This window comes from Sorangium sp. So ce1335, assembly GCF_051521615.1.
In the GTDB taxonomy this organism is placed as follows: domain Bacteria; phylum Myxococcota_A; class Polyangia; order Polyangiales; family Polyangiaceae; genus Sorangium.
Genome location: NZ_CP150363.1, coordinates 1,784,698 through 1,900,040, shown reverse-complemented (window position 1 = coordinate 1,900,040; position 115,343 = coordinate 1,784,698). Strand labels below are relative to the sequence as shown.

The following is a 115,343-nucleotide window of genomic DNA, read 5'->3' as shown; positions in this document are numbered from 1 at the left end:
TCCCCGAGGACGGGCCCGCGGCGCGGAAGGCGGCCGCGGACGCCGAGCTCGCGGCCGCGCGCACCGCGCTCGGCGCGCGCCGGCTCAGGGACCTGCTCGACGAGCCGGAGACGTCCGACGCGCGGACGCGCGCGGCGCTCCGGCTGCTCATGTCGCTGACCCTGCCGGCGGCGCTCGTGAGCCCGCCGCTCTTCACCTTCGTCGCGGCCAGGCAGGTCAACCTGTCGCTGGAGCGCGGGCACGGCGGCGTGTCCGCGTACGGCTACATGGCGTACGCCTGGGTCGCCGCGCGGGCGTTCCGCCGCTACGACGAGGCCTACGAGCTCGGCGAGCTCGCGCTCGAGATGGGCGAGCAATCCGGGCAGCAGGAGCTCGCGTGCCGCCTCCGCGTCCTGCTCGGGGCGCACGTCAGCCCCTTCGCGAAGCACCTGCTCTCGAGCCTCGATCTCTTCAAGGAGGCCCAGGAGGCCGGGCTCAGGGCGGGCGATGTCACGTACGTGGCGCAGGCGTGCGTCCACACGGCCCTGATGCGCTTCGGGCTCGGCGACGAGTGCGAGGCGGTGCGGGACGAGGTCGACGGGTTCCTCGGGCTGGCGCGGCAGGCGCGGGAGGAGCTGGCCGTCGCGGCGCTGACCAGCGTGCGCCGCGCGCTCGACGAGCTGATGGATCCGTCGCGCGGCGGCGTGTCGCGCGCGCCGGACAGCCGCGCGTCCCACGACGCGGCCCAGGAAGAGCGGCTCGCGGCGCCGAGCTACAGCGCCGTCGCGCTCGTCCGCGCCGCGATGCGGCAGCAGCTCTGCTTCCTGCTGGAGGACTACGAGGGGGCGCTGCGGATGGGGTCGCTGGCCGAGGCGAAGATGCACGGCGGGGTCGGCGACCACCTCGCGACCGAGGTCTTCTTCTACACGTGCCTGGCGCAGCTCTCGCCGGCGCTGTCGCGCGGACGGCAGCTGAGCGCCGTCTCGCTGGCGAGCTACAGGGACCGGCTCGGCGAATGGGCGGAGCAGTGCCCGGACAACTACCGGCACAAGCACCTCCTCGTGCGCGCGGAGTCCGCGCGGGCGGCCGGCGAGGAGCTGGCGGCGATGAAGCTCTACGATCAGGCGATCGAGGCCGCGAAGGTGAACGGGTTCGTCCGGGACGAGGCGCTCGCCAGCGAGCTCTGCGCGAAGTTCCACCTGGCGAGCGGGAGGGAGCGGATCGCGCACGTCTACATGATGGACGCGCACGAGGGCTACGCGCGGTGGGGCGCGACGGCCAAAGTGCGTCAGCTGTCGCGAAAGTACCCGCACCTCGTGGCGCGGGTCGGGCTGCTCGGGCAGCCGAGCCGGCCGCCGGAGGGCTCGATGCCGCCGAGCGTCGAGCGCGCCGGCGGGATCGACGCGATGGCCGTCCTCCGCGCGTCGCGCGCGCTGTGCGGGGAGCTCGTCCTGGAGCGGCTCTTCGAGCGGCTGCTGCGGGTCGTCAGCGAGAGCACGGGGGCGCGGCGGGCCGTGCTGCTGCTGGCGCGGGACGGGGCGCTGACCGTGGAGGCGGAGCGCACGATCGATCCCGAGGAGATGCGCGTCGGCCCGCCGACGCCGCTCGAGGAGGCCGGGGGCCTCGCGGCGAGCGTCGTCCACCATGTGGCGGAGACGCAGCAGCCGGTCGTCCTCGGGAGCGCGGCGACGGACGAGCGGTTCGCGGAGGACCCTCACCTCGTCGAGGCCGGCGGGAGGTCGATCCTGTGCCTGGCCATGACGCATCAGGGGCGGCTCGTGGGCCTGGTCTACCTGGAGAACGACGCGGCCGCCGGGTACTTCCGGGCCGCACAGGTCGAGCTCTGCGGGCTGCTCGCGTCCCATGCGGCGGTCGCCGTGCATAACGCGCTGCGGTATCGCGAGGCGCAAAGCGCGTCGATCGCGCTGCGGCGGTCCCATGAGGCGCTGGCGGCGGAGGTCGCGCGGCTCACGGAGGAGCTCCGCCGAGCCGGCGGCGGCGGCGAGGGGCAGAGCGCCTAGGAAGCTCCCAGGAGGCCTGCCGTCGATCAGGGCATGACACGGGTGTCGCGGTGCAGGATGGGAACCTGGATGGCCATGGGCTCGGCCATCGGCCCTCGAACATCGGCCTTCCCCGCGCCGCGCGACGAAATGCGCCTGCTCGGGGCTGCGTCGACGCGGGCATGACACCGGTGTCGCGGTACAGGATGAGGGCTTGAACCGCCAGCGCGCCGCCCTCAACAGAGGCTGAGTCGCCCCGGGGATTTGCTTGCTCCGGGTCGCTGCACCCGACAAGCCGAGCGCGGCGATCGATCGTGCAGCGGCCGCATACCGCCATGCGAAGGACGTGTGCCGCCATGCGAAAGCGGCACGCCGCTGCGCGAATGGGGCGTGGCAGCGGTGCTGCGCGGCGCGATGGATTTGCCATCGCTGGCCGCAACTCGGCCCTCCGGACCGGATTGAACCGGCACCGTGGACAGATGAGCTAAGGTGAAAGCGCTCGGGATTCAAGGGGCAACGGGACGAAGCTTCTCATCCCAACCTCCCTGCCCCTTTCCGGGCCAGAAACGAGCTCCTCCCCCGCCACCCACGCTGCGGGTTTGCGAGGGAAGAGCTCTAGAGATGCGCTGGGTTCAGGCGCCGCCGCCCGCGCCACCGGTGCCGCCGCCCGCGCCGCCGGTGCCGCCGCCCGCGCCGCCGGTGCCGCCGCCCGCGCCGCCGGTGCCGCCGCCCGCGCCGCCGGTGCCGCCGCCCGCGCCGCCGTCGCCGCCGTTGCCGCCCTCGCCGTCGTCGCCGCCCTCGCCGTCGTCGCCGCCCTCGCCGCCGTTGCCGCCGGTGCCGCTGGTCGACGAGGTGGTCGAGGCGGTCGACGGCGGATCATCGGCGTCATCACCGCATCCCGCGCCGATCATCATCATGGTTGCGCCAAGCAGCAGCGCGCTCGCAAAGATGCTCTTCGAAGCTTTCATGTATCGTTCTCTCCGTTGGGTTGTTCCCCCCCAAAGAATGGCTCGGTACAGCCCCGCGCCGACCACTGCGTCACACCCGTGCAGGTCACTCCATGCCGGAAAATGCACGAAACGTGCGCTGGCGAGCCACACCAGCACTCACGTGCAGTGGCTCGGTGTCAACGTCGTGATGATTCCGTTATTGTGGATAATAGGCCACCATACTGGATTACGCAAGCATTTTGTCTCACTGCATCATCGTTGCATGTGCGCAGCCCACCGCGAACGCCCGCCGGTCAAGCACATTCGCCGACACGCCGGACACCTATTGAAGTGCATCGTGGCAGTGAGCGGCGAACAACGGTCGGACTTGACGGGACGTCCGCCATAGCGGATCCACCTCCAGCGTTGAGTCCCCATGAGCCGGAGCCCAGCCCGCCTGCGCGACGTGGACGAGCACCGCCAGCGCAGCGCGACCGGCGCCGCGAGGGAGCTTCGTCTGGTTGCCGCTGTGGCATTGGATCCCGGTCTGGCCATGAGGAGACGCCTCGTGAGCTGCAAGTCCCAGGCCTGGAGCTCGCCGGCCGCGGCGCGAGCGCTGCGCTCGCCGCGCTCGGATGAGCCCGCTGTCGCCCGCGACGGCACGACCTGGTGGACGTGCTCGCCAACGTCGATGGCGCGAGGCAGGAGGCCGCCGGGGGCAAGTCGAGGGGGCGCTGCGGCAGGGGCGCCGGGACCACGCCGGAAGCGCGCTGTCCTCGTCGCGAGCGCGGGACTCCCCGAGACGTGCTATCGAGCCCGCGCGCCCGCTGTAGAGCTCAGGTGCGATGTGCGAACGGGGGGGAAACGAAGGAGAGCCCCTTCAAGGATGCTTCGTTACCCGATGCCCTTCGTGCGTTTCCCGAGGAGCGGCGGGGTCGAGCGCGCGTGAGGGCTTCCCTCTGCCCGCCGGCGCTCGCCGCGGCCATCAGGGGTTGATCTCCTCGCTGGAGCCGCGGTCCCTGGCGCGTGAGAGCTCGCCGGCGCGGGCCCGGGCCGCGAGGCTGGCCACGGCGGCGACGAGGGCGGCGGGCTCGATCGGCTTCGTGGCGTGCATGTGGAAGCCGGCGTCGAGGGCGCGCTTCTGATCCTCCTTGCGGGCATAGGCCGTCAGCGCCAGCGCGGGCAGATCGCCGCCGGCGTGCGGTGGGCACTGCCGGATCGCACGGATGAGCTCGTAGCCGTCCTCGCCCGGCATCGCGATGTCGCTCACGAGCACGTGCGGGCGGGCCGCGACGAACGCCGCGAGCGCCTCGCGGGCCGACGCCACGGCCGTCACCTCGGCGCGGTGCTGCGACAGCACCTCCTGGAGGAGCTCCCTGGCGTCCGCGTCGTCCTCGACGAGCAGGACGTGCAGCCCGCCGAGATCGGACGGGGCCGCGGAACACGCGTGAGATGGGTGGGATGCGTGCACGCGCGAGCGCGCCTCCCTCGGGGACCCGGCCAGCGGGCTCCGGCCAATCCCGAGCAGCGGCAGCCGGACAACGAACGTCGACCCCTTCTGGAGCCCGGGGCTCTCGGCGACGACCGAGCCGCCGTGCGCCTCGACGATGTGGCGCACGAGCGACAGCCCGATGCCGAGCCCGGCGTGCGCCCGCCGGCTCGTGCTGTCCGCCTGGCGAAAACGCTCGAAGACGAAGGGCAGGAAGTCCGGCGCGATCCCCTCCCCGGTGTCGCGCACCGTGAGCTCCGCGTAGGCGCCGGCCCGCCGCAGGGAGACGAGGATGTGATCGCCGGGGCGCGTGAACTTGAGGGCGTTCGACGTGAGGTTCGAGACGACCTGCTGGAGCCGATCCGCGTCGCCCTTCACCTCGATCGCTGGGTCGAGCGAGACGTCGATCGTGAGCCGCTTCGCCTCGGCGGCCGGGCGGATCGCGTCGATGGCGACCTCCACGACCGACGCGAGCGACATCGGCGCCGCGTTGATGCGCAGCTTGCCCGTCGCCACCCGGGAGACGTCGAGGAGATCCTCGATGAGCTTCGTCTGCGCGGCCACGTTGCGCTCGATCACCTCGAGGCCGTGGGACACCCGCTGCTCGTCGAACGGCTCGCTGCGCAGGAGGTGCGTCCAGCCGAGGATCGCGTTGAGCGGGCTGCGCAGCTCGTGCGAGAGCGTGGCGAGGAACTCGTCCTTCAGGCGGTTCGCCTCGCGCGCCTCGGCGTGGACGCAGTTCTGGATGGCGATCGACGCGAGCTGCGCGAGCTGCACGAGGACGGTCTCGTCGTCGTCCGCGAACTCGCCGTCGCGCCGGTCGGAGAGCTGGATGCAGCCGATGTTCTGGCCGTCCGCCGCGGTGAGCGGCACGGCGAGGAACCCCCGCGGCGGCGGCGTTCCCGCGCCCTCGTCCAGCCACTCCGGGTGCTGCGCGAGCTCCCGCTGCGTCATCCGGAGCGGCCGGTTCCTGCCGCACACGAACGCGGACAGCCTGCCGGCGACGGGGGGCGGCGCCTCCTGCTGGAACGTCGCGTACCGCTCCGACAGCGACACCGCGGTCCGCGCCCGCTCGCCGGGCCTCTCCAGCTTCACGAGCGTCATGGCCTGATGCGCGCCGGCGACGTCGCGCGCCGCGTCCGTGATCGCCGCGACCATGGCGTCGAGCGACAGGGCAGCGTTGATGGTGAGCGCGGCGCGATTGAGCCGCTGGAGCTGCTCGGCGTGGGCGCGCAGCGACTCCGCCTGGAGCCGGATCTGCTGCGTCTTCTTGAAGAGATCGACGAAGACAGACACCTTGGTGCGCAGGACCTCGGGGGCAAACGGGGTCATGATGTAGTCCACGGCCCCGAGCGAATAGCTGCGCTCGACATACAGGCGCTCGGTGTGCGCCGTCAGAAAGATGATGGGCGTGTGCCGCGTGCTCCGCCGCTGGCGGACGAGCGTCGCGGTCTCGAACCCGTCTATCTCCGGCATGTTGATGTCGAGGAGGATGACCGCGAACTCCTCCTGAAGGAGGCAGCGGAGCGCCTCCCTGCCGGACGCCGCCTTGACGATGTTCTCGCCGAGCGGCGCGAGGACAGCCTCCAGGGAGAGGAGCTGCTCGGGCCTGTCATCGACGACCAGGATGTTGACCCTGCCTACTTCTGCCCTCATCCCGCGTCTCCTTGCCCACCGCCCCGATGTCAGCGCCGTCGCCAGCCTCGCAGCATCCTCAGGAACTCTCTTCTGTCCACCGCTTTCAGGCGCGATCGGGCGCGCCGATGCGCCGCCCGACGGAACGCAGCGAGACGGTGTCGCAGGATCGGCGGCGCGCGCGCGCGCGGCAGCTCGCAACCCTGCGCCCGCGCGCCGCCGGCGACCCCACACGTCGAGACCCCCGCGCGCGCGCCGGGCGCGCCGGCGGACGGTCCCCGGCCCTTCCGCTCCCACCCCCGGAACGCTCGGACCTCCCGGCGAGGCCGCTCCGTTGTCCCATTCCAGCCCTCCCTGAATGCACCGACGAGCCCGTATCGTAATCGAGTCGCGGTCTTACCGGCGACCCAGGGCTGACCTGCAGTGCCAATGGGGGGGCTCCTGATGCTCCTTCATGATCCCCGCAGAGGAACCCTACACCGAAGCGCGTCCACGTGGAAAGAGGATTTCGGCGTCAGATCGGGCGAACGCCGCTTGTCGGAGGTGCCGTGAGGGAGCTCGCGAATCGGCGAGCGAGGTCTGGACTGGACAGCGCGAGAGGCCGAGAGCGCGGAGCGCTGCGGACTGCCCCTGTGTCCGTCGTGTTTCTGCAGTGAGGAGTTTGTCGCCCGCGCGGGGCGGTCAGGTGGAGGAGCGCCGCTCCTGGAGGGAGCGCGAGTGCCGGAGGATCACCTCGAAGACCTCGGCGACGCCGTCGGGGTCGAGGCCGAGCTCGGCGGCGCGGCGGCGGCGCGACTCCATGAGCCGCGCCTCGCGCACGGGATCCCGGACCGCCGCGCCGATGGTGGCCTTGGCGCGCGCGGCGCGCTGGACGAGCTCGGAGCGCCGCGCGAGCAGGCCGACGAGCTCCTGATCGAGCTCGTCGATCAGCTCCCGCGTCTCGCGGAGCTCGGGGGAGAGCGATCCGAGGTCGGGGATCGCGAGCTTGGCGACGTCCTCGGGCGCGGCGTCCGCGGTCGGGACGTCGAGGGTGCGGTCGACGGCGACGAGCGCGTTGATGAGGCGGCGGCGCGCCTCGCCCGCGAACGGGTTCTCGCGGTGCAGCGCCGCGAACAGGTGGCCGGCGTCGACGCGCACCGTCTCGATCGTGTGCGCGATGCCCTGGAACGAGGGCGGCGCGTACGGCGCGCCGGCCGGCACGCCCGCGTCCAGCATGCCCTTCGCGATGAAGAACGCGAGCGCGTGCGTGAAGGCCATCACCCGGTCGTGCTCGTCCGGGGCCTGCTCCAGCACCTGGCAGCCGATCCGCTCGAACAGCGCGACGACGCGGCGCACGGCGTCCGGGTGCGCCGGGTTCGGGCACACGACCGCGCGCAGCGGGCGCTCGCCGCGCGCGAGGCTCGCCGGGCCAAACAGCGGGTGCGTCGCGACCCACGGCCGCTCGGCGCCGAGCACCTCGGCCATGGCGCTCGCCGGCACGGTCTTCACGCTGCCGACGTCGGCCACGATCTGCCCCGGCGCGAGGTGCGGCCGCAGCGACACGAGCGCCTCGCGCATGGCCGGCACGGGGACGGCGACGAGGACGAGGTCCGCGCCGTCCAGGAGCTCCGGGAGCGAGGCGGCCCGCACGGCGCCCTGGACGTCGGCGATGTCGGCGCGCGGATCGAGCGCGCGCACGGCGATCCCTGCGTCGCGCAGCAGCGCGCCGAGCGCCGCGCCGAAGCGGCCATAGCCGAGGAATGCGACCTTGCCGATGCGCGCGGGCGGAGCGGAACCGCCCCCGGAATGCGGGAGAGTGTGCGCCATGCGGCGGATACTACGCCAGCCGCTCCGCGCCGACGCGACGTTTTCTCGACGCGGCCAGGCGGCCCGCGCGGCGCTTCAGCGACGCCCGGCGCTGGTCGGCGACGCGGCCCCCTCCGGGCGCTCGGCGGGCGGATCGCCGGGCGCCCCGGAGCGCACCGCGACGATGCCGAGGAGCGCGATCAGCGACGCGATGGCCGCGATCAGCGCGAGGCGCGCCGCGCTGCGCCCCCGGTCCGGCGCGCCCGGCTCCGGGGCCCGCGAGGACGCCGGCGCGCTCTGCCCGGCGACGTCCAGCGGCGGGCGCGGCGGCGCGGCGCGCAGCCGCGCGTCGACGCCGAGGCCGAGCCCGATGGTCGGGAGCGAGGCGCGGGGGCGCGGGGGGAGCGTCGCGCCGAGCACCCGCGCGGCGCGCTGCGCCCGCTCCTGGCCGGTCGACGACGCATGCGGGGCGAGCGCGAGCGCCAGCTCGGCCACGTTCGCGGGCCGCCGCGACGGGTCCTTCGCGAGGCAGCCGAGGAGGACGCGCTCGACGGCGGGGGGGATGTCGGGCCGGAGCGCGCTCGGGAGCGCCGGCTCCGCGCGCGCGACGCGCAGCGCGAGATCGGCGAGCGCGCTGGCCTCGAACGGCGGCTGCCCCGTGAGCAGCCGGTAGAGGATCGCGCCGAGCGACCAGATGTCGGCGCGGGCGTCCGCCGGATCGGACGACCGCACCCGCTCAGGCGCCATGTAAAGCGCCATGGAAAGGGGCGCGCCGAGCCCCCCGTCGGGCTGCGCCGGGGCGCCGCCGTCGCCCTCGCGCGCGCCGGGCGGCTCCTGCGCGGTGCCGAGGTCGAGCACCTTGACCAGGGTCGCGCCCCCGGGCGCCGTCGTGAGGAACAGGCTCGCCGGCTCGAGCGCGCCGTGCACGATCCCCGCGGCGTGCGCCTCGGCGAGCGCCACGCACGCCTGCAGCAGGAGGTCGAGGGCCTCGGGGAGCTCGAGCGGGCTCCTCTCGCGGAGCAGCTCGGAGAGGTCTCGCCCCTCGAGGTACTCGGTGACGGCGTAGGGGACGCCCGCGCCGAGCTGGCCGACGTCGAGCACCCGCGCGACGTGCTCGCCCTTGAGCTGCATCGCCGCGCGCGCCTCCCGGAGGAACCCCTCGGCGCGCGCAGGGGTGCAGTCGCCGGGCAGGAGCCTCAGCGCGACCCGCTGCTCACGGGCGAGGTGGCTGGCGGCGACCACCGTCCCGGCCTCGCCCCAGCCGAGGATCCGGTCGACCCGGTACTGCTCCGCGATCACGTCCCCTGCGACCACAGGTGCGTTCATCAAGGCTCCCCGAGCGCGCGCACCGGCTCAGGCGCAGCCGCCCACCCCGGACATGCGTGGGTTCATCCTAGCACCTTCGTCCCCTGAATTGGCGGTCGTCGCGTGTCCACAATGGGCCTGAGGACGGCCCGCGCGAGCGACTGCGCGGAGAGCACGAGAGCGCGTGAATGTCGTTCAGCCGGGCGCACCTGAGCCCTCGAGATGAGGCCAGCCGACAGACCGACACGACCTATCGCACCACAGGACAGCTCGCCCCCGGACGACGGACAGCGCTCCCTTCCGTTCCGAGCACCAGCCCCCGGCGAGCGACCTGCCGCGCGCCCGCCCGCCGCAGGGAGGGCGGGCCACCACGGCAGGCCACGGCCGGCGGGAGCGCGCGTTTACCGGAGCGCGGCCATCGCCGCCATGGCCGCCATCCATGCGCTCGGGTGCGCGGACACGCCGCTCGACGATCACGACGCCGCCAGGACCGAGCTGCGCGCCCTGTCCGCGCAGCCGGCCGCGCGGGACCTCCCGGCCGGCGGCGCGCTGACGCGCGCGGGGCGACGCGATCTCGCCGCAGCCCGCGGCGGCGCGGCGGCTGAAGACGCCGCGCCGGCGGAGCCCGCGTGGATCGCCGTCGGCTGGATGGTGACGCCGCGCGGCGAGCACACGGCGACCTTGCTGGACGACGGCAGGATCCTCATCGCAGGGGGGCTCTTCGGGACCGTCGGCGGGCTGTGGCTTTGCCCGGCCTCGTTCTCGCAAACCCGCCTGGACACCGCGGAGATCTACGATCCCGCGACCACCGCGTTCTCGCCCGCCGCGTCGATGTCCCGCGCGCGCCTGGAGCACACGGCCACGCGCCTCTCGGATGGCAGCGTGCTGGTCGTCGGCGGGCTCGACGCGGCGGACAGCGCCGAGATCTACGACCCGGGGCTCGACGCCTGGCGTCCGGCCGCGCCGCCGCTCCTCGGGCGAAGGCGCCACGCGGCCACGCTCCTCGCCGACGGGAGGGTCCTCCTCACCGGAGGAGCCGACGCTGGAGGCTCGCCCACGGCGAGCGTCGAGCTGTACGACCCGACCACCGGTACGTGGAGCGAGGGGCCCCCGATGGCAGCGGCCCGCGACGGCCATCCATCGGTCCGCCTGCTCGACGGCCGCGTGCTGGTCACCGGCGGCGCAGCCGGGGAGCACGCGGGCCGCGCCGAGATCTTCGACCCCGCGACGACGAGCTGGTCGGCGACCGCCCCGCGCGAGAGCGTCACCCGCCACCTCACCGCGACGCTGCTCGAGGACGGGCGGGTGCTCGCGACCGGGCGGGCCGGCCTCGCGGAGGTCTACGATCCTGTCGCGGACGTCTGGACATCGGCCCCCGGCAAGCTCGGCGACACGCCCACGAGCGGCTCGATCGAGGAGCGCAACTACGTCTACAGCAACGGCGTGTTCGGCGAGGCGGCCGCGCGGCTCCCCGACGGACAGGTCATGATCAGCGGGGGCATCGAGGGGGTCATCTACGAGCCTGCCTGGGGAGGGACCGCCTGCTCGTCGGCGGCGCTCGAGCACGCGCACACAATCCACGGCCGGGTGCAGACGTACGATCCCGCCGGCACCACGTGGTCGCCGGCGCCCTGGCTCTCCGCGCGCGGGTACCACACGGCGACGCCGCTCCAGGACGGAGCCGTCCTCGTGGCCGGCGGATACACCTTCTCCTGGGGCGCCCGAGATGTGGCGAGCACGCACACCGCGTTCGTTTACGACACCCCGAAGGAGAACGGCGCCGGCTGCTCGCGCGCTGGCCAGTGCGCGAGCGGATTCTGCGTGGACGGCGTGTGCTGCGCGTCGGCCTGTGATGGCGGCGTGTGCGACGCCTGCTCGGCGGCGGCAGGGGGCGCGCAGGACGGCCTCTGCACCCCGCTCGAGGGGATCGCGTGCGACGATGGGAACGCGTGCACGCAGGTCGACACCTGTCAGGCAGGCGCCTGCACGGGCGGGAGCCCCGTCGCGTGCGCCGCGCCCGATAGCTGCCACGTCGCCGCGTGCGATCCGGAGAGCGGCGCCTGCGCCGCCGCGCCCGCCCCCGACGGCGCGCCGTGCGACGATGGCGACGCCTGTACGCAGGTCGACACCTGTCAGGCAGGCGCCTGCACGGGCGGGAGCGCGGTCGCGTGCGCCGCGCCCGATGACTGCCACGTCGCGACGTGCGATCCGGAGAGCGGCGCCTGCGCCGTCGCGCCCGCCCCCGACGGCGCGCCGTGCGACGACGGCGACGCCTGCACGCGGGTCGACACCTGTCGGGCGGGCGCCTGCGCCGGCGCCGATCCCGTCCTGTGCACCGCGCCCGACAGCTGCCATGTCGCCGCGTGCGATCCAGGGACGGGCGCGTGCGTCGCCGCGCCCGCGCCCGACGGCACACGCTGCAACGACGGCGACGCCTGCACGCGGGTCGACACATGTCGGGCAGGCGCCTGCGCCGGCGCCGATCCCGTGCTGTGCGCCGCCCCTGACGGCTGCCATGCCGCCGCGTGCGATCGCGTGACGGGCGCGTGCGTCGCACCGCCGGAGCCCGATGGGACGGCGTGCGATGATGGTGACCCGTGCACGGGCGGCGATTCCTGTCACGCGGGCGTCTGCGCTGGCGTCCCGTCGAGCGCCGGCGCGTGCGGGGGCGGCGGGACAGACGCCGGGGCTGGCCCCATCGACGCCGGCAGCGACGCCGCGGCCGGCGGCGCGGATGCCGGCCCTGAGCTGGACGCCGGCGGCGCGGATGCCGGCCCCGAGCAAGACGCCGGCGGCGCGGATGCCGGCCCGACCCCCGCCGCCGGCGACGAGGTCCCCCCGGCGGGCGGCTGCAGCGCGGCGGGCTCGAGGGGCGACGGATGGACGCCCGCCGTCGCCGGTCTGGCGCTGCTCCTTGCCTCGCGCCGCAGGCGAACGAGCCGCGCCGCCCGCTCCCCGTAGCAACCGTCTGGCAGGCTCGCGCTCCCGCACGGTGCGGGGTCGGCCGACCAGCGCGCATCGCCATGCCTCGATGCGCTGGAGCGATGGGAAGGATGGGGGCTGACGACGTCTCAAGGAGACGTCCCCGAGGAGCGCACAGGCGAGTTCCTGGCCTGCCGCAAAAGCGCGGACTTCCCAGCTCGCACGCCCGCGACTCGTGCTTTACATTCCCGCGAATCACGCGAGGGGGAAACGCGTATGAGCCGGGCGGAAGCGACGGAGATCCACCGTTGCGGTCGCTTCCTGCTGCGCAGGCAGACGATCGACGGCAGGACGGTCGTGCAGAAGACCGTGCGAGGGCGCCATCCGCCCCAGGGCACGGCGGCGCTCCTGCTCCGGGAGCACGCCTTCCTGCGCCGGCTCGACGTGCCGGGGGTCGAGCGGCCGCTCGCGCTGGAGGGCACGGAGGACGCGCCCGTGCTCGTCCTCGAGGACGCCGGCCCCGAGGACCTCGACCGGCGGCTCGCCCGCGGCCCGCTCGCGCTGGAGGCGTTCTTCCAGGTCGCGATCGCGCTCGCCGACACCTGCGCGCGCGTCCACGGGCGCGGCGTGGTCCACCGCGCGATCGCGCCCGGTCGCGTCGTCCTCGGCGCCGACGGGCAGGTCACCCTCGTCCACCTCGTCGACGCGGCCGAGCTCACGAGCGTGCCCGGGGCCGTGGAGCTCGAGAAGCTCAGGGCGCTGCCCTTCATGTCCCCCGAGCAGCTCGGGCGCATGAACCGGTTCGTCGACTGGCGCTCCGACCTGTACGCGCTGGGCGCGACCTTCCACGCCATGCTCACCGGCGCGCCGCCGTTCCGGGACCGCGACCCGCTCGCGCTCGTGCACGCCCACATGGCGCGGAGCCCCGCGCCCGCGCACGTGGTGAGCCCGCACGTCCCGCCGGCGCTCTCGGAGATCGTCCAGCGGCTGCTCGCGAAGATGCCGGAGCTGCGGTACCAGAGCGCCGAGAGCCTCGCCGACGACCTCCGCGAGGCGCTGCGGCGGTGGTCGACCGCGGGCGCGATCGCGCGGTTCGAGCTCGGTCGCCTCGACCTCGCCCGGGGGCTCCCGCTGCCCGGGCGCCTGTTCGGGCGGGAGCGCGAGCTCGCCGCGCTGCGCGGCGCGCTCGAGCGCGTGTCGCGCGGCGCGACGGAGCTCGCGCTGGTGACCGGGGAGGCAGGCATCGGGAAGACCGCCCTCGTCGAGGCGCTGCGGGACGTCGTCGCCGAGCGGGGCGGTCGGTTCATCGCGGGCAAGTTCGATCTGCGCGCCGCGAACGTCCCCTACGCGTCGGTGGCCGAGGCGCTCTCGGGCCTCGCGGCCCCGCTCCGGGCCGACCCGGAGGAGCGCCGCGCGGCGCTCAGGGACGCCGTGGGCGAGCCGGGCCGCGCGCTCGGCGAGCTCTGCCCGGCGCTCGCCGGGCTCTTCGGGGCCCTGCCCGAGCTGCCCGCCGTGGATCCGATGCGCGCCGAGGGACGCTTGCTCCTCGCCATCCAGGCGTTCGTGCGCGCCGTGGCCGCAGAGCGGCCGCCGCTCGCGATCTTCCTCGACGACCTCCAGTGGACCGACGCGGCGTCGCTCCGCGTCCTCCGCGCCCTCGCCGCGGACCCGAGCAGCAAGCATGTGCTCCTGCTGGCGGCGTACCGGCCGAAGGAGGTCGGCCTCCTGCACCCGCTCCACGCGACGCTCGAGGAGCTCCGGGACGCGCAGGTCGCCCCGATCACCCGCCTCGCGCTCGCGCCGCTCGACGTCGAGGCGATCGTGGCGCTGCTCGCCGACGCGCTCCGCTGCGAGCCCGCGCCGGCGCGGCCGCTCGCCGAGCTCCTCCTCGCCAAGACCGCCGGTAACCCCTTCTTCCTCCGCCGGCTCCTCCGATCGCTCCAGGAGCAAGGGCTCCTCGCCTTCGACGCAGGCCGCGCGACGTGGACCTGGGATCTCGGCCGGATCGAGCGGGTCGGGGTCACCGACAACGTGGTCCAGCTCATGACGGAGTCCGTCCGCAGGCTGCCCGGGCCGGCGCAGGAGCTCCTGCAGGTCGCCGCGTGCATCGGCAAGCGCGCGGCGCTCAGGACGGCCGCGGTCGTGGCGGGCAAATCGATCGACGAGGCGACGGCGGCGCTCGGGCAGCCGCTCCGCGAGGGGCTCCTCGTGCCCGACGACAGCGCGCGCGGGCGCGAGGCGGAGCTGGCGGTCCGGTTCGCCCACGACCGCGTCCAGCAGACCGCCTACGAGCTCGCGCCGGAGGAGCGGCGGAGGAGGCTGCACCTCGCGATCGGCCGCTTCCTCGAGGCCTCCTGCGACGGCGCGGACGGCGCGCTGTTCGACGCCGTGGACCAGCTCAACCTCGGCGCCGCGCTGCTCGGCGAGGGACAGCGCGACCACCTCGCTCGGCTGAACCACCGCGCCGGCGTGAGGGCGCGCCGCGCCGCGGCGTTCGGCCCGGCGCTCGAGTACTTCCGCAGCGGCCTGCGGCTGCTGCCGGAGGGCCCCTCGCGCTCGCACCACGAGCTCTGGTTCTCCCTCCACTGCGGCGCGGCCGAGTGCGCCGCGCTGACCGGCCAGCACGCGATGGCCCGCGCGCTCGTCGACGAGGGGCTCCGCCGCACGGCGTCCACCGTCGAGCGGGCCGAGCTCGAGGCGGTCCGCCTCATGAGCGCGACGGTCACCGGCGAGCACGCGCTCGCGCTCGCGTGGGGGCGCGAGGCGCTGCGGGCCGACTTCGCCGTCGAGCTGCCCGCGGCGGCGCTCGACGAGGAGATCGCGGCGCAGCGGCGGGCGATCGCCGCGCGCCTCGGGGGTCGGTCGCCGGAGACGCTCGTCGGCCTGCCGCGCCTGACCAGCCCCGAGGGGCGGGCGTACATGAAGGTCCTCGCGGAGATGCTGGCGCCCGCCTGGTTCGCGGACCGGAAGCAGCTCCAGCTCCTCACCCTGCTCGGCGTCCGCTTCGCGCTGGAGCACGGCAACTCGAGCGAGGCGATCCTCCCCTACGCAGCGCTCGCGATGTTCCTGGCGGCCGAGGGCGCGCTCCAGAGCGCCGAGGGCTTCGGACGGCTCGCCGTGGAGCTCGCGCGGCGCTTCGAGGACCGCGCCCAGGAGACGATAGCGCTGTACATGTACAGCGACTTCGTCCGCCCGTGGATCGCGCCGCTCGCGTCGTGCGCGGCGCGGAGCCGCGAGGTCGTCGCCCTCGGCGTGTCGTCCGGCGAGCTCCGCTTCGCCTCCTACGCGCACACGGGCATCGTCGAGCACGCGTTCGCCGCGGGGGCGGAGCTCGATCGGGTGCTCGTCGATCTGGACGACGCGCTCGCGTTCAGCCGGCAGACCGGCAACAGGTCCACGCTGCTCTACCAGCTCGCCTACCGGCAGACGGCCCGGTGCCTCAAGGGGCTGACGAGGGGCCGCAACGTGGTCGAGGACGACGAGTTCGACGAGCGGGGCTTCCTCGAGGCAGCGCAGCGGGAGCCGCCCGCGATGTGCGTGTACCACATCCTGCGGCTCTATACCTCGTACGCCTTCCGGGACCGGGCGCAGGCCATCGCGCACGCGGACGCGGCGATCCCGCACATGCACTTCATCAGCGGCTACATCCCCGAGTGCCAGCACGCGTTCTTCGCCGCGCTCACGCTGCTCTGGCGGTGCGACGGGGCCGACGCGCAGGAGAGGGCCTCGCTGCTTGCGCGCGCGGCCGAGCTGCGGGGCGCCCTCCAGCGGTGGGAGCTCGGCTGCGCGGAGACCTTCCGGCCGAGGCGCCTCCTCGTCGACGCGGAGATCGCCCGCGTCGAGCGCCGGTTCGAGGCCGCCGCGGCGCGGTACGATGAGACCATCGAGGCGGCGACGCGCGCGGGGATGTTGCACGCGGTGGCGCTCGGCAACGAGCTGGCAGGGCGCTTCTATCACGGGCTCGGCCGGGCGCGGATCGCGGCCATGTACCTGCGCGCCGCGCGGCAGGCGTTCGACCGCTGGGGGGCCACGGAGAAGGCGCGCGCGCTCGCCGACGAGTTCCACCTCGGCGCGGGCGGCGAGGAGCCCGATCTGACCGAGGAGCGCCTGCCGGCGGCGGCCCTCGACGCGCTCAGCCTGCTCAAGGCCGCCGAGACGCTCTCGGGCGAGATCGTCCTCGACCGGCTGCTCGAGAAGCTGCTCGGCGTCTGCCTGGAGGCCGCCGGCGCGCAGCGCGGCGCGCTCGTGTTCGAGGAGGAGGGAGAGCTCTTCGTGCAGGCCGTGGGCCGCGCCGCGGCCCCGGTCTCCATCGAGCGCACGCCGCTCGCCCGGTCGCGCGACGTCCCGGCCAGGGTCGTCGAGCGCGCGCACCGGACGCGGGAGATCGTCGTGAGCGACGACGCGGCCGGCGATCCGGGCCTCGCCGGCGATCCTTACTTCGCCGAGGCCGGATCGAGGTCGGTCCTCGCGCTGCCGCTCCACCGGAAGGACGCCCGGCTCGGGGTCGTCTACCTCGAGAACGCGCTCGCCACGCGCGCGTTCTCGCGCGACCGCGTCCACGTGCTGGAGCTCCTGTCCGGCCAGATCGCGATCGCCCTCGAGAACGCGCGGCTCTACCGCGAGGCGCAGCGAGCGATCCGCGTGCGCGACGACTTCCTCAGCGTGGCGTCGCACGAGCTCAAGACGCCCGTGACCTCGCTGCGCCTCGGCCTCCAGTCGCTGCTACGCCGGGCCGACCACCCGCCCGAGGAACACCTCGCGCGCGCCCTGCACAGGATGGACCGGCAGGTGCAGCGGCTCGTCCGGCTGATGGACGATCTCCTCGACGTGACGCAGCTCCACACCGGCCGGCTGGAGCTCCACGTGGAGCCGGTCGACCTCGCGGAGGCGGTGGACGACGTCGTGGAGCGGCTCGGCGCGCGCATCGCGCAGTCGGGATCGAGCGTGAGCGTGCGCGCGGAGCCGCTGATCGTGGGCTCGTGGGACAGGAGCAGGCTGGAGCAGGTGATCTCGAACCTGCTCGACAACGCCCTCAAGTTCGGCGCGGGCGCGCCGATCGAGGTCACGGTCGCGCGCCGGGACGGCACGGCGGAGCTCGTGGTGCAGGACCACGGCATCGGCATCCCGACAGAGCGCCTCGCGCAGGTGTTCGAGCGGTTCGAGCGGGCCGTGTCGAGCCGGCATTTCGGCGGGCTCGGGCTCGGGCTCCACGTGGTGAAGAGCATCGTGGAGGCGCTCGGCGGGGCGGTGCGCGCGGACAGCCGCCCGGGCGAGGGGGCGCGGATCACGGTGGAGCTGCCGTGCGACATGCCGGCGGCGACCTGGGCCGAGCCGGCCGCGCTCGGCGGGCTGCGCCCCTGAGGCGATCCGCCCCCGGGGGAGCGCTACGGCGTGCGCGCCGGCTGCTGGGGGACCATCAGGATGAACGGCGTCCGCGGCTCCTCGCCCGGCGGCACGGCCTGCGGCGCGGGGGCGCCCTTCGGGCCGAGGCTCCGGAGGAACCGGTACATCGCGACGAGATCGCTCTCGTGCATGGTCACGTAGTTCAGCCAGGGCATCGGCGGGCGTCCGGCGGCCGCCCGGAACATCTGCACCCACGCCTCCTCGCTGAGGTTCTGGGCGGTGATCCGGAGGTTCGCCGCGTAGCTCGTCCCCCACGGGCCGCGGTAGCCGACGTCGTTGCCCGTCAGCCACTCCGAGGCCGGGAGCCTGCCGTTCGAGCGATCCCATCCGGGTGTGTGGCAGTCGTTGCACCCGCCCACGAGGATCAGGTACCGGCCGGCCTCCTCCGGGCTGGACGCCTTCACGTGCGGCGAGCTCTCCGACTGCGCGAAGGCCGCACACCCGATCATCGCCGCCAGCGCCGCGCCCGGCAGCCCGCGCACAGCCCAGCGCGCCGCGCGCGTCCGCACGGCCGCGGAGGAAGTCAGTTCATTTCGCATTGCGCCCCCCATGCCACCCATTCCATCCGGAGTGCAGCGAGCGTGCCGAGCAGCGGCGCGGCGCGCGGCGGAATGCGTCCGCCAGCGTCGGACGCAGAGCGTACGTCACGCACGACGCGCGCGTCACGCACGTTGCGCGCGTCGCGTACGTCGCGCGCGTCGCGTACGTCGCGCGCGTCGCGTACGTCGCGCACGTTGCGCACGTCACGTACATTGAGCGCGTCACATACATTGAGCGCGTCATGTAGGGTGCGCACGCTCACGGCGCGCGGGGGGCGCGGGATCGCCGGCGGGGCGCCGCGAGGAGCGGCCGGAGTCCGTTCACGCAGGCGAGGACCGCGGAGCCGTTGTTCATGAGCGTCGCCATGACCGGGTTCAAGAGCCCCGGGATCGACAGCGCGTACGCGACCGCGTTGACGGCGAGGATCATCGAGAAGTTCTGGTGGATGATGCCCATCGCGGCGCGCGAGACGTCGATCGCCTCGACGAGCTTCGACAGGTCGTCCTCCACGAGGACGACGCCCGCCGTCTCCCGGGCGATCTCCGCGCCCGCGGAGACGCAGATGCCGATGTCCGCGTACGAGAGCGCCGGGGAGTCGTTGATGCCGTCGCCGACGACCGCGACCGTGCGGCCCTCCTGCGTGAGCCTGCGCGTGATCTCGGCCTTGTCCTCGGGCAGCATCTCCGCGAAGAACCGCGTGATGCCGAGCTCGTGCGCGACCTGCCGGGCCACCTCGCGGCTGTCGCCGGTCAGCATCACGATGTCGTCGATCCCGCGCTCGCGCAGGCTCCGGATCGTCGCGCGGCTCTCGGCGCGGATCGCGTCGCGGTAGGCGATCGTGGCGACGTGCCGCCCGTCGACGGCGAGGAAGAGGAGCGACTTCGCCGCCGCCTCGAGCGCCCGCCGCGCGCCGGCGTCGGTGCGGCAGGCGACGCCGAGCCCCTCGATGAAGCGCGGGCTGCCGAGCTGCACGACGTTGCCGAGGACCCTCGCCTGCACGCCGCGGCCGACGAGGTAGCGCGACTCCTCCCGGTCCGGGATCGACAGCCGCCACGCGTCGGCGAGCCGCAGCACGGCCTGCGAGACGGGGTGGGTCTGCCGCGCGGACACCGCGGCCGCGAGCGTCGCCGCCTCGCGCTCGGAGAGGGCGTCGTGGACGAGGAAGTCCGTCACCTCGGGGACGCCGGAGGTCAGCGTGCCGGTCTTGTCGAAGACCACGGTCGACACCCGCGCGAGCTTCTCGAGGTAGGCGCCGCCCTTGATGAGGATCCCGCGGCGCGCCGCGGCGTTCATCGAGGCGAGCACCGTCGTCGGCGCCGAGACGCGCGGGCCGGTGCCGAAGTCGATCGTGAGGATGGCGGACACGCGGCCGAGGTCCCGCGTGGCCGCGAGCACGACGGCCGAGCACGCGAGCGCCGGCGGGACGAGCCGGTTCGCGACGACCTCCGCGTAGTTCTGCGCGCGCGTCTCCAGCGCGGGCGCGTTCTCGATGAGCCGCGCCGTGCTCGCGGCGGTCGTGTCGCCGCCCACGCGCTCGGCGCGGATGTAGAGCTTGCCGTCCTTGATGGCGGTCGCCGCGAAGCAGCGGTCGCCGGGGCCCTTGAGCACGGGCACCGACTCGCCGGTCAGCGTCTGCTGGTCGACGAGCCCCTCGCCGTCGACGACCGTCCCGTCGACCGGGATCACCGAGCCGGTGTAGGCGACGAGGACGTCGCCCACGGCGAGCTCTGCCACCGGGACCTGCACCTTGGCGTCGCCGCGGACCACCCACGCGAGGTCCTGCTGGTAGCCGAGCAGGCCGCGGATCGCGCGCCGGGCGCGGGCCTGGGTGAGGTCGCGGATGTGGTCGCCGATCGTGACGAGCCAGATGATCCCGGCGGCGTTGATCGCGTCCCCCGTCGCCACGGCGGAGGCGATCGCGAGGCTGTCGAGCAGGTCGACGTTGAGCTTGCGCTGCCGCACCACCGAGTCCCACGCCCGCTTGAAGATGGGCGCGCTCGTCGCGGCGATGAACGGGTACGCGAGCAGCGGCGAGGCGAGGCCGCCGAGCGACAGGAGCATCCCGGCGCTCGAGAGGTAGAGCGGGCGCCGCGCGACGGCCGCCGCGCGGCGCGCCTCGCGGGCGCGGCGCGCCAGGCGCAGCGCCCCGCGCGGGGCCGGCGCGGCGGCGACCTGGGCGGCGGCGCGCACGACGGCGGCGAGGTCCGCCTGCCGCGGGTCGTGCTCGACGACGGCGCACGAGGCGGCCTCGGCGACGCGCACGGACAGGACCCCCGGCACGGCGGAGAGCCCCGCCTCGAGCAGCGGGCCGAAGGCGGCGTCCCGGCCGAGGCGCGGCAGCCGCAGGCGGACCCTGCCGGGGATGGCGTGGACCACGTGGACGTGGTCGACGTCGCGCACGTCGCGCATATCGCGCGCGCCGTCTGCGCCGTGGGCGACGGGGACCGGCGCGGCCCCGCTCGACGCGAGCGCTGCCATCGTCACCCCGCCTCGCCGCCGGTGGGCGCCCCCACGCTCGCGAGCAAGCCCTGGATGCGGCCGTGGTTCAGCACGATGAACGCGTCGACGCCGTACTTGACCAGCGTGATCCAGTGGGGCGCGGCCGGGGAACGCCGCAGGAGCACCTGGAGCAGCCCGGAGCCGACGAGGAGCCCGGGGACGAGGAGCTTCAGATCGACCTGCGGCGGCGGGACGGTCTGCGACGCCGCGTTGAGCGTGTGCGCGGCCTTGACCACGAGGCGCGCCGTCCGGTCCGGGCTGGGCGGCTCGGCCGGCCCGGCGCAGCGCGGCGGCGGCGGCGCGAGATCGTCGAGGGAGCCGCAGGCGCAGCCCGCGAGCTCCGGGATCTCCGCGAGCTCGGAGAGCACGTCCTCGAGCGGGACGTCGGGCTCGTGCTCGACCGTGACGCTCGCGGCCCACGCGCTCGCCCGCGCGTCGACGACGCTCGGGCACCCGCGCGCGAGCTCCGCGATCTCCGCGGCCCGGGCCGGATCGCGGCGGAGGGCGGGGACGCCGAGGCGCACGCGCCCTGGAATGCAGTGGACGATGAAGACCCCTCGATCGCTCGGCATGACACACCTCCCGGCCGGCGGAGGCCGGGTCACCCAGGACAGCCTCTCTCCTCAGCCCGCGGGCGGCTCCACCTCGACGCGCGCCCCCGCGGACGCCGCGCCTCCGCCCTGCTGCTGCCGCGCCATCTCCTCCCTCACCTCGGCGACGAGGTCGGCGAACCGCTCCCTGCCCTCGCCGAGCGCGCCCTTGAGCGCCCCGAACGCCACGAGGCCGAGCTTCATGGCCCGCTTGACGGTCGGACGGGTGATCCTTGTCAAGCTGGCGAGACCAACACCGATGATGATGCCGAGCCCGAGGCGTTCCATCCCCCCTCCTCTCCTCGAATTCCACGACCGGCGCCGCCGGCTCGCGCGCTCGACGGAAGCGCGCAGGACAGCGACCTTGAACCACGGAGACACAGAATTTGAATCACGGAGACACAGAGGGCGCAGAGGGAGAGAGACAGGAGAAGAACTCCTGATCTCCGCGCCTCGACGCCGCCGGGATCTCCTGGGTTCTGGCCGTGCGGGGCGCTAGGGCCGCGCCGCGCCGGCGCTCCGCGGCCACGACCGGGACGGGCGTCGCCGCGCCGGAGCCGGGAGTGGATGAGGGCGCCTCCGAGCAAAAACCCCTGCTTCCGCCACTTCCGTGAGAGCACCCACAAAGGATTTGTAACACCCCAGTCGCCCGATCGCCATGTACATTTCATGTCCACTCGACACTCGACACTCGACCGCTGACTTCCGTGCTGGCAGCGTGTTCTGTCCGGGCCTCCGGGGAGCCGCGCGCTGCCTCGTCGGGGGCGCCGTCGAGCACGTCGGGCGGCGCGAGCCCCCGCCGCCCGGGCCGGGTGCGGGGACGCCCGGGCGCCGGCCTGCCCGTCGCTTCCAGGCGGCGAGCGACCGTGGTAAATTCGCGCACATGCAAGCGGGGCAGCACGAAGAGCCCGCGAAGGAGGGCGGCGGCTCTCTCCTCGCGGCGCTCCTGGCGGAGACGGGGGTCGCGCCGGCCAGCGACGCGTACGAGGGCGTGAAGCGGGGCGTGGAGGCCGCGCTGGGCAAGGCGGTCCGCCGGCCCGAGGAAGGCACGGCGATCGACAACGCCCTGGTCGACCTCTGGATCGCCGAGATCGACCAGCGGCTGTCGCGCCAGATCGACGAGATCCTGCACCACCCGGTGTTCCAGCAGCTGGAGGCCGCGTGGCGCGGGCTCAAGTTCGCGATCGATCACATCGACTTTCGCGAGAACATCCGCGTCGAGGTCCTCAACTGCTCGAAGGACGATCTGCTCGCCGATTTCGAGGACTCGTCCGAGGTGGTGAGGAGCGGCCTTTACAAGATCGCCTATTCCTCGGAGTTCGGCTCCTTCGGCGGCAAGCCGTTCGCGGCCATCATCTCGAACTACGAGTTCGGCCCAGGGCCCCAGGACATCGCGCTCCTCCAGAAGTGCGCGGCGGTGGCGACGATGGCGCATGCGCCGTTCCTGGCCGTCGCCGGCCCGCAGTTCTTCGGGCTCACGGATTACCGGAAGGTGCCGCACCTCGGCGACGTCAAGGCGCTCTTCGAGGGGCCGCAGTACATGAAATACACAGCGTTCCGCGAGTCCGAGGACGCGCGCTACGTCGGCCTGCTCCTCCCGCGCTTCCTCCTGCGCTTGCCGTACGGCGCGAGCACCGTCCCGGTCAAGGCGTTCTCGTACGAGGAGGACGTCGTCGGCAACCACGCGGCGTATTGCTGGGGCGCCCCGACATACGCGATGGCGACCCGGATCGCCGAGAGCTTCGCGCGCCACCGCTGGTGCCTGCACATCATCGGGCCGCAGTCGGGCGGCACGGTCGAGGGGCTCACGCTCCACGAGTACGAGTCGCTTGGCGCGATCCAGACGAAGATCCCGACCGAGATCATGCTGACCGAGCGCCGCGAGTTCGAGCTCAGCGAGGAGGGCTTCATCGGGCTCACGTTCCGGAAGGACACCGACAACGCCTGCTTCTTCTCCGCGAACTCCGTGCAGAAGCCCAAGTATTTCGGCCAGAGCGACGAGGGGCGCGCCGCGGAGGTCAATTACCGGCTCGGCACGCAGCTGCCGTACATCTTCCTCGTCAGCCGGCTCGCGCACTACCTCAAGGTGATGCAGCGCGAGCAGATCGGTACATGGAAGGAGCGCGCCGACCTCGAGCGCGAGCTGAACGGCTGGCTGAGCCAGTATGTCGCGGACATGGATGTCGTGTCGCCCGCCGTGCGCTCGCGCAGGCCGCTCCGCAAGGCGCGGACCACGGTGACCGAGGTCGAGGGGAGCGCGGGCTGGTACCGGGTGCACCTCGAGGTGCGCCCGCACCTCAAGTACATGGGGGCGTACTTCACGCTGAGCCTGATGGGAAAGCTCGACCGGGAGTGAGGTAGGCCGCCCTCCCGGACGGACGCGCGGGCGCGAGCCTCGGTGGACGCCGCGGTCCGTGCCCGCGCGACGCGGGCTTCCGCGGCCGCGCGATGCGAGGAGCGCGACCGCGCGTCGCGCAGCCGTGGTAGAGCGCGCCCCATGCGCACGCAACGACAGCCTGGAGCTCTCCTCGCGATCACCCTGGCCTTCGCCGCGCTGCCGGCCTGCGGCCCCGCCGCGGGCCCGCCGCCGCTCCCCGCCGGCGGCGCGAAGGCGACGCCCGCGCCGCCGCCGCCGCAGGGGCTGCCGGTCGTCGAGACGAGGCTCGAGAACGTCGGGCTCGACGAGGCCGCGCTCGACCGCGGGGCGAACCCCTGCGAGGACTTCTACCAGTTCGCCTGCGGCGGATGGCTGGCGAAGGCGGAGATCCCGGGGGACGAGCCGTACTGGATGCGGAGCTTCAACGAGATCGAGAAGCGCAACGAGGCGGAGCTGCGGCGCATCCTCGAGGAGGCCGCGCAGGCCGGCGACCGGGATCCGGTGAGCAAGAAGATCGGCGCCTACTACGGGGCGTGCATGGACGAGGCCGCCGTCGAGGCCGCCGGCGTGAAGCCGATCGCGGATCTGCTCGCGAAGGCGCGGCGGGTGCGCGACGCGAAGGGCGTCGGGGCGTTCGTCACCGAGCTCCACGGCCGCGGCATCTGGGCGCTCTTCGACATCGCCGCCGCGCAGGACATGAAGGACGCGACGCGCGTCATCGCGCAGCTCGACCAGAGCGGGCTCGGCCTGCCGGATCGCGACTACTACCTGAACGAGGACGACAAATCGAAGGCGCTCCGCAAGACCTACGAGGAGCACGTCGCGCGGATGATGCGGCTCGCGGGGGCGCAGGAGGCCGCGGCGAAGGCGGCGGCGGCCGACGTGATGCAGATCGAGACCGAGCTCGCGAAGATCTCGAAGACGCGGGTCGAGCGGCGCGACCCGAAGGGCCTTTACAACAAGCTCGACCGGGCGGCGCTCGCGAAGGCGTCGCCGGATTTCCCGTGGGACGCATACTTCCAGGGGCTCGGCCGCCCGGACGTGAAGGAGGTCAACGTGACCTCCGTGCGCTTCTTCGAGGGGCTCTCGCAGCTGCTCAAGACGGCGAAGCCGGCTGCGTTGCAGAGCTACCTGGCGTGGCACGTCGTGCGCTCGATGGCCCCCGCGCTGCCCAAGGCGTTCGTCGACGAGAGCTTCACGCTGCGCGCGGCGCTCACCGGGCAGAAGGAGGAGCGGCCGCGCTGGAAGCGGTGCGTGAGCGCGACCGACGCCGCGCTCGGCGAGGTGCTCGCGCAGCCGTTCGTCAAGACGAGCTTCCCCGGCGAGAGCAAGCCGGCGGCCGAGGCGATGGCGCGCCAGATCAGCGACGCGTTCGCGCGCGAGGTCCGGTCGCTCGACTGGATGGATGAGGGCACGAAGCAGCGCGCGCTCGCGAAGCTCCAGGCGATGGCGTACCTCATCGGGTATCCCGACAAGTGGAGGACGTACGACTTCGAGGTCGATCCGAAGGCGTACGCGAAGAACGAGCTCGCCTCGCGCGCCTTCGACGTCCGCTGGCACCTCGGGAAGATCGACAAGCCGGTCGATCGCGACGAGTGGCAGATGAGCCCGCCCACCGTGAACGCCTATTACGACCCGCAGCGCAATCACATGGTGTTCCCGGCCGGCATCCTGCAGCCGCCCTTCTACAGCGTGAAATCGGCCGTGGCGGTGAACCTCGGCGGCATCGGCATGGTGGTCGGGCACGAGCTGACGCACGGGTTCGACGACGAGGGGTCGCAGTTCGACGCGAAGGGCAACCTCGAGGACTGGTGGTCGAAGGAGGTCGGCGCGGCGTTCCGGGAGAAGACCGGCTGTGTCGAGGCGCAGTATTCGGGCTACGAGGCGCTGCCGGGCCTGAAGGTGAACGGCAAGCTGACGCTCGGCGAGAACATCGCGGATCTCGGGGGCGTGAAGCTCGCGTTCATGGCGTACCGGGAGATGCGCAAGGGCGCGGCGGAGCAGACGGTGGCGGGCGGGTTCACGGAAGATCAGCAGTTCTTCCTGGCGCACGGGCAGGCCTGGTGCGGCAAGATGCGCGACGAGTCGCTGCGGCTGATGGTGCAGGTGAACCCGCACTCCCCGCCGCGCTTCCGCGTGAACGGGCCGCTCGCGAACCTCCCGGAGTTCGGCGAGGCCTTCAAGTGCGCGCCCGGCACGCCGATGCGGCCGACCCGGACGTGCGCCGTCTGGTAGCCCTCGTGTCCGCGCGTTGCCGCGCGCGGCCTCCTCGGTTACAGGCGGGGTCATGATCCTGATTGGCCAGTACGACTCGCCGTTCGTGCGCCGCGTCGCTGTGGCGCTCCAGCATCACGGGCTCGCGTACGAGCACCGCCCGTGGTCGGTGTGGGCAGACGCGGAGTCCATCGCGAAGTACAACCCGCTCCGGCGCGTGCCGGTGCTCGTCACGGACGCCGGGGAGTCGCTCGTGGAGAGCGCGGCGATCCTCGACGCGCTCGACGACATGGTGGGGCCCGAGCGCGCGCTCCTGCCGCCGTCGGGCGAGGCGCGCCGCGCCGGGCTGCGGGTGTGCGCGCTCGCCACGGGCCTCGCGGACAAGGCGGTGAGCCTGCTCTACGAGCACGTGCTCCGCTCGGGCGACCGCCAGAGCCCGGTGTGGGTGAGCCGCTGCGTCCAGCAGATCGGTGAGACGCTCGACCTGCTGGAGCGCGAGCGCGCCGCCCGGCGCGGCGACGACTGGTGGCTGGGCGCCTTCAGCCACGCCGACATCGCTGTCGCCTGCGCGCTGCGCTTCGTCGGCGAGGCGCACCCGACCCTCACCGACGCCGCGCGGCGGCCGGCGCTCGCCGCGCTCGCGGCCCGCTGCGAGGCGCTCCCGGCGTTCTCCGCGGTGGTCCAGCCGCTCCACGTGGCCGTGTAGCGCCGGGCTCGAGGGCTGGCGCAGCGCGCTCGGGATCCGATCCGTCCGATTCGCCCGCTCCGTCCGGGCGCCGCGCTACGCGGATCTCCTGGCCAGCAGCGCGCGCTGCACGAGCGCGTGCAGGTCGGCGAGGCTGGCGCCGTCGAGCGGCGCGGCCCCGATGTCCAGCGCCCCTTGGGCCGCGCCCCCGCCGAGCGCGTCGAGGAGCCAGCGCGCCGTCAGGGCATCGCCGCCGAGCCACGCGCGCGCCGGCGCCTCGCCGACCGCCGCGGCCTCGATCCAGCCGATCGGCACCCGCGCGAGCACCACGGGGCCCGCGCCCGCCGGCGCCGGGTCGTCGGGCGCGGTGATGGGCTGGAAGCGCTCGACCGCGAGCTCCGGCGGCCCGCCGCCGTCGCTCAGCGGGAGCCCCGCGCGGAGGGCGACGGCCTCGACGACGGCGCCCGCGAGCGCCTCGGGCGAGCCGCGCGCCGGGACGACCTCGGCGAGCGCCGCCGGCGCCTTGCCGAGCCAGCGGTCGACGGCGCGCTCGTCCGGCGCCGCGAGCTCGGCCGGGATCGCGGGCGGCGCGTCGAAGCCCGCGAGGACCTCGAGGAGGACCGCGCCGTCCTTCGCGACGTCGACGCCGAGCAGCGCGGCGGGGCGGTGCTGCACGGAGATCCACTCGCGCCCGCCGTAGTGCGCGGGCGCGCCGGCGCGGGCGAGCCCCTTGAGGAAGCCGCGCACGTTGCGGTTCAGGAGCGTCCGCGCGGTCGCGTCCGCGGCGAGCGCGGCGACGTGCGGCAGCGCGAGCGTCCAGACGACGCCGCGCCCGCCGAGGAACGCGGCCGTGCCCGTCGTGGATCGCCGCAGGACCGGCGCGCCGCGCGCCGCGCAGGCCGCCAGGTCGACGACGCGCCCGGCGCGCTGGGCGGCGCCGAGCACCACGGCGGGGCCCTCGACGAGGCTCGCGGCGATGCACGGCGCGGCCGCCGAGCGGGCGCGATCGAGCAAGGCGGGGCCGAGCGCGAGGGCGTCCGCGAGGGGGCGATGGGTGGGCGGGAGGGAGCGCAGGGGCATGGGGGGCATCGAGTATCCTCCGTCGCGCGGAGGGACGCGCCCCCCGCGCGCAGCACCGCGGCCCGTGCGCCCGGGATCGCGGCCCGCGCGCCTGGGACCGCGGCCTCCGCCCTGGAGCGGGCCGGGCCGCCGACTCAAGACGAGATCGGCCGGGCGGCGCCGGTGATACCATCGCCGCATGACCGAAGAGGAGCTTGCAGAGCAGCGCGTCGGCACGCGGATCGGCCCATGGACGGTGGAGCGCGTCCTCGGGGTCGGCGGCATGGCGAGCGTCTTCTACGGCCGCCGCGCGGACGGGTGCGTGGCGGCGATCAAGGTCCTGCACAGCGAGCTCGCCGAGATCGACGAGGTGCGAAAGCGGTTCCTGCGCGAGGGGCCGATCGGCAACGCGCTGGCCGCCGTGGCGCCGCTCTGCGAGGGGCTGCCGCAGGTGCTCGAGTCGGGCGCCACGGACGACGGCGTCGTCTACATGGCCATGGAGGTGCTCGAGGGAGAGACGGTGTTCGACCGCATGGTCCGGCACGGCACGCTCCCTGTCGGCCAGGTGATCGCGCTCGCCGAGCGGGTCCTCGACGTGCTGATCGTGGCGCACGACCACGGCATCGTTCACCGCGATCTGAAGCCCGAGAACCTGCACATCGGCAACGACGGGCGCGTGCGCGTGCTCGACTTCGGCCTCGCGCGCGTCCTCGACCCGCTGCTCGAGGACGTCGCCGGCGTGCCGGAGATGACGAAGACCAGCACGGGCGTGTCGATCGGCACCGACGACTACATGGCGCCCGAGCAGGCCCTCGGCCTCATCCGCGAGATCGACGGCCGCACCGATCTCTTCGGCCTCGGCGCGACGATGTTCCGCCTGCTCGCGGGCCGCACGATCCACGGCAAGCTGGAGGACGCGCGCCTGCTCATCGCCGTCGCCACGGAGAAGGCGCCCCCGCTCGCGCAGCACGCCCCCGGGGCGCCGCCCGGCCTGTGCGCCGTCGTGGACCGCGCCCTCGCCTTCCTCAAGCAGGAGCGCTACCCCGACGCGAGGACGATGCGCGCCGACCTCGCCGCCGTGCGCGCCGGCCGCGAGCCGCCGTACGCGACGGCGGCGGCGCGGGGGCGAGCCTAGCTCGGCGCGCCCGAAATCCCGCCGGGAGCTTCCTCTGCGCTCAGCGTCGGCGGCGCTTCGCGCGACCGAGCAGCAATCCCAGCGCCGCGAGGAGTAGCCCCGCGTGGGCGCCGGAGTCTCTCGCGCTGCTGGCCAGGGCGCAGCTGCAGCCGGAGCTCGAGCTCTCTCCTCCGGTCGAGTCGCCAGCTCCCGAGCTGGCGTCCTGTCCGATCGCCCCTCCGGACCCGGTGTCGATCGCGCCGCCGCTTCCTGCGCTGCCGCCTGCGCCATTTGCCATGGGCCCGCCCGCGCCTCCGGTCCCTGCCGCGCCACCGGCGTCGCCACCCGCGCCGCCCCCCGCACCAGCGGCGTCGCCCCCCGCGCCCCCCGCGCCCCCCGCGCCACCGGCGTCGCCGCCACCGGGAACGGCGCCGGGACAAGCTGCCGTCTCTGGATCCTGACCACCGGCCCTGTCGAGGCCGAAATAGGCGGCGACGGCCGGTCCGTCGAACGGCACCGCGTGCCCGACGCCGTCCATCGAAAAGGCCTCGTAGACCGTGTAGCCGCAAGCGCTCTTCCAGAACTGACGCGTCGTTCCGGGCTTCGGCGTGTCAGTCCCGTCCGGGGCTTCGCTCAGACCGAGGACGTTGGTCCACTCCTTGACGTCTTCAGCCATGTTCTTGTAGCTGAGGATCGTGTCGGCGGTGCCATGCCAATGTTGCAGGCGCGGGCGATGGCCGGTGTAACCGGGATAGTACGAACGAACGAGGTCTCCCCACTGCTGCCCGGTCTTCGTGACGTTGCCGCCCCCGCAGGGCCCGCTCCACTGGGCCGTGCTCCCCGTCCCGGTGACGTCGTTGTAGCCCTCGGCCCAGCAGCCACACGGAACGCCCATGAGCGACACGCCGGCCATGAACACGTCGGGGTACACCCCCAGCAGCGCCTCGGTCATGATGCCGCCCGACGACCCGCCGACCGAGTACACGCGGCCCGCGTCGCCGTTGTACTTCGCGAGCGTGTATTTCACCATCTGGACGATGGCTCCCGTGTCGCCACCACCGCCGTGGTTGAGCGATCTCGTCGATCCCGCGTCCCAGCAGTTCTGCCCGGTGGCCTCCGGGAAGATCATGATGAAGCCGCTGGTGTTCGCGATGGAGACCAGGCTCGACATCTCGCTGAACGTCCCCGGGCCAGTCCCCTGGCAATGATGGGGGGCGACGACGATGGGAGGCCTGGTCGCCAGCCTGTCAGGCACGTAAATGTGCATGTTGACGTAGCCGGGGAGGCCGTCCGCCCCCCATTCGCTCTGAGCGACGGCTTGCAGCGATGCCCCGCGCGCAGGCAGCGAAGCGAGCAGCGCCAGCGAGAGCGACGCGAGCCCGAGGATGTGTCTTTGGAATCGGTTCATCGGATCAGGTTCCCTATCGACGTCGACCTGGTACGCAGACGAGCGAGGCGCGGACGGGCGTCCTCCTCGGCGCGAGGTCATTCCCAGTTCTTGCGCTGGGGATTCACCCAGGGCGATGTGCACATGACGCAATCATCGCCGTAGAAATAGTGTTTCCCACCGGCGTCGTTGTAGATCCAGTAACGGAGCCAAGCCACGATCGCTGGCCGCTGGACGCCTCCCACGTCGCGCGTGATGTACCCATGGTCGGCGCCCATCACCGTCGCCAGGAACGTCTGGGTCTGGGACATGTCGTACGTCTTTTGCTGCATTGGAAGCCCGATCGTGTCCTGCGTTCCGCTGGTCTGCAGCATGGGCCCGTGCAGGGCCGCCGTCGCGACGTGGCCGTGGATGGAGACGACGGTGGCCACGGCCTCATGGCCGCCGATCTCCACGGCGGCAGTGCCGCCGACCGAGTAGCCCATGGAAACGGCGTGCTCCACGTCGATCTTGCCCTCGTAGAGGCTGCCCGCCTGGCTGTTCTGCTCGATGATCCAGTCGAGCCCTTCGAGCATGGCCGCGCGATTGTTCGGGGCGTTGGGGCCGCCCGTGAGGAGATTGGCACCGACCACCACGAAGCCGTGGGAAGCGAAGTTCGACAGGAGAGCCGTGTAGCTGGTCACCTGCGTATTGATCCCGGGGCCAAAGATGATCGGCGCATGCAAGAAGCCGTCCTCACCCAGGCGTTCAGGCCTGAAGATCGTGTGGTTTCCGCTGGGCCCCGAGCCCCGCTCCACGGTGGTCGCGAACGGCCCCTCGGCAGAGTAATCCGTGATCGGCGGGAGCGGCGAGCCACCGGCGCCGCCCGCGCCGGCGCCGCCGTCACCTGCTCCGCCCGCGCCGGCGCCGCCGTCACCCGCTCCGCCCGCGCCGGCGCCGCCCATTCCACCGTCGCCCGTGTCGGCGCCGCCGCTGCCGCTGGCAGCGCCGCCTGACCCGGCGGTCACGCTGGTCGACGACCCGCTGGTGGTTGACGCGCTCGAGCTGCCCGCGCCCGCAGCTTGCGCTGCGCCGCCGTCCTCTTCGCCGCACGCCAGCAGCGCGACGATCGAGAGCGAGCAGAAGAGATGGAAGCGCCTGAAGGCTTTCTTTTCGTGGTACACGAGCCCCCTCTGGTGACGTCACGCCAGCGCGAAGCGCCCGCTTCGGGCCGACGACGGCGAGATTGGCAGACAGGTGGTTGCTAGACGTCCCGCACCTGGAGTGCGCCCTGATGTCATCCCAGCGGAGCCCAGCTGCTGCTCCTCCCCTCCCCCTGCGCGCGCCTCGTCTGGAGCCATGGCGCGACCGTCACCGTGAACGCGCAGGAGGACGCAAGCCCGGTGCGCATGGCGGCCTATCCAGGACAAGGCAAAGGATGTCTGGAGCGCAGATTGTGAACGTTCACATATCCGGCGTCAACCCCAAACTGGCGCGCGGCGATCGCTGGCGGGCGCGAGGCCCGCGTGTGGGCCGTGCGCCCGGCGACGCCGCGTCGACCCCGAACGCCATCGGTTCCCGCCACGTCGTGGCCGGCGCCGGCAGCAGGGGAGTCGTTACCTGGAAGGGGGTTGAGTCACGCCGGGGCGCACCGAAACGCGCGCTCCCTCGATGAGCGATGGGGCCGGCGCGGGCGCTCGCTCCGCGCAGCAGCGCGAGAGCGAGCGCCGCAGGCGACCTGGTTCACTCGCCCAGGAGATCCAGCCTCGAGCCTGGCACCATCCTGTAGTCACCGATCGCCAACCCCTGCAGATCGCTCGTGAACTCGAACGGACCGAGCACGTGAATCACCTCGCCGCTCGTGCCACCGCTGCCGCCGTCGCCGCTCGTACCGCCGGCGCCGCTCGTGCCGCCGGCGCCGCCGTCGCCGCTCGTGCCGCCGGCGCCGCCGTCGCCGCTCGTGCCGCCGGCGCCGCCGTCGCCGCTCGTACCGCCGGCGCCGCCGTCGCCGCTCGTACCGCCGGCGCCGCCCGTGCCGCCGTCGCCGCCCGTGCCGCCGTTGCCGCCCGTGCCGCCAGCGCCGCCGTCGCCGCCCGTGCCGCCGGGCCTCGTGACCGTGATGAAGTCGACGTAGACCACCGTCGGGTTGGCCCAGGGCCCCGAGATACCTGCGTCGACCCGCAGGCCGATGCGCCTCACCTTGGTCTTGTCGAACGTCATGGAGTCATCCGCAGCGGCGGCCGCATCGACGTCGATGGTGAGCTCTGTCCATTCCTCCAGGCTGCTGAGGTCCGTCCACGCCCAGGGGATGCCTATCCAGGCCTGTGCACCTCCATTCTGTACGAACGTCTGCACGCCGCCGCCGGTGCCGGCGTACACCTTCACACGGAACGTGACGGTGGCGCCGGTCAGGTCGATCAGCTCCGGCATGTCGAACTGGAACAGCGTCCCTGTGTCGGCCTCGGTGAGCGGCACGGCCAGCCGGGCGCAGCCCGAGCAGCTCTCGTCCGGACCGGGACCGATGTCCACTTCTTCAACGCCGCCCGCGCCGCCCGCGCCGCCCGCGCCGCCTGCGCCGCCTGCCCCGCCCACGCCGCCTGCGCCGCCCGCGTCGCCTGCCCCGCCCGCGCCGCCTGCGCCGCCTGCGCCGCCCGCGCCGCCTGCGCCGCCTGCCCCGCCCGTGCCGCTCGTGCTCCCGGTACCGCTCGTCGACGAGCTGCTCGTCGTGGTGCCCCCACCGGCCCCGCCCCCGCCGTCGTCATCGCTGCAACCCATCGTGACGAACGAGCCGGCCAGCAAGCCGCACATTGCCAAAGCGAAAACTGATCTCATCGCATCCTCTCCACGCTCTACTCATTGGTCCCACGCGATGGCGCGCGGTTCGGGCCGGCGTTCGCCGTACCTGCTCCCCTGTGTCCCGGCTCTCTGAGAGCCAGTCGCGCCGGCCGCGCCCCTCTCCGACCCCGGCATTCTCTGCACCTGCCGGGGGCGCGCCCGCTGGGTCATCGCCCCGGGCACCGGCGCCGTCAGCTCGCAGCGGCCACGCGCCGCCCGGCTCTTCGCGCACGGCGCCGCGCGACCACCGCGCCCAGCGCGGCCAACGCGGCGAGCACGCCCGCCGGGGAGCTGGGCCCCGACTGGACCCGGCACCCACACCCGCCCTCGTCCTCGCCAGCGCCGTCAGGTGAGGCGGCGCCAGCGCCGCCCGTGCCGCTGCCGGTCGTTGCTGCGCTGCTGACGCTCCCCCCCTCACCCGAGCCGCCGCCGCCCGTCGCTCCCCCTTCACCCATGTCCGGACCGCCCCCGCCGCCTGTCGGCTCCGAGTCGTCGAGCCGAGTGAACTTCCACCAGTTGAAATTGAACAGGGGGCCGTCCCCACCGGTGAACTTCAGATACAGATCATGTGTCCCCGTCGCGCCGTCGACCGCACAGGACGTGGTGACCCAGGTCTGGGGGCCGCCGGTCCCCTCGACCGTGCAGGTCCCCACCAGCGTGCCGGTCGTGCTGTCGAGGCGCAGCTCGATGCTGCCGCCGCTGGTCGCCGAGGCCACCCTTGCGTCGAAGGACACCGCGCCGGAACCGAAATCGACGTCCTTCACCTTGATGTAGTCCCCGTCCTCGATCGACGTGACATTCATCCCGCCCTCGCTGCACGCCTCGGTCTCGACGCCGGAGGACCAGGCGATGGTCTCGGCCTCCGTCATCACGTACGGATCGAGGGGGCCAACGCCGGGCGGGCCCTCCTCGGTCATCGTGATCGTCGGGATGGTGCCGTCGGCGTTGTACGTGAATCGCTCGACGGCCACCGAGCGGTGATAACCGTCTCCGCCCGGCAGAGCGCCGTTGTGATAGAAGAAGTACGAGCTGTCCTTGTAGTCGATGATGCCCGGGTGATTGGTGAAGCTGCCGCCCTCCGTCGGCATGATGACCCCCCGGTAAGTCCACGGGCCGGTGGGGCTGCTGCTCGTGGAGTAGGCGATGTACTCGGGGATGCCGCCGGCCGGATACGCCAGGTAGTACATCCCATCGCGCTTGTAGAGCCACGGACCTTCTTCGTACAGGGTCGGTCGTTCGGCGCTCCCGGTGCGCTCTCCGAAGCTCTCCGCCGTCATGGGCACGCGCACGACCTCTCCCTGGTAGGAGATCATGTCCTCGTTCAGCTTCACGTAGCACAGGTTGGGGTTTCCCCAGTAGAGATAGGCCTGGCCGTCGTCGTCGACGAACACCGTCGGATCGATGTCGCCGCAATTGGCGGTGATCAACGGCCGCCCCAGGGCGTCCTCGAACGGACCGACAGGGCTGTCCGACACGGCGACGCCGATGACCATCCTGTTGAGCGTCCTGCTCGTCGTGGGGATATAGAAATAGAACTTCCCGTTTCTGTGGGCGACCTGCCCCGCCCAGGCATCTGCCTTCGCCCAGCTGAAATCCTTGAATTTCAGCGGCGATCCGCGATCCGTCCAGTTCACCATGTCCGTGGACGAATACACTCGCCACTCGTTCATGCTGAAGAACGTCGAAGCGGTGTCCTCGTCATGTGTGGTATAGAGGTACAGGGTCCCGTCGTGGACCATGGGGGCAGGGTCGGCGGTGTAGATGGTCTGTACGATGGGGTTATCCGCCATGGATTCAGACGGGAACGCGGTCGCGCCACAAAGCAACAATGCCGCGACGAGGAGCCTGTGCTGGAGTGATGTCGTGATCGTGGCCATTCCTGGACCTCGCTGCTCTCCTGGAGAATCGTTAGGTGCGACCAGACGTCGTGGATCGCTCAGGCGATGACGCTCCGGCGCTTCTCGTCGGGGCGCTTCGCCGCGATGACAGCCCAGCCCGCCAAGAGCGCATGAGCGATCACGTCCGAGACGCTGATCCGACCCGCGAATGTTTACAGCAAGAGCATATTGCTCGGGCGCATTGTGAACGTTCACACTTTCGATGTCAAGCGACCGGGAGCGCCGCTCGAAGCCAGCATGGGCCCGCGATCCGGAGCCTCGGCGCCAGCGTGCAGGAGCCGCTTCGCCGCTCCTTTTCTCACCGCTCCCCGCGGCGTCCGCGCTGACGCCGGTCGCCTGGGCGACGACGGCGCCCGGCGCGTCCCGCGGGGCTCACGGGGGGCGCTGGGCGCCTTGTCGCTCTCCGTCGCGAGCGCTCACTCGCCGGGGAAGAGCTCCTCGGCCGTCATGTACTTCGACCCGAGCGCTCGCGCGAATTCCCGGTCGCTCTCCATATCGCCGACCATGACCAGGTGCTCGCGCGCGAGCTTGTGGCGCTGGATCAGCGATATCCCGAGCCCCGGCAGGGGCTTGCGGCAGAAGCAGCCGACCGGGAACGCCGGGTGCGGGCAATACACGACGTCGGCCACGGGCAGGCCGAGCAGCTCGATCGTCCGCGAGAACGCGGCCAGGACTGCCTCTTCGGTCACCGATCCCTTCGAGATGCCGCTCTGGTTCGACACGAAGAAGAGCGTGTATCCGTCGTTGACCCAGCGCTCCAGGACCGCGCGCCGACCGGGCAGGAGCTCGACGTCATCGGGGTCGCGCGGGTAGATCTCGCCGCTCTTCGTCCTCCGCAGCGTGCCGTCGACGTCGAGGAGCAGGCCCTTGCCCGTGAAGAGCGGATCGACGCGCCGGGCAAACGGGATCTCCTCGACCACCGAGAACCCCTCATCCACGTGCGGCGCCTCGAAATTCGCGGCCCACCGCGAGAGCGCCTGCGGGGGCGGCAGGTTGGGATCCTCCTTGCCGAGCGCTTTCATGTCCTCCGGCCCGAGCAGCTTGCCGTAGCGCTCGAGGACGCGCAGGACGACGTTCGCGTAGGCCTCGTTGATGGGCGTGGCCAGGTACCTGCACCGGACCGGCACGCCGTGCGCGTGCGCGCTCCGGATCACCGCATAGCGCGACGCGCGCGTGCCGTACGTGTTGTCGAGGACCACCCGCGTTTGCCCCGAGGAGAGCAGCTCCCCGAGCTTCTTGACCACGCCGTCGAGCGTGCCGCCCAGCTCATCGCGGTTCAGGCGCGCGTACCCTCTGGCCGTGTAGCGGGCGACCTCCGACGATTTGCCTGCCCCCTGGATCCCCATGACCACGACCACCTCGGGCGCGTCGCCGGGGCCCTCTCCGGGCTCGAGCTCGCGCAGGCCGGCGGGCGTCACGGGGGGCGCGACCGAGGCCAGCACATCGGCCACGGGCGCAAAGCTGATCTTCGAGAGGTCGGCTCGGTCGCGCGCGTCGAAGGGGACCCGGAGCGCGCGCAAGCAGGACTCGACGCTCTCCCGCCTTGTCGCCCCGAACAGGGGAATGACGGGGGGGCCGAGATCGAGCAGGGCCGCGAGGGCCGCCTCCTGGGGCGTGACGCCGTGCCGCGCGGCGATGGGCTTGATCGCGCGGTTCTTGAGGAGGCTATCGACCTTGGCGTGACCGCCGAGCGGCCGGTGGGCGAGGAACGGGATGCCCATGTGCCTGGCGAGCTCGATGAGGCCTCGGGCGGCGCTGCCGCGATCGAGGACGCTCAGCTCCTCCTGGATGGCCCGCACCGGGAAGTGCCGCTCGGCCTGGCGGACCTCTGCGATGGAGGTGTTGCTGAGGCCGAGGTGCTCGACGAGGCCCTCCTTCTGGAGCTCGGCGAGGGCGGCGAGGCTCTCTTCGAGGGGGGTCCTTGGGTCGGTCACGTGGAGGAGGAGCATGAAGATCCGCGAGACGCCGAGCGCCTTCAGGCTGCCCTCGACCGTGCGGCGCAGGTGGTCGCGGCTGCCGTTCGGGACCCATCGCCCTTTGGGTCGGGTGAGCCCCGCCTTGGTGATGACGCGCACGTCGTCGCGCGGGCCGGACCACGCGTCGAGCGCCTTGCGGACGAGGCGCTCTCCATGGTGGACCTCGCGATCGGTGAGGCAGTAGGAGTCGGCGGTATCGAGGAGGCGTATGCCTTTATCGAGGGCAACGTGGATGACGGCGATCGCGTCCTCTTCCGAGGGGCGCCCCTCCGTGGTCAGCCGGAGCAGGCCGAGGCCGAGGGGAACGTCGAGGGGGCCCAGGACACCGTAGGACGAGGGGGCGGGACTCACGGGGACGCTGACGTAGCCAGGTCCGCGGCTCGACGCAAGCGCCAGGGCCGTTTCAATGGGACACCCCTCCGGTGCCACCGGCAGCCCGAGCAGCCGACCGAGAGCTCCGTGAACGCCCCGGAGGCGCGCGGCCGGAGCGGCGATGGCGAGACTGCCGCCCTCGCCGGGAGGCCGTGCACGAGGCGTTCAAGCTGGCTCATCGGGAGCGTGTGGCCCGTCGCCCTCATGGCTCACCCTGCTCTGCGGTGAGGGTGAACTAACGCTCGACGCGCGGCGTACGCGCTTGGTAGAAGGGTCTCATGACGGGGGATGAGAAGGCGGCCGGGGCGGGGATCCGCGCCGCGCACGGGGACGCGGCGCCGCTGGCGCTCGTCGAGGTCTCTGGCGATCTCCGTGATCCGGTGATCGCCGGATGGAGCGAAGGCGCAGAGCGCCTCTTCGGGTACACGGCGGAGGAGGTCCTCGGGCGGAGCCTGCTCGGCACGCTGTCGGGCCGCGGCGGCCAGGAGGCCTTCCGGCGCCTCGCCGAGGATGGCAGCGGCGCGCCGCACCGCTGCGCGTGCGCGCGGAAGGACGGGAGCGAGGTCGTCGTCGCGTGGGCCCAGCATCCCCTCAGCGACGGATCCGGGCGGCCGGCGCGCGCCATCTACGTGGGGCGCCACGTCGGGCGCGACGACGAGCAGGGCACCTCGGCGCGGCCCCCGGCCGAGGCGGAGCCCGCGGAAGCGCCGCAGATCCTCCGGGCCATCCTCGACCATCTGCCGATCGTCGTGGGCAAGTACGATCGCGAGGGTGTCTTCACGTTCCACGACGGCAAGGGGACGGAGGCCGCCGGCGTCAAGCCGGGGCAGCTCCTCGGCGCGAACATCCTCGATCTCTACGGCCGCGACATGGAGGCCTCGTGGGGAATGCGCCGCGCGCTCGCGGGGGAAGCCGCGCGAGACGTCTCCGACGTGCTGGGGGCGAGCTGGGAGACATGGTATATCCCGGTGCGCGACGCTCGCGGGGAGCCCGACGGCGCGATCAGCGTCACCCTGAACGCCACCGAGGCGCGGCAGAACGAGATCGAGCTCAGGGCGAAGCTGCAGCTCATCGAGAAGCAGCAGAAGGTCATTCGCGATCTCTCGACGCCGATCATCGAGGTGTGGGACAAGGTGCTGACCCTCCCGATGGTGGGCGTGGTGGACAGCCTGCGGCTCTCCGAGGTGATGGACAACCTGCTCTCGGCGATCGTGAGCAAGGACGCTCGGTATGCGATCCTGGATCTCACCGGCGTCGATGCGGTCGATACGCAGACGGCCCGGCACATCATCGAGATGATCGACGCCATCCGGCTCCTCGGCGCGGAGGGGATCGTCACGGGGATCCGGTCGAACGTCGCCCAGACGATGATCGCGCTCGGGGTCGACCTCTCCGGCGTCACGACGGTGGGCAACCTCCGCGCGGGCCTCAAGCTCTGCATGCGGCGCATGGCGGCGGCGAGCGAGGCAGGCGGCGCGCCGGTGAAGTGAGGAGAGGTAGTCTCTCTACCTCCTCCGGGCCCGCCGCAGGACGTTCGCTGCGCCGGCCCCGCCCAGGTGAGCAGGTGAGGCAGGTGAGCAGGTGAGCGCGGCTCGTCGCCCACCGCGGTACGCCGTCGCGCCGTACCCCTTGTTCACGGAGGCGGACCTGGGGTACCCTCCGGGGCTTAACCCCTGATTCGGCTGGTGAGTCATTTGATGCAATCGAAGATGAGCGTTCTCGTGTTGTGTGTTGTTGGTGCCCTGGCGATGGGGTGCAACGTCTGTGAGGATCTGGACGCACGGATGTGCGAGGACCTCGGGGCGGAGGATTGCGCCCTCTGGAAAGAGAAAGGGCTGAACTTCGTCGCCCAGGCGAAGTCGAGGCCCCGCAGCATGCTGAAGGACGCGCTGTTCGGGGCCGACTCGCAGGCGTGCAAGTCAGCGGGGAGCGACGCGGCGTACTCGCAGATCCTCCAGGCGACGAAGGCGCAGGTGGCCGCCTACCGCAAGGCGCAGAAGGCCGTGGAGGCAGCGACGAAGTAGGTGCGCGCCGTTGACGAACGGGCCCTCCGCGGAGCTGCCCGTTCGTCAACGGCTCGATCGCCGAGCGATCCGGGGCCGCGCGGGGGCGCGGCGCCTCGGTGCGGGGCCGGGGGCAGGCGAGCGCCGGCGGCCGCCGGCAGGGCGCTCAGCTGTAGACCCCCTGCACGTACTCGGTCAGCATCTTGATCTCGGCCTCTTGTTCGCGGCTCGCCCAGTGCACGAGATCGCCGATCGAGATCATCCCGACCACGCGCCCGTCCTGGGCCACCGGCAGGTGGCGGCAGCGCCGCTCGGTCATGACCGCCATGGCCTGCCGCGCCGCCGTGTTCGGATCGACGCAGACGACCTCGCGGGTCATCACCTCCGCGACAAGGGTCGTCGCCGGATCACGCCGGGCCAGGATCACCCGCGTCATCACGTCCCGCTCGCTGATGATGCCGCTCGGGGACGAATCGACGCTCACGAGCAGCGCGCCCACGTGCCTCGCGCACATCGCGTGTACGGCCTCGAACACCGTCGCTTCCGGAGAGACGGTGTAGACGTTCCGACCCTTCGTGTTGAGGATGTCGCCGACGCTGTCCATGCTGCCTCCTTCCGAGCCGGAAGCATGACGAAAAATCCGGTGGTGTCGCGCGATCGCGCGCAATATTTTCGGATTGTTTCTGCCGTAATGCGCGATTTTCCGCCCAGAACAGTCGCTCCTGCCTCGAGTCACTGGCTCTGGCGCGCTGGAACCGGGGCTCGCTGGGCCTGGGCTCGCTCGGGCCTGCTGGTACCACGCATCAAGCCTGGAGGGCTCGACGCCCTCCGTCCGAAGCCGCGCTCGGATCGCTCGACGTGACGTGCCGCCGCCACGCGCCGGGGGCCATGCCGGCCCACTGCCGGAACGCGTGACTGAACGAGGCCTCGGACGAGTAGCCGGTGAGGCGCGAGACCTTCGCGAGCGGCGCGCCCTCGCGGAGGAGGACCGCAGCCTTCTGCATGCGGAGCCGCGTGAGGTAGCCGAGCGGCGGCTCGCCGACGAGCGCGGTGAAGCGCGCCGCGAAGACCGAGCGCGAGACGCCCGCTTCCTTCGCGAGCGAGGCCACCGTCCACGGCTCCTCGGCGCGCCGGTGCATCGCCCCGAGCGCCGCCGCGGTGCTCGGATCGCGGAGCGCGCCGAGGAAGCCGCCGCCGTCCTCGGGCAAGCGCGCGAGGTACGCGCGGAGGATCTGGATGAACATGACGTCCGCCATCCGGAGGAGGACGATCTCGGACCCGGGCCGGTTCGTCTCGATCTCGCGCGTGATGAACTGGATGTTCTCGAGGAACGACGGCACCCCCTGCTGCGTGTCGGGGGTCATCCGGATGAGCGGCGGCAGCGTCGCGAGGATCGGTGTCGCGAGCGGGTCGTCGAGCACGAAGGCGCCCGTGATGAAGGTCGTCTCGGGGCCCCTCGCGCCGAGGTCGATGTGGATGACGTCATGGGTCGGGCGGGTGGCGCACCGCGCGACCTCCTCGAAGCGCCGGGTGGCGCTCCGCGGAGTGTCGCGCAGCGCGTGGGCGTGGCCGAGCGGAAGCACCGCGAGATCGCCGCCGGAGAGCGCGACGCGCGGCTCGTCCGTCCTGTCGACGCTGAGCCAGGCGCTGCCGCGGACCACGTAGTGGAACCGGATGCAGCTCTTGACCACCGGCAGGGCGACGCCCCACGGCGCGCGCCCGACGGTGGACACCCAGCGGGTGCGCTGTAGTCGAACCGGGGCGAGCACCGCGCTCAGGGCATCCATCGCTCGATAGCGTATCGAGCGCGGGCCGCGGTGTCCAAGCCGCGCGGACGGTCTCGAAAGTTTTCCGGACGGCTTCTCATGGTTCGTACGGATCGCGGGCCTTACGGAGGATGCATCGTCCTCTGACGAAAGGAACACCATGTCCAGCAAGCTCGATCTCTCGAAGGAGTTCATCGGTCGCCGCGCCCTCGTCACCGGAGGCTCGCGCGGCATCGGCGCGGCGATCGCGCAGCGCCTCCTCGATGGCGGCGCCAGGGTCGTTGTCGCCGCGCGCTCGCGCAGCGACGCCACCCCCGCGGCGGCGACGTTCATCTCCGGCGACGTCCGCACGATCGAAGGGGTGAAGGCGATCGCCGGAGACGCGCTCCCGGCTCTCGGCGGCCTCGACATCCTCGTGAACAACGCGGGCGGGTCGCGCGCGTTCTCCACGGGAGGCTCCGAGACGATCCCCGACGAGGAGTGGCAAGACGCCCTCGCGCTCAACCTCCTCTCCGCGGTCCGCCTCACGAACGCGGTCCTGCCGGCGCTCCGCGCCTCGAAGGCCGCCGCGATCGTGAACATCTCGTCGACGGCAGCGACGATGCCGGTCGGCTCGTTCGCGCACTACTGCGCCGCGAAGGCGGCGCTCGACACCTACTCGCGCGCGCTCGCCGTCGAGCTCGCGTCGAGCGGCGTCCGCGTGAACGTCGTGACGCCGGGGCCGGTGGCGACACCGAGCGCCGACGATCTGCGGAAGAGGTACACCGGCGAGATGGGCTTGCCGGACGATGCGTTCCTCCAGCAGGTGCCGCTCGGGCGCGTCGGCACCCCCGACGACGTCGCGGAGGTCGTCGCGCTCCTCGCGTCGGACCGCGGGAGGTGGCTGACCGGCGTGAACTACCGCGTCGACGGCGGGATGACGGCGCGCTGACGGTCAGGCCCTCATCGGGCCGCCGCCCTCGAAGGCCGCGCGGACGTCGCTCGGCGGCGCGGCGAGGCAGCGCCGGCCGTCCCCGCCGCCCGCGCCCCGGAGCGCTTCGCCGATCGCGGCACGCTCGACATCCAGCGGAAGTCCATCGGCACAGAAGCGCGCATCGAGTGCATTATACACATTTTCCTTGACGCGCGCCCCCGCCGGGATTATGTGTATAACACACTTAAATGCCGCGTGTGCGCGAGCGGCGTCATCTCCATGAACAGCACGGCTGGCGCCGGACCGGCCGCCATGATCGCGGCCGCCATCTCGGGTCCTGCGTTCTTCATGCGCGCCATGAGGGCGCCTGCCACATCCGCGGCATGACAGATGGGGGAGTCCGTGGACGGACGCTGTCACGCCGAGATGGCTGGAAACTGGAGATCGAATCCCCCTCGATGAGCAGAGCTCGTTCCATCGTGGCTCGCACACCTCGGTCAACACAGCACACCGAAGGACCGGATCAAACATGAAGCTGAACAGGAACCTGGTGACCCCTTTCCTCGCGCTCATCTTCGTCCCTGTCGGGATCTCAGGCGTGCTGATGCTCTTCCATCTGGCAGATGGCTTTACAGAGGTGCTCCATGAAGTGCTGGGGGCAGCTTTCGTCCTCATCATCTTTCTCCATGTGGTGATCAACTGGAAGAGCATGAGAAGCCATTTCGGAAAGGCGAACTTCGCCATCGCGGCCGCCGCCGTGACCCTGCTGTCCGCCGGGCTCATTGCCCTTGAAAGAGCTCAACTCCCGGTAGATTTGATCATCCTGGAGAAAGTGGCGAGGGCCCCGATCTCCGACTCATTCAGGGTCCTTCAAATTGATCACGTCAAAGCGGCGACGGCGCTGAACGAGAGGGGGATCAAGCTCGACGGCGCCGAGACGATCGAGGACATCTGGGTAAACAACGACTCTTCACCGGAAGAGGTCGTGGAGACGCTGGTCTACGAAGCGCGATGAAGGGAGGATGTCCCGGACGCCGCCGGCCACGCCGAGCGCGCCGATCTGTCGCGCGCGACGGGTGTGTGCTTTGCCAGTCGCACGACGACCTGCCACGCGCGCCGTCACCGCCGGCCAGCGCGGTGACGTTCCAGCCGAGGGCACACCTGGGATAAGCTCTACCCGTCGTGACAAAGCCGTCAGACCTCGACTGGAACGACCTTCGCTACGCCCTCGCCGCCGTGAGGGCCAGGACGTTGGCTGGCGCGGCGCGCTCGCTGGGCGTCGAGCACTCGACCGTGGGCCGCAGGCTCGTGGCGCTCGAGACGGCGCTGGGCGCCCCGCTGCTCACGCGCGGCCCCGAGGGGCTCTCGCTCACGGCGATAGGCCAGACGGTCGCGCCGCTGCTCGAGCAGATGGAGCAGGCGGCGCTCGCGGTGCAAGCGGCCGTGCGCTCGCAGACGGTCCGGGTCAAGCTGGCCACCCCCTCGGCCTTCGGCCGCTTGCTCGCCCCGCACATTGGCGCCTTCCAGGCCGCCCGCCCCGAGATCGTCCTGGAGATACTCAGCGGCAGCCGCCCGGCCGACCTCAGGAAGGGCGAGGCTGACGTCGCGCTGCGTTCGGGCAAGGTCGACGGCGACGATCTCATCGCCAGGAAGCTCGGCGACGTCGACTGGTCGCTGTATGCCTCGGAAGCCTACCTGGCGCGGCACCCGACGCTGGCCAGCTCGTGCGACCTCCGCGGGCACGACCTGCTCGGCTTCGAGGCCGGCGTCCGCAACGCCCCGCTGGCCCGGTGGCTCGAGGAGCACAGCGAAGGCGCCCGCGTGCTCATGCGCTACCGCGAGGTGAGCGACCTCCTTGCCGCCTGCGTCGCGGGCATGGGCGTCGCCGTCTTGCCCTGCCTCCTGGCTTCGCTCGAGCCCTCGCTCCGGCGGCTCACGGGCGAGAGCCTCGGGAAGAGCCGGCTCTCGATCGTGTACCGAAAAGAGGCGCCCCTCGCCGAGCCGGTGAGGGCGGTCATCGAGCTCGTCACCGAGGCGTTGCGCGGGCACCTTGGGTCCCCAGGGCGCCGCTGATGCGCGGTGCCCTGGGGGGCCTTCGGGGTCAAAGGTCCCGCGAACGGTGCCAGAGGGTGCCGTCGGGGCCCACGACGAAGACGTCGACCCTGCCCGGGTCCGAGCTCACGAGGATGGGGTCGCCGCCGATGTCGACGGCGAGCGTCGCCCACGCGGTCTGCCCGGGCCACCAGCTGCCCGCGCCCCACTCCTTGTAAAGCAATCGACCGTCGGTGCTCCGGGCGACGACGTGGAGGTGGCCGACGTCCGACGAGGCCACCGACGGGGGCCCCGCGAGGCTGCCGCCCATGTCGTACCAGTCGGTCTGGCTGGGCGACCAACCCGCCGCCTCCCAGACCTTGTTGTACGCGCGGCCGTCGGCGCCGCGGCCGACGATGTCGAGGTGGCCGGCGCCCCACGAATCGACGACCGGGGTCTCGGCGAACTGCTCGCCGCCGAGGCCCTGCCAGCCCGTCTGGGAGGGCCACCAGCCGGCCGACGCGTTGTAGACCTTGTTGTACGCCCGCTTGTTCGCGTCGAGCGCGATGACGTCGATATGCCCGGCGCCCCACGAGGCGGCCGTCGGCGCCGAGCCCATCGTGCCAAGGTCGTTCCAGCCAGAGGGAGAGGGCGACCACTGGCCCGTCGAGGTCGACCACGACTTGTGCAAGACCTTGCCCGACGCGCCCAGCGTGAACACGTCGAGCGAGCCCGGGTCGGGCGAGACGGCGACCGGCGGCGCCGAAGCGGGGCCCCCGAGAGAGTCCCACGTGGTCTGCGAGGGCCACCAGCCGGCGAGGACAGGGTCCCACACCTTATGGTAAATCGAGCTGTCGTTGCCGAGCATGAAGGCGCTCAGGTGGTCGCCCCGCCTGACGAGCGCCGGCGCGCTGCTCGACGAGCCGCCGAGGCCCGCCAGGCCGAGCTGCGACGGCCACCACGAGGGGGGCGAGCCGGGGATCTGCACCTTGTTGCCGAAGGTGGCGTCGGCGTTCCTGACGACGAGATCGAGCTGGCCCGACGGCTTTGTCGCGGCGGCCGGCAGCCCCCTCACCCCGGCGCCGACGCGCTCCCAGTCGCCCCAGCCTCTGCCGATGCCGAGCGCGGGCCTCTTGCCCCGGGCGCCGGCGAACCACGACGAGTCGACGTCGTGGGTCAGGACGCGCTTCACCTGCTCGACCTGCGAGTCGCTGAGCGACCAGCGGTCGCCGGTGTAGCCCGGATCGTAGTTGTAGCTCATGACGTTGGCGCCGAGCTTCGGCGCCGACGGCGTGTGGCCGGGCAGCGTGAAGCCGAGCCCCTTCAGGCCGTCGTCGCCCGTATAAAGGATGTCGCAGGCCGAAGGGAAGCTGACGCAAAGGCACGTCTGGCTGTAACCGGGGTCGACCTGGTTGCAGTCGGCGTACTCGAAGCCCGTGCGCGGCACGGCCAGGCGCAACGCGCCGTCGGGCTCGGCCGGGGGGCAGTTGTCGAGCGAGCCGTGGCAGGCGAAGCCGAGCGGGTTCTGCGCCCAGCCGCTGTTGCCCTGGATGGGCCGCAGCGACGATTCGGGGTAGCCCGCGGCCTGCGCTCGGCTCGATAAGTAGACGTTGGTCGTCGTCGCCGGGGGCAGGTCGGCGGGTTTGTAGACGAGGTCCCAGAAGTCGGCGAGCCTGGCCGGGGCGCCGGTCGCGGGGTCCTTCAGGTTGGGGTTCGACAGATCGTAGTTGAGGCCCGCGCCGCGGAACGCGTGCGAGAGGCCCAGGTAGTGCCCCAGCTCGTGGGCGAAGGTGCGGTTGCCAGCGCCCATGTTGTAGCGCTGCATGATGACGCCGTTGCCCTCCCAGGGGTAGGCGCCCCAGGCCTGGCTGCTCGAGCGCACGGTGAAGACGACGATCTCGCGCTCGTCGCCGCAGAGCGAGGCGGCGCGAAAGAGGGCCATCTCTTCCGACTCGGTGCCGCTCAGCCCGGGGGCCGCGCAGCCGGGGTTGAAGGCGACGGGGGGCGCCGACGAGGGGGGCGAGGGCCAGGCGTAGCTGCCGCCGAGCTCGGTGAAGGTCGGGCTCGTGACGACGACCGACGCCGCCAGCGAGAAGCGAATGCCCGCCTTGACGAAGACGGCGTTCGCGCCGGCAATCTGCTCGTTCAGGGCGGCCCGGCCGAGAGAGTCGTCGGTGCCGTCGACGAACTGAACGAACCGGACCGGGATCTCGCGGTGGATGACGGTCGTCGAAGACGACAGCCCCGCCGAGACCTCGGCGGCGGGGGCGGCGTCGGGCGCGGGTTCGAGATCGGCGCCGGGGGCGCCGCACGCCGTATACAGGAGAATGGGCGCCGGAAGCGCGCGTGCAACGAAAGACAGGTGAGTCGGCCGAAGTGTCATCGGGGGTTCCTTGGGTGCGTGGGAAGACGGCGCCCGGAACGGGTCGGGGCGGCGCGCGCCCCCGCGAAGGGGCGGGCGGCGCGGGGCTCGCCCTGCCGTCGTAGTGAGGCATTGGTAACCGCCGGCGGACGAACCGTCGATTCGCAATACGCGCCCAGGCCCGTGCAAAAATGCACGCACCGCCTCGGGCGGAACCATCCGCCCCCTCGCCCTCGTGAACGTGTCGGCCCCGGATGGCCTCTCGGCGTCGTGCCGTTGAATTGCCGCTGTTCGCGGCAGCGCGACGTCAGGGGGGACAGGGGCCCGTGGCGTTCCCTTCCTCGCGGACGCTGCCGACATGCTCGAGGCCCGCGACGAACGCCGCGATCTCACAGCTCGTCAAGCGCTGGTTGCCCGTGACATCCATCGAAGAGATGGACCGGGCGCCCAGGCCGCGAAGCGTCGTGAGCGCCAGGTTGTCCTTGATGATCAGGCTCTGGAGCTCGCTCGCATCCTCGAGTCCCGTGAGATCGAGCAAGGCGTCGTTGTCCGTGACGACGAGGTGGCTCATCCGCTCGATCCCGCGTAAAGCATCGATATCGACGAGCCGAGGGTTGTCTTCGAGGATCACCCCCACGTTGGCCCCCGTGTCCCCCGAGCTCAGGGGACCAAGCCCGTCGAGGGTGGTGAGCGCGAGGTTGTTGACGATGCTGATCCCGCTCTCCACGAAGCGGAGCCCGCTCAGGCCCTCGAGGCTCGTGAGCCGCGGGTTGTGAGCGACCTCCAGGATGAAGAGCCCCGAGATCTGCTCGACGCCCGTGAGGCTCACGAGCTCGGGGTTATCCGCCACGGAGAGCCTGACCAGCTCGGAGACGCCGGCGAACGCCGACAGGTCCGTGAGCGGGAGATGGTACAGGTACAGCTCCCCGAGGCGCGTCACCCGACCGATGTCGATGCTGGTGAGCTTCGGATTGCCGATCAGATGAAGCGAGAGCGGCGGGTCCTGGTCCGGGCGAAGCTGCGCGAAGGCGCTCACGCTGACGAGCTCCGGATTCCCGTCGATGACGACGTGCTCGACCGCGCGCAGCGCGGGCGCGCCGTCCAGGCTGACCAGCGCGGGATTGGAGCTCACATTGAGTGAGCCCAGCGATTCGAGCGAGGTGAGCCCCGTCAGATCCGCGAGCTCCGCGTTCCCCGCGATATCGAGGAAGCCCACATGAACGAGGCTCTCGAGGCCCTCGAGCGAGCTCAGATTTTCATTCACCCACAGGCGCAGGTTGTCGGCGGTCCGGAGCTTCTCGAGCCCTTCGAGCGAGCTCAAATTTTGGTTCTCCTCCAGCTCCAGGATCCCGACGCTCTCGAGCGCCTCGAGCCCCTTCAAGCTGACGAGCCCGTCGTTCCTCAAGATGCGGAGCCCGTCGAGCTGGGATGCGTTGATCCCCTCGAGGCTCGTGAGCGCATCGTTGTCGATCAGCATGATCGCGCCCTGGCGCAGGTTGCCGAGCGCGCTCAGGTTCGCGAGCCGAGCGTTCGCCTCGAGCCAGAGCACTCCCGCCTCGACCTCCTCGAAGCCTGACAGGGACTCGAGGGAAGCGTTGTGGGCGACATACCAGGTGTGCGCCTTCACCGCGACGCCCGCGACGCTCTCGAGGAGCGGGTTCTCGGAGACCATGATGGTACCCGCGACCTCCTCCAGGCTGCGCAGCCCATCGAGGTTGCGCAGCGCTGGATTGTCCGAGATCGTGAGGTTACCGTCGATGGTCGTCAGACATTCCAGCGGGGACAGGTCGGTGACGCGGCGGGTGATCTCGAGCGTGCCGCGGAGCGCGGTCACCCCGCGCAGTTGCTCGAGCTCCGCCTGACTCGTGACGAGCACGCTGCCCTCGCGAACCTCGGGATCGCAGCCTTGCACGCACGTCCCACCGCCGCAGTCGTCGGTGCAGTACCACGTTCCGGTCGCGGGGTCGCACTCGCAGCTCGACGGCGTGCAGCCCTCGTCGACGCAGGTCTGACCCGCGGGGCAGCCCTGGGCCTTGCAGCCGGCGGGGTTCGGGCCGCGACACGCGGGCTCGTCCGGCACGCACGTCCCGCCGCCGCAGTCGTCGGTGCAGTACCAGGTTCCGGTCGCGGGGTCGCACTCGCAGCTCGACGGCGCGCAGCCCTCGTCGACGCAGGTCTGCCCCGCGGGGCAGCCCTGGGTCTTGCAGCCGGTGGGGTCCGGGCCGCGACACGCGGCGCCGGCGCCGCTCGATGAGCTCGATCCGTTGCCAGCGCCGGAGCTGCTGGTGGCGTCGCCGCCGCCGTCTCCTCCTGCGCCGCTGCCGAGAGAAGATATCCCGCACGCAGCGACGAGCAGCGAGAGCGCCGAGGAGCAACAGAGCGTGGATACGGTGTTCAAGGGCCTCATGGCAAAGCCTCCTGCCGTATCAATCTCCGGTATCGCTCCTCCGGATCACGGTTTCTTCGCGCGCGCCCATCCCGGCGGCCGACTCGACGCGATCGACGTGCGGGCTGCCGGGGTGCGCTTCGAGGAAGCGGCGCGCCGCCGCGCGCGCGCCCGCGCGATCTCCCTTGCTCGCCAGCGCCTCGACGCGGATCGCGGCGGCCTCGTCGGCGAGCTGCGCGCCGGCGAACTCGCGCGCGTGGCGATCCAGCAGCGCGAGGGCGGCCGCCGGATCGCCGCCCCGCAGCGCGCGCCGCGCGGTGTCGAGCAACGCCAGCTCGGAGGCCAGGGTCGATGTGTTCCTCCCGGGCGCGCGCGGGCTGCTCGCGGCCGGGGCGGCCTTCGCCAGCGCCGCTGGATCCGGGGCAGCTGGCCCCGGGGCGGCTGGCCGGGACAGGGGCGGGCCGTCGCCGACGCGCGCGCGCTCCTCCGCGACGTGCTGCGGCTCCGCCTCTGCGGCGCCGGAGGTCGGCGGCGGGGCGAGCGCTGCCGGCGCCCTGGCGGGCGGGGCTGCCGGCGCTGCCGGCGCGGTGGGCGCCTCGTGCGAGCGCCGCGCCGGCGCCGTCACGCCGGTCCATTGCACGACCCCGAGCGTGAGGACGCCCGCGAGCGCGCCCATCCCGAGCGCGCTCACGATGCCGCCTCCGCTGGCCGCGCCCGCCACGTGCAGCGCAGCCCCAGCGGCCGCGCCGCCCGCCCCGGCGCCGCCCGCCCCGGCGCCGCCCGCGGCCGCGCCGCCCGCCGCGGCCCCAGCGGCCGCGCCGCCCGCCCCGGCGCCGCCCGCCCCGGCGCCGCCCGCGGCCGCATTCCCCACGACCGCGCCGCCCGAGCTCGCGGCCGCGCCGCCCGCCCCCGCCTTGGCCGCGCCGCCCGCGAGCGTCGCGGCCGTCGCGACGCCGAGCGCGGCGAGCGTACGCCTCGTCAGGCCGCTCGGCGGGCTCTCGTCGAGCGCCGCGCGGAGGAGCGCCGTCTGCAGGTCACCCTCCTTCTTGTCCAGGAGGCGCTCGGGATCGGTCATGGCGATTCTCCTCGATGATGGGCCCGCGCCTCCAGCCGCTTCACGGCGGCCTGGAAGTGCTCGCGCGCGCGACGAAGACGGGACGCGACCGTGCCCGCCGGGAGCTCGAGCAGCGCCGCGATGGCCGCCGTCGTCAGCTGCTCCAGCTCGAACAGCACGAAGACCGCGCGCAGATCGAGCGGCATCGTGTCGAGGATGGCGTCGAGCGTCGCGCGGGCGCGCGCGCGATCCATCATCTCCTCCGGGCCCGGCGCCGGGTCGACGCGCTCGTGGGGCTCGTCCTCCAGCACTTCCCGGCGCCGCTGCTGTGTCCTCCGCGCGCGCGAGGCGATCCGCAGCGCCGTGCTGAACAGGAACGCAGGCTCCCGGCCCGCCTCGATGTCCCCGAGCCGCCGGGCCGCCACGAGGAACACCTGCTGTACCGCGTCCTCCGCGTCCGCGCGCGGCACGCCGAGCCGCACGAGCGAGCGCCAGACGAAGGCCGAGTGCTGCGTCACGAGCGCGGCGAGGCGCCCGGGCGCCGCCCGGCTCTCGGGTGGAACGGCGGCGGGGAGCTCCGCCAGGGTCAGCGCTTCACCACGGCTCACGCCTCGTGGAATCTCCGGATCCAGGCGACCCGATCATCAAAACGACAGGCCGGCGCCGGCGCGCAGCGTCCAGGTGACCGCGGGCACCTCGTGGAGGAGGAGCGCGGGGCTCTCGAGCACGAACGAGCGCCGCACCAGCGGGAGCTGCGGGCCGCCTTGCAGGTCGACCTCCACGCGCGCCCCGAGCGAGGCGGTCGCGCGCGCGAGGAGCCCGAGGCTGGCCCAGGGCACCGTGGCCTGCTTCGCCTCGGCGATCGCCTCGCCGACCAGCCCGGCGCCGCGGAGGAAGCCGCCCTCGGCGCCCACGCAGGGCGCGAGCGCGAGCCAGCGCGCCGGACGGACCAGGTCCGCGCAGGCGTCGAGCCGGCCGATCCCGCGGGTGAACCGAGCGCGGCCCGGCCCGACGTCGACGGCGCCCGTGGCGGCCAGCTCGACGGCGCCGCGGAGCGAGACGTCGAGCCCCACATCGGCGCGCAGCTCGACGAAGGGCCCCCCGCCGAGGAGGGCGCCAGGGGTGACCCCGGACGCCGCGCTCGCGTGGAGGCCGAGCGCCCACCGGCGCTCCTCGGGCAGCGGCTGCCGCGGGGGGGTCCAGGAGACATGGGCGGCCGGTGACGGCGGGCGGATCGGCGCGGGCGCGGCGCGCGCGGCCGCTGCCGGTGAGGCCAGGGGGGCGGCGGGCGGCGGCGCGGCGGCGGGGGGCGGGCTCGGCGATCCCGGCGCTTCGCCGGCGGCGGCTTCCGTCGCGCCGGTGGGGTCCGCCGCCCCGCCGAGGGCAGCCGCCCCGCCGAGGGTAGCCGCCCCGCCGAGGGCCGCCGCCCCGCCGAGGGCTGCCGCCCCGCCGAGGGCTGCCGCCCCGCCGACGGGCGCCGCTCCGCCGGGAGCCGGCTCGTCGGTCGAGCGCGGCTCAGCGGCCGGCGGCTGCCGATCGAGGGACGCGGTGGGGTCGACCCGGAGGGCCGCGATGAGCGCCAGGGCCGCGACGACCTCCGCGCACGTGGCGCCGCCGACCTCGCGGACGCGCGCCCCCTCCCCTGCGCCGAGGGTGATCCTGCCGCGGGTAGCGCCCGCGCTCCGGGTGATGCGCACGCGCACCACGAGCGCCGCCTCGTCCGGCGCGGCGGCGCGGGCGCGGCTCGTGCGCGCGGTCAGCTCGCGCAGGAACACCTCGGCGCTGGGACAGCCCTCGTGCGCCTCGTAGCTGATGCGCAGCGGCTGGACCTCCGCCCGCGCGTCCGCCCCGGCCAGGGCGCCGGTGAGCACGGCGGCGGCCACGAGACGGCGCGGGTGGAGCACGGCGCTCCCGGAACATCGCACGGCGGCGCAGCGTACACGAGCCGCCGCGCGTGGCGGCGCCGATGCGACCGCCGTCGCGACGGGCCGCAGCGCCGCGCCAGGGGGGCTCTCTTCCGCCGTGCCCCTGTTCACGGCTGCCGGGCGAGGCCTCATCCCATCTATCACGTTGATCGAGCGAGAAATGAACCGCCGAGGCGCCAAGATCTCGTCTCCTTCTTGGCGTCCTTGGCGCCTTGGCGGTTCGAAGCTCTGCTCGTTTCAGGCGGGTTCGACCCGTTTGTTGCTCCGGGGCGCTCAGGTCGTCTTCGGCTTGTGGGTGGCGAAGAAGAGCCCCGGCAGCACGAGCGCCGCGCCGAGCCAGTGATAGAAGGCCAACGCCTCTCCGAGGAGCAGCCAGGCCATGACGGCGGTGTAGACCGGCGCCAGATAGAGCAGCAGGCCAGTGCGGCTGGGGCCGAGATGCTGGGTGATGTAACCGTACGTGGCGTAGGCCCCGACGCCCGGGACGAGGACCAGGGTCAGCACGGCGGCGATGGTGCGTAGATCGAAGTCCGGCGAACCGCGGGTGACGAGCTCCCAGCCGAGCAGCGGCAGCATGACGATCACCCCGGCCAGCGCGATCGCGGCGAGCCGCGCCGTGACCCCCAGCGGATCGGGCCAGCGCTTCAGCAGCACGGTGTAAAGCGCCCAGGAGACGGCGCAGACGAGGATGATCAGATCGCCGGCGCTGAAGCGGAGCGAGAGCAGCGCCGCCGGGTCGCCGCGCAGCACGATGACGAGCACGCCGGCCAGCGCCAGCGCGGTGCCGAGGCCCTGGCGCCGGCTGAGCCGGTCGCCGAACATGGCCCGCGACAGCAGGATGATGATCACCGGCGAGGCGGCGTAGATCAGGCCGATGTTCGTCGCCGTGGTGGTGGCGGCGCCGAGATAGACGCCGGCGCCGCAGATGCCCATGCCCAGCAGGCCGAGCAGGGCATACCGGGCCCAGTCGCGGCGCAGCGCGGCCCGGCCGCGCCACAGCTCGCGGCCGCAGAAGGGCAGCAGCACGAGCACGACGCCCAGCCAGCGCAGCTCCGCCAGCGCCACCGGCGGGATGAAGTCCGCCGTGGCGCGCGCCAGCACCATGTTGGCCGTGAAGAGCGCCGGGGTGACGAACAGCAGGACGTGGGCGATGCGCTGGTCTCGAGGCTCGGCGGCGCCGAGGGGGGAAGAAGACATTCGCGGCGGACATTAGGCAAGATCCGCTGCCGAGGCCAGGCCGTCCCCCTGACGGCGCCAGGCCGATCCCGTCGCCGCGGCCCACGCCGGCGTGAGCTCCGCGGCGCCGACGCGCGCGGCAGCGGCGCGCGCCGCAGCGCCGGGCCCCTGCGCGCCTCGAGGTGCGGAACGAGGCCAGCGCGCTCTCCACCACCTCGACACGTCGAGACACGAGATCGCGAATGCAGAGCTCGCATGGCCGCCTGGCTGCTCTCGCGGGATCGGGTCGCGCGGAAAGGCGCAGGTCGGGGCCGCCTCCTCCGGACCCGACGCGCCCCGTGTCTCCCCCGGGCGCTCCCGCACGCGTCCAGAACGTGTTCTGGAGCACAGGATTTTCACTAAGCATGTACCAAGGTTGCACAGTACATGAACAAACGGTACTACCCAGCACGCTCACTGGACGACAAAAGTGAGCCAAACAACATCCAACACCGTTCGAAGGCCACCTTCTGGAGGTTCGACCGTGAAGCAAGAACTCCTCCGTTCACCGCACGCGATGCTGGGCGCCGCGCTCGTCGTTTCGGCCCTTGGAGGGCTGGGTGCCTGTCAAGGGGGCGAGGACAAGGCCGCCGCGGAGGCCTTCGTGCCGCCGGGCCGTTGCGTCTACACGAACGCGTTCAGCCAGGCCGAGGAGTGCCGCGATTACACGGGCGAGGGCTGGACGGCGGAGGCCGCGGAGGCCGACTGCAAGGCGCTCCAGGGCTCCACCTTCACGAGGGACGAGCGCTGCGCGTACCCGCAGACGCTCGGCCGGTGCGTGCTCGGCGGCGGGACCGACGACGAGTACAGCCTCGTCTTCCCCGGCGACGACGCGAGCCAGTGCGCCGCGACCCAGCGCGGCTGCGAGACCTTCGGCGGCGGCCAGTTCGAGCCTGCTGCCTGCCAGGGCGCGACGGAGGAGCCCGGCGCCGGCCCTGGCATCGGCACGGGCGGCGCCGTCTTTCAATGGCCCGAGCTCGTCTGTGTCGACCCGATGGAGGGCGAGCCCGCCGGGCAGAGCGACGGCAAGGTCTGCACGTTCGGCGCGATCTCGGGCTGCACCGAGCCCGGCCGCAAGTTCACCGACTATGCGTCGTGCGAGCCGGTCCTCACGCAGCGCCCGTACTGGCCCGCGCCCCCGTCCGATTTCAAGACACCGGCCGACGATCCGCGCCTCTCCGACCCGGCGTGGCTCGCCGAGCTCGACTGGGTGACGGAGCAGACCGAGGCGTGCGGGTGCGTGTGCTGCCACTCGGAGAACGCAGCGCCGGCCGCGGGGACGTCGAACTGGTACATCGAGGCCGGGCCGGTCTGGACCGACAGCTTCCATCCGTCGGGCCTCGCGCTGGCGGCCGGCTGGGTCTCGTCGGCGTCGCTCGGCGCGTATCCGCCGGATCAGAACAACGGCTTCTCCCGCGACACCGCCGGACTTCCCACCACGGACCCGGAGCGCATGATCGCGTTCTTCGAGGGCGAGCTCGAGCGCCGCGGCTTCACGAGGGAGGATTTCGCGGACATGACCCCGTTCGGCGGGCCGCTCCACGAGCAGAGCCTTCATGTGCCGAGCGATTGCGCGGCGGGCGAGGGCGTGGACGCCGCGGGCAAGATCACCTGGGCCGGCGGCGGCGCCCGCTACGTCTTCGTCCTGTCGGCGGACGCGGAGAACCCGGGCGCGCCGCCCAACCTCGACCTGCCCGAGGGGACGATCTGGCGGCTCGACGTGCCGGCGAGCGCCGAGCCGGTGAAGAGCGGTATCACCTACGGCGAGGTCTTGCCGAACACGAAGCAGGGATATCCCGCCGAGGGGAGCCCCGAGGAGCTCGTGCCGGGCACGAAGTACTATCTCTATGTGTGGGCGGACGTCGGCATCCCGATCACGCGGTGCCTCTTCGAGGTCGCGCCCTGAGAGAGAGCGCCTGAGGCGCGGCCCCCCGCCCTCTCCGCGCGGGAGAGAGAGGTGGGCCGTGGCCCTGCTCGGTCGCCTCGCGCGCGGCGAGCGCCGGGCTCAGGGCGCCGCCGGCGGGCTTTGCCCTGCGCCACGCGCCTCGTTGAAGCGGTAGATCACCGTCCCCAGGGCATGAACGTGCCCCGTCGCCGGGCTCGTGACGGTGACGTCGACCCAGCTCACGCGGTCCTTGCGCGCGCGGACGGCGGCGCGCGCGCGAAGCTCCGCCGCCGGCAGCGGCCCCAGGATCTGGGCGTGCAAGGCGATGGTGGCGCCACCTGCCGCGGCCGTGGTCGGGGCGGCGGTCCACGGGCACGTCGCGCCCGCCGCGTCGAGGAGCGAGAGGACCGCGCCCTCGTGCACGCGGCCGTCGCTGTCGAGGTTGGCGGGCGCCGCGCTCAGCGAGAGCGCGACGGCCCCGCGCGCCGAGCCCGCGAGGCGCACGCGCCGGCGCGACAGAAAGGGGCTGGCCGCGATGGCCTCGTGGATCGCGCTCACGATCTCGGGCGCCGCGCCGTCCAGCGGGCCCGGGGGCGGTCCATCGATCTCCGCCGCGCCCGGCGAGATGCCCTGACGGACGATCGAGGACGCGAGGGCGATCGCATGGCCGTCGGCGTCGGTGACCCGCGTCTCGAAGAACTCGAGCTCGCGCGCCTGGCGCACGGATCGGGTCTCGGCCACCACCGGTTTGCGGGCCGCGCGGACATAGTCGATGTGCAGCGATACGGTGCAGAGCTCCGCGGCGGCCGCCCCGCGCGCGCGCATCGCCGAGAACGTGGAGATGGGCACCAGCGACGCCAGGGCGCCGCCGTGGAGGTGCCCGTACATCGTGTTGCGCTCCTCGAACGGCAGGGCGAGGGCCACGGCGGCCTCGCTGGATTGCAGCGTGACCGCGAGGTCCTGCGCGTAAGGCGCGTCGATGGGCGACGGGGAGGTCTCGTTTGTCATGTGGGCTCCTCGATGTGGTTACCGCGGGTCAGAAACCCCGCCCTGCCCCCGCTGCACATGGTGTGACGGATCCACGAAGCGGCTCGGAATTCAAGAGAGAGGCGGCTGCTCCGGCCCTGCGGGATCCACCGCATGCGCCGGACGTACCGCTTCGACCCAGCAGAACTGGAGAGATGAGCGATGCCCTCAGCAACCCATGAAGCCCTTGTAGAGCTGTTCAAGAACCGGCCCACGCTGGCCGCCGAGATGCTGCACGACGCGCTCGGCCACCCGGTCCCGACCTTCACGGAGGCGCGCGTCGTGTCCTCCGATCTCACCGAGGTCGTCCCCTCGGACCGCCGGGCGGACGTCATCGTCGTGCTGCTGGTCGGCGAGCAGCAGCAGCCCGCGATGGCGCTCGTGGTCGAGGTCCAGCTCGGCGTGGACCCGGACAAACCGTATGCCTGGCCGGTGTACGTCACCCAGACGAGGGCGCGGCACCGCTGCCCGACCCGGCTGCTGGTCGTGACCATCGACGCCGCGATCGCGCGGTGGTGCGCGCGGCCCATCGAGACGGGCCACCCCGGCTTGACCTTGACGCCGCTGGTGCTCGGGCCCGAGGGCGTCCCGGTCGTCACAAACGCCGAGCAGGCGAAGGCGGCGCCCGAGGTGGCCGTGCTCTCGGCGATGGCACACGGGCAGGGTGAGGCGGCGGAGGCGATCGGCGCGGCGTTCCTTGCGGCAGCAGCCGGGCTCGATGAGGAGCGCCGCACCATGTACTGGGACCTGGTGCTATCCTCGCTGAACGCAGCGGCGAGGCGGACGTTGGAGGCGATGATGAAGAGCGGATACGAGTTTCAGAGCGAATTCGCGCGCAGCTACGTGGCGAAGGGCGTGGAGAAGGGCCGTCAGGCAGGGATCCTCGAAGCCAAGGCTCAGGACGTGCTCGCTGTCCTCGAGGCCCGCGGGCTTGAGGTCCCCGCGGACGTGAAGGAGCGCGTCCTCGCGAGCACCGACCTCGCCGAGCTCGATCGCTGGATCCGCCGCGCCGCGGTGATCAGCGACGCCCGGGAGCTCCTCCCCACCACCGGCTCCTGACGCCGCGGGCCCCAGGAGGCCATGCGCGTCGCCGTTCTCCCGTACACCCGGGCTCCCCCTCCGAAGCCCCGCGCCCTGACACCGGGCAATCCCAGGACAGCGAGAAGCCCTCGCCCCCGGAGATGAACCCGGGCGCCGATGTCCTGTAGCCTCGCCACCGTGGATCCGTCCGACCCCGTCGCCCGGTACCTGCCGACCCTCGGGCGCGCCCGCGCGGACGGCCTCGCGCTGCCGCCCGGCGACCCGGCCGAGGAGCGCCGCGTCGCCGCGCTCGTCGTGCTCGCGTCGATCGTGCGGCGCGAGGGCTGGGCCGAGGTCGTCGACCTCAGCCCGCTGGCCGCGGAGCAGCTCGAGCGGGGCGAGCCGCCGCTGCCCGACGCCTTCGAGGCCCGCGTCCACCGGCGCCTGGCCGAGGACCTCGGCCTCCCGCGCTGCACCGCGTGCCTCGGCGCCGCCGCAGGGTCCGCGGGCGTGGGGCCCGCTGCCGCAGGCTCCGCGGGCGCGGGGCCCGCCACCGCAGGGTCCGCCGGCTGCGCGTCCTGCATGGGCGCCGGCCGCCTGCGGCGCGTTCGCCTGCGCCACGTCCACGACCGCCTCATCGAGGTGCGCGAGCTCTACGCCCCGCCCGAGATGGCCTTCGTCCCCGCGCTGTTCTCGTTCGAAGGCACCCTGAAGCGCTCGCTCGGCGCCGCCGATCCCCCCGAGCCCCTGCGCTGCCTCGACCTCCGCCCCCGCGCGGCGCGCACGGCCTACCGGGGCGGCGGCAATCGGGTGGTGGAGCCGGAATTTTACAACCATCGCTTTGCCGGCACGATCGAGAGCGCGACGGCCGCCCTCGCAGCGCTCGCCGCCGGCGGCCGCGTCGTGGCGCAGGCGGTGCGCGCCTACGCATGGCCGCTGCTCTGGCTGCGCTATGGCCCCGGCGAGCCCGCGCGCGACGTGGTGGTCTTCCCCGACCTCACCGGGGCGCTCCAGGTCTTCGCGGGCGCGGCCCAGGGCGGGCGCGAGGGGGCCCCGCGGGAGAAGCAGACCGCCCGCGGGTAGGCAGGGGCCTCACGCGGCGGCCGTCGGCTGCGACCCCGGCCCGGGGCGGATCCCCGGCTCCCCCTCCTCCACCCTGCCCTTCGCGGGATCGAACGACCGCCCCGTCGCCCAGCGGCCCCGGGTGGCATCGAGGGACCGGCCGGCTCATGCGCCGTGGGCCGATGCCTTCAGGGTGACGGGGCCGAGGTGCTGTGTCTGGACGAGCGTGCGTCGGAGGGAGATCGACCGCCGGGGCGAGCGGAGCGCGCCGTCACGGCACGACGTTGAGCATCCCCATCATGCCGGCGTCGGCGTGATCGAGGATGTGGCAATGGAACATCCACATGCCAGGCCGGTTGTCGTAGCGCACGACGAAACGCGTCGTGCCGTCGACACGCACGTCCACCGTGTCCTTCCACGCGAGCGGCCTGACAGGCTGGCCGTCGTCGCCGAGCACCTGGAAGAAGAAGCCGTGCAGATGGAACGGATGGGCGAACTGCATCGTGTTCTCGACCGTCCACACAGAGGTCTCGCCCACCGCCGCCACGAGCGGCTCCGCCTCCCACGAGGGCACGCCGTTGATGCCGAGCACGAGGTCGCCCGGGCCCTCCTGCTGCGTGAGCTGCAGATCGACGCGCCTCGCCCCCGCCGTGTCGAGCGGCGAGATGGCCCTCCCGATCGCCGGGAGCGGCTCGTCCTCGGCCGCGGGCTCGTCCGCGAGGCGGAGGCGGAAGGCCTCGACCTCGGGCCGCGCGAAGGTGCTGCCGTAGCCGCGATCGTAAGGCACCCAGCGCACCGGGAGCGTCGCGCCAGGGGCGCCGCGCGGCTCGATCAACACGTCGGCGCGCTCGCCGGGGGTCAGCACGATGCGGTCCTCCTCGACCGGGTGCTCCAGCAGGCCGCCGTCGCCGCCGATGCGGAGGAAGCGGTGGTCGTCGAGCACGAGCTGGAAATACCGTGATCTGGCCGCGTTGACGAGCCGCCACCGCTGCCGCAGCCCGGCGCGCGCCCCGATCACCGGGTTGACGCGGCCGTTGACCAGCAGGGCGCCGCCCTCGCGCCCGAACAGCGTGCCGAAATTGCCGCCCTGGTCCGGCGGTGACAGCGCGCCGTCGTCCTCCAGGCTCATGTCGCTCAGCACGAGGACGAGCTCGTCCCCGAGCGCCGCCGGCTCGGCCGGATCCTCGACGAGCAGCGCGCCGTACAGGCCATTGCCCGCCTGCGCGGCCGAGTCGACGTGCGGGTGATACCAGTAGAGCCCCGCGTCGGGGACGACGAAGTCGTAGGTGAAGCCGCCGCCCGGCGCCGTCTCGGGCTGGCTGTGCCCGGGCGCGCCATCCATCTGCGCCAGCAGCCGCACGCCGTGCCAATGAATCGTCGTCGGCGCCGGGAGCTCGTTGCGGAAATTCACGATCACCCGATCTCCGACCCGGGCGCGGATCAGCGGGCCTGGGAGCCCGCCGTCGTAGGTCCACGCCGACGTCTTCTTGCCGGGGACGATCTCCACCTCCGCGACGCGCGCCGTCAGATCGATCTCGACGACGTCGGCCCTCGAATCGCGATCCACCGCGCGGGGGAGCGCCACCGCGCTGTCCCACCCGTCGGGCTGCGAGGCGGGATCACCCGCGCAGCCCGCCGCGGCGGCCACCAGCAAGGGGCAGAGACGAAGCGTCGTGTTCTCGATCGACATGATGCGGGGCCGAGCTTACCACCAACGTCCAGGGCCAAAAAGGACGCCGTACCCGCAAATTCTGCCGTTCTGGCGCCGCGTGACACGCTGCGTGACGAGGCGATCCGGCGCTATCTCGGCCAGGTGAACCGGAAGGTGGCGCCCTGGCCAGGCGTGGACTCGACCCATACCCGGCCGCCCCGCGTCTCGATGATCTTCTTGACCACCGAGAGGCCGATGCCGGCCCCCTCGACCTTGTCGCGGGCCTCCAGCGTCTGGAAGATGCCCCAGATGCGGTCGTGGTACTCGGGCGCGATGCCCGGGCCGTTGTCGGTGACGGCGAACTCGTACGCATCGTCCACCATCCGGAAGCCGAGCCGGACGAGCGGATCGGGGCGCGCCAGCGTCGAGAACTTGATGGCATTGGCGAGCAGGTTCATGAACACCTGCTGGAGCGGCACCCGCTCGGCCATCAGCGTGGGCAGCCCCGGCTGCACCGCGATCCGGACGTGATCCGGCGGCGCGAGGAGGTCCAGCACGTCCTTGACCATCGCCGCCGTGTCCACCGGCGCGGCCGCCTCGCGCACCCGCCCCGCGCGGGAGTAGGCGAGGATGCCGTCGATCAGCGCCTCCATGCGGTGGACGCGCCCGAGCAGCAGCCGCACGTGCTCCTGCGAGCCGGGCGAGAGCTGCTCGCCGACGTCCTCCTGGATCCACTGCGCCAGGCTCGCGATGCCGCGGAGCGGCGCCTTCAGGTCGTGCGACGTGACGTAGGCGAACCGGTCGAGCTCGCGGTTCGACTGCTCGAGCGCCTGCGTGAGGCGCGCGAGCTCCGCGGCCCGCTGCTCCGCCTGCTGGCGCGCGCGCACCATGTCCGTGACCTCGATCGCGTGGGTCATCACGCCGAAGGCGCTGCCGTCCTCCCCGATCAGCGGCTGGTAGACGAAGTTGAAATACGTGTCCTCCGTCTGCCCGAAGCGCTCGACCCGCACGAGCGCCTCGTTGCCTACGTAGGGCTCGCGCGTGGCGAGCACGTGGTCGTACAGCGCGGGGAAGCCCTGGTCGACGAGGTCCGGGAACGCCTCCCGCACCGTCCTGCCGAGCAGCGGGCGCTCCCCTGTCACGCGCGCATAGAGGGGGTTGGCGGCCTCGATGACGTGCGTGGGCCCGCGCGTCACCATGATCGCCGCCGGCGCCTGCAGGAACACGTCGTTCAGCCGGTTGCGCTCGTGCTCGAGCTCCTTCTGGAGCCGGTGCTGCTCGGTGATGTCGCGCGCGGTGAGCACCACGCCGATCCGCCGGCCGCCGTCGCCGTAGACCGGCACGGCGCTGCCCTGGATGCGGCGCGGCGGCGCGCCGGGGCTCCGCACGATCCACGCCTCGTCGATCACCCGCTCGCCCCGCTGCGCCCGCGCCGCGGGCAGCTCCTCGGCCGGGTACGGCGTGCCGTCCAGCCGCTCCAGCGGGAGCCGCTCCTGCTGCTCGGCGGGCGTCGCCCCGGCGCGGAGCTCGGGATAGAGGGCGCGCGCCATGTCGTTGAGGAAGTTGACCCGGCCCTCGCAGTCGAAGGTCACCACCGCGTCCGCGATCTGCCCCAGCATGGCCGCCCGCTCCGCCGCGAGCTCCTCGACGCGCTTGCGGGCGAGCACCTGCTCCGTGGTCTCCACCGCGTGCGCCATGATGCCGAAGACGCTCCCGCCCGCGTCCTTCAGCGGCTGATACACGAAGTCGAGGTAGACGTCGTCCAGCGCGCCGTCGCCGCGGCGATCGAGCTTCACGAGCGCGTCGTGGGCGACGAACGGCTTGCCGCTCTGCCGCACCGAGTCGAGGAGCTCCTGGAACCCCTGGTCCACGACCTCGGGCAGCGCCTCGCGCAGCGGCTTGCCGACGAGGTCGCGCCGGCCGACGAGCTGGAGGTAGCGCGGGTTGGCCACGGTGAAGGTGTGCTCCGGCCCCTCGAGCACGGCGATGATCGCCGGGACCTGCATGAACACCTCGTAGAGGCGCTCGCGCTCCGCCTTGGCCTCCGCCAGCGCGCGGTCGCGCTCGCTCCGCGTCCGCACCTCCTGGGTGACGTCAAAGACCGTGACGAGGACGCCGCCCACCGCGCCGGACTCGTCGCGGACAGGGTTGTAGCAGAGCGTGAGGTAGTGCTCCTCGACGTGGCCGCGCGGCGCGAGCGGGTACATCGTCTCCTTGAAGGAGACCGTCTCGCCCTGGAAGACGCGCGGATAGATGCCCTCGTTGATGTGCCAGACCTCGGGCCAGCACGCGCGGTTCCCCTGCCCGAGCCCGGCCGGGTGCTTGTCGCCCATGAGGAGCCGGTATCCGTCATTATAGATCTGCACGAGCTCAGGCCCCCAGAGCACGATCATCGGGAAGCTCGAGCCGAGCACGATGCTCACGGCGGTCTTCAGGCTCTGCGGCCAGCGCTCGGCGGGGCCGAGCGGCGTCGCGCCCCAGTCCGTGGCCCGGCAGAGCGCGGCCAGCTCGCTCGCGCCCGGAAAGACATCATCGACGGCGGCGCGGCGGCCTCTGCCGTCGGCCGTGTCGCCGTCGGCGGGAGCGAAAGGCGTGGAAGAGGTTGGCTTCATTCCTGGACGTCCGTCCGGACAGACGAGCAAACGCTTCCCTGGGCGTCAAGTCCATCACCCGCCTGCGATCCCCGCGCGAGCGCGCGGCAGCGAGCTCGTCAGACGTAGCGCCCGACCGCGTCGAGCAGCGCGCCAAGGTCGATGGGCTTCTTCAGGATATCGACGTGTCCGAGCTCCGTGGCGCGCGGCGCCGCACCCGCCGTGAGCACGATGACGGGGATATCGGCTATCGCGGGCGTGCGGAGCTGCTCTGCGCGGAACGCGTATCCATCCATGACGGGCATCATGAGATCGAGCACGATGAGCGCCGGTGTCGGCGCCTCGCGCAGCCTGGCCAGCGCCTCGGCGCCGTTCCCGGCCGTCATCACCTCATACCCCTCGTCCGACAGGACCTCGACGAGCGCCTCGCTGACGCCCCGATCGTCCTCGACGACGAAGATCGCGCCCGACCGCGCGGGGCCGCTCTCCACGCCATACGCCCGCTCAGGTCCGCGCGGGACATCCGCGCTGTCTCCCCCGCGCGCTCCGTTCGCGTCCATCGAAGGACCCCATAAGCCTTTCCTCTGCAGCGCGCAATTTGAATCGCGCCGCGCGGATCGAGCGTTGCGCCGACGGTCGCCTCCAGTGCGCTCATGACGGTACGCGAGGCGGGCTCGTCCGAGCCGGCGTGGAGCGCCACGGCGTGACGACGACGGTACGAGGGCTGCATACGCGTCCAGCGTGAAGGCGTCCCGCATGAACGTCGCCGTGATCTTCTATTCTCTCCACGGCGACACGGCCGCGCTGGCGGCGGCGGTCGCGCAGGGCGCCGAGCAGACCGGGGCGACGGTGCGGCTGCGGCAGGTCGCCGGCATCGGAGCGCCAGAGGACCGCTGGAGGACGAGTGAGCGGATCCGTGACACGCGCGCGTCGCTCGCGTCCGTCCCGCTCGCGCACCACGACGACCTGCTCTGGGCGGACGCCATCGCCCTCGGCTCGCCCGCGCGCTACGGCACGATGAGCGCGGAGCTCCGCCGCTTCCTCGACGGCTCGGGGCAGCTCGGCGGCGACCTCGCCGGCAAGGTGGCCTGTGCGTTCTGCTCGCCGTCGGCGATCCAGGGAGCCCAGCGCGCCGCGCTCCACGCGCTGATCGCCGCGCTCCTCCGGCACGGGCTCATCGTCCAGGCGCCCACCCGCGCGCAGATGGATCCGATGGCTCCGTGGAGCGCGGCGGCGCGGCGCGGCCCGCCGGCGGCGAGGCTCGACGAGGCGCCGGGCGGGCTCGATCTCGCCCCGGCGCGCGCCCTCGGCCGCCGGCTCGCGCAGGTCGAGCATCGGATTCACGGATAGGCGCGGAGAGTCGGACGGTCCGTCGGCCTGTGCCGTCATCGCGGCGGCGCAGCGAGCCCTGGAGTCCCGGACAAGCCCGCAGCAAATCAGCAGCATCTCACCTCGCTTTCCGGCGCGCGGGAAGAGCGCGCCCGCGATGTGCTGTTACACCTCGGTACCTCGCTACTGGTCGGAACCGATGGACCGCCAGGCAGCGCCCGACACGGGCGGCCGGCGCTCCCCCTCAGCCGTAGGCAGGAAGAAAGCGCAGCAACTCCATGAGCGCACAGGCTCAGCGAAAGAACTATCGCCCTTCGCCGCCGCGGCGCGAAGGTAGGGTGTCGAGGCTCTCCCTGAGGAGCACCGCGCAGCGGCTCGCCGCGCCCAGCCGTTCGGCGGGCGCGGAGCGGCTCCGGTTCTTCCTGCGGGTGGGCGCCTATTTCAGGGACGAGTGGGCGCGCGTCGGGGCGCTCTGCCTGCTTGTCTGCGTCTCGATCGTGATCAGCCTGCTCCAGGTGTGGCCGGTCGCGGTGATCGTGGATCTCATCTCGAGCGGGCCGCGCGAGGGGGACCTCGTCCATCGCCTCCTGCTCGCGCCGCTGCCGGACAGCCTGCTCGGCCGCGTCCTCGGGCTCGCCGCGATGACGCTCGTGCTGCGCGTGGCGCAGGAGTTCGTGGGCATGGGCCGCACCCTGCTCAACTTCCGCATCGGCTACGGCGGGCTCATGCGCGTGCGCCGCGACCTGTACCGGAAGCTCCAGGCGCTCCACATCGGCTACCACCGCGCGCAGCCGCAGGGCGACGCCCTCTACCGCCTCAACCAGGACGCGACCGGGTTCCACGGGATCCTCAACGTCGCCGTCGCGGTGCTCGGCAGCGCGCTGACGCTCGTGGTCATGCTCAGCATCATGGCCTCGCGCAGCGCGGCGCTCACGCTGCTCGCGCTCGCCATCGTGCCGCCGCTGCTCTTCACGAACATCAAGTTCGGCCGCGTGCTGCACCGGAAGTGCACCGAGGCGAAGGAGGTCGAGAGCCAGCTCACGACGTCCGTGCAGCGCTCGATGGCGTCGATCGGGCTCGTCCAGGCGTTCGGGCGCGAGGCAGACGAGGAGGCCCGGTTCCACGCGACGCTGCGCAACAGCGTGAAGGCCTGGCTGAGGCTCCACCAGGACGAGCTCCGCCACCTGCTCGCCGTGGGCTCGATCCTCGGGCTCGGCGGCGCGCTCGTGCTCGGCTACGGCGGCTACCTCGTCGTCGAGGCCCGGAGCGGCGCGGGCGACGCGGCCATGACCCTCGGCGCGCTGACGGCGTTCCTCGGCTACCTCGGCATGCTCTACGATCCGCTCTGCAAGCTGACCGGCGCCGCCGCAGCGGTGCAGGGCGGCGTCGCGGGCGCGCAGCGCGTCTTCGAGGTGCTCGACCGCGACCAGGACGTGACCGACGTCCACGACGCGGCCGCGCTGCCGCCGCAGCCGCGCACGATCTCGCTCGAGGGCGTGGGGTTCGAGTACCGCCCGGGGCACCCGGTGCTGCGCGGGCTCGACGCGACGATCCGGCCGGGCGAGATGGTCGCGTTCGTGGGCTCGGTGGGCGCCGGCAAGACGACGCTGTTCAGCCTGCTGCCGCGCTTCCACAACCCGACGCACGGCGCGCTGCGGCTCGACGGCATCGACACGCGCGCCGTCCGCGTGGCCGACCTGCGCCGGCACATCGCGCTCGTCCTCCAGGACAGCATCCTCCTGCCGACGACGATCGCGGAGAACATCGCGTACGGCCGCCCGTCCGCGACCGACGCGGAGATCCGCAGGGCGGCCGAGATGGCGGGGGCCGCGAGCTTCATCGAGGCGCTGCCGGACGGCTACGGGACGCAGATCGCCGACGGCGGGCTGAACCTGTCCGCCGGCCAGCGGCAGCGCATCGCGATAGCGCGCGCGCTCCTGTCGGACGCGCCGATCCTCGTGATCGACGAGCCGACGGACGGGCTCGACGCCGAGCACGAGCGGACGCTCGGCGAGGCGCTGCGCGCGCTGAAGGGCCAGCGGACGATCGTGCTGATGAGCCACCGCCTGAGCACCGTCGCCGACTGCGACCAGGTCTTCGTGATGGAGCGCGGCCGCATCGTCGAGCACGGCGCGCACGCGGAGCTCCTGCGGCGCGGCGGCGTCTACACGAAGATGGCGCGCTGGCAGCACCTCCACACCGGCCACGCCCACGCCGGCACCGGCCACGCGGGCGCGCGCCCCGAGCCCCGGACCGGCGCGCGCCGCTCCCACCCGGAGCTCTTCCGCGGCGACGACGCGATGATGGGCTGAGCCGGACGGAAGCAACCAGCCACGGAGCCGGGGCCGCCGCGCGCGCGGCAAGGGCGACGGCGACGGCGGCGGGTCGCGGTGAACGCCGCGACCCGCCGCGCTTTTCGGCCCGCCCGGCGCCCCGACGCGCCCCCGGACGTGATAGAAGCTCCGGGGGCGCGCGCGCGCCTGACGCCGGATCGCCATCGATGCTGCGGGCCACGAACATCGACAGCTTGAGCCGCGGGACGTTCGACGTCCTCGTCCTCGGCGCCGGGATCAACGGCGCGGTCGCGGCCGCCGCCCTCGCCGCGAGGGGCGCGAAGGTCGCGCTGATCGATCGGGGCGACTTCGCGGGGTTCACCAGCCAGGAGTCGTCGAACCTCGCCTGGGGCGGCATCAAGTACATGGAGAACTTCGAGTTTCCGCTGGTGCGGAAGCTCTGCGTCTCGAGGAACCTCCTCCTCAGGAGCTACCCCTCCTCGGTGCAGGAGATCCGGTTCTACACCGCGCACGAGCGCGGCTTCCGGCACGGGCTGTTCAAGCTCTTCCTCGGCACCTGGCTCTACTGGATCATCGGCAGCTTCTTCACGAAGATCCCCCGCCTGCTCTCCCGCAGGACGATCGCGCGGGAAGAGCCCATCATCAACCTCGACGGCTGCGACGGAGGATTCGAGTACTCCGACGCGTACCTCGTCGACAACGACGCGCGGTTCGTCTGGGGGTTCGTCCGCGCCGCGCTCGATCGCGGCGCGTGCGCCGCCAACTACGTCGAGTCGCTGGGCGCGCGGCGCGACGGCGACGCGTGGGTCACGCGGGCCCGCGACGCGCTGTCCGGCAGGGAGCTCGCCATCCGGTCGCGCGTGCTCGTGAACGCCTGCGGGCCGTTCGTCGACGCGCACAACGCGCTCACGGGGCAGCGCACGAGCCACCGTCACATCTTCTCGAAGGGCATCCACCTCATCGTGGAGCGGCTGACCCCGAGCCGGCGCGTGCTGACGTTCTTCGCCGACGACGGCCGGCTGTTCTTCGTGATCCCGATGGGCCCGAGGACGTGCATCGGCACGACCGACACGCGCGTCGAGCGCCCGGAGACCGAGGTGACGGCCGAGGACCGCCGGTTCGTGCTCTCCAACATCAACAAGCGCCTCGACCTGCCGCGGCCGCTGACCGAGGCGGACATCATCGCCGAGCGCTGCGGCGTGCGCCCCCTGGCGGTCCAGGACGGCGGCGGCGCGGCGGACTGGCTGCAGCTCTCGCGCAAGCACGTCCTCGAGGTCGACCGGGCGCAGGGCCACGTGAGCATCTTCGGCGGCAAGCTCACCGACTGCATCCACGTCGGCGACGAGGTCTGCGCCGCCGTGCGGGAGCTCGGCGTCGCGCTGCCCCGCCCGGCAGAGCGCTGGTACGGCGAGCCGGGCGAGGCGGTTCGTCAGGAGTTCTTCCACAAGGCGCGCGAGCTCGACCTCGACGCCCTCGCGCCGCGGCGCGCCTCCGAGAAGCTGAGCGCGCGCCTGTGGCGCCGCTACGGCGCCGGGGCGCTCGAGCTGCTCGAGGAGATCCGCCGCGACCCGAGGATGGCCGACGCGCTGCTCGAGGGGGTGGACGACGTGCGCTGCGAGATCGCGTACGCCGCGCGGCGCGAGATGGTCGCGAAGCTCGAGGACTTCCTCCGGCGGCGCACGAAGATCGCGCTGCTCCTCCGCCGCGAGGAGCTCGCGCGGTCGCCCGGGCTCCGGGAGGCGTGCCGGATCCTGTTCGGGGACGACGCCGACCGGCGGCTGGAGGAGTACTTCCAGGAGCGCGGCGCGCCGTCGCCCGTGCTGGCGCCCGTGGCGCCCGCCGACGCGCCCGCGGAGGCGAAGGCGCCCGCCGCGGAGCTGCCGCTCCGGTAGCGCTGCGCGTCGATTCCGTGAGGCGAAGGCGCCCGCCGCGGAGCTGCCGCTCCGGTAGCGCTGCGCGCCGCTTCCGTTCGTGGTCGAGCAGCCAGCCCCACCCGGGGGCGCCGAGGCCGCGCCCGGTCGCCGGGCGGCGCGGCGAGACCACCGCGGCGCGCTGGATTGCGCTCGTCGCGCGCCGGCAGCGGCTCCATCAGGTGTTCGATCTCGGCGACAGGGCACGTGTGCGCACCACGAATTCCGCTGCTGGTGCGCGATCATGTGAAGTGATCGAGCATCCCATGCACCATCGCTCTACATGTAGGTCGGTAAGGCGCCGCCGCGGGCATCCGCGGCTATCACCCCCTACCTCCGCCGGCGGCAACGCCTCCCTGCGTCGGCGCGCATCCGGGTGCGGCTCACGATTCGCCGCCCGCGGGGCCGCGCCGGCCTTTCGGTGTTGTCGCCCTCTCGAACGTCCCCATTCGCCAGGCTGATCCGATCGCGTGGCGCCGCTCATGGGGTGCTTGACAGGCAGGGTTGGCCGTCGGGTACGCTACCCAGTCACGATGACCGGGAGGACATGAGGAGCGTGAAAAGGATACGCGGGCGCTCCACACGGGCACGGCGGTCAGCGATGGGGGCGGCCCTGAGTCACCTCGCATGTCAAGCGCGAAGCGCGCACCGCTGGATGACATCGTGTGTGCGGCAAAACAATCAATCGGCTGCTGCTGTTCGGTCTCGTGTATTACGCTCCCTGATCAGCCTCCTGTCCTCGCGCGATCGGCGCGAGAACACCGCTTGTGGGCCTCGCCGGTCCCTCAGGACCCCGCGCGCGCCGGCGATCCTGCTCGCGGCGGCGCTGCTCATCGGGTGTTGCCTCTTGCTATTCAGCCCGCCCACCACGGCCGGCCCCGAGGCGACGCTCTATGTTTATGCGGTCACGCCGCTCCGCGCCCGCGCCCTCGAGCAGAAGATCGAGGATGCGATGCCCGGCGTCGATGTCACGGTGTTCGGCAAGCTGAGCGATTTCAAGACGGCGCTCGAGGCGAACCCGCCGAACGCGGCGCTCTCGCCGAGGCCGGTGCTGGCCTCGCTCAATCGAAGCGCCGACCTCCAGGGCTTCAAGGCGGGGAGCGACGCGGAGCAATACCTCCTCGTCTCGACGAGGTCGCTGCCCAGGGACATGCTGTCGTCCCTCAGGTACGGTATCGTCGACCTCGTCGAGCGCAAGTCGCTCCCGAAGTTCGTCGCCGGGCTCCTCGGCGTGAGCGCCGCGCCGGAGGTGCAGCGCGTCACGAAGATCGAGGATCTGCTGCAGCTCCTCCAGTTCCAGACGGCCGACGCAGTGCTTCTCCCGGAGCGGTTCCGCTCTGATTTCGAGTCCAAGAGCAAGATGAGCTTCACCATCCTCAGTCTTTCGACAGCCAAGGTAGGCCTCGTGGCGGTCACGTTCCTGAGCGATCGCCCGTCTGTCGAGCACGCGATCCGGAGGCTCCCCAAACACGTGATGGCCGATCTGGGGGTGGACGAATGGCGATGATGTCGACCCGCCGCCGGCGCTTGCTCTCGCGGGCCTCCGCCCTCGCGGTCCTGCTGCTGACCGTCAGCTGCTCGTCGGGCACGGCACAGCACGTCGCCGTGGAGCCGGCGCCGCCGCCCGAGACGCCGCCCCCGGACGGGCGGCCGGTCATCTCCGTCATCGCGCCCGCGGACTCCCAGCTCGACGAGATGCTCGAGTCGCTCCGCGTCGAGCTGTCCGATGATTACCGTGTCACCATCTCGCCGCTGCGCGTCGAGGACTCGAGCCCCGAGTTCGTGGCGCGGATCGTGGCGCGCGATCGCCCGCAGGCGGTGGTGCTCGTCAACAACTCGACCGTGCTCCTCTACCGCAACTGGGCGCGCAGCGCGCCGGCGCCGCCGGTCGCGCTGATCCTGATGGCGTCCTTCGCCGAGGAGCTCCAGCGCACCGTCCCCAACTCGGTGGCGATCTCGTACGAGGTGCCGGCGGTCACGGCCATGGTGGGGCTGCGCACGCTGGGCCTCGACGTCCGTCGCGTCGGCGTCGTGTACCGCCAGGGCTTCGCCAGCCATATCGCCCGGCAAGAAGACCTCATGCAGGTGGAGAAGCTGACGTTCGTGAGGCAGGAGCTCTCGAACAAGCCGCGCGTCCAGGACCTCCGCGCCGCATTGGTGAGGCTCCACCGCGCCGGGGTTGACGCGATCTGGCTGCCGAACGACAATGGCCTGCTGAGCCCGAACCTCCTGACGAACGTCTGGCTCCCGTATGTGGATCGGCTCGACGCGCCGGTGGTGGTGGCCGTGCGCTCGCTCGTCAACGAGCACGCGGAGTTCGGGACGTTCGCGGCCATCCCCGACACGCAGGCGCTCGCGGTCCAGGCGGCGGACCTCCTGTACGAGCTCGCGGAGGCCGACTGGAAGCTCAGGGCGTCGGACGTCCGGCTGCCCATCTCCGTGAAGCGCCTGGTCGACGTGCGGCTCGCGCGGCGGTTCGGCCTCGATTCGGGCCAGTTCGGGCAGGTCGATTATCTGATCGGGCGATGAGGGCGTATCGGGGGACACAACGAGGGAATGGAGGAGCCATGCAGATATCTGTTGATCCGGACACATGGTCTCGAAGCTACGGGCCGGCTCGGACCATGGCGCGCCCGGGCGATGGCTCGACATTCATGTCACGCCGCGGGCGTCGCGCGCGTGGCAGGCGGTCCTGGAGGACTCTGTCATGATCCGGGTGCTCGTGATCGATGACGACGACATCGCCCGCGAGGCGATGTGCGCCGTCCTGGTCAAGGCCGGTTATTACGTCTTCGAGCTGGCCACGCCCATCGGCGCGACGTCGGTCATCAAGCGCGACGGGATCACCGCGGTCGCGCTGGACATCAACATGCCGACCATCAACGGCGACAAGCTGGCCAAGCTGCTCCGGGAGAACGCGCAGCTCGCGAACCTGGGGATCGTCCTCGTCTCCGGGTGCGACATCGAGCAGCTCAGCGCGCTCGGCGAGAAGGTCGGCGCCGACGGCATCGTCTCGAAATCCAAGCTCCACGTGGCGCTCGCGCCGGCGATCGAGCGCGCCGTGGCAGCGCGCGCCGCGAAGAGCGCCACGCCGTCGTCCACGCCGTCGTCCGCGCCGTCGTCCACGTCGTCTCTCTTCTCCGGCCCTCCGTCCACGAGGCGCCCCCGATAAGCATGGTCCCCCCGAACACCCACGGGTCGCTCCGCATCAAGCTGCTGCGCCTGATCCTCGGCGCGCTGCTGCTGCTCGGCGGCGCGACGCTCCTGTCGAGCGGCGCGCTCATCTATTCCACCGATCGCGAGGTCCAGGCGAAGCGCGAGGAGGAGCTCCTGGGCAGCCTCGAGGAGAAGGCGCGCCTCCTCGGCTTCAATCAGGCGCTGGCGCTGCGCAGCCTCGTGGCGGACAACCTGTTCGGCGACGTCAAGGCGCTCATCTTCCAGACCGTCTCGGAGAACAACGACATCGCCTACGGGCTGTTCTTCGACGCGGAGAACCGGGTCTGGGCGGCGAGCGGGCTCGGCCCGGCGGCCGGCGCGAAGGACGCGCCGCCGCTCACGGCGAAGGAGCTCCAGGCGCTCGGCATCAGCACGGAGCACCACCCCCGGCCCGTGCTGAAGCGGCGGCAGAACCCGATGGGCGGCAGCGACGTCCTGGAGGTCGCAGCCCCGGTCGTCGCGGAGGGGAGCCACGCCGGGACGGTGATCTACGGCATCAGCACGAAGAGCGTCGTCGAGCGCATGATCCAGGCCCGCGACCTCGCCGCTCAGCGCCTCGTGACGACGCTGGGGCTGATCGGGGCGCTGATCCTCGGCAGCGTCGCGGCCAGCTATTTCCTCGTCAAGCGGGTCGCCGTCCACATCACGGAGCCGCTGTTCGCGCTGCGGTCGGCGGCGGGGGCCATCGCCAGCGGGCTGCGCTCGAACGCGCCCGGGACCGAGGCGAGCGGCGTCGAGCGGAAGGAGTGGGAGCGCGTCCGGATCAAGAGCGGCGACGAGCTCGAGCTCCTGGGCGAGGCGTTCAACAGCATGGTCGAGGCGAACGAGCAGGCGTTCGAGGAGCTGCGGATCAAGACCGAGCAGGCCCTCGAGGCGTCGCGGCTGAAGAGCGAGTTCCTCGCCAACATGAGCCACGAGATCCGGACCCCGATGAACGGGATCCTCGGGGTCATCCGGCTCATGCAGAACCAGCCGCTCGACGGCAAGATGCGGCGTTACGTGGAGACCGTCGACGCCTCCGCGAACACGCTCATGGCGATCATCAACGACGTCCTCGACTTCTCGAAGCTCGAGGCCGGCAAGTACGTGGCGCAGCACGTCCAGTACGATCTGCGCCTCGTCGTCCAGGAGGTCGCGGAGCTGATGGCGAGCCAGGCGCACGAGAAGGGGCTCGAGCTCGTCTACCGCGTGGAGCGCCGCGTCCCCACCGGCGTCGTGGGCGACCCCGACCGGTTCCGCCAGGTGCTGACCAACCTCGTCGGCAACGCGATCAAGTTCACCGATCGCGGCGAGGTGCTCGTCGACGTCGCGGCGCCTCAGCAGGACGCGGCGTCGGCCACCGTCAAGCTGGCCGTCGTGGACACCGGCCCCGGCATCGCCCCCGACGACCAGAAGAAGCTCTTCGCCGCCTTCACGCAGGTGGACGGCTCGATGGTCCGCAACCACGGCGGCACGGGCCTCGGGCTGGCGATCAGCAAGCACCTCGTGGAGGTCATGGGCGGCGAGATCGGCGTCGAGAGCACGCCGGGGCAGGGCAGCCGCTTCTGGTTCACGATCAAGGTCGGCGTCACGTCCGAGGGAGAGCAGATCCGCTCCGCCGAGTGGGCGAGCGGGCGCCGCGCGCTCGTCGTGGAGATCAGCAAGAGCTGGCGCGACGTCGTCGTCGAGCACCTCGTGGCCTGGGGCTTCAACGCCGAGTCCACGGCCTCCGGCAGGGACGCCATCAACCGGCTCGAGCTCGCGCTGCTCGAGAACCGGCCGTTCAGCGCCGCCGTCGTCGGCGTGCAGATGAACGACGTCGGCCTCGAGGAGTTCCTCCGCACCATCCAGTCGGTGCCAGGGCTGCAAACGCTGCCCGTCGTGGCGCTCTACCACATGGGGTCGAGCGTGGCGCTGAGCGGGCTCGACTCCACACTTGTCACGCAGCTCCCGAAGCCGCTCCGCGTCTCCGAGCTCTACAACACGCTGCAGAGCGCGCTCACCGGCGCCAAGATCGCGCCCGTCAGCAAGCCCGGCGTGGAGCCGGGCAAGATCGCGAGCAAGCTCCCGGTGCTCGTCGTCGACGACAACGAGATCAACCGCTACGTCGCGATGGAGCAGGTGGAGCAGCTCGGCCTGCGCGTGGAGACGGCGTGCAACGGCCTCGAGGCCGTCGAGTGCGTCAAGCGCAAGCAGTATGTCGCCGTCCTCATGGACTGCCAGATGCCGGTCATGGACGGATACACCGCGACGCAGAAGATCCGCGAGTGGGAGAGCGCGAAGAACCGCCACACGGTGATCATCGCGCTCACGGCGCACGCGCTGGTCGGCGAGCGGGACCGGGTGCTCGCCGCGGGGATGGACGACTACCTGGCCAAGCCGGTGCGGCCCCAGTCGCTGCAGAAGACCCTGTGGCGGCACGTGGTGCTGCACCGGGACGAGCCGGAGCCGGCGCCTCTCTCCGCGAGCGGCGCCAGGCTGCCGGCGCTCCTCCACGTCCTCGACCCCGAGGTCCCGCGCTCGCGCAAGCTGATCGAGCTCGTCCTCAGGAACGTGCCGGGGCAGCTCGAGCACCTGGACGCGTCCGTCGGGAAGGCGGAAGCCGCCGAGGTGAAGGCGAGCGCGCACAAGCTGAAGGGCAGCATGCTCTCGATCGGCGCGTCGCGCGTCGCCGAGCTCGCGGAGAAGATGCAGCTCGCCGCCGGGCGCGGCGAGCTCCCGAAGACAGGCGATCTGGAGCAGATACGGCAGGAGTTCGATGCCGTCAGCGTCGCCCTGAGGGAGGAGCTCGCCTCGACCGCCCAGGCGACGACGTGACGAATTGCGCCCGTTCTTCGATGATCCAAGGCTCAGAACGAACCGTACCCGCATGACCTTTGTCTCGCTCGAAGCCAAGTCGATGATTGCCCTGGTGATCGCCGCGATGCCAGCCGTCGCCTGGGCGCAGCCGACGGCCGCGACCGCCCCGGGAGATCCGAAGGCCGCGGGGAAGGAGCACAGCAACGACGCGCTCGAGGACGTCGACCTGCTGCGGCTGCTCGACGTCGAGGTGTCCACGGCGACCAAGACGCTGGAGACGCTGGACGACGCGCCTGCCGTCGTGACGGCGATCACCGCGGAGGAGATCCGCCGCTGGGGGTATGCGAGCGTCGGCGAGGTGCTCAAGCACGTCGTCGGGTTCTACCTCATCGACGATCACATCCTGCCGAACGCCGGCGTGCAGGGCATGACGGGCGGGCTGGGGGCCGAGAGCGGCGGCATCAAGGTCATGATCGACGGGCGCTCGGTGGCGTTCCGGACCACCAGCGGCAACTGGCTCGGAACGGAGCTGATCCCGCTGTCCGCCATCAAGCAGATCGAGGTCGTCCGCGGCCCGGCGTCGGCGCTCTACGGCGCGGACGCGTTCCTCGGGGTCGTCAACATCATCACCCTCTCGCCGGACGAAATCCCCTTCGCCGACGGCACCGCGCGCGTCGGCGTGGCGGGAGAGCACCTGAGCGGCGGCCTCGACGTGGTGGGAGGGCTGTCCACCGGCCGCTTCGACATGATGCTGACCGCCGCGGCGACGCTCGGCGATCGAAGCGGCCTGGAGATGCCCATCGAGTCTCCGGCCCCCCGCGTGCCGGCGTACAACGAGGGACGCACGATCGCCGAGAACCTCAGGCGGTCGGCGGCGGTGCTCGGCTCGCGCCTCGCGTTTCGCGATCCTGAGCGCGGCCATCACCTCATGGTCAGCGCCTACTGGTCGGCCTTCAAGCGCGGCGGCGACTTCGCGCAATGGGCGCAGCTCACCGGCGGAACGGACGACGATGGGAACCCGGCCGGCACCGTGGTCAACCTGCAGCAGCACCGCGTCGCGGTCGACGGGCTCTTGCAGCTCAACCGGGAGTTCGCGCTCGCGGTGCAGGGGATGTACTTTCAAGGCCGCGTCCTCCCGGAGGACCGCATCGACGTCGCCGGCGGCTGGTACTACATCGAGCGGCGCATGGCCTACCGGGGCGTCGACGCCAACATCGAGCTCCGGTGGGTCCCCTGGAGCCGCTTCAACGTCATCCTGAACCTGGAGTCGATCTACGACAAAGAGGATCTGCCCTCCTTCCGTCGGGTCAGCAAGGACACGGGACAGGCGTTCGGCTCGCTGGAGCGCGAGCGGCTCTCGACCGAGCTCGTCGATATCGGCGCGCTGCTCAGCGCCAACCTCAAGGTGCTCGATCCGTGGCTGAAGCTGACGGGGGGCTTCCGCTACGATCACCACAGCAAGTACGAGGGTCAGCTCACCGGCCGCTTCGGGGCGACCTCGCACCTCGGCAAGAGCGTCGTGGCCAAGCTGCTGTACGGCAGCGCCTTCAAGGCGCCGTCCCCGTACCTGCTGTACGCCGAGCCGCTCGTGCCGGGCGACGTGATCGGGAACGCGGGGCTGAAGCCTCAGCTCATCCACACCGTGGACGCCGAGGTGACGTGGCGGCCCCGCCCCTGGGCCTCGGCGAGCACGGGGGTGTCCTATAACCGCCTGCACGACAAGGCGGAGTTCGTCCCGCGAGGCATCAACCAGACGGCCGTCAACGTCTCCAGCCAGACGTCGCTGACCTGGTCGGCTCGCGCCGAGCTGCGGAACGGCGACGCCTACGGCGGTTACGGCTCGTTCGAGACCGTGCACTCCACCCGCGACTCCGGCCAGGTGGGATACCAGGCGGAGCTCGTCGGCCCGGAGATGGTCGCCTACCCGCGCTGGATGGCCCGGGCCGGTGCCTACGTGAAGCTGCCGTCGCCGAGCGCCATCCCGCTCGAGCTCTCGACGCAAGGTATCCTCGTTGGGCCCCGGCGCGCCGCGGACGCGAGCATCCTGGAGCACGGCGGCAGCTTCGACCTGCCCACGTACCTCTGGTGGAACGCCAGCCTCGTCGCGCGCAACCTGTGGGTCATCCCGGGTCACGAGACGACGGTGGCAGTGCGCGCCAAGAACATCCTCGGCGCGAGCGGGCCGGACCCTGGGTTCTCGGGCTTCGAGTACCCGCTGGCGCCGCGCGAGATCTTCCTCGAGCTACGACACCGTTACTGAGTTACTGAGTCGCGCCGATCGAGGCGAGGAAGTCGTTGTAGGCGCCGACCTTGCCCGCCGGGACGACATCGAGACCGATGTTGAACCGTCCGTTCTCGGTCATCCGGGGCGCGAGGATCTTCGTGGTCGCCTCGAGGCCGAGGCGCTTGATGCCGTAGAGGATGTACGGCACGAGGTACCCCGCGTAATACTGCCGCTGGACGTGCGTGGCCCGGATGCGGCCCTCGCGCATGTAGTCGACGGTCTTCGGATCGAAGTCGAAGGCGACGACGGGGAGGTCCAGCCTGTCCGCGGCCTCGGCGGCCATCGCGCACCAGTACGAGACGCTGAACAGGCCGAGCACCCCCACGGCGGGCGGGTCAGCGGTCTCGATCAGCTCGCTCAACGATGCGATGTCCGCGGCCTCGCCCCCTTCCTGCCAGGTGACCGAACGCACCGCGGTCCTGTAACCGGCCTCCTCGAGCGCGCGCCGGGCCCCGTCCGTTCGCGCCAGCCCGTCGCTCCAGGTCGGGTCGGTGTTGCCGTGGATGACCACCGTGCCCGGCGCCGGGGGCAGCATCCCGAGCAGGGTCTTCGCTGCCATCTGCCCGGCCGACGCGCTGAGGGTGCCGACGTAGATCGACCGCTTCGACGTCGCCAGGTCCGAGTCGAGCGTCACGACGTCGACCCCCTTGGCGACGGCTTCATCGATGGCGGCCGCGTTGGCGTCGCCGAAGGGCGAGATGCCGATCCCCTCGGCGCCGTCCGCCACCGTCTGCTCGATCTGCTGGTTCTGGAGCGCCATCTTCTCCTGCTGATCGCCCATCTGGAACGGGGGCCCGACGACGTTCCCCGTGACCCCGAGCTCGCCCATGGCGCGGTTCGCCCCCGTGGTGATCGGCGCGAAGAACCCGCCGAGGGCCTTCAGCAGGACCGTCATCTGCATCGGCTCGATCGGCCCCTCGTTGATCTCGGTCACCAGATCGTCGACCGTCGCCTCGAGCTCCACCGGGTTGAACTCGTTCTCGGGCATCGGCAGCCGCTTGATGGGCTGGGCGTTCTCGCCCGCGCCGGGCGCGTCGCTCGAGCCGCACGCCGCCGTCAGCAGCGCCAGCCCGAAGGCCGACCCCCATCGACAAGTCGTTCTCATCACACCCATCCTCGTTCTCGATTGGCTCGGTCGCCCGCGGCCCCCGCGCGCGCGTCGAGCTCAGGGCGAGATCAGTTCGGGCCGCCGCAGTTGACGGGGACCGGCGCCTGATCGACGAACTCGTGGTCCTCGATGGTCCACCGCTGCATGAAGTAGTGCACGTTCGCCCCGTACTGATCGAACTGGTATTCGGCGGCTGCTCCGACGTAACGGAGCCGGGTACCGGCGCGGAGCCTCTCCATCGCCGCCTTCAGGTCCCGCCACGAGGCGGGCTCGTTCTCCGGCTCGTTGAGCTCGCGAATGATGTTCTGCAGCTCATGTCCGGACAGCGGCATCGTCTTGCCCGTCGCCTGGGCGTACACGAGGCCCATCGCGATGAGGACGACGCCGTCGTAGTAGAAGTGGGACGCCGGCAGCGGCGCCTCGCCGTCCCACCGGCGGGTGAAGTGCCCGCCGAAGGCGGCGGCGTTCTCGGCCGTGCAGTCGACCGTCCCCGCGTCCACGGAAAGGCACTCGCTCCGCAGGCTGAGCGAGGGCGAGACCCCGATGTAGCCGTCGAGGGAGCCCGTCGGGATGTTGGCGAGGAGCACCTCGGTGCGCAGCGCGGGACCGAGCAGCCACGTGCCCGGCAGCCCGGAGACGGTCCACTCGGTCACGATGGTCGAGGCCGTCGCGGGATAGGCGGCCAGCAGCGTTCGGTCGGCGTCCGACGCGAAGGCGGACTCGATCTTGCTCGTGTACGTCGGCTCGCCCGACCTGAACGTCACCGAGGGGAGGACCCTGCCCTGGGACGCCGCGAACTGGGTCGTGAACTCGCTGCGGACGCTGGTGTTGTAGTCGTCCGTCGCGGCGAGGGTGTTCACGGTCTCGATGCCGTCGCGAACGGCGATCATCGCCAGCGTGCAGCCGACGTGGAACGGGGACGGCGCGAGCCGCATCCAGCCGCCCCTCGTCTCGCTGCGCGCGATGGAGGGCGCGGCGTACCCGGGGAGCATGTGGAACACGTCGAGCCCCTTGACGTCCTGCGCGATCTCCCGGGCGAGCGCGTTCTCCTCGGGCCCGATCAGGTAGGAGACCTGATCGTTGTAGAGCAGCGCGAGGAGCTGCTGAAACCCGCGATCCGTGCTGGAGTAGCTGTCGCGGCTGCTGGAGTGGCTGTCACGGCTGCGGAGATCGAACGGCCTCCCGTCGAGCCCCCCCGCGGCGTTCACGTCCTCGATCGCGAGCAACATCGCCTGCTCGAGGTTGCGGCCGATGGCCGACTCGCTGCCGGAGAACGGCAAGAGCGCCCCGATGACCACCGCGTCCTCGGGGTGCGCAGGCGCCGTCTGCGAGCACGACGCCGAGAGCAGGGACGCAAGTCCCACGAACAGCCCGGTCTTCATGCAACGCATGTGTCGTCCGAGGTGAGAGAGCCACATGCCGGTCCGTTGGAAGCGATGCAAGAGCGGCAGCCCCCTCGCAGGTAAAGGCTTGACCTTCGAGACGATCACATCGCATCGAGGACCGATCGTCAAGGGGCACGCGCCTCGTGTAGCGCTCGCGGCCACACCGAGGGCGTGACCTCCAGCTTCCGTCATGGCGCCGCGCTCCAGGGACATCGTCGGCGGCAGCGGGCCGGCCCCGGCGCGCTCGCGCTGCGCGCCCCCGCCGGCGCCGCGCGACCTCGCTGTCTCGATCTGCTCCTTCATCCAGGCGACGTCTGCGCCCTCGTCGCCCCAGTCGACGTGACGCACCACGACCGTGTGACCGGCTGCCTCGATCGCGCGCCGGGCCCCGTCCGTTCGATCCAGCCCGTCGGCCCAGGTCGGGTCGGTGCTGCCGTGGAGGATCACCGTCCCCGGCTCCGAGGGCAGCAGATCGACCAGGGTCTTCCCTGCCGTGGTCGCGCGCGGCCCCCCTCCCCGCGCGGAGTCAAGCCTGCGGCGGGCTCATCTCCATGGCTCGCAGGTGACGGCGACGGGATCGAGATCGATGAACCTGTCGCCGTCGATCGTCCACTTCTGCATGAAGTGATGCTGATTTGCCCCGTACTTGTCGAACTCGTACTCGGCGGCCGCCCCGACGTACCGCAAGGGGATCCCCGCGCGGAGCCTCTCCATCGCCGTCTTCAGATCCCGCCACGAGGCGGGCTCGTTCTCCGGCTTGTTGAGCTCGCGAATCACCTCCCGCAGCTCATGCCCGGAGGAAGGGATCGCCCCGCTCTTCGCCTCGGCGTACGCGAGGCCCATCGCGACGAGGACGACGCCGTCGTAATAGAAGTGGGACGCTGGCAGCGGCGCCTCGCCGTCCCACCGGCGGGAGAAGTGCACGATGAAGGCGTCGGCGTTCTCGGTCGTGCAGCGGACCGTCGCCTCGTCCACGGAACGGCACTCGCTCCGCAGGCTGAGCGAGGGCGAGACCCCGATGTAGCCGTCGAGGGTGCCTGTAGGGATGTTGGCGAGGAGCACCTCGGTGCGCAGCGCGGGACCGAGCAACCACGTGCCCGGGCGCCCCGTGCCGGCCCACTCGGTGACGATGGTCGAGGCCGTCGCGGGGTAGGCGGCCAGGAGCGTGCGGCCGGCGCTCGACGCGAAGACGGACTCGATCTTGCTCGTGTACGTCGGCTCGCCCGACCTGAACGTCACCGAGGGGAGGATCCTGCCCTCGAGCGCCGCGAAATGGGTCGTGAAGCTGCTGCGCACGCTCTCGTTGTAGTCGTCCCGCGCGGCGAGGCTGTTCACGCTGCCGATGCCCTCGCGAACGGCGGTGAGCGCCAGCGCGCAGCCGACATCGAACGGGGACGGCGCGAGCCGCATCCAGCCGCCCCTCGTCTCGCTGCGCGCGACCGAGGGCGCGGCGTACCCCGGCAGCATGTGGAGCACGTCGCGCGCCTTCACGTCCTGCGCGATCTCGCGGGCGAGCACGTTCTCCTCCGGCCCTATCAGATAGGCCACCTGATCGGTGTAGAGGAGCTCGACGAGCTGCTCGAACCCGCGCTCCCGGCTCGAGTGGCTGTCGCGGCTCCGGAGCTCGAACGGCCTCCCGTCGAGCCCTCCCGCGGCGTTCAGGTCGCCGATCGCGAGCAACATCGCCTGCTCCAGGTTGCGGCCGATGGCCGACTCGCTGCCGGAGAACGGCAAGAGCGCCCCGAGGACGACAGCGTCCTCGGGGCGATCGGGCGCTGTCTGCGAGCACGACGCAGAGAGCAGAGACGCGAGTCCCATGAGCGCCCCGGCCTCCACGCCGCGCGCGCGCCGTCCGAGATCTGTGAGCCACATGCCGGTTCGACCAGAGCGACGCAAAGCGGCAGGCCTCCCCCCAAGGTACAGCCTTGATCTTCGCGGGGATGACATCCCATCGAAGACCGATCGTCAAGAGGGATGGAGGCAAACACGGACGGATGGAGTCGATACAGCAAACGTAAGCTGGCACCGTCGTGCAACCCGGATCACAGCAGCCGACATCCCGCTTCGAGCCGCTGTTCGCGCCCGCGGATCGCGGTCCTCAGGGCGAGAGGTGAGCGTCACCACGAGGAGCGAGCGCCCCTGCGTAAGGCGATGTACCCCGCCGGCGACCCGCGCCCTCAGGTCCGCACCGGTGCGCTCTTGTAGCCTTCACGCGGCCCCCTCGCCGACGTCTCGACACGTGAGTGATCAGCTGTGTTGTGCCTTTCATGGACATGGGTGAGCTCGCCCGTCCGCTTCGATGATCCCGTGGTCCCTTGACAGGGTGAATCAGCGTATGGTCCGCTGATCGTAGGCCCCCCATGCGCTGTATCGAAGCCGGGCTGCTCGTGGGACCGTCACACGCCGCGTCGGGCAATGATCCCGCGGCGAGCACGACATTCACGCAGGGGCACCGCGCACGGCCGAACGCGCACGGCCGAACGAACCACGGACAAGGAGATCTCTCATGACGAGGAGTGGACGATGGGGGATGACGGCGCTCGGGCTCGCGCTGATGACGGTGGCCTGCGGATCCACCGCCCCCGGCGCGGGCGAGGAGGCCACGCCCATCCGGCGGATCCCGACGCCCGACAACGAGTTCACGCCCGTGGAGCTCGAGGCCCTGATCGACGACCTCATCGAAGAGCTCAACAAGCACCCGGCCCGGCCCATGCAGATGTCGGTCGTGCTGAAGAACGCGACCGGCTTCTGGGCGCCGGTCGTCACGGCCGCGAACCGCGCCATGGGCGATCTGGGCGTCACGGGGAACGTGATCGGGCCCATCACGCAAGTGAGCAACGGCGCCGAAGACGAGGCGCTCCAGAACGAGCAGATCGCGCAGGTGGTCGCCGACGGCGCGGAGGGGCTCGGCCTCGCGCCCTTCAACGACCTCCAGACGAACGCCGTCAACGAGGCGGTCGCGAAGGGGGTCCACGTGGTCACGCTCGACACCGACGTGGCGCACTCGAACCGCGCGCTCTTCGTCGGGACCCTCGACGGGGTTGCCGGGGCCGCGGCGAGCGAGACCCTGCTGGCGAGGCTGCCTCCGGCGCCGGGGACGGTGATCGTCCACGGCAACAGCATCCCTGTCTGGAGCAACGGCATCGAGCGGACGGCGGGCGCCCGGCGCGCGCTCGAGGCGGCCGGCTACGACGTCCTCGTGCGTCAATCCATCTGGGATGAGGGCGGCGAGGACGGCGACGTCGCGTGGATGAAGACCCAGATCGAGACAGCGGACCCGCCCGTCGTGGGCATGCTCGGCCTGTTCAACATCTCGTACCGGTGCGCGATGGCCGCGGAGGCCGCGGGCAAGCCCGACATCCCCATCGTCGCCTTCGACTTCGATCCGAAGACCGTCGACTACATGCGGCAGGGGCGCATCAAGGCCACCCACGTCCAGCGGCAGTATTACCAGGGCTACCTCGTCCCTTACATCCTCTACGGCATCAAGAACATCGGCCTCGACGCGACCCGGCAGATCCTCGCGCCGCGCATGATCGACGACTTCCGCGTCAACACAGGCATCGACGTGGTCTCGGCGGACAAGATCGACGCCTACAACGACTTCCTCGCCTCGATCGACGTGAGCCAGTAGCGCCGCCCGCGCCTCGTCCACGTCGGCTCACGCCGATCCACGTCAGATCACGTCAGCTTCCTCAGCTCCCCGGCGACCCGCAGATCCGGTGGACCAGCTCGAGCAGGGGCTCGATCTGGAGCGGCTTCTTCAACAGGCCCGCGACGCGGAGCCGCGACGCCTCCTGCTCGGCCCGCACGTCGGCGGACACGATCACCACCGGGATCGACGCGAGCTCCGGATCGCGCTGGAGCTCGGCGCGGAGCTGCCAGCCATCCATGACCGGCATCATCAGATCCAGCAGGATCAGCGCGGGCGGCCGGCTCCGCCGCAGGAACGCGAGCGCCTCGGCGCCGTCCGACGCCTCCTCGACGTCGTAGCCCTCGAACACCAGGAGCTGCGACAGGATGCTCCTGATGTCCAGATCGTCCTCGACCACCAGGATGCGGCCTGTTTTCTCGCCCATGCTCGAACCTCACGACCTGAGCGCGCCGCGCTCCCCTCCCGCGGATCCGCGGTTCCGCTGAACACCCATCTCCCGCCGGCGGCCCTGATCGATCGAGCGTCACAGGCCGTGCGCCACCTTGGGCGCGCGCGGCCGGACGCGCAAGCGGCCGGTCTGCCGGTCGCTCGCACGCCTGGCCGCGCGCCGCGCGGCAGGGGCGGCCGGCCCCGCCGCTGTCCGCCCGGGGCAGGGCGCCGCGCCTACTGCGCGGCCTCCTCGGGGCAGTCGTCGACGGCCTCGCCCCGGGCCCCCGCGCGCGGGTCTGCGCCGCCGGCGTCGGCGCGCCACGCGGGCAGGAGCACGCGGAAGCAGGCGCCGCGGCCCACCTCGCTCTCGACCCCGATCTCGCCCCCGAAGCTCGCCACGATGCCGTGGCAGATCGCGAGGCCGAGCCCCGTCCCCTCCCCGATCGGCTTCGTCGTGAAGAACGGGTCGAAGATCCGGCTCCGGAGCTCCGGCGCGATCCCCGGCCCGGTGTCGCGCACCTCGATGCGCACCCGGTCGGGCGGCGCGGCGGCGGTCGAGATCCGGATCTCGTTCTCCGCCTCGTTCCCGTCCGGCAGCGCCTGGGCGGCGTTCACGAGCAGGTTGAGGATCACCTGGCCGAGCTGCGCCTCGTTCGCGTGGACGGGCGGCACCGGGCCGAGATCCAGCACGAGCCGCGCCTTGCTGCGGATCTGCTGCTGCGCCATGCGCAGGACGAGCTGGATCACGCGGTCGACCTCGACCCGGCCGAGCGCGCCGTCGTCGGCCCGCGAGAACGTCTTCAGGCCGCTCACGATGTGCCGGACCCGCGCCCCGCCCTCCGCGGCCTCGTCGAGCGCCGAGACGAGCGCGTCGACGCGCGCGGCGGCGCCCCTCGCGCGCAGCTCCTTGCGCGCGAAATCGACGTTCGTGACCATGTACGCGAGGGGGTTGTTGATCTCGTGCGCCACCCCGGCGGCCAGCGTCCCGAGCGACGCCATGCGATCGGCGAGCAGGAGCCGCGTCTCCAGCTGCCGGCGCTCGGTGACGTCGGACACGGCCCCGAGCATCCGGTACGCCTTGCCGCTCCCGTCGCGCAGGACGATCCCCCGGTCCTGGACGTCGGCGTAGCTGCCGTCCGCGAGCACGCACCGGTACCAGAGCTCGAACGTCGTCTCCTTCCCCTCGATCGCGCGCCGCAGCGCGTTCATCACGCGGTCGCGGTCCTCGGGGTGGACGCGCTCGAACCACCACGCCGCGTCCTCCTCGATGTCGGCGCCGCCCGTCCCGTAGAAGCTCCGCATCCGCTCGCTGCCGGTGACGCGCCCCGACGAGAGGTCCCAGTCCCAGAAGGCGTCGCTCGTCGCGCGCACGACGAGCCGCAGGCGCTCCTCGCTCGCGCGGAGCGCCTCCTCGGCGTCCCTGCGCGCCGTCATGTCGAGGACGAAGCAGACGCCGCGATCCCGCGCCCCCTCGACGAGCGCGGGCGCGATGAGGACCGGCAGGCGCCCGCCGTCGCGGTGGAGGAACTCCTTCTCGAACGGCGGGCAGATGCCGTGCTTCAGGACCTCCGACATCGCGCGCTCGTCCGCGGCGCGGAGCTCGGGCGGCGTGAGCGCCACCCAGCTCAGGCGGCCCGCCTCCACGTCGTCCCGCGCGCGGCCCACCATCCGGAGGAACGCGTCGTTCGCCTCGAGGATGCGCCCCGCGACGTCCCAGACGAAGAGCCCGATCACGCCCGCGGCCCCGTCGCGGAAGGAGCGCCCCGCGCGCTCGAGCAGCGCGCGCTCCGCCGGCGCCCGCTCGACCGCGCGCGCGGCCGGCCGCCGCGCCCACCACGCCGCCGCGTCGAGCTGGATCGCGATCGACCGCTCGTCCGCCGCCGCCACCGCGGTGGCGCCCGCCTCGAGGAGGTCCGTCGTGGCGCCCGCGTCCCCGGCGATGGCGACGACGGCCACGCGATCGCCGCCCGGGGCGGCGCGCAGCCGCCGGCACAGCGCGAGCGCCTCGCCGGGCGGCCCGTCGGCCCCCACGACCGCCACGTCGAACGGCTGGGTCGCCAGCAGATCCAGCCCGGCCTCGACGTCCCGGGCCTGGACCGCGGCGTGGCCGCGCGCCGTGGCGAGCGCCAGCGCAGCGCCCGCCGAGCCGCCGGGGAAGATCAAGATCCTGGGCTGCTGTGATCCCACCACCCGCGCAACATCCCGCGCGCGGGGCGCAGACGCAATACCGGCGCACCCCTCTCTCCCACCTCTCCCCTCTCCTCGCCCCCTCCCCCGTCTCCTCGCCCCTCCCCCTCTCCGTCGCTGCTTTCCCTGCCTCCCTGCGCCCCCGGCTCGCGTCTCCCCGTCGGGTCCCGTCGGGTCCCGTCAGGTCCCGTCGGGTTCACCCGCCCCCGGTCCTCCGGCCACCGCCGCGGCCGTCAAGCCTGGGTTCACCCCTCCTCGAACCATTGCTGGGCGTTCTCGAACCCCGCGCGCTGCGCCGATTTCTTGTAGCAGAGGAAGTACAGCTTCCCGCCCCGAACGCCGCACTCGGTGCGGTCCTTCCAGCAGGCGAGGAAGTTCGGATCCGCCGCCGGGTTGCTCGAGAACGTCGTCCCCTCCTCGACCTCGGGCACCTCGCCGGGCATGGGGCAAACCACCGCGTCGGAGGGCGACGGGACGCCCGCCGTGTTCGACGTGATGCCCGTGTTGAAGAGCGCCTCGGCCACGCGGCGCACGGCCGCGGCGCGGTCCGGCCCGCCGAGCGAGAGGATATCGAGGCAGGACCGCTCCACCTGGACGAGGACGAAGTTGCGCCCCTCGGTGATTGTCAGATCGAGCCCGCCCGCGGAGAGCTCGTGGCGGAGCAGATCGGGGGTGTCGTCCGTCGCCGCGTGGAGCGCGTGGCGCGCCCCCAGCGCCTCGTTGTGCGGGTTGACCTCGCTCCGGAAGATGGAGTCGCACCAGTAGTACGACTCGGCGCGCGCCTGGTCCGGCACGTCGTCGAACCGCTCGACGGGCGCGAACCCGCCCGGGGGCACGCGCGCCACGGCGGCGAGCCACGCGGCGAGCCGCGCGTCGATCTCCTGCCCGAGACAGCTTCGCCCGTTCATGCCCAACCTCCACGTCGGTACGTCGTCACGATCTGCTCGACGCGGTACCCGTCGTTCGGCGCCGAGCTGAACCAGATGAGCCCCCAGAACACGCCGAGGATCGGCTCCAGGCTGTCGAACACCCCGGCGCCCCCCGCGTAGTACCTCGTCCGGCCACCGTGCGAGAACTCGAGGCACGCCTCGTACCGGTTGAGCCCCGGGCTGAGCGTCCCGTCGGGCATGCGCGTGTGCGAGGCCGGATACGTCCTCCCCTCCTCGACCGGGCCGTCGACGAGCGCCGCGCGCCACACACGGTCGCCCACGGTCCTCGTCACGTCGAGCCCCGCCCACGGATGCTGCTCCAGGTCGGCCGAGAGCGTCCTGCGCCCGCCTTCCACGTTCGGATCGCCCCACACCACGATCATGCGCGTCCGCCCCGGGATCCCGAGCTGGCGCAGCATGCCGCGGACGAGGCGGACGATCGCCTGGCACTCGCCCGTCTCTTCCACGTAATCGCTCATCGCCCACGCGCCGCCCTCGTCGTTGAGGTACGTCGGGTGGTGGTACCGCCGTGGCACCCTGGGGCTCGGCTTCAGCGTGTAGATCGGGAACCTGGAGAGCAGCCCGTACACGATCTCGTGGGGATCCAGCGTGTTGAGCGGCTCGATCCACGAGACCGCCCTGTCCATCCGCTTCAGGGTCACCCCGTCTTCCTGCCAGACGTGCTGTCTGTCGGTCAGGGGCCTCCCCATCGTGACGTAGACGGCGTTCGATGTCCGGGAGGGCGACACGGCGGCTCCCCCGCCCGCCGACCACGACAGGTCGAGGTGGAACTTCTGGATCCTCCGCGCGATCGTCCGCGACGACGCGAGATCGAGCGGCCCGCCGCCGGCCGCGAGGCTGCGGCTCTCGAAGGAGAGCCCCGCCGGCCCGGCGGCGCGGATCGACGTCGGCGCCGCGCCGGCGCCGTTCGTCGACTCCAGCCCGATCCGGATGACGAGGTGCCTGCCCATCGAGATCGACAGCGGCGCTGCGTGTCTCGGCGTCCACTCGGGCTGCGGGCACGGATCTCCCGCGTTCTTCCAGCCGCTCTCCCCCTTGCAGTCCTTCAGCAGACCGTGATCGGACCTGAACTCGATGGATTTCAGCGCGACGGACCGCGCCGCATCGGGCGCAGCGTCGGGCTGCGGGCTCTCCGTGGTCGGATCCGCCATATCGACCTTCCTCGCTCGCGGCGCCGATGGACTCCGGCCCTCGCCGGGCCACGCGCCGAGTCACGGGGATCGTAATGTCGGAGCCGGCCGGGCCAAGTCGGGAGTCGTCGCAGGGGGCGGAGGCGCTCTGCCGGAGCGCCGCTCGGCGTCGCCGCCCCGGCAGAGCGCGCGCGGCGCGGAGGCGGCGCGCGCCGCCGGCCTGCGCGCGGCGGCGCGGCGCAGCGGCGCGGCGCAGCGGCGTGGACGAGCGCGCGCGAGGGACGGGCGGCGCGCCGGCGCGCGCCGCGCGGGCGACGACCCGGGTTCCTGCCGCCGCGGCCCCGAGCTAGATTGCGCGCATGCCGAACAGCCTGTTCATCGTGCATGTCCATGTGCATGTCAAACCCGAGCATGTCGACGCCTTCCGCCAGGCGACGCTCGACAACGCGAGCGCGAGCGTCAAGGAGCCCGGGGTCGCCCGGTTCGACGTCGTCCAGGACCTGGAGGACCCCACGCGCTTCGCGATCGTCGAGGTCTACCGGAACAAGGAAGCGCCGGCCGCCCACAAGGAAACAGAGCATTACAAGCGTTGGCGGGACACCGTCGCGGACATGATGGCCGAGCCGCGGACCAGCCGGAGATACGTCAATGCCTTCCCCGACGACGCGGGGTATTGACGTGGCGTCCCCCGTCCCCGCGCTCGCCTTCGAGTTCGCCACCGCGACGCGCATCGTCTTCGGCGCCGGCAAGCTCGCCGAGGTGCCCGCGGCCGTGAGGGCCCTCGGCGGGACGCGCGCGCTCGTCGTCACCGGGCAGCGCCAGGACCGCGCCGCGCCGCTCCTCGCCGCGCTCGCGCAGGCGAGCGTCGGCGCCGTGACGTTCGCCGTCGCGGGCGAGCCCACGGTCGAGCTCGCCCGCGAGGGCACGGCCCGGGCCGCGGCCGAGCGGTGCGACGTCGTCGTGGCCCTCGGCGGCGGCAGCGCGGTCGACGCCGGCAAGGCGATCGCCGCCCTGCTCGCGAACGGCGGCGACCCGCTCGACTACCTCGAGGTGATCGGCCGCGGGGCGGCGCTCTCCCGGCCGTCGGCGCCGTTCGTCGCGATCCCCACCACCGCGGGCACCGGCTCGGAGGTGACGCGCAACGCGGTGCTCGCCTCGAAGGAGGCGCGCGTGAAGGCGAGCCTGCGCAGCCCGCACATGCTGCCGCGGCTCGCGGTCGTCGACCCCGACCTGCTCGCGGGCGCGCCGCCCGAGGTGCTCGCCTCGAGCGGCCTCGACGCGCTCTCGCAGCTCATCGAGCCGCTCCTGTCGATCCGCAGCAACCCGCTGACGGACGGCCTCGCGCGCGAGGGGATCCGCCGCTCGGCGCGCTCGCTCCGCCGCGCGGTCCTCGAGGGCCCCGACGCGCCGGCGCGCGACGACCTCGCGGCGGCCAGCCTCCTCGGCGGCCTCTGCCTTGCGAACGCCGGCCTCGGGGCGGTCCACGGCTTCGCCGCGCCGGTCGGCGGCATGTTCGACGCGCCCCACGGCGCCGTGTGCGCCGCGCTCCTGCCGGCCGTCCTCGAGGTGAACCTCCGGGCGCTTCGCGCGCGCGGCCCCGACCACCCCGCGCTGCCGCGCTTCGACGAGATCGCGGCGCTCGTCACCGGCCGCGCCGGGGCCGCCGCCGAGGAGGGCATCGCCTGGGTGCGCGAGCTCTGCCGTGACCTCGCGATCCCGGGGCTCCGGCGCTACGGCGCGACCGAGGCCGACGTCCCGGCGCTCGTCGCGAAGGCCCGGGCGGCGAGCAGCATGAAGGCGAACCCGCTCCAGCTCACCGACGACGAGCTCACGGAGATCGCGGCGGCGTCCTTGTGATCGCGGCGCCGGTGGTATGATCCCGCGGTGGCAAGCCCCTACCGCACGAGACCGCCCTCTCCGCCTGCCCGGCCGACCGACGAGAGGCGGCTCGGCGCGGCGACCCTCGTCTTCGGCCTGCTCTGCGGCGTGATGGGGCTTTCGCTGGCCGACGAGCGTCGGGCAGAGTGCGCGCTGCTCGCGGGCCTGGGCGGCTTCGCCCTGCTCCTCCAGCGCGAGGGCGCTCGCTAGCCTCCCCCTCACCCCCCCGACGACCGGAGCTCGATGAAGAACGATCCCGCCCCGAACCCCACCCTCGACGCCATGCTCGCCGCCCAGCGCATCGCGTTCGCTCCTGTCATGTTCCAGGTGGCGCGGGTCATGCGGAACCGCGGCGTCCTCAAGGCGCTCCAGCGCGCCGGCCGGAGCGGCAGGACGGCCGCGGAGGTGGCCCAGGACACGGGCCTCTCCGCCTATGCGGCCAAGACCTTGCTGGAGGCGAGCCTGAGCTTCGGCCTCGTCGAGTGCGCCGGCGCGCGCGGAGAGCGCGCGGAGCGCTTCGCGATCACGCGGGTCGGCCTCGTCATCGAGAACGACCGGATGACCCGCGTCAACATGGATTTCATCCATGACGTTTGTTACGAGGGCATGCGCCACCTCGACGAGGCGATCGACGGCGGCAAGCCGGCGGGCCTGAAGGTCTTCGGCGAGTGGCCGACGGTCTACGAGGCGCTCCCCGAGCTCCCGCCGCGGGTGAGGGAGAGCTGGTTTGCCTTCGATCACCTCTACTCCGACTCGGCGTTCCCCGAGGCGTTGCCCGTCGTGTTCGAGCGGCGGCCGAGGACGCTCCTCGACATCGGCGGCAACACGGGTCGCTGGGCCATCCAGTGCTGCACGCACGACCCCGACGTGCGGGTCACCATCCTGGATCTTCCCGGCCAGCTCGAGGACGCGCGCGTCAACGTGGAGCGGCACGGCCTGCTCGGCCGGATCATGGGTACGCCGATCGACTTCCTGGATCACGGCCAGGCGTTCCCGACGGGCTTCGACGCCATCTGGATGAGCCAGTTCCTCGTGTGCTTCTCCGAGGCGGACATCGTCCAGATCCTCCGCCGGGCGCGCGCCGCGATGGGCGAAGAGACGGTGCTCTGGATCCTGGACACGTTCTGGGACCGGCAGACGAACGAGGTGGCGGTCCACTGCCTGCACGGTTCTTCCCTGTATTTCACGTGCCTCGCGAACGGGAACAGCCGCATGTACAGCGCCGCCGACATCAAGCGCTGCGTCGAGGAGGCGGGGCTCACCATCGACGCGGAGGTCGACAATCTCGGCCTCGCGCACACCCTGCTCCGCTGCCGCCGGCGCGACGTGGGCGACGTGCCCGGGCGGTGACCTGCGCAGCTGCGCGCGCGGGCGCCTGGCCGTAACCCGCGCGCGGGTAGTGCGGGACGCTGAGAACCGCCAAGACGCCAAGGACGCCAAGAAATCTCAATAATTCTGGGTTCTTGGCGTTCTTGGCGTCCTGGCGGTTCGATCCTCTGCCGCGCTCTCTGCGGTACGTCCCCCCCCCGCGCGACGCGCGCGCGGCAGCCTGGACGATCCCGCCTCGGGCGGGCGGCGATACGACGGATGAGGCGGCCCGCGCGGGGCGCGCGGGCGCGATCGAACGGCTTTCGCCTGCGGTCCTCGCGGTGCATAGTGCGGCTCCCCGACGGCGCGCCGCGCCATGGGCCCACAAGGAGAAACCGTCGTGTCTCAGCCTCCGCTCACCCAGCTCTCCGACGAGGAGCGCCTCTTCCGCGACTCGGTGCTTGATTTCGCCCGGAAGCGCGTCGCGCCGCGCGCGGCGGCGATGGACGAACAGGGCGCGCTCGACAGCGATCTTCTGCCTCCGCTCTTCGATCTCGGCCTGATGGGCATCGAGATCCCCGAGTCCTACGGCGGCTCCGGCGCGAGCTTCTTCAACGCGATCCTCGCCGTCGAGGCGCTCGCGGTCGTCGATCCGAGCGTCAGCGTGCTCATCGACGTGCAGAACACCCTGGTGGCCAATGCCCTCCTCCGCTGGGGCAGCGACGCGCAGAAGGAGAAGTACCTCCCGCGGCTGAGCCGGGACTGGGTCGGCTCCTATGCGCTGAGCGAGGCGGGCTCCGGCTCCGACGCGTTCGCGCTCGCGGCGCGCGCCGAGCGCAAGGGCGACCGCTGGGTCCTGAACGGCCGCAAGCTCTGGATCACGAACGCGAACGAGAGCTCGCTGTTCCTCGTGTTCGCGAGCGTCGACCCGTCGAAGGGATACAAGGGAATCACGGCGTTCATCGTCGAGCGCACCTCCCCTGGCTTCTCGGTGGGCAAGAAGGAGAACAAGCTCGGTATCCGCGCCTCCAGCACGTGCGAGCTCGTCCTGGAGGACTGCGAGGTGCCCGAGGGCAACGTGCTCGGCGAGGTCGGCAAGGGCTACAAGATCGCGATCGAGACGTTGAACGAGGGTCGAATCGGCATCGGCGCGCAGATGCTCGGCCTCGCCGCCGGGGCGTTCGAGCACGCGATGCGCTACATGGGCGAGCGGAAGCAGTTCGGCCAGTCGATCGCGAGCTTCCAGGGCGTGCAGTTCCAGTATGCGCGCGTGGCGATGGAGATCGAGGCCGCGCGCCTGCTCGTCTACAACGCCGCGCGGCTGAAGGACGCGGGCCAGCCGTTCGTGAAGGAGGCCGCGATGGCGAAGCTCTTCGCGTCCGAGGTGGCCGAGCGGACGGCGTCGCTCTGCATCGAGTTCATGGGCGGCGTCGGCTTCACGAAGGACTACCCGGCCGAGAAGTTCTATCGCGACGCCAAGATCGGCAAGATCTACGAGGGCACGTCCAACATGCAGCTCTCGACGATCGCGAAGCTGCTCCAGGCGGAGTACGACGTGAAGGGGTGAGCGGGGGAGTCCGCCCCTCCCAGGGATGCGCGGACGACGCGTCCGGGAGGGGAGGGCGGGCGTGTAACGGAAGGAGGTTGCCATGAGCTGGCATGAACGCATCGTGACGGATCTGGCCGTCTGCCACGGCAAGGCGTGCATCCGCGGGACGAGGATCATGGTGTCCGTCGTGCTGGACAACATGGCCGCGGGCCTGTCGCCGGAGGAGATCGTGAGCAGCTATCCCTCGCTCACGCTCGACGACGTGCGCGCGGCCATCGCCTATGCCGCGGAGCTGGCGAGGGAGCGCATCATCGACCTGCCCGCAGCGTCGTGACGATGAGGGTCAAGGTCGACGAGAACCTCCCGGAAGAGGTGGCCGAGCTGCTGCGCCAGGCGGCGCCATGACGCGTCGACGGTGCTGGCGCAGGGGCTCGGCGGTCATCCCGACCCGGATATCGCCGGGGTGTGCGCTGCGGAAGGAAGAGCGCTCCTGACGCTGGACGTCGATTTCGCCAACGTGCGCCGGTACGCCCCTTCGAACTACCAGGGGCTGATCGTCATGCGCCTGTCGCGTCAGGACAAGCCGCATGTGCTCGCGGTCGTCCGGCGCTTGCTCGCGTTGCTGGAGCGCGAGCAGGTCGAACAGCGCCTGTGGATCGTCGAGGAGGAGCGGGTACGCGTCCGCGAGTAGCGGCCCGGTCCTCACCGCTACCTTCACGTTCCGACGGCAGTGAGGCAGATCTTCATTGAGGCCCGAGCGGGGCCACGGGGGGCATCGGGGCGCAGATGCTGGGCCTCGCCGCCGGGGCGTTCGAGCACGCGATGCGCTACATGGGCGAGCGGAAGCAGTTCGGCCCGTCGATCGCGAGCTTCCAGGGCGACCAGGCGCTGCCCTCAGCGTCTCCGCTTCCATGACTCGGGTCTTCGATGCGTGTGAAAGCATGCGACGAAGACAACCACGTCATCCACCAGACGAAAGAACAGTCCGTAGGGAAAGCGACGGACCAGCGCCCGGCGTGTCTGGCGGTGCAGGACGGCATGGACCGTCGGAGCTTCGACCACTGCCTGCATCGCGGCGCGCACCTCGGTCAGGAACTCCTCTCCCAGCCCCTCGCGCTCCCGCTCATACCAGGCGTATGCCCGCGCGATGTCGGCCGCCGCAGCGGGCCGAACGAGGTATGGCTTCACCGGGACCGAGCGCGCGCCTGGGCGACGACCTCATCCCAGGTGAGCCCCACCGGCCCCTCGGCCTCGAGCTCGTCGAGGCGCCGATCGAGCTCGACCCGCTGCACATCGCTGAGCGGCAACGCATCCGGGTCCCGCCCGAGGCTCGCCCAGAGCTCATCGAGAAGATCGAGCTGCTCGTCCCGGCTCAGCCGGGTGATGTCCAGTGCGGCCTTGGCCATGCGTCCGGCAGTATCGCACACGGCGCCCCCAGGGACAATCCGCCGGCCCCTCCCCCGTCACGGGATGTTCCGCTTGAGGTTCGTCACCCAGCGGAGCGTCCACACCTGCTGCGGGAGGATCACGTCCCGCACCAGGATGTGCGACTCGGAGTCGAGCTCCTCGAGGTCGTTCCGGTAGTCCTTCAGGCCGTGGTCCTCGCCCTCCTCCAGCACCGAGAGCGCCGTCTTGTGGCCTATCGCCACCGCGGTCCGCTCGACCACCTTGGCGAACGCGCCCCACGGCCCGGAGCTCTCCGGCGGATCGCCCCCGAGCTCCTCGATCCGTCGGCGCAGGAGCTTCACCCGCGCCTCGTGCGACGCAAGGTTGAGCCGGAGGTGCTCGGCCACCCACCCGTCGCCCGCGGCGGCGATGGCCTGACGGTACGTCTCGACCGCGGACATCTCACCGCGGCAAAACGACTTGAGCTGCTCGATCGAGTCGTCATCGATGATGCCGTCAAGACCCACGCTCTCGTCTGCGAATGCGATCGGTTCCATGAGGACCCTCCTGAGGTTTCCGTGAACGCCCTTGTCTCTCCTCCTTACCTCCCGAGCAGCAGCCTCCGCGCCGACCGTCCCCGCAGGATCTGTGAGCGGTCCTTCCAGCACCGCCCCACCGCGGGGATCGCACGACCCTCTTGCCTCAGGGGTACAGCCTCGCCACACACCGACTTGACGTCGCTGAGCTCTTCACTTCTCTTCAAATCTATTCAAATCGCGTTCCACTCATCCGGAACCTCCGCAGCCCGGCGCGGGCTCACCCGATGAGATCACGAAGGATGTCCCGGCCCAGCGAGACGCATCACAGATCGACCGTCTCAGACGAACGAGGCGAAGACGCGCGCCCCCTTGCTCGTGCCGCAGGACTCGCCGCTGCCGACGTCGCGCAGGATGGCCTGCAGCGCCGCGGCGTCGGCGTCGTCGCGCGCCAGGACGCCGAGGAGCATCGCCCCCTCCTTGAGGCGGCGCTCGACCTCCGGGGCGCGCTGCTCCGGGATGCCGGCGTCGACGAGCACGCTGCTCAGGCTGGCCGTCGTGCTCGCCGAGCTGGCGTCCGCGAGCTGCACGGCGATGGGGCCCGCCACCGCGAGCCGCAGGCCGGGGACCACGAGCCCGGCGCCCGTCGCGCCGAGGATCGCGCTGAGCGCCTGGCCGTGGACGGCCGCGCCCTGCACGCGCGAGCGCACGAAGTGCTGGCGCCGCGCGGCCTCGCTCACGATGAGGCAGATGTCGCGGCGCGCGTGCCCGCTGTCCAGGATCCGCCGGATGGCGTCCTCCGCGTCGACCCGTGTTCGCACCATCCCGGTGATCAACCTCTGGCTCGCCATGCAGACCTCCTTGGCTGAGGGTTCGCGCCGCTCTTCGAAGATCCCGGAGAACACGAAGCGTACCGGGCGCAGCCTTCGCGCAAGTATGCGAATTGGTTCGCGAACCAACGACGCCCCCGCCGCGTCCGGGGCACTACGCCACAGCGGCCTGGGCGCGCTGTGACGGACAGACACGCCGATCTCGTCGGCGCGGAGCACGGCGCCGGAGGCAACCAGAAGAGCGCGGCTGTGACAGGGGGGCTGGGATGGATCCCGTCGAGACGGATCAGGCCGCGGCGCGCCGCTCCTTGCTCGGGCGCCTCGCGTTCGTGACGCCGCGTCGCGCCTTGCCGCCGCGCCGCGCCCTGGAGGCGGCGCGCACGCTCTCGCGGAGCTGGGCCGCGAGCGGCACGGCCTCGCGCTCGCTGAAGCCGCGCACGATCCGCAGCATCGTCGCCTCCTCGGGCCGGAGCGCCGCGAGCGCCTCGTCCGCGACGGCCTGCTCCGCCTCGAGCAAGGTCTGCAGGGCGCCCTCGGTGTAGGCGCGGATCACCGCGGGGTGCACATAACAGCGCTGGCAGACGGCGCGCGTGTTGCCGAGGCGCGCCGACACCATGTCGATCACCTGCGCCACGCACCTCTTCAGCTGGCGGGCCGTCGTCGCGACCTCCATCTCGCAGAAGAACGACGCGCACAGCACCGTGCCGGTCCACGTGCGGAAGTCCTTCGCCGTGAACTCCTGCCCCGTGATCGCGCGCAGGTACTCGTTCACGTCGTCGGAGTGGATCCGCTGCCGCTTGCCGTCGCCGTCGATGTACTGGAACAGCTCGTGTCCGGGCACGTCCTGGCAGCGCTTCACGACGCGGGCGAGCCGCCGGTCGCGCACCGTGAGCTCGTGCTCCTTGCCGCTCTTGCCCCGGAAGTGGAACCTGATGCGATCGCCCTCTATCTCGACGTGCTCGTCGTGGAGCGTCGTGAGACCATACGAGTTGTTGTCGCGCGCGTACTCGTCGTTCCCGATGCGGATCGAGGTCTCGTCGAGCAGGCGCACGACGGTCGCCAGCACCTTCTCGCGCGGCAGCCCCGGCAGCGCGAGGTCGCGCTCCGCCGCCGCGCGGACCGCGGGGAGCGCCGCGCCGAACGCGAGCATCCGGTCGTACTTCGTCTCATCGCGGACCTCGCGCCAGCGCGGGTGATACCGGTACTGCTTCCTGCCGCGCGCGTCCCGGCCCGTGGCCTGGATGTGCCCGCGCTCGCTCTGGCAGATCCACACGCCCGTCCACGCGGGCGGGATCGCGAGGCGGCGGATGCGCGCGAGCGTCTCCGCGTCCTTCACGAGCCGCCCCTCGGGGTCGAGGAACTTGAAGCCCTTGCCCGCCTTGCGCCTGGAGATGCCCGGCTCACCGTCGTTGACGTACCGGAGCCCCGCCGACCTGGCCGACTCGATCGGCGACGGGGTGATCGGCGCGGCCGCGGCGACCTCGCGCGGATCGTCGACGGCGCGCGCGAGCTCGATCTCGACGGTCTCGACGGTCTCGACGGCGAGCGTCACGCGGCGCCGGCGGACGACGCCGCTCGGCGAGGAGCGCCGCTCGCGCCGCGGAGCGCTCCGCGAGCGGCGCCTGGTTCGGGGGGTCGTGGCGCTGGAGCTCTGCATGGCGTCACGGGCTCAGGCGGCGCCCTCCACGACCGCGGTCGACGCGCGCAGCGCGCGCTCGCGGTGCGCCTCGCCGAGGAACCGCCGCACCTCCGCGTCGAGCGCCGCGATCGCCATCCGCTTGAACATGCGCAGCGGCAGCGGCACGTCGACGTCGAGGTCCACGGCCCAGGGCCGGAGCTCGAGGCGCCCCGTCAGCCGGTAGCCCTTGAAGCAGAACCCGAGATCCGCGCGCTGATCGTCGCTCCAGCGCATGGTGGGGGAGTACTCCGCGTACCGCTCGCGATACTGCGCCATCGCCCGCAGGACTGCCTTCTTCGCTTCCTCGTGGTTCAGGTCGTGATGGACCGTGTGCTTCATGGATGACCTCGGGTGATGGCTGGAACAAGCATCCAGCGGATGCTGCTGCGGCAGGTTCCGCAGCGCAGCCGTACCTGGCGCCGGCGTTCGGCGCCAGGTTTCGGCGCTTTCGGCGCTCTCGGCGCGTCCGGCCCGAGCACTAGCAAGCCGGGTGCCTGCCGGGTCCAGCGACGGCATCCGGCCGGGACGAGGTCGCGCCCGCGGAGATCCCGGAAAACCTCGCGCCGGCGGCGCCGCGCGCCTGGCGAGGTTCGCCACAAGCGAGGCAGATCGCTACGCCGTCCCCTGATCCGCGGGCGCGCGCCACGGGTCAGCTCGGCGGCACGGCGCGTGCGTTCCTCGCCATCATGCACGCAGCAGGAGCGCTGAAGTCATCGCCTGACGTCAGGGGGTGGATCGGGCCACGGGCGAGCAAGGCGCTGAAGGTGCTGTTGATCCTGCCGGTCGCGCTCTGGCTCGGCTACGTCGTGATCATCAACGTGATGCTGAGCACGAAGCTCGTCGCGCGGCTCGTCAGCTACAACCCGATCGACGCGAACCTGCATTACGAGTCCGCCTGGAGCCTCTGGCCGGGCGTCGTGCACGCGAAGGATCTCCGTCTCAGCGGGTCCGACAGCCTGCTCCAGTGGGCGGTGCTCCTCGACGAGGTGGACGCGGACATCCACCTCACCGATCTCCTCCGCAAGAAGTTCCACGCGGAGGACATCCGCGCCGAGGGCTTCACGTTCCGGATGCGGCTGCTCGTGGATCCGACGAGCGAGCGCGATCTCGGCGCGCCGCACATCCAGGCGCTGCCTCCCATTCCGGAGTTCACGAACCCTCCGCTCAAGCCCGAGCTGCCGCCGAAGAACGATCTCGAGAGCTCGGACGAGGGCTACAACCTCTGGACTGTGCACCTCGAGGGCGTCGACACGACGCTCAAGGAGGTCTGGATCCAGCAAGTCCGCTACGCCGGCGGCGGCCGCGTTCGCGGAGGGTTCTACTACAAGCCGCTCCGCGCCGTCCGCGTCGGGCCGCTCGCGCTCGAGCTCCGGTCGGGCGACGTCCACGTCGCCGATCGCGTCGTCGCGCGGGTCGACGGCGACGTCGACGTGACGATGAACACCTTCGATCCGCGGGACGTCGAGGGGCTCGACGTCTTCGACACGACCTGGGCGCGCGTCCGCCTCGACGTGCAGCTCCCCGGGCTCGACATCCTCCGCGTCATCCGGGGCGAGGGCGCCGAGCCGCGGGTGGAGGACGGCAGCGGCGAGCTCCGGACGAACGTCGTCATCAACCGGGGGAACATCGAGCCGGGCAGCTCGGCCTCCTACGCGACGAGCCACGTCGTGGCCGCGGCGTCGTCGCTCCGCGCGGCGGTCGAGGCGGACGTGGACCTCGGCGTGAGCGAGCGCGGCGAGGCGCGCCTCGCCGTGCGCGTGCCGCGGGCGACGCTCGAGCGCCCCGGGAAGGGGCTTCCGCCCATCGTCGTCGAGCGGGCGAGCGCCGTCTTCGACGCGCCGGAGCTCCACCTCATGCGGCTCCCGCCGGGGTTCTCGTCGAAGCTGGACGTCGTCGCCGCGGCGATCCCGGACCTGCGCTGGCTCAACCCCGACAGCCCTGCGCCGGACGCGCCGCGGTTCACGGGCGGCGCGGCGTTCGTGCGGAGCAGCCTGGAGGTCGACCGGCTCGGGCGCGGGTCGGGCGCGCTGAGCCTGCTCATGAAGCAGGGCGCCCTGCGGTGGAAGGAGACGACCGTGAAGGCCGACGGGGAGGCGCGCATCGCGCTCGACGCGGCGAGCCTCCTGAACCCGACGGCCACGCTCCGGAAGAGCCGTATCGAGCTCAAGGACGTCGCGGTCGAGCGCAAGGGCGAGGTGTGGCCGGACTGGTGGGCGCGCATCGACATCGACGAAGCGAAGGTGGGACGAGGGCTGATGGAGGCGGCCATCCGGCTCGAGTGCAAGGACGCGCGGCCGGCCGTGGAGCTGCTCGACGCCGAGGACGCCATCCCCGGCTGGGCCGCCGGGCTCCTCACGATGGAGGGGCTCAAGGCCTCCGCGACGGTGACGCGCAAGGCGAGCGACGTCGATTTCAGGCTGCTCGAGGCGCAGGGGGGCAATCTGGCGATCCGCGGGCGGCTCACGAAGTCCGACGGACAGGACCCCCGGGGCGCGTTCCTCGTGAAGAGCGGGGTGCTGTCGGTGGGCATCGACCTCGCGCAGGACGGCGCGGGGGTGCACCCGCTCGTGGGCGACGACTGGGTGAACGAGAAGATCGCCGCGCTGGGCAGGTGAGCTGCGGCGAGGGAGGTCTCGCCGGGGGACCTCCCGTCACGCCGAGAGCAGAGACGTCGTCACGGGGGACGCGGCCAGCGGCGGCCGTGCGAGGATGCGCGGCGTGCCCCTATCGCCGCAGAAGCCGCGCAAGGATCCGCGCCAGGAGCGCTCGCGCAGCACGCGCTTCGCCAGGCCGCCGAGCCGCGACGAGTGGATCAACCTGGCCATCCAGCTGCCCGCCGCGTGGCTCTCGTGGCGCCTGCTCGGCGCGCCCGGCTTCACCTACCTGCTGCTGTCGACCTTGATCGGCCACAGCCTGCACCCGGTGGCCGGCCACTTCGTGCACGAGCACTACGTGTACGCGCCCGGGCAGGAGACCTACAGCTACTACGGGCCGCTCAACCACGTGACGTTCAACGTGGGTTACCACGTCGAGCACCACGACTTCATGAACGTCCCCGGCTGGCGCCTGCCCGCGCTGCACCGCATCGCCAAGCGCCACTACGACGCGCTGGTCTCGCACCGCTCGTGGACCTGGGTGCTCTGGCGCTTCATCACGGACCCAGCCATGGGCCCCCACGCCCGCATCGTGCGCTCCCGCGCCGTCCACGATGGCGCCGTGAGGCGGTCGATCCAGGTCGGCGCCAGCGATGGAGGAGCGCGCGCGCCGATCCAGAGGGCGTAGACGGAGAGGCCGCCCGCGGCCTCGCGAGGCCCGGGATCAGTGCGTCGTCGCGCCGCCGAGCGTGGGGACCGGCTCGTCGCCCGCCACCGCGAGCGCGGCCGGGGTCGTCGGCGTGGAGCACGTGTTCCCGTTCACGTGCGCCGCGAGGAAGGCCTCGAGGACGCCCTCGCGGTGCGGGAGGAAGAACTCGGTGAGCGCCCTGGAGAGATTCCCGTCCTCCCTGACATGGACGAACCGGCCAAAATCCCCCACCGGCACATCCTCCTCGGGCCACGTCACGCCGTTGCCGAGCGAGTCGCCGCCGCTGAGCTGGTGGCACCCGGCGCACGACTGCGTGGTGGCGCGGTTGGCCACGTCCGCGGGCGTGAAGATGGAGTCCCGCCCGAGGCGCACGAGCTCGGCCTGGATCCGGTCGCGCAGCTCGAGGTTCGGCAGATAATTGACCGCCGGCAGCAGCTGGTCGAGGTAGTCGTTGCTGCGGTCGACGGTGCTCTCGCCCGCGTTGTAGAGGTCTGCCCTCGAGTTCGTGAGCTTGATGTCGTTGATGTCGGTGCTCAGGGTCGTGAGCTCGTCCACCGACTCGAGGAAGTCGTCCATGAACCACGAGTAGCGGAAGTCGCTCGGGTCGACGTTCGTGCTGAACAGCGGGCCGTAGGGGTTGTCCTTCACCGTGACCGGCTTGAAATAGAGCCGCTCCCCGCCGGGGGTCTTCGCGAGCTTGAACTCGCGGAGCTGCCAGATCTGGCCTTGCTTGGCCTGATGCGGGCTGTTGGGATCGCCCATGAACTGGTTGGTGCGGATCTGGCCCGTGCCGCGGCGGCCCGCGGGGCCGTGGACCGCGTCGGCGAAGTTGTCCGGGTGGAGCACCGCGTCGAAGTCGGTGCCTTCCAGGCCCTCCATGAAGAACGTCTCGAGCTCCTCGGCGCGCTCGTTGGCGTCCATGCTCGAGAGGCTCGCCCAGAACTCGGCGACCGGGAGGCATGCATCGATGCCGCACTCCGGGTGGGGATTCGGGAGCTGGGCCTCCAGGATGAACAGGTTGCGGTCGGCGATACCGGCCGACTTCTTGGCGTAGACGATCCGGTACTCGCCGCAGTGCGAGCCGTCCCGCGGCGCCAGATCGAAGCGGTTCACGACCGCGATCGGCTCGACGAAGTCGGCCGAATTCGGGTCGAACGGATCGCTCACGGCGAGGCGCCCCTCCCTCCGGCCGCACGCGATCCGGTAGCCGTTGATCGTGGTAATACCCGCGCTGTTGGTCTGATCGTCGCAATGGATGGCGTCGGGGTCGTGAGCCGTGGCGGACCCGTTGAAGAAGTCCCACCAGCTCCGGTAAAGTTGGACGGCGCTCTGTTGGCTCGAGAGCTCCGCTCCGGCGATGAGCTGATTGAAGACATCCTCGAGCTGGAACCTGGCCATGGCGAGCGGGTCGGTGGCCTTCGTGAGGATCAGCGAGCGCAGCGGGTCGATATCCAGCGGGGCTGACAGCGCCTGCCGGCGCGCCGCGGCGGGCTCCTCGGCGTCGACGCCGGCGACGTCGCCGGGCGCGCTCGCGTCGCCGCACGCGGCCAGGGAGGCGGACGCCGCGACGCACATGACCGCCGCGGCGAAGGGGAACGTGGAAGCATGACGAAGACGCATGATCGCTCCTGTGGCGTGGGGCGGACCGGGGTCGCTCCGAAGCGGCTCGCACCCCTTCGCCAAGCTCGCCCCTCGCGCTGTACCTGCCAGGCCGCCGCTCAGGGCGACCCCTGGCCGCGACAGCCGGCTGTCAGGGCGCCATCGCAACCGGCGTGCCGCCCCGCGGCCCGGGGGCCCTTCCGACGACGACGCGCGGCGCGAGGACCGAGCGCGGCGAAGGAGCGGCCGCCGCGCGATCGAGCTCGCCCAGGTGGAAGCGCGCGGCTGGCAATCCTTGCCGTCCTGGCAAAGATTGCCAGCCCCAGAAGGCACCGGCATGGCAAGGATTGCCGTGGCGCCGCGCGCCCGGCCCGATCACGACATGTCCGGCGGAAGCGGCACGTTGTGCTCGGAGGAGACGGCGCCCGCCGCCCCCGGGGGCAGCCTGCCGATGGGACCTTCGCGGTGCTGCGCCCGGTCTTCTCGAGCCGGCAGACCGATTGTTTGAACGTCGGCTGCCTGGACAGCGGATCGGTGTCAGGGGCCGGCTCGCCGGCGGGTACGGGCACTATCCCATCGTCGGCGATCCGACCGACGTCGCCGAGGCGCTCGGGCGCGTCCGTGACACGGGCGTCCGCGGTCTCGCCATCAGCTTCATCGACTTCGCCGGCGAGCTCCCCTACTTCGCGCAGGAGGTCTTACCCCGCCTCGTCGAGATGGGCGTCCGCCGGCCCGGCTGAGGCCCGCGCCAGCCATTCCTCTCGCCAGCGAGGTGTGCACGAGGCTCGACACGACGACGGCCCCCGTGTTCTCCTGCACTGTCGCCCTCGGTCGGCGAAGCAACGGTGCGGCAGTGGACAGACCGCCCCCCTGCGCGCACGGCCCCTTGTGAGAGGAGATGCGTCATGCAGCGCGAGCTCGTCCTTCTTGCTCATTGTGCTCTTCTTGCCAGTCTCGTTCCAGCCGCCGCCGGCTGCGCCGCAGGTGCCGAGGAGCTCGGTGCGAGCCCCGGTGACGAGGACATCGCCGAGGCCAGCCTGGCGGCTTGCACGGATCCGGCGTCGAGCCTCGGCGGCTCGAACAACTTCTACTCCACGCCGATCGGGGCTGGGTCGCCCGGCACGGTCTACTCGTCCTCGCCCACGACCACCTACGGCAGCGCCGCGTGCTCGACCGCCTACGTCTTCGAGGTGACCGGATTGGCCGGATCCTATCCTCACATCTACGCCATCTACGACGATGTTCTGCCGACGAGTCAGTCGGAGTGCGAGATCTCGGGCGTCACGGCGACAGCGTATGGCTGGGTCCCTCCGCACTGCAACGGCTGGACCTGCTATATCGGCCGCTGGGAGCAGCTCGCGGACCCGTACGGAGACACGACACCGACCGACTACGGACACTGGGTTCCGGATGCCGGTCACCCGAACGGCGGTTATTGCACCACCGCCAAGGGGGGCGCCGCCCCGTGGGTCGTCTTCGAGCCCAACACGACGAAGTACAGCACGGTCCGGGTCGCTGGGTCGGCCTTCACCTTCTTCCTGAAGAAGAAGGTCATGGGGATGGTCGCGCGCTGGTGACCGGCCCGCGCGGGGCGCTCCGGCCGGCTGGCGCCCGCAGGCGGCCCGCGAGGCGACCGTTCCGCGTCCGGAGGCGCGTCACCCCTCGCCCGCGAGCACCGCGGTGATCGCGACGCGCTCGCCGCGCGGCCGGCCCGCCGCGTCGGCGTGGGCCATGTCGAGGGCGGCCAGCACCGTCGAGAGCGTCGTCTGGTCCAGGACCGACGACGCCTCGACGGCGTGGAGGTCCTCTCCCACGAAGTTCTTCGGGCACGCGTCGATGACGGGAAGCGCGCGCGTCTCCGGCGCGGGCGCGAACCGGATCGGCAGGCCGTGCGTGCGGCAGATGAGCGGCCGCGCCGCGTAGACGGCGCACCTCCCCTCCCCGTCGAGCGCCGGGCACACGCCGGGATCGCCCGCCCGCGCGCGCGCGGCCAGCGCCGACCGGTCGGCCTCGGGCAGCGCCGCGACCGCCTGGCGGAGGGCGTCGGCCTCGATCGACGTCACGGAGAACCGCCGCCGGCAGCAGTCGCTGCACCCGGTGCTGCAGGCCATTCGCGCGCCGAGGCGGGCGCTCGCGCGCGCGAAGAACACGTCGACCTTGGCAAAGAGCTCGCGGAGGCGCTCGTGCGGCGGAGGGCTCATGCGCCGGGTTGTAGCAGCCGGCGCCCAGGGCGCCCCGCCAGGGACACGAAAGCCGCCGGCCGGGACAGGGAGAGGGCCGCCAGGGACAGGGGGGAACGCCGCCAGGGACAGGCGGCGCGCCGCCAGGGACAGGGGGGAACGCCGCCAGGGACAGGCGGCGCGCCGCCAGGGACAGGGGGAGCGCCGCCAGGGACAGGCGGCGCGCCGCCAGGGACAGCGAGAACGCCGCCAGGGACAGCGAGAACGCCGCCAGGGACAGATGCGAACGCGCCAGGGACACCCTGGCGGGACGGTTCCGCGGGGGCGCGTCGCCATCCGGTGCCTTGCCAGGGATTCCAGGGCGGCGTGACGACGGATCGCAGCCCGTCGGTGGCCCCGCCCAGCCCGAGCGCGCCAACAGCGGCGGCGAGCACGATGCGTCGTGCGCCTCGCGACCTCCGCTCGGGCCGGGGACCCGTCACATCTCCAGCTCGACGGCTTGAATGGGGCGCTCCGGGCCGGCATCGAAGCCGGGCGTAACCAGGGATCCATGGAGGACGCATGAACCTGCACCGCGCGCTCATCGGTCTGGCCGTTCTATCTTTGACGTCCCTCTCGTCCACGGCGGCTCTTGGGCGAGTCGCCGTGGATCTCTTCACCATCGATCCGAACGACTCGTCAGACAGCTCGGTCGGGGTGACCCGATTCAACTCGATGCGGGTGAGCGTCCGGACGACGCCGCCCGAGGAGGTCTACGCCGTCGAGGCGGAGTACGCCGGGGTGACGATCCCGCTCACGCGCAACCAAGGCAACACTACGTACTCCGGGACGTTCGACCTGACCCCGATCCCCTACGGTCCGTACACCCTCAAGGTCACCGCGTACGACAGGTACGGGGAAGCTTCGACGATTCAGCGACTCGTGCACCGGTACGCGCCCCCGACCATGTGGGTGGTCAGCCCGCGACCCTACACCCCGATCACCAGGGACACCCCCATCGTCGCGAGGTGCGTCGGAACTCCCCCCTACTCGTGCCTCAATTTCAGGGCGGCCGTGTCCAGCCAGATTGGCAAGGCTGAGACGCTGAAAGGGGGGCCGTCGACGTTGCCAGGAGCGATGGAGATCCGCCAGTCCCCATCGTCACCCCCGCTCCAGTCGGGCCAAGTGTTCAGGATCACGCTCCAGTCCGAGAACCCCGGCGGCGGCGTGCTGTCGATACCGGCCATCTATGGCATGTACACCCCCGTCTACTACGTCGAGGAGAGCCCGAAGCTCTCCGTGGTGCAGCGCGCCCCCGGCACCATCATCGATTTCGACGCGACGCGCATCCTGTTCCGCGATCACAACTACCTGCTCGGCGTCGTCGACCGCGCGACCGAGCTGGTCACCTACATCGGGGAGCTCCAGCCGCCCACGCCCCATACCAAGACCGAGGATTACGGCGCCCTCACGCCGTCAGGGGTCGTGATGCAGTCGTGGAACGGGTACCTCTTCGCGTGGGCGAACGGCCGCTTCAGCAGGACCGAGAGGCGCGGGTGGATCGACGCGGTGAACGGCGACTCGCTCCTCTGGATGACGCCCGACGAGGACCAGATCAACCTGCTCACGCTGACCACGGACGTCGATACGACGTTCCATCTCAGGCCAGGCACCACCACGCCGTTTCAGGCCGACATCGCGGCGTCCGGCGACATCTACTACAGCACGTACGAGGAACCGTCGATCCGCGGCCCGGGCGAGCTCCGGCTCGGGAACCACCCCGGCTACCTGCAGCGGCCGATCACGGACGGCACGAACGTCGCCGGCCGGTGGTGGAACGGGGCCGTGTGCTCGAGCTACCTCTATACAGCGGACGGCCAGGAGGTGTTCCTCGGCGACTCGAGGCAAGGCAACGCCGCGGGGCTGCTCGCGCATGCGGGGTACACGGCTTTCCTGAAGAGCGACGGCGCCGTCAATCAGGTCTGGGTGCGGACCCCGGCGGGTGATCTGCACCAGCTCAGCGACTTCCCGACGTCGAGCCGGTTCGACCAGCAGAGGCTCCGTATCGGGCACGACGGCATCAGCGATACGGGGGAGGTCGTGTTCCTGAACGACGGGAAACGTTACATCGGGCGCCCGGGGGAAGAGCCTGAAGAGATCGGCTCCGATCTCGGTCATGCGCGCTGGTTCGACGGGGGCTGGTACGTGACGCTCGGCAACACGCTGTTCGAGGTGGCGACCGGCGACGCGACGACGGGAGATGCCGCGGTCGCGGCGGAGGGGATGGCCGGGCGCCCCGTCATGGAACGATCGGAGGAGGAGCTCGATCTCGTGCACACGGCGCCGCTCGCCGCCGACACCGCCGAACCGCCGGCGCCGGATCCCAGCGAACCCGGAGCCGCCCCGGACACCTTCGAGGACGTCGAGGCGGCGGCGCTCTCCGGCGATCTCGCCAGCGCCGGCGCGCTCGGTGATCCGCCGCCGGCCGCCATGGGCTGCAGCGCTGGCCCGAGCGCCGCCGGCCAGAACGCAGGCTCGCAAGGTGCCACCGCGCTCGCCTCGGCGCTCGTGGGGCTCACGCTCGCCCGACGCGGCCGCAGGCGCTGCTGAAGGCGTCTCGTCGGGGCGGCGGCCGAAGGGCTCGCCGGGGTGTTCTCCTGATGGGATGTTCATGCGATCTCGTACTTGCCCGACCGGGTGCGCACAAGTCACTTTCGGATTCGCTGCATCACGCGAAGATACCGAAAGGTCTTGTCATGAAGACATATCTCAAGACGCTGTTTGCGCTCGCTGTAGCGGCGGCTCCGTTCGGCCTGGCCGCGTTCGCTTGCACCTCGGCCGACCGGGACGCGGCATCAGAGCACGTCGCCCCCGCCGAGGGTGATCTGAGCGGCCACGCGCGGTTCGGCGACTTCGACGCCGCGACAGATCGCAACACGCGCAGGATGCTCGAGCGAGGCCGGGAGATCTTCCGGTTCGACACCTTCGGAGATGAGGAGTTCTGGGGCGGCGAGCTCCGGTTGCACGAGGCGATCGCCGGCGTGACGCCGGCTCAGGCGCTGGACCTCGGGCTGAAGGTCGACGCGGACGCGCTCCCGCCGCGGCTACGGGACCAGATCGCGCGGGGTCGCGTGAACCTCGACGATCCCGCGGTGACGCTGCGCCTCCTGCAGCTCAACGCGGTCGTCGGGGTGACCGGCTTCTTCGACGACGGCGGCGCTCTCATCTCGATCGGCCTCCAGTGCGCCTTCTGTCACTCCACGGTCAACGACTCCGTGGCCCAGGGGATCGGCCAGCGCCTCGACGGCTGGTCCAACCGCGACCTGAACGTCGGAGCCATCGTGGCCTCGGCCCCGAACCTCCAGCCGTTCGTCGCCTTGCTCCGCGCGGTGGACCGGGACATCACCGAGGCGGACGTGAGGAACGTGCTCCTCAGCTGGGGGCCCGGCAAGTTCGACGCCCAGCTGATCCTCGACGGAAAGGCGTTCCGGCCTGACGGGACCTCCGCGGCCACCTTGATCCCCAATGCCTTCGACATGGCCGGTTTCAACGAGCACACATGGACGGGCAACTGGGGCTCGGTGCCCTACTGGAACGCGTTCGTCGCCGTGAACGAGCTCCACGGACGAGGGAACTTCTTCGATCCAAGGCTCGACGATCCTGTCAAGTACCCGGTCGCGGCGGCGGCCCGGCTCGGGCATGTGACCGTCGCGCCCGAGGAGGACCTCGTCACATCGAAGCTCCCGGCGCTGCACTTCTATCAGCTGGCGCTCCCCTCGCCGCGGCCTTTGCCCGGGGTCGACTTCGACCAACGCGCCGCCGCGCGCGGCCACGATCTCTTCATTGGCCAGGCCCGCTGCACCCGCTGTCACAATGAGCCGCTCCGGACCGACGCCGGCTGGAACCTCCACACGCCCAGGGAGATGCGGATCGACGGCTTTCAGGCGAACCGAGCGCCCGGCGGCTCGTACAAGACGATGAACCTGGCCGGCCTCTTCATCCGGGAACGAGGGCTTTTCATGCGGCCGGAGAACAAGGGCCGCTATTACCACGATGGCCGCTTCGCGACGCTGCTCGACGTCGTGCGTAGCTACGACGAGCGCTTCGGTCTGGGGCTCGCCTCCCAGCAGAAGCGCGATCTCGTCGAGTACCTGAAGTCGCTCTAGCGAGAGAGGCGCGGGCGCCTCGCGGGGCCCGGGATCAGCGCGTCGTCGAGCCGCCGAGCGTGGGGACCGGCTCGTCGCTCTCCACCGCCTGCGCGGCCGAGATCGCCGGAGTGGAGCACGTGTCCCCGTTCGCGTGCGCCGCGAGGAACGCATCGAGGACGCCCTCGCGGTGCGGGAGGAAGAAGTCGGTGAGCGCCCTGGCGAGATCCCCGTCCTCCCTGACATGGACGAACCGGAGCTCATCCCCCACCTCCGCGTCGATGCCGGCGCCCTCGTCGCCGGGCTCGCTCGCGTCGCCGCACGCGGCCAGAGAGGCGGACGCCGCCACGCACATGACCGCCGCGGCGAAAGGCAACCTGGAGAGCGCGGCAATCGACCGCGGGCATCGATCGGCCGCCGCCCGATCGAGCTCGCCCAGGTTGCGGCGTGCGGATGGCAATACTTACCGTCCTGGCAAAGATTGCCACCCGAGAAATGCAGAGGCATGGCAAAGATTGCCATCGCGCCACGCGCCCGCGCGATACGCCCGTGCTCCTTGCGTCGCTCGGGCGGCCGCGTCGAGGCGGTCCACCGATCCTCGGCGAGCCGCGCGCGCGCTTTCGGGGCCGGACGCGAGACCGCGGCGCGGGCGGAAGGGCTCGCGGCGCAGCGCCGGCGGGTGGCGGGGGCGGAGGGTGGAAGCGGGGCCGCCGTCGGCCCGCACCGAGAGGGGGGTGAGCGAGGGACCCGGCGCGGCGGGCGCGCCGGCGTCCATCACCGGAGGGCGCGCTCCGTCGCGGCCCCTGCGGCGTCCTCGCCCTCCGGTCCGGGGGCGAGCGCGAGGGGCGCAGTCCGCGTCAGGGCGCCTGGATCTTCGACTTGACCCAGCGCCCCGAGTCGGTGAGCTGGCCGTCGGACCAGGGGCCGCGCGCGCCCGCGCCCGGCCGGATCGCGGCGCACGCCTCGGCCTTGTCGACGATCGACCAGTTGAGCCAGCTGATGTTGTTGGTGCTCAGGAAGTCGAGCCAGGCCTGCGCCTCGCCGAGGTCGAGCGAGCCGTTGCCGCTCGCGTCGCAGGTGCCCCACTCGGTCACGAACAGCGGGAGGCCCGCGGCCATCGCGCTCGTCGCCTTGGTGCGAAGCCAGCCCTTGTGCGTGGCGGCATAGAAGTGAAGCGTGTAGGCGATGTTGCTGTAGCGCGTGATCTGGTTCCTGGCGGCCACGTCGACGTCCTGCGACCAGGTCGGCGTCCCGACGATGACGAGGTTGTCGGCGCCGGCGCCGCGGATCTCGCCGATCACCTCCTCCGCGTACGACTTCACCTGGTCCCAGGACTCGTTGTCCGGCTCGTTGTAGACCTCGAAGATCACGCCGGGCTCGTCGCCGTACTCCGTCGCCATCTCCCGGAAGAAGCGCTTCGCGGCCTCCTTGTGATCCGCCTGGGCCGCGTCGTGGTCGTGCCAGTCGACGATCACGTAGATGCCCCTGGCGATGGCGGCGTTGACGATGGTCCTGACCTTCTGCTTCTCCCCGGACGGGTCGTGGAGGTAACCGCGGCGGTCGGCGCTGATCGTCATCGCGGCGCGGACGATGCTGACGTCCCAGTCGTCCACGAGCGTGTCGACGGCGGAGGCGTTGTAGAACTTCTCCCCTTCCCAGATGCTCCAGAACAGGCTCATGCCCTTGAGCTGGAGCTCCGCCCCGTGCTCGTCGACGACGCGGTTGCCCATCGTCTGCAAGCGGCCGTGCCGCTCCACGGGCGTCCCCGTCACAGGGCCCGTCCCGGTCGACACCGTCGTCGAGCTCGTGGCGCTCGCGGTGGTGGTCACGCTCGACGTTGACGCGTCCCCGCCGGCGCCGCCGCTGCCGCCCGCGCCGCCCTCACCGCCGCTGCCGCCAGCGCCGCTCGTGGTGGTCGTCACGGCCGACGTCGACACGGCCGACGTCGAGGCGTCGCCGCCGCCCGCGCCGCCGCTGCCGCCCGCGCCGCTCGCGGTGGTGGTCACGCTCGACGTCGACGCATCGCCGCCGCTGCCGCCCGTACCGCTCGTGGTGGACGTCACGGTGGCCGTCGACGCGTCGCCGCCGCCGCCGCCCGCGCCGCTCGTGGTGGCCGCCACGGTCGACGTCGACGCGTCGCCGCCGCCCTCGCCGCCGCTGCCGCCGCTGCCGCCCGCACCGCCCTCGCCGCCGCTGCCGCCCGCGCTGCCCTCGCCGCCGCTGCCGCCCCCGCCGCCGCTGCCGCCCTCGCCGCCCGCGGAGGACGCCGACGACGCCGAGCCGCCGCCCGCGGAGGACGCCGACGTCGACGACACCGAGCCGCCGCCCGCGGAGGACGCCGACGTCGATGAGGCCGAGTCGCCTCCGCCGGACGCGTCATCCCCGCCGGAGCCCCCGCAGGCGAGCAGCATCACCGCCGGCACCGCGAGGTGCAGAAAGCCGCGCGTCCACCGCGCACCAGCGAACAACCCCGAATTCACGTCGTGGCTCATCGTCTTCTCCAAGAGAGGCGCTCGCCCGCTGCGCCCGGCATCGAGCGAAGGGAGTCAAGGAAGCGATCAGGCAAGCAAAGCCGACGCGGCTGATAGCAGGCCCGGCGCGAGGGGTGAAGGGGAAACTGGGAGTTCCGCCGAGCCCCGGGCGCACCGCGTCATCGCGGGGACGCCGAGCGAGGCCCGCGTCCTCCGGTGCGACCCGCAGGATCGTCTACCCCTCGCGGGCGGGCCGCGGCGCGCACCTCCTGCCGGGCATGGAGGCCGAGAGCCGGCGCGCTAAGCGCCTGTCGGCAGGAAGTCGCCGTGGAACCCGTGCGGCACGCGGCCCGGGAGCTCGACCTTCGCGACCGGCCCGCCCGCCACGTCGGTGGCGTCGAGCACGAGCAGATGGCTCCGGCGCGTCGCGCGGCTGAACACATAGGCAAGGAGCCACCCGTCGTCCTCGGCCGTCCCCTGGGGGTCCTGCACGAACAGCGCCTCGCCCGCCTCCTGGTCTGCGGGGAGCGCGTGAACGACGGTGTTGCCGGCGACCCAGTCGTATTTGAGGATCTGATTGAGCGCCGGGGTCGCCCCGGGCTCGGACGGCTCGAGCGTCGTCGTCACGCCGTATCCATAGCGGTATCCCCTGCCCTGCCGCGCCGGGTTGATGCGCGGGAACTCCACGAAGCGATCATCGAGCTTCGTGAGCGAGACCTTGGCCCGCGCCAGATCGATCGAGAAGCGGTGAGGGGTCCCGCTCGTGTTGAAATCGCTCGACCCCTTCTCCCAGAGCGACGGGAACCGCACCCCCTCCAGGTGGACCACGTCCGGATCGGCCGGATCATCCCATGCGTTCCACGTGTGGAACACGAAGCACGGGTCCACCTCGACCCATTTCACGTCCGCCGCCGTACCCGCGCGCGGCATCACCCCGAGGCGCGCGCCGCTCTCGGGCCTCCACACGTACGGGAGCGGGTCGCCCGCGATCGCCCGATCGAGATCGAACAGCATGGGCAGGTCCATGAACACCACGCGCGTCTCCGTCACCTGGAAGTCGTGCATCATCAGGGCGTTCGGCACGGGGATCGTCTCGGTCTGCACGAGCGCGCCGTTCGCGTCGCAGCGGTGGTACGTGATGATGGGCTCGGACAGCCCGTAGGCGAAGAACATCAGCTCGCCGGTCACCGGATCGAGCTTCGGGTGCGCCGTCATCGCCGTCTTCAGCTTGCCGGAGAAATCGTAGGGGCCGATGGTCGACAGATCGTCCTTCTTCATCTCGTAGGGCAGCCCCACCTCCTGGACGCAGAAGACGCGGCCCTGGTAGCCGAGGATACCCGTGCTCGCCTGGTGCTCCGTCAGCCCCGGCGGCCCTTCCCCCCGCCTCGCGCCGCCGAGGACCGGCGTCTGCACGAACCGCGCGCGATACCAGGGCGCCTTGCCCCTATCGAGCAGGATCCCGTGCACCATGCCGTCGCCGACGAACCAATGGGGCGAGTCGACCCCCTTGGGGTTCGGTCCGTTCCGCAGGTAGAGCCCGGAGAGCGTGGGCGGGAGCGCGCCGACGATCGCGAGGTCCCTCGCCTCGGACTCGTCGACCGGCGCGAAGTTCTTCCGGAGCCACCAGGGCTTGCTCGGATCGTCCGGGAGCGGATCGGGGCTGGGCGCGGAGGGCCCAGGAACGCCGGTCGGGCAGCCGGGAATGAGCGGGAGCCCGGCGAGCGAGAGCCCGCCGAGGCCAGTGAAATGGAGGAAATGACGGCGCGATAGCATGGGTCGGTCCTGGATCGATGAATTGATGGCCAGCAGGAGCGCGGCAGAAAACAGGGATCCAAAGATGATGCCAGCCCCCGGGTGCGGGCCCCGGCGAGGGCGCCTCCCACGCCGGACCTGGAGCGCCGAGCACGTGCTCGAGCGAGAGATGAACCGCCAAGGCGCCGAGGACGCCAAGGAGGAGAAGAAGAGGCCTTGGCGCCCTTGGCGTCTTGGCGGTTCGAGATTCTGCTCGTTTCAGGCGGGCTCAACCCGCTTGCCGCTCTAGCAATCGAAGATGCCGACGCCCCGCTCGAGCTCGCCGAATGGATCCACGAGCGCGCGAACGAAGAGACGTGCCGGCGCGCTCTCGATGCCGCCCGCCGCCCGCCAGGTGGCATGTCGGAGCTCGCCCAGGAGGGCGCCGGCGAGCGGCGTGTAGACGAGATCGAGGGCCGAGGGGCGCACGCCGTTGGCCTCGTAGCCGTACTCCCAGAGGTGGGTGCCGGCGATGGCGAACGCCGTCGCGGCCGCGGCGCCGAAGCGGCACGTCCGGGCCCTCATGTAGATCTCGCTGCCGAGCAGGGCGTGGCCTATCACGTTGATCGGCCAGGGGTCGTGATCCCACCGGAAGGCGGGCTGGGACGCGTCGAAGAGGGGCGGCTTCGTGATCGCCTCGCCGTAGTGGTGTCCCCAGCGCTCCAGGCGAAAGTCGGCGAACGGCTCGGGCCACAGCGCCGCTTCCACGCTGCGCGTCACCGTGAACACGGCCAGGGAGTGCACGATCGGCGGCGCCCAGGAGGGCTCGGCGCTCTCCGGCGCGGCGGCGCCCGCGCGCGGCGAGGCGGCCACGCGCACCCCCGCCGCGGGCGCGCGCTCCGGTGGAGCGGCACCGCCGGCCGGCGGAAGGGCCGAGTGGGTCCCCGCAGGGGCCGAGTGGGTCCCCGCGCGGGCCGGGTCGATCGGCGGCGGCGCCGTGGACCGGCCGGCGCACGCGGCCGAGAGGACGGCGAGGGCGGCGGCGGCGCACGGGTGGATCGAGGCCATCGGGGCAGCGGACGCGGCGCGCGCCGGATGCCGCGGCCGGAGGCGAGTCTACCGCGATGGCGCGCGCCGCGCGCCAGGAGAAGCAGGCGACGTCCTCGACCGCAGCGCCGACCGCGACGTGGGGCCTTGTCGCCCTTCTCCCTCCGCCCCGCGCCAGCGGCGCCGCGCGGCGCCTCCGGCCACCCACGCCTCGAGTAGGCTCCCGCCCCATGGCCGAGGTCATGATCATCACGGGCGGCAGCCGCGGGATCGGCGCCGCCACGGCGGCGCTCGCCGCAGCGCGGGGCTACGCGGTCGCGCTGAGCTACCGGCGCGACGAGGCCGCCGCGGCGAGGGTCGTCGACGCGATCCGGGCGCGCGGCGGCGTCGCCCTCGCGGTCGCGGCCGACGTGAGCGTCGAGGAGGACGTCGTGCGCCTGTTCCGGACCGTCGACGGCGCCCTGGGGCCGGTGACCGCGCTCGTGAACAACGCGGGCGCGCTCGACCGCCAGGCGCGCCTCGAGGACATGACCGCGGCGCGCGTCCAGCGCGTCCTCGGCACCAACGTCCTCGGCAGCTTCCTGTGCGCGCGCGAGGCGGTCCGGCGCATGTCGACGCGCCACGGCGGCGCGGGAGGCGCCATCGTGAACGTCTCGTCCAGGGCCTCGCAGCTCGGCTCCCCGGGCGAGTACATCGACTACGCCGCGTCGAAGGCCGCGGTCGACACGCTCACGATCGGCCTCGCGAAGGAGGTCGCCGCCGAGGGCATCCGGGTCAACGCCGTGAGGCCCGGCATCATCGACACCGACATCCACGCGAGCGGCGGCGACCCGGGGCGCGCCGCGCGGCTCGGCGCGACGCTCCCGCTCGGCCGCGCCGGCAGCCCCGACGAGGTCGCGCGCGCCATCCTGTGGCTCGCCTCGGGCGAGTCGTCCTACTGCACCGGCGCGCTGCTGGACGTCGCCGGCGGCCGCTGAGCCGCGCCGCCGCCTCGTCGCCCTCGCCTCACCGCCCCGCGCCGATCGCCTCGGCCACGACGGCCGCGAGCGTCCGCGCGGCCTCCCGGAGCGCGGGCTCCGCGTGCGCGCCGAACCCGAGGATGAGCCCCGGCGCTCGCGCCGCGGAGCGCGGGCGCGCCGCCGTGCTGCGCGACAGCGGCAGCGCGTCCACGCCCCGCGCCGCGAGCGCCTGGACGACGGCGACGTCGTCCGTGCCCGGGGGAAGGTCGAGCGTCAGCACCGAGCCCCCCGCCGGGGCGCGCGCCCGCACAGCGCCGGGCAGGACGCGCCCGAGCTCCGCGAGGAGGAGGTCGCGGCGGCGCCGCGTCGCCTGCTTCAGCTTGCGGAGGTGGCGCGCGAAGTGGCCCTCGTCGATGAAGTCGGCGAGCGCCGCCTGGAGCAGGTGGGGCGGCGAGCGCGTCGACGCCGCGCGCACCGCGGCCATGGGGCGCACGAGCGCGGGCGGCACGATCATGAAGCCGAGGCGCAGCCCCGGGAACAGCGAGCGGCTGAAGCTCCCGACGTGGATCACGCGGTCCTTCACGCCCTCGAGGTCGAGGGCGAGGAGCGACGGCAGCGGCGTGCCGTCGAACCGCAGCTCGCCCTCGTAGTCGATCTCGACGACGACGGCCCCGGCCTCGCCGGCCCACGACAGGAGCTCGATGCGCCGCGGGAGCGTGAGCCGCGCCCCGGACGGGAACGCGTAGGCCGGCGAAACGAAGGCGACGCGCGCCCGCGGCGCGCCCCGACGTCGATGCACGCCGACGCCGACGCGGAGCCCGTCCTCGTCGACAGGGATCGGGACCGGCCGCGCGCCCGCCATGCGCACCGCCGCGCGCAGGGCGAGCGGCCCCGGGTCCTCGATCCAGGCGGCGTCGCCCGGGTCGAGCAGCGCGCGGCAGCAGAGGTCGATGGCGCCCTGGGAGCCCTCCGTGATGAAGACCTGGTCGACCGTCGCGCGCACGCCGCGGGCCACCGCGACGTGGTGGAGCACGGCGCGCCGGAGCAGCGGCGCGCCCCGCGGATCGTCGAGCAGCGCGTCGGCGGCCGACATCGCGCGGAAGCGGCGCGCGAGGCACCTGTCGAGGATGCGCCACGGGAGCAGCTCGAGGTCCGGCAGGCCGACCCCGAACGGCCGCGAGCGGGCGCGCGTCTCGAGGAGCGCGTCGAGCTTGTCGGCCGGCACCACTGCCGCGAGGCGCCGCGCGCTCTTCGAGACGCGCGGCGAGGCGGCCGCGGGCTGGGCGCGGGCTGGGCCCTGCCCCCCCGCGCGCGCCGGCACGTGGGCGACGAGCGGCGCCCGGCGGGGGCGGACGACGATGGTGCCGTCCGCTGCCAGCGCCTCGTACGCCGCGACGGCGGTGTTTCTCGACACGCCGAGCTCCCGCGCGAGCTCGCGCGACGACGGGAGCTCGCGGTCGGGCTGGAGGACGCCCTCGAGCACGGCGCGGCGGAGCTGCTCGACGAGCTGCGCGGCCAGCGTCGCGGGCGCGCCGCGCTCGAGGCGGAGGAAGGCGTGGGTCGCCCGGGGACCGCGGGGGCCAGGGGAGCCGGAGGGACCGGAGGAGGCGCTTCGCGCTGGCACCATCGAAACCTGCCGCGGTGGCACTTTCCAGGGTGCCAGATCCGGGTCACGCTGTCGACGAGGAGACAGCCATGGCCACCGCGGAGGACCCCACGACCCCCGCCCGCCCGCGGCGGGCGTTCACCGACGGCAAGACCGGCGAGCTCTCGTCGCGCATCGCGCGGCGCGCCGCCGAGGCGCACGCGGGGCGGCCGATCGACCGGCTGCTCGCGGAGGACCTCCCGGGCAACGACCTCACCACGCTGCTCCTCCATTGCCTGCGGCAGCGCGCGCTGCGGAGGAGCTTCGCCGACGTCCTCGAGCACGCGGAGCGCGCGCCGATGACGCACGCCTCGGCCGCTGACGCGCGGCGGATCCACGCCTTCGACGCGGCGGCGTTCGCGGCGGCGGCGGACTTCGAGGCGGTGGATCTCGCGCCGGTCGAGCCGCTCGGCGCGGCCGCGTGCGCGGGCGTCGAGCCGAACAACGTGCTCGCGACGGTCCGCTTCGCCGAGGTCGCCGCGGATCCCACGACGGGGCTCGCGCTTCACGCGGCGCGGCGGCGGCGCGAGACAGAGCGCGGCGATCCGCTGCGCCTTTGTGCCAGCCAGCGCGTGCTGCGCATGCAGCCGACGAGGCACCCG

Annotated in this window: 87 protein-coding genes and 1 pseudogene (2 of these 88 only partly in view); 41 read left to right on the top strand and 47 right to left on the bottom strand. The window is 72.2% G+C overall.

Annotation, left to right across the window (positions count from 1 at the left end; translation table 11 throughout):
- Positions 1 to 2,000, top strand: the 3' portion of a protein-coding gene (locus tag WMF24_RS06990; protein ID WP_437735579.1) for a GAF domain-containing protein. The gene continues 931 nt to the left of window position 1, outside the view; the window shows 2,000 of its 2,931 coding nt (coding positions 932-2,931); its start codon lies beyond the left edge, outside the window; the stop codon is at positions 1,998 to 2,000.
- Between the two features lie 611 nt (positions 2,001 to 2,611).
- Here WMF24_RS06990 and WMF24_RS06985 read toward each other — a convergent pair.
- The 4 genes from WMF24_RS06985 to WMF24_RS06970 form a co-directional block, all read right to left on the bottom strand.
- Entirely contained in the window at positions 2,612 to 2,947 is a 336-nt protein-coding gene (locus tag WMF24_RS06985) for a hypothetical protein (protein ID WP_437735578.1), read from the bottom strand.
- A 946-nt stretch (positions 2,948 to 3,893) separates the two neighbouring features.
- Positions 3,894 to 6,053, bottom strand: coding sequence for a response regulator (locus tag WMF24_RS06980; RefSeq protein ID WP_437735577.1), 2,160 nt, complete (start codon positions 6,051 to 6,053; stop codon positions 3,894 to 3,896).
- Between the two features lie 660 nt (positions 6,054 to 6,713).
- Entirely contained in the window at positions 6,714 to 7,838 is a 1,125-nt protein-coding gene (locus WMF24_RS06975) for a prephenate dehydrogenase/arogenate dehydrogenase family protein (RefSeq protein WP_437735576.1), read from the bottom strand.
- A gap of 75 nt (positions 7,839 to 7,913) precedes the next feature.
- Positions 7,914 to 9,143, bottom strand: a complete 1,230-nt coding sequence (locus WMF24_RS06970) for a serine/threonine-protein kinase (RefSeq protein ID WP_437735575.1) — start codon at positions 9,141 to 9,143, stop codon at positions 7,914 to 7,916.
- A 405-nt stretch (positions 9,144 to 9,548) separates the two neighbouring features.
- Here WMF24_RS06970 and WMF24_RS06965 point away from each other — a divergent pair, with 405 nt between their 5' ends.
- Both WMF24_RS06965 and WMF24_RS06960 read left to right on the top strand, forming a co-directional pair.
- On the top strand, positions 9,549 to 12,083 hold the full coding sequence (locus tag WMF24_RS06965) for a Kelch repeat-containing protein (RefSeq protein ID WP_437735574.1): 2,535 nt from the start codon (positions 9,549 to 9,551) through the stop codon (positions 12,081 to 12,083).
- 237 nt (positions 12,084 to 12,320) lie between these two features.
- The gene (locus tag WMF24_RS06960) at positions 12,321 to 17,405 is read left to right on the top strand and encodes a sensor histidine kinase (protein WP_437735573.1); all 5,085 of its coding nucleotides are present in this window, start codon (positions 12,321 to 12,323) and stop codon (positions 17,403 to 17,405) included.
- A gap of 23 nt (positions 17,406 to 17,428) precedes the next feature.
- Here the strand turns inward: WMF24_RS06960 and WMF24_RS06955 are convergent, their stop codons facing one another.
- Genes WMF24_RS06955 through WMF24_RS06935 form a run of 5 tightly spaced genes read right to left on the bottom strand, consistent with a single transcriptional unit; the run spans position 17,429 to position 21,364 of the window.
- The gene (locus WMF24_RS06955) at positions 17,429 to 17,986 is read right to left on the bottom strand and encodes a cytochrome C (protein ID WP_437735572.1); all 558 of its coding nucleotides are present in this window, start codon (positions 17,984 to 17,986) and stop codon (positions 17,429 to 17,431) included.
- Entirely contained in the window at positions 17,971 to 18,189 is a 219-nt protein-coding gene (locus WMF24_RS06950) for a hypothetical protein (protein WP_437735571.1), read from the bottom strand. The genes WMF24_RS06955 and WMF24_RS06950 overlap by 16 nt, the downstream gene beginning before the upstream one ends.
- Before the next feature lie 56 nt (positions 18,190 to 18,245).
- Positions 18,246 to 20,465, bottom strand: coding sequence for a heavy metal translocating P-type ATPase (locus tag WMF24_RS06945; protein WP_437735570.1), 2,220 nt, complete (start codon positions 20,463 to 20,465; stop codon positions 18,246 to 18,248).
- 2 nt (positions 20,466 to 20,467) lie between these two features.
- Entirely contained in the window at positions 20,468 to 21,058 is a 591-nt protein-coding gene (locus tag WMF24_RS06940; RefSeq protein WP_437735569.1) for a hypothetical protein, read from the bottom strand.
- Positions 21,059 to 21,109: 51 nt separating this feature from the next.
- The gene (locus WMF24_RS06935) at positions 21,110 to 21,364 is read right to left on the bottom strand and encodes a hypothetical protein (protein ID WP_437735568.1); all 255 of its coding nucleotides are present in this window, start codon (positions 21,362 to 21,364) and stop codon (positions 21,110 to 21,112) included.
- A 595-nt stretch (positions 21,365 to 21,959) separates the two neighbouring features.
- Between WMF24_RS06935 and tssC the strand changes: the two genes are divergently transcribed.
- From tssC to WMF24_RS06920, 3 genes are all read left to right on the top strand, one after another.
- A complete protein-coding gene (gene tssC / locus WMF24_RS06930; RefSeq protein WP_437735567.1) occupies positions 21,960 to 23,432 on the top strand; it encodes a type VI secretion system contractile sheath large subunit in 1,473 nt (490 codons plus the stop codon).
- A gap of 141 nt (positions 23,433 to 23,573) precedes the next feature.
- Complete coding sequence (locus WMF24_RS06925) at positions 23,574 to 25,688, top strand: M13 family metallopeptidase (RefSeq protein ID WP_437735566.1); 2,115 nt, start codon at positions 23,574 to 23,576, stop codon at positions 25,686 to 25,688.
- 52 nt (positions 25,689 to 25,740) lie between these two features.
- The gene (locus tag WMF24_RS06920; RefSeq protein ID WP_437735565.1) at positions 25,741 to 26,373 is read left to right on the top strand and encodes a glutathione S-transferase family protein; all 633 of its coding nucleotides are present in this window, start codon (positions 25,741 to 25,743) and stop codon (positions 26,371 to 26,373) included.
- A gap of 75 nt (positions 26,374 to 26,448) precedes the next feature.
- Here the strand turns inward: WMF24_RS06920 and WMF24_RS06915 are convergent, their stop codons facing one another.
- Positions 26,449 to 27,441 (bottom strand): lipoyl protein ligase domain-containing protein, encoded by a 993-nt coding sequence (locus WMF24_RS06915; RefSeq protein ID WP_437735564.1) that lies wholly within the window; start codon positions 27,439 to 27,441, stop codon positions 26,449 to 26,451.
- A 169-nt stretch (positions 27,442 to 27,610) separates the two neighbouring features.
- Between WMF24_RS06915 and WMF24_RS06910 the strand changes: the two genes are divergently transcribed.
- Entirely contained in the window at positions 27,611 to 28,546 is a 936-nt protein-coding gene (locus WMF24_RS06910; RefSeq protein WP_437735563.1) for a serine/threonine-protein kinase, read from the top strand.
- 40 nt (positions 28,547 to 28,586) lie between these two features.
- Here the strand turns inward: WMF24_RS06910 and WMF24_RS06905 are convergent, their stop codons facing one another.
- The 5 genes from WMF24_RS06905 to WMF24_RS06885 all read right to left on the bottom strand — a co-directional run bounded on the left by WMF24_RS06905 (position 28,587) and on the right by WMF24_RS06885 (position 36,951).
- Complete coding sequence (locus WMF24_RS06905; protein ID WP_437735562.1) at positions 28,587 to 29,933, bottom strand: extracellular catalytic domain type 1 short-chain-length polyhydroxyalkanoate depolymerase; 1,347 nt, start codon at positions 29,931 to 29,933, stop codon at positions 28,587 to 28,589.
- A 77-nt stretch (positions 29,934 to 30,010) separates the two neighbouring features.
- Positions 30,011 to 31,075, bottom strand: coding sequence for a poly(ethylene terephthalate) hydrolase family protein (locus WMF24_RS06900; RefSeq protein ID WP_437735561.1), 1,065 nt, complete (start codon positions 31,073 to 31,075; stop codon positions 30,011 to 30,013).
- Positions 31,076 to 31,634: 559 nt separating this feature from the next.
- Entirely contained in the window at positions 31,635 to 32,723 is a 1,089-nt protein-coding gene (locus tag WMF24_RS06895; protein WP_437735560.1) for a hypothetical protein, read from the bottom strand.
- A gap of 194 nt (positions 32,724 to 32,917) precedes the next feature.
- Positions 32,918 to 34,603, bottom strand: a complete 1,686-nt coding sequence (locus WMF24_RS06890) for a glycoside hydrolase family 43 protein (protein WP_437735559.1) — start codon at positions 34,601 to 34,603, stop codon at positions 32,918 to 32,920.
- A gap of 437 nt (positions 34,604 to 35,040) precedes the next feature.
- Positions 35,041 to 36,951 carry an aldo/keto reductase gene (locus WMF24_RS06885; RefSeq protein ID WP_437735558.1) on the bottom strand — a complete coding sequence of 637 codons (1,911 nt, stop codon included), beginning with the start codon at positions 36,949 to 36,951 and terminating at the stop codon, positions 35,041 to 35,043.
- A 299-nt stretch (positions 36,952 to 37,250) separates the two neighbouring features.
- Here WMF24_RS06885 and WMF24_RS06880 point away from each other — a divergent pair, with 299 nt between their 5' ends.
- Positions 37,251 to 38,462 (top strand): PAS domain-containing protein, encoded by a 1,212-nt coding sequence (locus WMF24_RS06880; protein ID WP_437735557.1) that lies wholly within the window; start codon positions 37,251 to 37,253, stop codon positions 38,460 to 38,462.
- Positions 38,463 to 38,756: 294 nt separating this feature from the next.
- Positions 38,757 to 38,996: a hypothetical protein gene (locus tag WMF24_RS06875; protein ID WP_437735556.1), complete on the top strand. Its 240-nt coding sequence runs from the start codon at positions 38,757 to 38,759 to the stop codon at positions 38,994 to 38,996.
- A gap of 145 nt (positions 38,997 to 39,141) precedes the next feature.
- Here WMF24_RS06875 and WMF24_RS06870 read toward each other — a convergent pair whose 3' ends face one another.
- The gene (locus tag WMF24_RS06870) at positions 39,142 to 39,579 is read right to left on the bottom strand and encodes a CBS domain-containing protein (protein WP_437735555.1); all 438 of its coding nucleotides are present in this window, start codon (positions 39,577 to 39,579) and stop codon (positions 39,142 to 39,144) included.
- Between the two features lie 199 nt (positions 39,580 to 39,778).
- On the bottom strand, positions 39,779 to 40,762 hold the full coding sequence (locus tag WMF24_RS06865; protein WP_437735554.1) for an AraC family transcriptional regulator: 984 nt from the start codon (positions 40,760 to 40,762) through the stop codon (positions 39,779 to 39,781).
- A gap of 139 nt (positions 40,763 to 40,901) precedes the next feature.
- On the opposite strand from WMF24_RS06865, the gene WMF24_RS06860 reads away from it, so the two are divergent.
- From WMF24_RS06860 to WMF24_RS06850, 3 genes are all read left to right on the top strand, one after another.
- Positions 40,902 to 41,672 (top strand): SDR family oxidoreductase, encoded by a 771-nt coding sequence (locus WMF24_RS06860; protein ID WP_437735553.1) that lies wholly within the window; start codon positions 40,902 to 40,904, stop codon positions 41,670 to 41,672.
- Positions 41,673 to 42,183: 511 nt separating this feature from the next.
- Positions 42,184 to 42,669 carry a DUF4405 domain-containing protein gene (locus tag WMF24_RS06855; RefSeq protein ID WP_437735552.1) on the top strand — a complete coding sequence of 162 codons (486 nt, stop codon included), beginning with the start codon at positions 42,184 to 42,186 and terminating at the stop codon, positions 42,667 to 42,669.
- A gap of 167 nt (positions 42,670 to 42,836) precedes the next feature.
- Complete coding sequence (locus WMF24_RS06850; protein WP_437735551.1) at positions 42,837 to 43,727, top strand: LysR family transcriptional regulator; 891 nt, start codon at positions 42,837 to 42,839, stop codon at positions 43,725 to 43,727.
- 28 nt (positions 43,728 to 43,755) lie between these two features.
- Here the strand turns inward: WMF24_RS06850 and WMF24_RS06845 are convergent, their stop codons facing one another.
- The 6 genes from WMF24_RS06845 to WMF24_RS06820 form a co-directional block, all read right to left on the bottom strand.
- Complete coding sequence (locus tag WMF24_RS06845) at positions 43,756 to 46,068, bottom strand: hypothetical protein (RefSeq protein ID WP_437735550.1); 2,313 nt, start codon at positions 46,066 to 46,068, stop codon at positions 43,756 to 43,758.
- Between the two features lie 286 nt (positions 46,069 to 46,354).
- Positions 46,355 to 48,454, bottom strand: a complete 2,100-nt coding sequence (locus WMF24_RS06840; RefSeq protein ID WP_437735549.1) for a leucine-rich repeat domain-containing protein — start codon at positions 48,452 to 48,454, stop codon at positions 46,355 to 46,357.
- Positions 48,455 to 48,473: 19 nt separating this feature from the next.
- Positions 48,474 to 49,508: a hypothetical protein gene (locus tag WMF24_RS06835; RefSeq protein ID WP_437735548.1), complete on the bottom strand. Its 1,035-nt coding sequence runs from the start codon at positions 49,506 to 49,508 to the stop codon at positions 48,474 to 48,476.
- The gene (locus WMF24_RS06830) at positions 49,505 to 50,095 is read right to left on the bottom strand and encodes an RNA polymerase sigma factor (RefSeq protein WP_437735547.1); all 591 of its coding nucleotides are present in this window, start codon (positions 50,093 to 50,095) and stop codon (positions 49,505 to 49,507) included. The genes WMF24_RS06835 and WMF24_RS06830 overlap by 4 nt, the downstream gene beginning before the upstream one ends.
- Positions 50,096 to 50,131: 36 nt before the next feature.
- Entirely contained in the window at positions 50,132 to 51,412 is a 1,281-nt protein-coding gene (locus tag WMF24_RS06825; protein WP_437735546.1) for a hypothetical protein, read from the bottom strand.
- Positions 51,413 to 51,685: 273 nt separating this feature from the next.
- Positions 51,686 to 52,609 carry a DMT family transporter gene (locus WMF24_RS06820; protein WP_437735545.1) on the bottom strand — a complete coding sequence of 308 codons (924 nt, stop codon included), beginning with the start codon at positions 52,607 to 52,609 and terminating at the stop codon, positions 51,686 to 51,688.
- 502 nt (positions 52,610 to 53,111) lie between these two features.
- Here WMF24_RS06820 and WMF24_RS06815 point away from each other — a divergent pair.
- Positions 53,112 to 54,533, top strand: coding sequence for a proteinase inhibitor (locus WMF24_RS06815; protein ID WP_437735544.1), 1,422 nt, complete (start codon positions 53,112 to 53,114; stop codon positions 54,531 to 54,533).
- A 99-nt stretch (positions 54,534 to 54,632) separates the two neighbouring features.
- Here WMF24_RS06815 and WMF24_RS06810 read toward each other — a convergent pair whose 3' ends face one another.
- On the bottom strand, positions 54,633 to 55,520 hold the full coding sequence (locus tag WMF24_RS06810; RefSeq protein ID WP_437735543.1) for a PaaI family thioesterase: 888 nt from the start codon (positions 55,518 to 55,520) through the stop codon (positions 54,633 to 54,635).
- Between the two features lie 180 nt (positions 55,521 to 55,700).
- Between WMF24_RS06810 and WMF24_RS06805 the strand changes: the two genes are divergently transcribed.
- Together WMF24_RS06805 and WMF24_RS06800 are read left to right on the top strand one after the other, a co-directional pair.
- Positions 55,701 to 56,597: a hypothetical protein gene (locus tag WMF24_RS06805; protein WP_437735542.1), complete on the top strand. Its 897-nt coding sequence runs from the start codon at positions 55,701 to 55,703 to the stop codon at positions 56,595 to 56,597.
- A 159-nt stretch (positions 56,598 to 56,756) separates the two neighbouring features.
- Positions 56,757 to 57,641, top strand: coding sequence for a hypothetical protein (locus WMF24_RS06800; protein ID WP_437735541.1), 885 nt, complete (start codon positions 56,757 to 56,759; stop codon positions 57,639 to 57,641).
- Positions 57,642 to 57,891: 250 nt separating this feature from the next.
- Here the strand turns inward: WMF24_RS06800 and WMF24_RS06795 are convergent, their stop codons facing one another.
- The 3 genes from WMF24_RS06795 to WMF24_RS06785 form a co-directional block, all read right to left on the bottom strand.
- Entirely contained in the window at positions 57,892 to 59,310 is a 1,419-nt protein-coding gene (locus WMF24_RS06795) for a multicopper oxidase family protein (RefSeq protein WP_437735540.1), read from the bottom strand.
- A gap of 110 nt (positions 59,311 to 59,420) precedes the next feature.
- A complete protein-coding gene (locus tag WMF24_RS06790) occupies positions 59,421 to 61,883 on the bottom strand; it encodes a PAS domain-containing protein (RefSeq protein ID WP_437735539.1) in 2,463 nt (820 codons plus the stop codon).
- A gap of 98 nt (positions 61,884 to 61,981) precedes the next feature.
- Positions 61,982 to 62,422: a response regulator gene (locus tag WMF24_RS06785; protein ID WP_437735538.1), complete on the bottom strand. Its 441-nt coding sequence runs from the start codon at positions 62,420 to 62,422 to the stop codon at positions 61,982 to 61,984.
- A gap of 196 nt (positions 62,423 to 62,618) precedes the next feature.
- On the opposite strand from WMF24_RS06785, the gene WMF24_RS06780 reads away from it, so the two are divergent.
- From WMF24_RS06780 to WMF24_RS06745, 8 genes are all read left to right on the top strand, one after another.
- Positions 62,619 to 63,212, top strand: coding sequence for a flavodoxin family protein (locus tag WMF24_RS06780; RefSeq protein ID WP_437735537.1), 594 nt, complete (start codon positions 62,619 to 62,621; stop codon positions 63,210 to 63,212).
- A 317-nt stretch (positions 63,213 to 63,529) separates the two neighbouring features.
- The gene (locus tag WMF24_RS06775; protein ID WP_437735536.1) at positions 63,530 to 65,503 is read left to right on the top strand and encodes an ABC transporter ATP-binding protein; all 1,974 of its coding nucleotides are present in this window, start codon (positions 63,530 to 63,532) and stop codon (positions 65,501 to 65,503) included.
- A 188-nt stretch (positions 65,504 to 65,691) separates the two neighbouring features.
- Positions 65,692 to 67,377: a glycerol-3-phosphate dehydrogenase/oxidase gene (locus tag WMF24_RS06770; RefSeq protein ID WP_437735535.1), complete on the top strand. Its 1,686-nt coding sequence runs from the start codon at positions 65,692 to 65,694 to the stop codon at positions 67,375 to 67,377.
- Positions 67,378 to 68,242: 865 nt separating this feature from the next.
- Positions 68,243 to 68,902 (top strand): hypothetical protein, encoded by a 660-nt coding sequence (locus WMF24_RS06765; RefSeq protein WP_437735534.1) that lies wholly within the window; start codon positions 68,243 to 68,245, stop codon positions 68,900 to 68,902.
- Positions 68,899 to 69,924: a hypothetical protein gene (locus WMF24_RS06760; RefSeq protein WP_437735533.1), complete on the top strand. Its 1,026-nt coding sequence runs from the start codon at positions 68,899 to 68,901 to the stop codon at positions 69,922 to 69,924. Before WMF24_RS06765 ends, WMF24_RS06760 begins: the two co-directional genes overlap by 4 nt.
- A 64-nt stretch (positions 69,925 to 69,988) precedes the next feature.
- Entirely contained in the window at positions 69,989 to 70,567 is a 579-nt protein-coding gene (locus WMF24_RS06755) for a response regulator (protein ID WP_437735532.1), read from the top strand.
- Between the two features lie 2 nt (positions 70,568 to 70,569).
- Positions 70,570 to 73,407 carry an ATP-binding protein gene (locus WMF24_RS06750; RefSeq protein ID WP_437735531.1) on the top strand — a complete coding sequence of 946 codons (2,838 nt, stop codon included), beginning with the start codon at positions 70,570 to 70,572 and terminating at the stop codon, positions 73,405 to 73,407.
- Positions 73,408 to 73,459: 52 nt separating this feature from the next.
- Positions 73,460 to 75,649 (top strand): TonB-dependent receptor plug domain-containing protein, encoded by a 2,190-nt coding sequence (locus WMF24_RS06745; RefSeq protein ID WP_437735530.1) that lies wholly within the window; start codon positions 73,460 to 73,462, stop codon positions 75,647 to 75,649.
- A gap of 1 nt (position 75,650) precedes the next feature.
- Here the strand turns inward: WMF24_RS06745 and WMF24_RS06740 are convergent, their stop codons facing one another.
- Positions 75,651 to 76,778 carry a substrate-binding domain-containing protein gene (locus WMF24_RS06740; protein WP_437735529.1) on the bottom strand — a complete coding sequence of 376 codons (1,128 nt, stop codon included), beginning with the start codon at positions 76,776 to 76,778 and terminating at the stop codon, positions 75,651 to 75,653.
- 71 nt (positions 76,779 to 76,849) lie between these two features.
- Entirely contained in the window at positions 76,850 to 78,172 is a 1,323-nt protein-coding gene (locus WMF24_RS06735; protein ID WP_437735528.1) for an ABC transporter substrate-binding protein, read from the bottom strand.
- A gap of 184 nt (positions 78,173 to 78,356) precedes the next feature.
- Between WMF24_RS06735 and WMF24_RS06730 the strand changes: the two genes are divergently transcribed.
- Entirely contained in the window at positions 78,357 to 78,509 is a 153-nt protein-coding gene (locus tag WMF24_RS06730) for a hypothetical protein (RefSeq protein WP_437735527.1), read from the top strand.
- A 200-nt stretch (positions 78,510 to 78,709) separates the two neighbouring features.
- Here the strand turns inward: WMF24_RS06730 and WMF24_RS06725 are convergent, their stop codons facing one another.
- On the bottom strand, positions 78,710 to 79,984 hold the full coding sequence (locus tag WMF24_RS06725) for an ABC transporter substrate-binding protein (RefSeq protein WP_437735526.1): 1,275 nt from the start codon (positions 79,982 to 79,984) through the stop codon (positions 78,710 to 78,712).
- A gap of 688 nt (positions 79,985 to 80,672) precedes the next feature.
- Between WMF24_RS06725 and WMF24_RS06720 the strand changes: the two genes are divergently transcribed.
- Positions 80,673 to 81,800, top strand: coding sequence for a sugar ABC transporter substrate-binding protein (locus tag WMF24_RS06720; protein ID WP_437735525.1), 1,128 nt, complete (start codon positions 80,673 to 80,675; stop codon positions 81,798 to 81,800).
- 61 nt (positions 81,801 to 81,861) lie between these two features.
- Here the strand turns inward: WMF24_RS06720 and WMF24_RS06715 are convergent, their stop codons facing one another.
- The 4 genes from WMF24_RS06715 to WMF24_RS06700 all read right to left on the bottom strand — a co-directional run bounded on the left by WMF24_RS06715 (position 81,862) and on the right by WMF24_RS06700 (position 86,538).
- On the bottom strand, positions 81,862 to 82,245 hold the full coding sequence (locus tag WMF24_RS06715) for a response regulator (RefSeq protein ID WP_437735524.1): 384 nt from the start codon (positions 82,243 to 82,245) through the stop codon (positions 81,862 to 81,864).
- 239 nt (positions 82,246 to 82,484) lie between these two features.
- A complete protein-coding gene (locus WMF24_RS06710; protein WP_437735523.1) occupies positions 82,485 to 84,440 on the bottom strand; it encodes an ATP-binding protein in 1,956 nt (651 codons plus the stop codon).
- 242 nt (positions 84,441 to 84,682) lie between these two features.
- Positions 84,683 to 85,345: a hypothetical protein gene (locus WMF24_RS06705; RefSeq protein WP_437735522.1), complete on the bottom strand. Its 663-nt coding sequence runs from the start codon at positions 85,343 to 85,345 to the stop codon at positions 84,683 to 84,685.
- Positions 85,342 to 86,538: a hypothetical protein gene (locus WMF24_RS06700; protein WP_437735521.1), complete on the bottom strand. Its 1,197-nt coding sequence runs from the start codon at positions 86,536 to 86,538 to the stop codon at positions 85,342 to 85,344. Before WMF24_RS06700 ends, WMF24_RS06705 begins: the two co-directional genes overlap by 4 nt.
- Before the next feature lie 338 nt (positions 86,539 to 86,876).
- Between WMF24_RS06700 and WMF24_RS06695 the strand changes: the two genes are divergently transcribed.
- The 8 genes and pseudogenes from WMF24_RS06695 (at position 86,877) to WMF24_RS06660 (ending at position 92,167) form a co-directional block, all read left to right on the top strand.
- On the top strand, positions 86,877 to 87,194 hold the full coding sequence (locus WMF24_RS06695) for a putative quinol monooxygenase (protein ID WP_437735520.1): 318 nt from the start codon (positions 86,877 to 86,879) through the stop codon (positions 87,192 to 87,194).
- A 1-nt stretch (position 87,195) separates the two neighbouring features.
- Positions 87,196 to 88,374 carry an iron-containing alcohol dehydrogenase gene (locus WMF24_RS06690; protein ID WP_437735519.1) on the top strand — a complete coding sequence of 393 codons (1,179 nt, stop codon included), beginning with the start codon at positions 87,196 to 87,198 and terminating at the stop codon, positions 88,372 to 88,374.
- A gap of 27 nt (positions 88,375 to 88,401) precedes the next feature.
- Complete coding sequence (locus tag WMF24_RS06685; RefSeq protein ID WP_437735518.1) at positions 88,402 to 88,605, top strand: hypothetical protein; 204 nt, start codon at positions 88,402 to 88,404, stop codon at positions 88,603 to 88,605.
- A 33-nt stretch (positions 88,606 to 88,638) separates the two neighbouring features.
- Positions 88,639 to 89,745: a class I SAM-dependent methyltransferase gene (locus WMF24_RS06680; RefSeq protein ID WP_437735517.1), complete on the top strand. Its 1,107-nt coding sequence runs from the start codon at positions 88,639 to 88,641 to the stop codon at positions 89,743 to 89,745.
- A gap of 358 nt (positions 89,746 to 90,103) precedes the next feature.
- Positions 90,104 to 91,270, top strand: coding sequence for an acyl-CoA dehydrogenase (locus WMF24_RS06675; RefSeq protein ID WP_437735516.1), 1,167 nt, complete (start codon positions 90,104 to 90,106; stop codon positions 91,268 to 91,270).
- Between the two features lie 82 nt (positions 91,271 to 91,352).
- Entirely contained in the window at positions 91,353 to 91,586 is a 234-nt protein-coding gene (locus WMF24_RS06670) for a DUF433 domain-containing protein (RefSeq protein ID WP_437735515.1), read from the top strand.
- Positions 91,587 to 91,655: 69 nt separating this feature from the next.
- A pseudogene (locus WMF24_RS06665) lies at positions 91,656 to 91,943 on the top strand (DUF5615 family PIN-like protein); the annotation flags it as partial.
- Positions 91,944 to 92,026: 83 nt separating this feature from the next.
- Entirely contained in the window at positions 92,027 to 92,167 is a 141-nt protein-coding gene (locus tag WMF24_RS06660; protein WP_437738773.1) for an acyl-CoA dehydrogenase family protein, read from the top strand.
- Here WMF24_RS06660 and WMF24_RS06655 read toward each other — a convergent pair.
- From WMF24_RS06655 to WMF24_RS06630, 6 genes are all read right to left on the bottom strand, one after another.
- Entirely contained in the window at positions 92,147 to 92,440 is a 294-nt protein-coding gene (locus WMF24_RS06655; RefSeq protein ID WP_437735514.1) for a type II toxin-antitoxin system RelE/ParE family toxin, read from the bottom strand. The genes WMF24_RS06660 and WMF24_RS06655 overlap by 21 nt on opposite strands.
- Positions 92,437 to 92,658 (bottom strand): addiction module protein, encoded by a 222-nt coding sequence (locus tag WMF24_RS06650; RefSeq protein WP_437735513.1) that lies wholly within the window; start codon positions 92,656 to 92,658, stop codon positions 92,437 to 92,439. Before WMF24_RS06650 ends, WMF24_RS06655 begins: the two co-directional genes overlap by 4 nt.
- A gap of 57 nt (positions 92,659 to 92,715) precedes the next feature.
- On the bottom strand, positions 92,716 to 93,195 hold the full coding sequence (locus WMF24_RS06645) for a DUF2383 domain-containing protein (RefSeq protein ID WP_437735512.1): 480 nt from the start codon (positions 93,193 to 93,195) through the stop codon (positions 92,716 to 92,718).
- A gap of 320 nt (positions 93,196 to 93,515) precedes the next feature.
- Positions 93,516 to 94,025: a hypothetical protein gene (locus WMF24_RS06640; RefSeq protein ID WP_437735511.1), complete on the bottom strand. Its 510-nt coding sequence runs from the start codon at positions 94,023 to 94,025 to the stop codon at positions 93,516 to 93,518.
- Positions 94,026 to 94,290: 265 nt separating this feature from the next.
- Positions 94,291 to 95,661: a DNA topoisomerase IB gene (locus WMF24_RS06635; protein WP_437735510.1), complete on the bottom strand. Its 1,371-nt coding sequence runs from the start codon at positions 95,659 to 95,661 to the stop codon at positions 94,291 to 94,293.
- A 12-nt stretch (positions 95,662 to 95,673) separates the two neighbouring features.
- Positions 95,674 to 96,021, bottom strand: a complete 348-nt coding sequence (locus WMF24_RS06630; RefSeq protein WP_437735509.1) for a polyhydroxyalkanoic acid system family protein — start codon at positions 96,019 to 96,021, stop codon at positions 95,674 to 95,676.
- Between the two features lie 347 nt (positions 96,022 to 96,368).
- Between WMF24_RS06630 and WMF24_RS06625 the strand changes: the two genes are divergently transcribed.
- On the top strand, positions 96,369 to 98,297 hold the full coding sequence (locus WMF24_RS06625) for a hypothetical protein (RefSeq protein WP_437735508.1): 1,929 nt from the start codon (positions 96,369 to 96,371) through the stop codon (positions 98,295 to 98,297).
- A 103-nt stretch (positions 98,298 to 98,400) separates the two neighbouring features.
- The gene (locus WMF24_RS06620; RefSeq protein ID WP_437735507.1) at positions 98,401 to 98,964 is read left to right on the top strand and encodes a fatty acid desaturase; all 564 of its coding nucleotides are present in this window, start codon (positions 98,401 to 98,403) and stop codon (positions 98,962 to 98,964) included.
- 36 nt (positions 98,965 to 99,000) lie between these two features.
- Here WMF24_RS06620 and WMF24_RS06615 read toward each other — a convergent pair whose 3' ends face one another.
- On the bottom strand, positions 99,001 to 100,605 hold the full coding sequence (locus WMF24_RS06615) for a hypothetical protein (RefSeq protein ID WP_437735506.1): 1,605 nt from the start codon (positions 100,603 to 100,605) through the stop codon (positions 99,001 to 99,003).
- Between the two features lie 479 nt (positions 100,606 to 101,084).
- Between WMF24_RS06615 and WMF24_RS06610 the strand changes: the two genes are divergently transcribed.
- Positions 101,085 to 101,324, top strand: a complete 240-nt coding sequence (locus tag WMF24_RS06610) for a hypothetical protein (RefSeq protein WP_437735505.1) — start codon at positions 101,085 to 101,087, stop codon at positions 101,322 to 101,324.
- A 165-nt stretch (positions 101,325 to 101,489) separates the two neighbouring features.
- The gene (locus tag WMF24_RS06605) at positions 101,490 to 102,161 is read left to right on the top strand and encodes a hypothetical protein (protein ID WP_437735504.1); all 672 of its coding nucleotides are present in this window, start codon (positions 101,490 to 101,492) and stop codon (positions 102,159 to 102,161) included.
- A 78-nt stretch (positions 102,162 to 102,239) separates the two neighbouring features.
- Here the strand turns inward: WMF24_RS06605 and WMF24_RS06600 are convergent, their stop codons facing one another.
- A complete protein-coding gene (locus tag WMF24_RS06600) occupies positions 102,240 to 102,785 on the bottom strand; it encodes a YkgJ family cysteine cluster protein (protein ID WP_437735503.1) in 546 nt (181 codons plus the stop codon).
- A gap of 1,143 nt (positions 102,786 to 103,928) precedes the next feature.
- Between WMF24_RS06600 and WMF24_RS06595 the strand changes: the two genes are divergently transcribed.
- A complete protein-coding gene (locus WMF24_RS06595) occupies positions 103,929 to 105,353 on the top strand; it encodes a hypothetical protein (RefSeq protein ID WP_437735502.1) in 1,425 nt (474 codons plus the stop codon).
- A 146-nt stretch (positions 105,354 to 105,499) separates the two neighbouring features.
- Positions 105,500 to 106,909 carry a hypothetical protein gene (locus WMF24_RS06590; protein ID WP_437735501.1) on the top strand — a complete coding sequence of 470 codons (1,410 nt, stop codon included), beginning with the start codon at positions 105,500 to 105,502 and terminating at the stop codon, positions 106,907 to 106,909.
- Between the two features lie 34 nt (positions 106,910 to 106,943).
- Here the strand turns inward: WMF24_RS06590 and WMF24_RS06585 are convergent, their stop codons facing one another.
- The 4 genes from WMF24_RS06585 to WMF24_RS06570 all read right to left on the bottom strand — a co-directional run bounded on the left by WMF24_RS06585 (position 106,944) and on the right by WMF24_RS06570 (position 112,158).
- The gene (locus WMF24_RS06585; protein WP_437735500.1) at positions 106,944 to 107,348 is read right to left on the bottom strand and encodes a hypothetical protein; all 405 of its coding nucleotides are present in this window, start codon (positions 107,346 to 107,348) and stop codon (positions 106,944 to 106,946) included.
- Positions 107,349 to 107,745: 397 nt separating this feature from the next.
- Positions 107,746 to 109,380 (bottom strand): glycoside hydrolase family 5 protein, encoded by a 1,635-nt coding sequence (locus WMF24_RS06580; RefSeq protein WP_437735499.1) that lies wholly within the window; start codon positions 109,378 to 109,380, stop codon positions 107,746 to 107,748.
- 279 nt (positions 109,381 to 109,659) lie between these two features.
- Positions 109,660 to 111,132 (bottom strand): carotenoid oxygenase family protein, encoded by a 1,473-nt coding sequence (locus tag WMF24_RS06575; protein WP_437735498.1) that lies wholly within the window; start codon positions 111,130 to 111,132, stop codon positions 109,660 to 109,662.
- A gap of 264 nt (positions 111,133 to 111,396) precedes the next feature.
- A complete protein-coding gene (locus WMF24_RS06570; protein WP_437735497.1) occupies positions 111,397 to 112,158 on the bottom strand; it encodes a DUF3943 domain-containing protein in 762 nt (253 codons plus the stop codon).
- Between the two features lie 209 nt (positions 112,159 to 112,367).
- On the opposite strand from WMF24_RS06570, the gene WMF24_RS06565 reads away from it, so the two are divergent.
- Entirely contained in the window at positions 112,368 to 113,114 is a 747-nt protein-coding gene (locus WMF24_RS06565) for an SDR family oxidoreductase (protein WP_437735496.1), read from the top strand.
- 28 nt (positions 113,115 to 113,142) lie between these two features.
- On the opposite strand, the gene WMF24_RS06560 is transcribed toward WMF24_RS06565, so the two are convergent.
- Entirely contained in the window at positions 113,143 to 114,723 is a 1,581-nt protein-coding gene (locus tag WMF24_RS06560) for a PLP-dependent aminotransferase family protein (RefSeq protein WP_437735495.1), read from the bottom strand.
- Between the two features lie 68 nt (positions 114,724 to 114,791).
- On the opposite strand from WMF24_RS06560, the gene WMF24_RS06555 reads away from it, so the two are divergent.
- Positions 114,792 to 115,343: the beginning of a hypothetical protein gene (locus WMF24_RS06555; protein ID WP_437735494.1), read on the top strand. 729 nt of this gene lie beyond the right edge of the window; only the first 552 of its 1,281 coding nucleotides appear in the window; the start codon lies at positions 114,792 to 114,794; its stop codon lies off the right edge, out of view.

Bases quoted from the DNA above. Each gene is read 5' to 3' on its own strand.
- WMF24_RS06985 (WP_437735578.1), bottom strand. From the start codon at position 2,947: ATGAAAGCTTCGAAGAGCATCTTTGCGAGCGCGCTGCTGCTTGGCGCA.
- WMF24_RS06980 (WP_437735577.1), bottom strand. From the start codon at position 6,053: ATGAGGGCAGAAGTAGGCAGGGTCAACATCCTGGTCGTCGATGACAGG.
- WMF24_RS06975 (WP_437735576.1), bottom strand. From the start codon at position 7,838: ATGGCGCACACTCTCCCGCATTCCGGGGGCGGTTCCGCTCCGCCCGCG.
- WMF24_RS06970 (WP_437735575.1), bottom strand. From the start codon at position 9,143: ATGAACGCACCTGTGGTCGCAGGGGACGTGATCGCGGAGCAGTACCGG.
- WMF24_RS06965 (WP_437735574.1), top strand. From the start codon at position 9,549: ATGGCCGCCATCCATGCGCTCGGGTGCGCGGACACGCCGCTCGACGAT.
- WMF24_RS06960 (WP_437735573.1), top strand. From the start codon at position 12,321: ATGAGCCGGGCGGAAGCGACGGAGATCCACCGTTGCGGTCGCTTCCTG.
- WMF24_RS06955 (WP_437735572.1), bottom strand. From the start codon at position 17,986: ATGCGAAATGAACTGACTTCCTCCGCGGCCGTGCGGACGCGCGCGGCG.
- WMF24_RS06945 (WP_437735570.1), bottom strand. From the start codon at position 20,465: ATGGCAGCGCTCGCGTCGAGCGGGGCCGCGCCGGTCCCCGTCGCCCAC.
- WMF24_RS06940 (WP_437735569.1), bottom strand. From the start codon at position 21,058: ATGCCGAGCGATCGAGGGGTCTTCATCGTCCACTGCATTCCAGGGCGC.
- WMF24_RS06935 (WP_437735568.1), bottom strand. From the start codon at position 21,364: ATGGAACGCCTCGGGCTCGGCATCATCATCGGTGTTGGTCTCGCCAGC.
- tssC (WP_437735567.1), top strand. From the start codon at position 21,960: ATGCAAGCGGGGCAGCACGAAGAGCCCGCGAAGGAGGGCGGCGGCTCT.
- WMF24_RS06925 (WP_437735566.1), top strand. From the start codon at position 23,574: ATGCGCACGCAACGACAGCCTGGAGCTCTCCTCGCGATCACCCTGGCC.
- WMF24_RS06920 (WP_437735565.1), top strand. From the start codon at position 25,741: ATGATCCTGATTGGCCAGTACGACTCGCCGTTCGTGCGCCGCGTCGCT.
- WMF24_RS06915 (WP_437735564.1), bottom strand. From the start codon at position 27,441: ATGCCCCCCATGCCCCTGCGCTCCCTCCCGCCCACCCATCGCCCCCTC.
- WMF24_RS06910 (WP_437735563.1), top strand. From the start codon at position 27,611: ATGACCGAAGAGGAGCTTGCAGAGCAGCGCGTCGGCACGCGGATCGGC.
- WMF24_RS06905 (WP_437735562.1), bottom strand. From the start codon at position 29,933: ATGAACCGATTCCAAAGACACATCCTCGGGCTCGCGTCGCTCTCGCTG.
- WMF24_RS06895 (WP_437735560.1), bottom strand. From the start codon at position 32,723: ATGAGATCAGTTTTCGCTTTGGCAATGTGCGGCTTGCTGGCCGGCTCG.
- WMF24_RS06890 (WP_437735559.1), bottom strand. From the start codon at position 34,603: ATGGCCACGATCACGACATCACTCCAGCACAGGCTCCTCGTCGCGGCA.
- WMF24_RS06880 (WP_437735557.1), top strand. From the start codon at position 37,251: ATGACGGGGGATGAGAAGGCGGCCGGGGCGGGGATCCGCGCCGCGCAC.
- WMF24_RS06875 (WP_437735556.1), top strand. From the start codon at position 38,757: ATGTGCGAGGACCTCGGGGCGGAGGATTGCGCCCTCTGGAAAGAGAAA.
- WMF24_RS06870 (WP_437735555.1), bottom strand. From the start codon at position 39,579: ATGGACAGCGTCGGCGACATCCTCAACACGAAGGGTCGGAACGTCTAC.
- WMF24_RS06865 (WP_437735554.1), bottom strand. From the start codon at position 40,762: ATGGATGCCCTGAGCGCGGTGCTCGCCCCGGTTCGACTACAGCGCACC.
- WMF24_RS06860 (WP_437735553.1), top strand. From the start codon at position 40,902: ATGTCCAGCAAGCTCGATCTCTCGAAGGAGTTCATCGGTCGCCGCGCC.
- WMF24_RS06855 (WP_437735552.1), top strand. From the start codon at position 42,184: ATGAAGCTGAACAGGAACCTGGTGACCCCTTTCCTCGCGCTCATCTTC.
- WMF24_RS06845 (WP_437735550.1), bottom strand. From the start codon at position 46,068: ATGACACTTCGGCCGACTCACCTGTCTTTCGTTGCACGCGCGCTTCCG.
- WMF24_RS06840 (WP_437735549.1), bottom strand. From the start codon at position 48,454: ATGAGGCCCTTGAACACCGTATCCACGCTCTGTTGCTCCTCGGCGCTC.
- WMF24_RS06835 (WP_437735548.1), bottom strand. From the start codon at position 49,508: ATGACCGATCCCGAGCGCCTCCTGGACAAGAAGGAGGGTGACCTGCAG.
- WMF24_RS06820 (WP_437735545.1), bottom strand. From the start codon at position 52,609: ATGTCTTCTTCCCCCCTCGGCGCCGCCGAGCCTCGAGACCAGCGCATC.
- WMF24_RS06810 (WP_437735543.1), bottom strand. From the start codon at position 55,520: ATGACAAACGAGACCTCCCCGTCGCCCATCGACGCGCCTTACGCGCAG.
- WMF24_RS06805 (WP_437735542.1), top strand. From the start codon at position 55,701: ATGCCCTCAGCAACCCATGAAGCCCTTGTAGAGCTGTTCAAGAACCGG.
- WMF24_RS06795 (WP_437735540.1), bottom strand. From the start codon at position 59,310: ATGTCGATCGAGAACACGACGCTTCGTCTCTGCCCCTTGCTGGTGGCC.
- WMF24_RS06790 (WP_437735539.1), bottom strand. From the start codon at position 61,883: ATGAAGCCAACCTCTTCCACGCCTTTCGCTCCCGCCGACGGCGACACG.
- WMF24_RS06785 (WP_437735538.1), bottom strand. From the start codon at position 62,422: ATGGACGCGAACGGAGCGCGCGGGGGAGACAGCGCGGATGTCCCGCGC.
- WMF24_RS06780 (WP_437735537.1), top strand. From the start codon at position 62,619: ATGAACGTCGCCGTGATCTTCTATTCTCTCCACGGCGACACGGCCGCG.
- WMF24_RS06770 (WP_437735535.1), top strand. From the start codon at position 65,692: ATGCTGCGGGCCACGAACATCGACAGCTTGAGCCGCGGGACGTTCGAC.
- WMF24_RS06760 (WP_437735533.1), top strand. From the start codon at position 68,899: ATGATGTCGACCCGCCGCCGGCGCTTGCTCTCGCGGGCCTCCGCCCTC.
- WMF24_RS06755 (WP_437735532.1), top strand. From the start codon at position 69,989: ATGGTCTCGAAGCTACGGGCCGGCTCGGACCATGGCGCGCCCGGGCGA.
- WMF24_RS06750 (WP_437735531.1), top strand. From the start codon at position 70,570: ATGGTCCCCCCGAACACCCACGGGTCGCTCCGCATCAAGCTGCTGCGC.
- WMF24_RS06745 (WP_437735530.1), top strand. From the start codon at position 73,460: ATGACCTTTGTCTCGCTCGAAGCCAAGTCGATGATTGCCCTGGTGATC.
- WMF24_RS06740 (WP_437735529.1), bottom strand. From the start codon at position 76,778: ATGAGAACGACTTGTCGATGGGGGTCGGCCTTCGGGCTGGCGCTGCTG.
- WMF24_RS06735 (WP_437735528.1), bottom strand. From the start codon at position 78,172: ATGCGTTGCATGAAGACCGGGCTGTTCGTGGGACTTGCGTCCCTGCTC.
- WMF24_RS06730 (WP_437735527.1), top strand. From the start codon at position 78,357: ATGGCGCCGCGCTCCAGGGACATCGTCGGCGGCAGCGGGCCGGCCCCG.
- WMF24_RS06725 (WP_437735526.1), bottom strand. From the start codon at position 79,984: ATGGGACTCGCGTCTCTGCTCTCTGCGTCGTGCTCGCAGACAGCGCCC.
- WMF24_RS06720 (WP_437735525.1), top strand. From the start codon at position 80,673: ATGACGAGGAGTGGACGATGGGGGATGACGGCGCTCGGGCTCGCGCTG.
- WMF24_RS06715 (WP_437735524.1), bottom strand. From the start codon at position 82,245: ATGGGCGAGAAAACAGGCCGCATCCTGGTGGTCGAGGACGATCTGGAC.
- WMF24_RS06705 (WP_437735522.1), bottom strand. From the start codon at position 85,345: ATGAACGGGCGAAGCTGTCTCGGGCAGGAGATCGACGCGCGGCTCGCC.
- WMF24_RS06700 (WP_437735521.1), bottom strand. From the start codon at position 86,538: ATGGCGGATCCGACCACGGAGAGCCCGCAGCCCGACGCTGCGCCCGAT.
- WMF24_RS06695 (WP_437735520.1), top strand. From the start codon at position 86,877: ATGCCGAACAGCCTGTTCATCGTGCATGTCCATGTGCATGTCAAACCC.
- WMF24_RS06680 (WP_437735517.1), top strand. From the start codon at position 88,639: ATGAAGAACGATCCCGCCCCGAACCCCACCCTCGACGCCATGCTCGCC.
- WMF24_RS06670 (WP_437735515.1), top strand. From the start codon at position 91,353: ATGAGCTGGCATGAACGCATCGTGACGGATCTGGCCGTCTGCCACGGC.
- WMF24_RS06650 (WP_437735513.1), bottom strand. From the start codon at position 92,658: ATGGCCAAGGCCGCACTGGACATCACCCGGCTGAGCCGGGACGAGCAG.
- WMF24_RS06645 (WP_437735512.1), bottom strand. From the start codon at position 93,195: ATGGAACCGATCGCATTCGCAGACGAGAGCGTGGGTCTTGACGGCATC.
- WMF24_RS06640 (WP_437735511.1), bottom strand. From the start codon at position 94,025: ATGGCGAGCCAGAGGTTGATCACCGGGATGGTGCGAACACGGGTCGAC.
- WMF24_RS06635 (WP_437735510.1), bottom strand. From the start codon at position 95,661: ATGCAGAGCTCCAGCGCCACGACCCCCCGAACCAGGCGCCGCTCGCGG.
- WMF24_RS06630 (WP_437735509.1), bottom strand. From the start codon at position 96,021: ATGAAGCACACGGTCCATCACGACCTGAACCACGAGGAAGCGAAGAAG.
- WMF24_RS06625 (WP_437735508.1), top strand. From the start codon at position 96,369: ATGCACGCAGCAGGAGCGCTGAAGTCATCGCCTGACGTCAGGGGGTGG.
- WMF24_RS06615 (WP_437735506.1), bottom strand. From the start codon at position 100,605: ATGCGTCTTCGTCATGCTTCCACGTTCCCCTTCGCCGCGGCGGTCATG.
- WMF24_RS06605 (WP_437735504.1), top strand. From the start codon at position 101,490: ATGCAGCGCGAGCTCGTCCTTCTTGCTCATTGTGCTCTTCTTGCCAGT.
- WMF24_RS06600 (WP_437735503.1), bottom strand. From the start codon at position 102,785: ATGAGCCCTCCGCCGCACGAGCGCCTCCGCGAGCTCTTTGCCAAGGTC.
- WMF24_RS06590 (WP_437735501.1), top strand. From the start codon at position 105,500: ATGAAGACATATCTCAAGACGCTGTTTGCGCTCGCTGTAGCGGCGGCT.
- WMF24_RS06580 (WP_437735499.1), bottom strand. From the start codon at position 109,380: ATGAGCCACGACGTGAATTCGGGGTTGTTCGCTGGTGCGCGGTGGACG.
- WMF24_RS06575 (WP_437735498.1), bottom strand. From the start codon at position 111,132: ATGCTATCGCGCCGTCATTTCCTCCATTTCACTGGCCTCGGCGGGCTC.
- WMF24_RS06570 (WP_437735497.1), bottom strand. From the start codon at position 112,158: ATGGCCTCGATCCACCCGTGCGCCGCCGCCGCCCTCGCCGTCCTCTCG.
- WMF24_RS06565 (WP_437735496.1), top strand. From the start codon at position 112,368: ATGGCCGAGGTCATGATCATCACGGGCGGCAGCCGCGGGATCGGCGCC.
- WMF24_RS06560 (WP_437735495.1), bottom strand. From the start codon at position 114,723: ATGGTGCCAGCGCGAAGCGCCTCCTCCGGTCCCTCCGGCTCCCCTGGC.